Source organism: Actinomadura vinacea, from assembly GCF_039532545.1.
GTDB lineage: Bacteria > Actinomycetota > Actinomycetes > Streptosporangiales > Streptosporangiaceae > Spirillospora > Spirillospora vinacea.
The window spans coordinates 1-115,343 of record NZ_BAAARW010000002.1 but is presented as its reverse complement, the minus strand read 5'-3'; the positions used below and the strand labels follow the sequence as shown (position 1 = coordinate 115,343).

General features: G+C 70.9%; 93 protein-coding genes, 6 tRNA genes, 1 rRNA gene and 3 pseudogenes (1 of these 103 running past the window's edge). 46 read left to right on the top strand and 57 right to left on the bottom strand.

Annotation, left to right across the window (positions count from 1 at the left end; genetic code table 11):
* The 6 genes in view from ABD340_RS02380 to ABD340_RS02355 are tightly spaced (at most 19 nt apart) and all read right to left on the bottom strand, a layout consistent with a single transcriptional unit that may run on beyond the window.
* Nucleotides 1-311: the 5' portion of a methyltransferase gene (locus ABD340_RS02380; RefSeq protein ID WP_344586660.1), read on the bottom strand. Its footprint begins 2,137 nt before the window's first position; only the first 311 of its 2,448 coding nucleotides appear in the window; its start codon is at nt 309-311; the stop codon falls past the left edge of the window.
* Nucleotides 295-2,529, bottom strand: coding sequence for an ATP-binding cassette domain-containing protein (locus tag ABD340_RS02375; RefSeq protein ID WP_344586659.1), 2,235 nt, complete (start codon nt 2,527-2,529; stop codon nt 295-297). Before ABD340_RS02375 ends, ABD340_RS02380 begins: the two co-directional genes overlap by 17 nt.
* Nucleotides 2,526-3,488 (bottom strand): ABC transporter permease, encoded by a 963-nt coding sequence (locus tag ABD340_RS02370; protein ID WP_344586658.1) that lies wholly within the window; start codon nt 3,486-3,488, stop codon nt 2,526-2,528. The genes ABD340_RS02375 and ABD340_RS02370 overlap by 4 nt, the downstream gene beginning before the upstream one ends.
* The gene (locus ABD340_RS02365; RefSeq protein WP_344586657.1) at nt 3,485-5,002 is read right to left on the bottom strand and encodes an ABC transporter substrate-binding protein; all 1,518 of its coding nucleotides are present in this window, start codon (nt 5,000-5,002) and stop codon (nt 3,485-3,487) included. Before ABD340_RS02365 ends, ABD340_RS02370 begins: the two co-directional genes overlap by 4 nt.
* Nucleotides 5,003-5,021: 19 nt before the next feature.
* Nucleotides 5,022-11,576, bottom strand: a complete 6,555-nt coding sequence (locus ABD340_RS02360) for an SDR family NAD(P)-dependent oxidoreductase (protein WP_344586656.1) — start codon at nt 11,574-11,576, stop codon at nt 5,022-5,024.
* Entirely contained in the window at nt 11,573-15,439 is a 3,867-nt protein-coding gene (locus tag ABD340_RS02355; protein ID WP_344586655.1) for a non-ribosomal peptide synthetase, read from the bottom strand. Before ABD340_RS02355 ends, ABD340_RS02360 begins: the two co-directional genes overlap by 4 nt.
* A 341-nt stretch (nt 15,440-15,780) precedes the next feature.
* Between ABD340_RS02355 and ABD340_RS02350 the strand changes: the two genes are divergently transcribed.
* Nucleotides 15,781-15,924: a hypothetical protein gene (locus ABD340_RS02350; RefSeq protein ID WP_344586654.1), complete on the top strand. Its 144-nt coding sequence runs from the start codon at nt 15,781-15,783 to the stop codon at nt 15,922-15,924.
* On the opposite strand, the gene ABD340_RS02345 is transcribed toward ABD340_RS02350, so the two are convergent.
* Nucleotides 15,925-16,539, bottom strand: a complete 615-nt coding sequence (locus ABD340_RS02345; RefSeq protein ID WP_344586653.1) for a hypothetical protein — start codon at nt 16,537-16,539, stop codon at nt 15,925-15,927.
* Between the two features lie 369 nt (nt 16,540-16,908).
* On the opposite strand from ABD340_RS02345, the gene ABD340_RS02340 reads away from it, so the two are divergent.
* Entirely contained in the window at nt 16,909-18,135 is a 1,227-nt protein-coding gene (locus tag ABD340_RS02340) for a sensor histidine kinase (RefSeq protein ID WP_344586652.1), read from the top strand.
* An 894-nt stretch (nt 18,136-19,029) separates the two neighbouring features.
* Here ABD340_RS02340 and ABD340_RS02335 read toward each other — a convergent pair.
* A complete protein-coding gene (locus ABD340_RS02335; RefSeq protein WP_344586651.1) occupies nt 19,030-20,010 on the bottom strand; it encodes an RNA-guided endonuclease InsQ/TnpB family protein in 981 nt (326 codons plus the stop codon).
* Nucleotides 19,947-20,396 (bottom strand): hypothetical protein, encoded by a 450-nt coding sequence (locus ABD340_RS02330; protein ID WP_344586649.1) that lies wholly within the window; start codon nt 20,394-20,396, stop codon nt 19,947-19,949. Before ABD340_RS02330 ends, ABD340_RS02335 begins: the two co-directional genes overlap by 64 nt.
* 678 nt (nt 20,397-21,074) lie before the next feature.
* Here ABD340_RS02330 and ABD340_RS02325 point away from each other — a divergent pair.
* Complete coding sequence (locus tag ABD340_RS02325) at nt 21,075-22,628, top strand: hypothetical protein (RefSeq protein ID WP_344586648.1); 1,554 nt, start codon at nt 21,075-21,077, stop codon at nt 22,626-22,628.
* A 9-nt stretch (nt 22,629-22,637) separates the two neighbouring features.
* Here ABD340_RS02325 and ABD340_RS02320 read toward each other — a convergent pair whose 3' ends face one another.
* Both ABD340_RS02320 and ABD340_RS02315 read right to left on the bottom strand, forming a co-directional pair.
* A complete protein-coding gene (locus ABD340_RS02320) occupies nt 22,638-23,054 on the bottom strand; it encodes a hypothetical protein (RefSeq protein WP_344586647.1) in 417 nt (138 codons plus the stop codon).
* Nucleotides 23,055-23,082: 28 nt separating this feature from the next.
* Nucleotides 23,083-23,220: a hypothetical protein gene (locus ABD340_RS02315; RefSeq protein WP_344586645.1), complete on the bottom strand. Its 138-nt coding sequence runs from the start codon at nt 23,218-23,220 to the stop codon at nt 23,083-23,085.
* A 406-nt stretch (nt 23,221-23,626) separates the two neighbouring features.
* On the opposite strand from ABD340_RS02315, the gene ABD340_RS02310 reads away from it, so the two are divergent.
* Complete coding sequence (locus tag ABD340_RS02310; RefSeq protein WP_344586644.1) at nt 23,627-24,106, top strand: NUDIX hydrolase; 480 nt, start codon at nt 23,627-23,629, stop codon at nt 24,104-24,106.
* Between the two features lie 577 nt (nt 24,107-24,683).
* Here ABD340_RS02310 and ABD340_RS02305 read toward each other — a convergent pair.
* From ABD340_RS02305 to ABD340_RS02285, 5 genes and pseudogenes are all read right to left on the bottom strand, one after another.
* Nucleotides 24,684-25,025: a hypothetical protein gene (locus ABD340_RS02305; RefSeq protein ID WP_344586643.1), complete on the bottom strand. Its 342-nt coding sequence runs from the start codon at nt 25,023-25,025 to the stop codon at nt 24,684-24,686.
* A gap of 148 nt (nt 25,026-25,173) precedes the next feature.
* Entirely contained in the window at nt 25,174-25,341 is a 168-nt protein-coding gene (locus tag ABD340_RS02300; RefSeq protein ID WP_344586642.1) for a sigma factor-like helix-turn-helix DNA-binding protein, read from the bottom strand.
* On the bottom strand, nt 25,341-25,529 hold the full coding sequence (locus ABD340_RS02295; protein WP_344587147.1) for a hypothetical protein: 189 nt from the start codon (nt 25,527-25,529) through the stop codon (nt 25,341-25,343). Before ABD340_RS02295 ends, ABD340_RS02300 begins: the two co-directional genes overlap by 1 nt.
* Before the next feature lie 86 nt (nt 25,530-25,615).
* A pseudogene (locus tag ABD340_RS02290) lies at nt 25,616-25,759 on the bottom strand (hypothetical protein); the annotation flags it as partial.
* Between the two features lie 242 nt (nt 25,760-26,001).
* Nucleotides 26,002-27,120, bottom strand: coding sequence for an epoxide hydrolase family protein (locus ABD340_RS02285; RefSeq protein WP_344586640.1), 1,119 nt, complete (start codon nt 27,118-27,120; stop codon nt 26,002-26,004).
* A gap of 63 nt (nt 27,121-27,183) precedes the next feature.
* Here ABD340_RS02285 and ABD340_RS02280 point away from each other — a divergent pair, with 63 nt between their 5' ends.
* The 3 genes from ABD340_RS02280 (at nt 27,184) to ABD340_RS02270 (ending at nt 30,186) form a co-directional block, all read left to right on the top strand.
* Nucleotides 27,184-28,179, top strand: coding sequence for a helix-turn-helix transcriptional regulator (locus ABD340_RS02280; RefSeq protein ID WP_344586638.1), 996 nt, complete (start codon nt 27,184-27,186; stop codon nt 28,177-28,179).
* 64 nt (nt 28,180-28,243) lie between these two features.
* Nucleotides 28,244-29,314: a winged helix DNA-binding domain-containing protein gene (locus tag ABD340_RS02275; RefSeq protein ID WP_344586637.1), complete on the top strand. Its 1,071-nt coding sequence runs from the start codon at nt 28,244-28,246 to the stop codon at nt 29,312-29,314.
* A 137-nt stretch (nt 29,315-29,451) separates the two neighbouring features.
* A complete protein-coding gene (locus ABD340_RS02270) occupies nt 29,452-30,186 on the top strand; it encodes an ABC transporter ATP-binding protein (RefSeq protein ID WP_344586636.1) in 735 nt (244 codons plus the stop codon).
* On the opposite strand, the gene tatA is transcribed toward ABD340_RS02270, so the two are convergent.
* From tatA to ABD340_RS02255, 3 genes are all read right to left on the bottom strand, one after another.
* On the bottom strand, nt 30,150-30,587 hold the full coding sequence (gene tatA / locus ABD340_RS47855) for a Sec-independent protein translocase subunit TatA (RefSeq protein WP_425547303.1): 438 nt from the start codon (nt 30,585-30,587) through the stop codon (nt 30,150-30,152). The genes ABD340_RS02270 and tatA overlap by 37 nt on opposite strands.
* Nucleotides 30,588-30,609: 22 nt before the next feature.
* Complete coding sequence (locus ABD340_RS02260; protein WP_344586635.1) at nt 30,610-31,395, bottom strand: NAD(P)/FAD-dependent oxidoreductase; 786 nt, start codon at nt 31,393-31,395, stop codon at nt 30,610-30,612.
* A 78-nt stretch (nt 31,396-31,473) separates the two neighbouring features.
* Nucleotides 31,474-32,562: an integrase core domain-containing protein gene (locus ABD340_RS02255; protein ID WP_344586634.1), complete on the bottom strand. Its 1,089-nt coding sequence runs from the start codon at nt 32,560-32,562 to the stop codon at nt 31,474-31,476.
* Nucleotides 32,563-32,981: 419 nt separating this feature from the next.
* Between ABD340_RS02255 and ABD340_RS02250 the strand changes: the two genes are divergently transcribed.
* Both ABD340_RS02250 and ABD340_RS02245 read left to right on the top strand, forming a co-directional pair.
* Nucleotides 32,982-35,240, top strand: coding sequence for an Orn/Lys/Arg family decarboxylase (locus ABD340_RS02250; protein WP_344586633.1), 2,259 nt, complete (start codon nt 32,982-32,984; stop codon nt 35,238-35,240).
* A 408-nt stretch (nt 35,241-35,648) separates the two neighbouring features.
* Nucleotides 35,649-35,903, top strand: a pseudogene (locus ABD340_RS02245) (IS630 family transposase); the annotation flags it as partial.
* Here the strand turns inward: ABD340_RS02245 and ABD340_RS02240 are convergent.
* Nucleotides 35,900-36,580 (bottom strand): haloacid dehalogenase type II, encoded by a 681-nt coding sequence (locus ABD340_RS02240; RefSeq protein WP_344586632.1) that lies wholly within the window; start codon nt 36,578-36,580, stop codon nt 35,900-35,902. The pseudogene ABD340_RS02245 and the gene ABD340_RS02240 overlap by 4 nt on opposite strands.
* A gap of 184 nt (nt 36,581-36,764) precedes the next feature.
* Between ABD340_RS02240 and ABD340_RS02235 the strand changes: the two genes are divergently transcribed.
* Together ABD340_RS02235 and ABD340_RS02230 are read left to right on the top strand one after the other, a co-directional pair.
* Nucleotides 36,765-37,691 (top strand): PaaI family thioesterase, encoded by a 927-nt coding sequence (locus ABD340_RS02235; RefSeq protein ID WP_344586630.1) that lies wholly within the window; start codon nt 36,765-36,767, stop codon nt 37,689-37,691.
* Entirely contained in the window at nt 37,688-40,531 is a 2,844-nt protein-coding gene (locus tag ABD340_RS02230) for an FAD-binding and (Fe-S)-binding domain-containing protein (protein WP_344586629.1), read from the top strand. The genes ABD340_RS02235 and ABD340_RS02230 overlap by 4 nt, the downstream gene beginning before the upstream one ends.
* Before the next feature lie 3 nt (nt 40,532-40,534).
* Here the strand turns inward: ABD340_RS02230 and ABD340_RS02225 are convergent, their stop codons facing one another.
* Nucleotides 40,535-42,169 (bottom strand): PucR family transcriptional regulator, encoded by a 1,635-nt coding sequence (locus ABD340_RS02225; protein ID WP_344586628.1) that lies wholly within the window; start codon nt 42,167-42,169, stop codon nt 40,535-40,537.
* Between the two features lie 132 nt (nt 42,170-42,301).
* Between ABD340_RS02225 and ABD340_RS02220 the strand changes: the two genes are divergently transcribed.
* The 4 genes and pseudogenes from ABD340_RS02220 to ABD340_RS47850 all read left to right on the top strand — a co-directional run.
* The gene (locus ABD340_RS02220; RefSeq protein ID WP_344587138.1) at nt 42,302-43,636 is read left to right on the top strand and encodes a CaiB/BaiF CoA transferase family protein; all 1,335 of its coding nucleotides are present in this window, start codon (nt 42,302-42,304) and stop codon (nt 43,634-43,636) included.
* Nucleotides 43,626-45,002, top strand: coding sequence for an SLC13 family permease (locus ABD340_RS02215; protein WP_344586627.1), 1,377 nt, complete (start codon nt 43,626-43,628; stop codon nt 45,000-45,002). The genes ABD340_RS02220 and ABD340_RS02215 overlap by 11 nt, the downstream gene beginning before the upstream one ends.
* Before the next feature lie 151 nt (nt 45,003-45,153).
* Nucleotides 45,154-45,741: an alpha/beta fold hydrolase gene (locus ABD340_RS02210; protein WP_344586626.1), complete on the top strand. Its 588-nt coding sequence runs from the start codon at nt 45,154-45,156 to the stop codon at nt 45,739-45,741.
* 37 nt (nt 45,742-45,778) lie between these two features.
* Nucleotides 45,779-45,931 (top strand): annotated as a pseudogene (locus ABD340_RS47850) (hypothetical protein); the annotation flags it as partial.
* 791 nt (nt 45,932-46,722) lie between these two features.
* On the opposite strand, the gene ABD340_RS02205 reads toward ABD340_RS47850, so the two are convergent.
* The 4 genes from ABD340_RS02205 to ABD340_RS02190 form a co-directional block, all read right to left on the bottom strand.
* Nucleotides 46,723-47,034 carry an integrase core domain-containing protein gene (locus tag ABD340_RS02205; RefSeq protein ID WP_344586625.1) on the bottom strand — a complete coding sequence of 104 codons (312 nt, stop codon included), beginning with the start codon at nt 47,032-47,034 and terminating at the stop codon, nt 46,723-46,725.
* A gap of 264 nt (nt 47,035-47,298) precedes the next feature.
* Nucleotides 47,299-48,750 (bottom strand): group II intron reverse transcriptase/maturase, encoded by a 1,452-nt coding sequence (ltrA, locus tag ABD340_RS02200; protein WP_344586624.1) that lies wholly within the window; start codon nt 48,748-48,750, stop codon nt 47,299-47,301.
* Nucleotides 48,751-49,260: 510 nt separating this feature from the next.
* A complete protein-coding gene (locus tag ABD340_RS02195; RefSeq protein ID WP_344586622.1) occupies nt 49,261-49,641 on the bottom strand; it encodes an IS3 family transposase in 381 nt (126 codons plus the stop codon).
* A 108-nt stretch (nt 49,642-49,749) separates the two neighbouring features.
* The gene (locus ABD340_RS02190; protein ID WP_344587136.1) at nt 49,750-49,992 is read right to left on the bottom strand and encodes a transposase; all 243 of its coding nucleotides are present in this window, start codon (nt 49,990-49,992) and stop codon (nt 49,750-49,752) included.
* Between the two features lie 404 nt (nt 49,993-50,396).
* On the opposite strand from ABD340_RS02190, the gene ABD340_RS02185 reads away from it, so the two are divergent.
* Complete coding sequence (locus ABD340_RS02185; RefSeq protein ID WP_344586621.1) at nt 50,397-50,681, top strand: TetR/AcrR family transcriptional regulator C-terminal domain-containing protein; 285 nt, start codon at nt 50,397-50,399, stop codon at nt 50,679-50,681.
* Nucleotides 50,682-50,818: 137 nt separating this feature from the next.
* Here ABD340_RS02185 and ABD340_RS02180 read toward each other — a convergent pair whose 3' ends face one another.
* Nucleotides 50,819-51,835, bottom strand: coding sequence for a LysR family transcriptional regulator (locus ABD340_RS02180; RefSeq protein ID WP_344586620.1), 1,017 nt, complete (start codon nt 51,833-51,835; stop codon nt 50,819-50,821).
* A 176-nt stretch (nt 51,836-52,011) separates the two neighbouring features.
* Between ABD340_RS02180 and ABD340_RS02175 the strand changes: the two genes are divergently transcribed.
* Complete coding sequence (locus tag ABD340_RS02175; protein WP_344587135.1) at nt 52,012-54,903, top strand: FAD-binding and (Fe-S)-binding domain-containing protein; 2,892 nt, start codon at nt 52,012-52,014, stop codon at nt 54,901-54,903.
* A 65-nt stretch (nt 54,904-54,968) separates the two neighbouring features.
* On the opposite strand, the gene ABD340_RS02170 is transcribed toward ABD340_RS02175, so the two are convergent.
* Nucleotides 54,969-55,892, bottom strand: coding sequence for a LysR family transcriptional regulator (locus tag ABD340_RS02170; RefSeq protein WP_344586619.1), 924 nt, complete (start codon nt 55,890-55,892; stop codon nt 54,969-54,971).
* Between the two features lie 84 nt (nt 55,893-55,976).
* Here ABD340_RS02170 and ABD340_RS02165 point away from each other — a divergent pair, with 84 nt between their 5' ends.
* The 5 genes from ABD340_RS02165 to hglS are packed head-to-tail and all read left to right on the top strand — an operon-like array spanning nt 55,977 to nt 62,059.
* A complete protein-coding gene (locus ABD340_RS02165; RefSeq protein ID WP_344586617.1) occupies nt 55,977-56,969 on the top strand; it encodes an agmatinase family protein in 993 nt (330 codons plus the stop codon).
* Entirely contained in the window at nt 56,966-58,081 is a 1,116-nt protein-coding gene (locus tag ABD340_RS02160; RefSeq protein ID WP_344586616.1) for an amidase, read from the top strand. Before ABD340_RS02165 ends, ABD340_RS02160 begins: the two co-directional genes overlap by 4 nt.
* A 57-nt stretch (nt 58,082-58,138) precedes the next feature.
* The gene (locus ABD340_RS02155; RefSeq protein ID WP_344586614.1) at nt 58,139-59,557 is read left to right on the top strand and encodes an amino acid permease; all 1,419 of its coding nucleotides are present in this window, start codon (nt 58,139-58,141) and stop codon (nt 59,555-59,557) included.
* Nucleotides 59,547-60,710, top strand: a complete 1,164-nt coding sequence (locus tag ABD340_RS02150) for a Glu/Leu/Phe/Val family dehydrogenase (protein WP_344586612.1) — start codon at nt 59,547-59,549, stop codon at nt 60,708-60,710. Before ABD340_RS02155 ends, ABD340_RS02150 begins: the two co-directional genes overlap by 11 nt.
* Nucleotides 60,707-62,059 (top strand): 2-oxoadipate dioxygenase/decarboxylase, encoded by a 1,353-nt coding sequence (gene hglS / locus ABD340_RS02145; RefSeq protein ID WP_344586611.1) that lies wholly within the window; start codon nt 60,707-60,709, stop codon nt 62,057-62,059. The genes ABD340_RS02150 and hglS overlap by 4 nt, the downstream gene beginning before the upstream one ends.
* Before the next feature lie 91 nt (nt 62,060-62,150).
* On the opposite strand, the gene ABD340_RS02140 is transcribed toward hglS, so the two are convergent.
* The gene (locus ABD340_RS02140; protein WP_344586610.1) at nt 62,151-63,119 is read right to left on the bottom strand and encodes a LysR family transcriptional regulator; all 969 of its coding nucleotides are present in this window, start codon (nt 63,117-63,119) and stop codon (nt 62,151-62,153) included.
* A gap of 98 nt (nt 63,120-63,217) precedes the next feature.
* Between ABD340_RS02140 and ABD340_RS02135 the strand changes: the two genes are divergently transcribed.
* Complete coding sequence (locus ABD340_RS02135) at nt 63,218-63,856, top strand: flavodoxin family protein (protein WP_344586609.1); 639 nt, start codon at nt 63,218-63,220, stop codon at nt 63,854-63,856.
* Nucleotides 63,857-64,388: 532 nt separating this feature from the next.
* Here ABD340_RS02135 and ABD340_RS02130 read toward each other — a convergent pair.
* From ABD340_RS02130 to ABD340_RS02110, 5 genes are all read right to left on the bottom strand, one after another.
* Nucleotides 64,389-65,339, bottom strand: a complete 951-nt coding sequence (locus tag ABD340_RS02130; protein WP_344586608.1) for a sigma-70 family RNA polymerase sigma factor — start codon at nt 65,337-65,339, stop codon at nt 64,389-64,391.
* A 56-nt stretch (nt 65,340-65,395) separates the two neighbouring features.
* Nucleotides 65,396-66,430 carry an ABC transporter permease gene (locus tag ABD340_RS02125; RefSeq protein ID WP_344586607.1) on the bottom strand — a complete coding sequence of 345 codons (1,035 nt, stop codon included), beginning with the start codon at nt 66,428-66,430 and terminating at the stop codon, nt 65,396-65,398.
* Nucleotides 66,431-66,454: 24 nt separating this feature from the next.
* Nucleotides 66,455-66,625, bottom strand: coding sequence for a hypothetical protein (locus ABD340_RS02120; protein ID WP_344586605.1), 171 nt, complete (start codon nt 66,623-66,625; stop codon nt 66,455-66,457).
* Between the two features lie 17 nt (nt 66,626-66,642).
* On the bottom strand, nt 66,643-67,830 hold the full coding sequence (locus tag ABD340_RS02115; protein ID WP_344586604.1) for an NAD(P)/FAD-dependent oxidoreductase: 1,188 nt from the start codon (nt 67,828-67,830) through the stop codon (nt 66,643-66,645).
* 113 nt (nt 67,831-67,943) lie between these two features.
* A complete protein-coding gene (locus tag ABD340_RS02110) occupies nt 67,944-68,300 on the bottom strand; it encodes a DoxX family protein (RefSeq protein WP_344586603.1) in 357 nt (118 codons plus the stop codon).
* 140 nt (nt 68,301-68,440) lie between these two features.
* Between ABD340_RS02110 and ABD340_RS02105 the strand changes: the two genes are divergently transcribed.
* On the top strand, nt 68,441-69,022 hold the full coding sequence (locus ABD340_RS02105; RefSeq protein ID WP_344586601.1) for a TetR/AcrR family transcriptional regulator: 582 nt from the start codon (nt 68,441-68,443) through the stop codon (nt 69,020-69,022).
* A 52-nt stretch (nt 69,023-69,074) separates the two neighbouring features.
* Here ABD340_RS02105 and ABD340_RS02100 read toward each other — a convergent pair whose 3' ends face one another.
* The 4 genes from ABD340_RS02100 to ABD340_RS02085 form a co-directional block, all read right to left on the bottom strand.
* On the bottom strand, nt 69,075-70,274 hold the full coding sequence (locus ABD340_RS02100; RefSeq protein ID WP_344586599.1) for an NAD(P)/FAD-dependent oxidoreductase: 1,200 nt from the start codon (nt 70,272-70,274) through the stop codon (nt 69,075-69,077).
* Between the two features lie 1,114 nt (nt 70,275-71,388).
* Nucleotides 71,389-71,910 (bottom strand): thiol-disulfide oxidoreductase DCC family protein, encoded by a 522-nt coding sequence (locus ABD340_RS02095; RefSeq protein WP_344586597.1) that lies wholly within the window; start codon nt 71,908-71,910, stop codon nt 71,389-71,391.
* An 872-nt stretch (nt 71,911-72,782) separates the two neighbouring features.
* A tRNA-Glu gene (locus tag ABD340_RS02090) sits at nt 72,783-72,854 on the bottom strand.
* 1 nt (nt 72,855) lies between these two features.
* A tRNA-Glu gene (locus tag ABD340_RS02085) sits at nt 72,856-72,927 on the bottom strand.
* Nucleotides 72,928-73,158: 231 nt separating this feature from the next.
* Here ABD340_RS02085 and ABD340_RS02080 point away from each other — a divergent pair.
* Entirely contained in the window at nt 73,159-73,929 is a 771-nt protein-coding gene (locus ABD340_RS02080) for a ferritin-like domain-containing protein (protein ID WP_344586595.1), read from the top strand.
* On the opposite strand, the gene ABD340_RS02075 is transcribed toward ABD340_RS02080, so the two are convergent.
* Nucleotides 73,862-74,635 carry an SDR family oxidoreductase gene (locus tag ABD340_RS02075; protein ID WP_344586593.1) on the bottom strand — a complete coding sequence of 258 codons (774 nt, stop codon included), beginning with the start codon at nt 74,633-74,635 and terminating at the stop codon, nt 73,862-73,864. The genes ABD340_RS02080 and ABD340_RS02075 overlap by 68 nt on opposite strands.
* Nucleotides 74,636-74,796: 161 nt before the next feature.
* Between ABD340_RS02075 and ABD340_RS02070 the strand changes: the two genes are divergently transcribed.
* Nucleotides 74,797-75,369 carry a flavin reductase family protein gene (locus ABD340_RS02070; protein ID WP_344586591.1) on the top strand — a complete coding sequence of 191 codons (573 nt, stop codon included), beginning with the start codon at nt 74,797-74,799 and terminating at the stop codon, nt 75,367-75,369.
* Between the two features lie 12 nt (nt 75,370-75,381).
* Here ABD340_RS02070 and ABD340_RS02065 read toward each other — a convergent pair whose 3' ends face one another.
* From ABD340_RS02065 to ABD340_RS02045, 5 genes are all read right to left on the bottom strand, one after another.
* Nucleotides 75,382-76,833, bottom strand: a complete 1,452-nt coding sequence (locus ABD340_RS02065) for a glycosyltransferase family 4 protein (protein WP_344586590.1) — start codon at nt 76,831-76,833, stop codon at nt 75,382-75,384.
* 195 nt (nt 76,834-77,028) lie between these two features.
* Nucleotides 77,029-78,213, bottom strand: a complete 1,185-nt coding sequence (locus ABD340_RS02060; protein ID WP_344586588.1) for a L,D-transpeptidase — start codon at nt 78,211-78,213, stop codon at nt 77,029-77,031.
* Nucleotides 78,214-78,420: 207 nt separating this feature from the next.
* Nucleotides 78,421-79,569, bottom strand: coding sequence for a L,D-transpeptidase (locus ABD340_RS02055; protein ID WP_344586587.1), 1,149 nt, complete (start codon nt 79,567-79,569; stop codon nt 78,421-78,423).
* A gap of 220 nt (nt 79,570-79,789) precedes the next feature.
* Nucleotides 79,790-80,464: a VC0807 family protein gene (locus ABD340_RS02050; protein WP_344586586.1), complete on the bottom strand. Its 675-nt coding sequence runs from the start codon at nt 80,462-80,464 to the stop codon at nt 79,790-79,792.
* A gap of 249 nt (nt 80,465-80,713) precedes the next feature.
* Nucleotides 80,714-81,640 (bottom strand): LysR family transcriptional regulator, encoded by a 927-nt coding sequence (locus tag ABD340_RS02045; RefSeq protein WP_344586585.1) that lies wholly within the window; start codon nt 81,638-81,640, stop codon nt 80,714-80,716.
* Nucleotides 81,641-81,799: 159 nt separating this feature from the next.
* On the opposite strand from ABD340_RS02045, the gene ABD340_RS02040 reads away from it, so the two are divergent.
* Nucleotides 81,800-83,116 carry a pyridoxal phosphate-dependent aminotransferase gene (locus ABD340_RS02040; protein WP_344586584.1) on the top strand — a complete coding sequence of 439 codons (1,317 nt, stop codon included), beginning with the start codon at nt 81,800-81,802 and terminating at the stop codon, nt 83,114-83,116.
* 87 nt (nt 83,117-83,203) lie between these two features.
* Here the strand turns inward: ABD340_RS02040 and ABD340_RS02035 are convergent.
* From ABD340_RS02035 to ABD340_RS02020, 4 genes are all read right to left on the bottom strand, one after another.
* Nucleotides 83,204-83,286: transfer RNA gene (locus tag ABD340_RS02035), tRNA-Ser, on the bottom strand.
* 37 nt (nt 83,287-83,323) lie between these two features.
* A tRNA-Gly gene (locus tag ABD340_RS02030) sits at nt 83,324-83,395 on the bottom strand.
* An 81-nt stretch (nt 83,396-83,476) separates the two neighbouring features.
* A tRNA-Ala gene (locus tag ABD340_RS02025) sits at nt 83,477-83,547 on the bottom strand.
* A gap of 15 nt (nt 83,548-83,562) precedes the next feature.
* Nucleotides 83,563-83,634, bottom strand: a tRNA-Trp gene (locus ABD340_RS02020).
* Nucleotides 83,635-84,095: 461 nt separating this feature from the next.
* On the opposite strand from ABD340_RS02020, the gene ABD340_RS02015 reads away from it, so the two are divergent.
* Together ABD340_RS02015 and ABD340_RS02010 are read left to right on the top strand one after the other, a co-directional pair.
* Nucleotides 84,096-84,668, top strand: a complete 573-nt coding sequence (locus ABD340_RS02015) for a hypothetical protein (RefSeq protein ID WP_344586583.1) — start codon at nt 84,096-84,098, stop codon at nt 84,666-84,668.
* Between the two features lie 153 nt (nt 84,669-84,821).
* Nucleotides 84,822-85,379, top strand: coding sequence for a CGNR zinc finger domain-containing protein (locus ABD340_RS02010; protein ID WP_344586581.1), 558 nt, complete (start codon nt 84,822-84,824; stop codon nt 85,377-85,379).
* Between the two features lie 75 nt (nt 85,380-85,454).
* Here the strand turns inward: ABD340_RS02010 and folP are convergent, their stop codons facing one another.
* Nucleotides 85,455-86,315 (bottom strand): dihydropteroate synthase, encoded by an 861-nt coding sequence (folP, locus tag ABD340_RS02005; protein ID WP_344586580.1) that lies wholly within the window; start codon nt 86,313-86,315, stop codon nt 85,455-85,457.
* A gap of 213 nt (nt 86,316-86,528) precedes the next feature.
* Between folP and ABD340_RS02000 the strand changes: the two genes are divergently transcribed.
* The 5 genes from ABD340_RS02000 to ABD340_RS01980 all read left to right on the top strand — a co-directional run bounded on the left by ABD340_RS02000 (nt 86,529) and on the right by ABD340_RS01980 (nt 92,078).
* Nucleotides 86,529-87,563, top strand: a complete 1,035-nt coding sequence (locus tag ABD340_RS02000) for a GDP-mannose 4,6-dehydratase (RefSeq protein ID WP_344587134.1) — start codon at nt 86,529-86,531, stop codon at nt 87,561-87,563.
* Nucleotides 87,564-87,625: 62 nt separating this feature from the next.
* Nucleotides 87,626-87,889 carry a ubiquitin carboxyl-terminal hydrolase 14 gene (locus tag ABD340_RS01995; protein WP_344586579.1) on the top strand — a complete coding sequence of 88 codons (264 nt, stop codon included), beginning with the start codon at nt 87,626-87,628 and terminating at the stop codon, nt 87,887-87,889.
* Nucleotides 87,889-89,457, top strand: coding sequence for an MFS transporter (locus tag ABD340_RS01990; RefSeq protein ID WP_344586578.1), 1,569 nt, complete (start codon nt 87,889-87,891; stop codon nt 89,455-89,457). The genes ABD340_RS01995 and ABD340_RS01990 overlap by 1 nt, the downstream gene beginning before the upstream one ends.
* 84 nt (nt 89,458-89,541) lie before the next feature.
* Nucleotides 89,542-90,429 (top strand): LysR family transcriptional regulator, encoded by an 888-nt coding sequence (locus tag ABD340_RS01985; protein WP_344586577.1) that lies wholly within the window; start codon nt 89,542-89,544, stop codon nt 90,427-90,429.
* Between the two features lie 44 nt (nt 90,430-90,473).
* Nucleotides 90,474-92,078: a Na+/H+ antiporter gene (locus tag ABD340_RS01980; protein WP_344586576.1), complete on the top strand. Its 1,605-nt coding sequence runs from the start codon at nt 90,474-90,476 to the stop codon at nt 92,076-92,078.
* Nucleotides 92,079-92,289: 211 nt separating this feature from the next.
* Here ABD340_RS01980 and ABD340_RS01975 read toward each other — a convergent pair whose 3' ends face one another.
* Nucleotides 92,290-93,258, bottom strand: coding sequence for a helix-turn-helix transcriptional regulator (locus tag ABD340_RS01975; RefSeq protein ID WP_344586575.1), 969 nt, complete (start codon nt 93,256-93,258; stop codon nt 92,290-92,292).
* 629 nt (nt 93,259-93,887) lie between these two features.
* On the opposite strand from ABD340_RS01975, the gene ABD340_RS01970 reads away from it, so the two are divergent.
* The 6 genes from ABD340_RS01970 to ABD340_RS01945 are packed head-to-tail and all read left to right on the top strand — an operon-like array spanning nt 93,888 to nt 99,183.
* On the top strand, nt 93,888-95,342 hold the full coding sequence (locus ABD340_RS01970; protein WP_344586574.1) for a sensor histidine kinase: 1,455 nt from the start codon (nt 93,888-93,890) through the stop codon (nt 95,340-95,342).
* Nucleotides 95,339-95,758, top strand: a complete 420-nt coding sequence (locus ABD340_RS01965) for a roadblock/LC7 domain-containing protein (protein WP_344586572.1) — start codon at nt 95,339-95,341, stop codon at nt 95,756-95,758. Before ABD340_RS01970 ends, ABD340_RS01965 begins: the two co-directional genes overlap by 4 nt.
* 46 nt (nt 95,759-95,804) lie before the next feature.
* Nucleotides 95,805-96,158, top strand: a complete 354-nt coding sequence (locus ABD340_RS01960) for a DUF742 domain-containing protein (RefSeq protein WP_344586570.1) — start codon at nt 95,805-95,807, stop codon at nt 96,156-96,158.
* Entirely contained in the window at nt 96,136-96,744 is a 609-nt protein-coding gene (locus tag ABD340_RS01955) for a GTP-binding protein (RefSeq protein WP_344586568.1), read from the top strand. Before ABD340_RS01960 ends, ABD340_RS01955 begins: the two co-directional genes overlap by 23 nt.
* The gene (locus tag ABD340_RS01950; RefSeq protein ID WP_344586566.1) at nt 96,741-97,940 is read left to right on the top strand and encodes a cytochrome P450; all 1,200 of its coding nucleotides are present in this window, start codon (nt 96,741-96,743) and stop codon (nt 97,938-97,940) included. Before ABD340_RS01955 ends, ABD340_RS01950 begins: the two co-directional genes overlap by 4 nt.
* A gap of 31 nt (nt 97,941-97,971) precedes the next feature.
* Nucleotides 97,972-99,183: a cytochrome P450 gene (locus tag ABD340_RS01945; protein WP_344586565.1), complete on the top strand. Its 1,212-nt coding sequence runs from the start codon at nt 97,972-97,974 to the stop codon at nt 99,181-99,183.
* A gap of 108 nt (nt 99,184-99,291) precedes the next feature.
* Here the strand turns inward: ABD340_RS01945 and ABD340_RS01940 are convergent, their stop codons facing one another.
* Complete coding sequence (locus tag ABD340_RS01940; RefSeq protein WP_344586564.1) at nt 99,292-100,203, bottom strand: Lrp/AsnC family transcriptional regulator; 912 nt, start codon at nt 100,201-100,203, stop codon at nt 99,292-99,294.
* A 769-nt stretch (nt 100,204-100,972) separates the two neighbouring features.
* Here ABD340_RS01940 and ABD340_RS01935 point away from each other — a divergent pair.
* The 5 genes from ABD340_RS01935 (at nt 100,973) to ABD340_RS01915 (ending at nt 106,540) form a co-directional block, all read left to right on the top strand.
* Nucleotides 100,973-102,409, top strand: a complete 1,437-nt coding sequence (locus tag ABD340_RS01935) for a GuaB1 family IMP dehydrogenase-related protein (RefSeq protein WP_344586563.1) — start codon at nt 100,973-100,975, stop codon at nt 102,407-102,409.
* 469 nt (nt 102,410-102,878) lie between these two features.
* On the top strand, nt 102,879-104,333 hold the full coding sequence (locus ABD340_RS01930) for an LCP family protein (protein WP_344586561.1): 1,455 nt from the start codon (nt 102,879-102,881) through the stop codon (nt 104,331-104,333).
* A 34-nt stretch (nt 104,334-104,367) separates the two neighbouring features.
* Nucleotides 104,368-104,808, top strand: coding sequence for a hypothetical protein (locus tag ABD340_RS01925; RefSeq protein ID WP_344586559.1), 441 nt, complete (start codon nt 104,368-104,370; stop codon nt 104,806-104,808).
* An 84-nt stretch (nt 104,809-104,892) separates the two neighbouring features.
* Nucleotides 104,893-105,954, top strand: coding sequence for an enolase C-terminal domain-like protein (locus ABD340_RS01920; protein ID WP_344586558.1), 1,062 nt, complete (start codon nt 104,893-104,895; stop codon nt 105,952-105,954).
* A 10-nt stretch (nt 105,955-105,964) separates the two neighbouring features.
* Nucleotides 105,965-106,540: a P-loop nucleotide/nucleoside kinase family protein gene (locus ABD340_RS01915; protein ID WP_344586556.1), complete on the top strand. Its 576-nt coding sequence runs from the start codon at nt 105,965-105,967 to the stop codon at nt 106,538-106,540.
* Between the two features lie 17 nt (nt 106,541-106,557).
* Here ABD340_RS01915 and ABD340_RS01910 read toward each other — a convergent pair whose 3' ends face one another.
* The 6 genes from ABD340_RS01910 to ABD340_RS01885 all read right to left on the bottom strand — a co-directional run bounded on the left by ABD340_RS01910 (nt 106,558) and on the right by ABD340_RS01885 (nt 114,202).
* The gene (locus tag ABD340_RS01910) at nt 106,558-107,217 is read right to left on the bottom strand and encodes a response regulator (RefSeq protein WP_344586555.1); all 660 of its coding nucleotides are present in this window, start codon (nt 107,215-107,217) and stop codon (nt 106,558-106,560) included.
* On the bottom strand, nt 107,214-108,539 hold the full coding sequence (locus ABD340_RS01905; protein WP_344586554.1) for a sensor histidine kinase: 1,326 nt from the start codon (nt 108,537-108,539) through the stop codon (nt 107,214-107,216). The genes ABD340_RS01910 and ABD340_RS01905 overlap by 4 nt, the downstream gene beginning before the upstream one ends.
* A 155-nt stretch (nt 108,540-108,694) precedes the next feature.
* Nucleotides 108,695-108,820: a hypothetical protein gene (locus tag ABD340_RS01900; RefSeq protein ID WP_344586553.1), complete on the bottom strand. Its 126-nt coding sequence runs from the start codon at nt 108,818-108,820 to the stop codon at nt 108,695-108,697.
* Nucleotides 108,817-110,826 carry an acetyl/propionyl/methylcrotonyl-CoA carboxylase subunit alpha gene (locus ABD340_RS01895; protein WP_344586552.1) on the bottom strand — a complete coding sequence of 670 codons (2,010 nt, stop codon included), beginning with the start codon at nt 110,824-110,826 and terminating at the stop codon, nt 108,817-108,819. The genes ABD340_RS01900 and ABD340_RS01895 overlap by 4 nt, the downstream gene beginning before the upstream one ends.
* Before the next feature lie 59 nt (nt 110,827-110,885).
* Nucleotides 110,886-112,523, bottom strand: coding sequence for an acyl-CoA carboxylase subunit beta (locus ABD340_RS01890; RefSeq protein WP_425547302.1), 1,638 nt, complete (start codon nt 112,521-112,523; stop codon nt 110,886-110,888).
* The gene (locus ABD340_RS01885) at nt 112,478-114,202 is read right to left on the bottom strand and encodes an acyclic terpene utilization AtuA family protein (RefSeq protein ID WP_344586551.1); all 1,725 of its coding nucleotides are present in this window, start codon (nt 114,200-114,202) and stop codon (nt 112,478-112,480) included. Before ABD340_RS01885 ends, ABD340_RS01890 begins: the two co-directional genes overlap by 46 nt.
* A gap of 83 nt (nt 114,203-114,285) precedes the next feature.
* On the opposite strand from ABD340_RS01885, the gene ABD340_RS01880 reads away from it, so the two are divergent.
* Nucleotides 114,286-114,909: a TetR/AcrR family transcriptional regulator gene (locus ABD340_RS01880; RefSeq protein WP_344586549.1), complete on the top strand. Its 624-nt coding sequence runs from the start codon at nt 114,286-114,288 to the stop codon at nt 114,907-114,909.
* 184 nt (nt 114,910-115,093) lie between these two features.
* Here the strand turns inward: ABD340_RS01880 and rrf are convergent.
* Nucleotides 115,094-115,210: ribosomal RNA gene (rrf, locus tag ABD340_RS01875) — 5S ribosomal RNA — on the bottom strand.
* Nucleotides 115,211-115,343: the final 133 nt, after the last annotated feature.

The window sequence follows — 115,343 nt, the reverse complement described above, 5'->3', positions numbered from 1 at the left end:
TGGTCCACCCATTCGCGCATGTGCTGCGGCGGGAACGGGCGGCCGGTGTCGGAGGCGCGCCACCCGGACAGGTCCAGGTCGTCGGCGTGCCGTTCCTCGCCCTTGGTGTACGTCCAGTCGTAGACCTCTCCCCAGTGCTCCAGGAACTCCTCGACCAGCCCGCCCAGGGCAGGACGCACTGCGAGGGCGGCTCCGGCCGGGCGGATGCGCACCGTTCTCCCGTCGGGCGCGAGGCGGGCGTCCTCGATCCAGGGGTGCTCGCGAAGCGGCTGCAAGAAGTCGTTGTCTGCGTGGTCAGCGGGCAGGGTCATCGGTCTCCGTTCGTGCGAGGGGCCGCGGGACGAGGGTGCGGTCGTGAACATGCAGGACGCGGTCGGCGCGTGAGGCCACCGCCTGGTCGTGCGTCGCCAGCAGGACCGCAAGGCCGCCGGCGCGCAGGTCCGCCAGCAGCCGCAGGATCGCGGCGGCGGACGCGGCGTCCAGGGCGGAGGTGATCTCGTCGGCGAGCAGGACCGCCGGTCCGGCGGCGAGCGCCCGGGCGAGTGCGACCCGCTGGCGCTGCCCGCCGGACAGTTCGCCCGGGCGGCGCGCGGTCAGTGCCGGGTCGAGCCCGACGCCGCGCAGCAGCTCGGGAACGTGCGCGTTCGCCTCCGCCCGGGTCATTCCGGCCGTCCGGCGGAGGGGGCGGGCCACGATGGTCCCGACCCGGTGGGCCGGGTTGAGGGCGCCCACCGGGTCCTGGCCGACGAACTGGATGGCGCGGATCTCCGCACGGCCACGTCGCTCCAGCGGCCACGTGACCGGCTGGCCGCGCAGCTTGAGGTGGCCCTGTTGCGGGACGTGCAGTCCCGCCAGGGCGCGCAGCAGCGTGCTCTTGCCGCTACCCGACGGCCCCGTCAGGGCGACGAGCTCACCGCGCCGCAGAGACAGTTCCTCAACGTCGAGAAGCGCGGTGGGCCCGTAGGCGAGACGGAGGCCGGCCACGGTCAGCACGTCATCGGCCGAGGGCGGCGGTCCGGCGACGGCCTCCGGGACGGGCCCGCAGACGGCGCGGTCTACGCCGGGCGGCGTCAGGTCGATGATCCGGTCGGCGACGCGGGCGACGAAGCCGCGATCGTGGGAGATCAGCAGGGTGATGGAGCGTCCGTCGCCGCGGCGCCGTTCGAGGGCGTCCACCACCAGGCCCAGAGCGCCCTGGTCAAGGCCGCTGGTGGGTTCGTCGAGGACGAGCAGTGGCGGATCGGTGAGGAGCGCCCTGGCGAGGGCGACGCGCTGAGCCTGCCCTCCCGACAGCCGGTGCGCTCGCCGTGACCAGAGCCGCCCGGCGTCGAGGCCGAGCTCGGCCAGCATGTCGCGGGCGACGGACTCCAGGCCGCGACGCCCGTCGAGCAGCGAGGCTCCCACGGTCATCAGCGGGTCGAGCGAGGCGACGGGATCCTGGTCGACGATGCCGACGTGGGCACGGCGCCAGCGGCGTCCGGCACGACCGGTCGGCACGGCCCGCCCGTTCCAGCACACGGCCCCGCCGGTCCGCTGAAGCCCCTCTCCCAGCAGGTCGAGCACCGCCCGCAGCGCGGTGGTCTTGCCACTGCCGGACGGCCCCACGATCGCCACGACCTCGCCCGGATCGGCACGCAGGGCGAAGCCGGCGATGATGGGCTTTTCGCGGGAGTCGGCAACGCCGAGTCCGGCCACGACGAGACCGCTCCCGGCGGGGCGCGCCACCTGTTCGACGTGCCTCACGGGCGCGGGTCGCGGGCGGCGGGCCTGGCCGAGCATCCGCGCGAGGGTGGCGGCGGTCACCGCCACGACGGCCAGCACGGCCGCTGGCGCCACCAGCGCCATGGGGTTCAGACCCGCTCCCGGCAGATTCTCCCGCAGCATCAGCCCCCAGTCGGGGGCCGGCGGCTCGGGGCCGATGCCGAGCATCCCGAACGCCGCCGCGAGCTGGAGCGCCAGGACGAACCGCATCACCAGGTCGGCGGCGGCCGCCCCCGCGATGGAGGGCAGTACCTCGCGCACGAGGATCGCGAGCGCTGTCTCGCCGCGGCCGCGAGCCGCCTCCACGTATCCGGAACCGCGGGCGTGCCGGGTCAGGTCGCGGATCACGCGCAGCCCGAGCGGCGCTCCCCCGCAGACCGTCCCGGCGATCACGGCGGCGGGCGCGGGCAGGGCGACGGCCAGCACCATCGCCTGCAGCAGGAACGGTACGGCGAGCAGAAGGTCGGCCAGCCCGGTCAGGAGCCGGTCGATCCGGCCGCCCGCCCAGCCCGCGGCCAGCCCGCCCGCCGTGCCGAGGGCGGCGGCGGTCACCGCCGCGACGAGCGCCACGGCGGTGAGCCCGCGCCCGCCCGCCAGAACGCGCGACAGCACGTCACGTCCGGCGTCGTCTGTTCCCAGAAACAAGCCGCCACCGGGCGGGGCCCAGGGCGCGCCGACCGAGGCCGCCGGATCGTGCGGCGCGAACACCCCGCCCAGGAACACCACAGCCAGGAGGAGGAGCGTCCAGAGGGTGAGCAACCTCCTCATGCGGGCCGCTCCGCCCGATGAGGATCGGTCAGCACGGCCAGCACGTCGGCGACGAACAACCCGGCCAGCACCGTCGCCGCCACCGGCATCGCGACCGCCTGCACGACCGGCACGTCCCGGTTGGCGATCGAGCTGACCAGCAACTCGCCCAGGCCGCTGTAGCCGAAGAGCGTCTCGACCACGGTCGTCGCGGCCAGCAGCCCACCGGTCACCACGGCGAACACCCGGACGGCCGGGGCGACCAGATAAGGCAGGACGTGACGCACGGCCACCCGGATCCCGGGCACGCCGCGAGCCACGGCGGACGCCACGTGCGGGCGGCGGACCGCGTCGGCGACCGCCCCGCCCAGCACACCGGCGCCGAAGGCGGCGGCCGGGATCGCCAGCGCCAGCGTCGGCAGCACGAGGATCTCCGGCCGGTCCAGCGGGGATCCACCCGCGGGCACCAGCGACACCGGCGGCAGCCAGGCCAGTACCCCGGCGAACAGCGCCACCAGTCCAGCGGCGAACACCACCTGCGGCACCGCCGCCAGTGCGGTGACCAGCATGGTCAGGGAGCCGCGCCGACGCGCCGGCGCCGTGCCGACCGCCCAGGCCAACGCGACCGTCAACGGCACGGCCACGGCGAGCGCGCAGCCCGCGAGGGTGAGCGTGGCGGGCAGCCGCTCGGCGACCATCCGCGCCACGGGCCGGTCGGTGAGCAGGGATTCCCCTGCGTCGCCGCGTGCCGCACGCGCGAGCCAGCGCGCGTAGCGCTCCCAGGCCGGGCGATCCAGACCGAGCCGGCCACGTAGCTCGGCCTCAGCCGCCGCGGTGGCCCTCCCGCCGGATCGTGTCTGCGCCGCGTCCGACGGGAGGAGTTCGGTGGCGCCGAACACCGCGACGGACACCAGGAGCAGCATCAGCGCGGTACGCGCGGCGGGAACGAGCACGGCGGACCCGAACACTTGGGTCGTCACCGCGTCAGCCGCACCCGCTCGACGAAGTTGCTCTCGAACCCGGCACCGGTGGGCAGGTCGGCCACGCGCGATGAGGTGAGGTCGAGGCCGTCGCCGACCGCCCAGACCACGTAGCCTCCCTCGTCGCGCAATTGCCGCTGCAGCGCGCCGAACTCCTCGCGCCGCTTCCGTTCGTCCTTCGTGGCGAGCGCCTTGTCGAACCCGGCGTCCCATGCGGGCCGCTTCCAGGCGGTCTCGTTGGTGGGCGCGTCGCCGAGCAGCGACACCCGTGCCACGTCCAGGAACGGGATACCGCCGAAGAAGCCGGTGTAGAAGTCGCTCTTGGCGAAGACCTTGGTCCAGTAGGTGTCCGGCGGCTCCATCTTCACCCGGACGGTAATGCCCGCCTCGCGGAGCTGCTGGGCGAACAGGTTCGCGGCGGTGTCCATGCCCGGGTAGGAGGTCGTGGTGGACAGGGTGAGGTTCAGGCTGCTGCCGTGCCCGGCCTGCCGGAGCAGTTCCTTGGCCTTGGCGACGTCGCGCGGGCGCTGCGAAATATCGCGCGGGCTGGACGGGTCGGCCGGTGTGAGCAGGTCGTCGCCGATCTTGCCGTAGCCGAGGAAGACCTTGTCGAGCAACTCCTGCCGGTTCGTGGCGAGCTTGATCGCCTCCCGGACCCGGGGGTCGTCGAACGGCTTGCGATCCAGCCGCATCACGAATGGGTACATCACGACGCCCGACCGATGCACGACCTTCACGTTCTCATTCCCCTGGGCCTGGCGGGCGGACGCGGGGCTTACGCTGGCGGCGACGTCGGCCTGGCCGGACACCACCGCCTGGGCGCGCGCCTGCGGATCGACCACGGCGCGCACCTCGATACGCCGCGTCGCAGGCTTGGGGCCCCACCACCGGTCGTTGCGTTCGAGGATCGCGTGCTGCGGCGTGCCCCGGGTCATCCGGTACGGGCCGGACCCGACGGGCGGCTTGTCGAAGGCCGTGGTGCCCTCGGGCACGACGAAGGTCACCGACTCCAGGGCCCTGGGTGCTTCGGCGTAGGGCTTGGTGGTGACCAGCTCGAGCGTGTGGTCGTCGACGGCGCGGGAGCGCGCCATGTCGAACATCTGCAGCCGGCCGAAGTTCTCGGCCGCCTTCTGGTGGACGCGCCGCAGCGAGAACAGCACATCCGCGGCGCGGACCGGACGGCCGTCGGTGAACGTCGCGTTCTGCCGCAGCCTGACCGTCCAACTGGTCAGGGCGGCATCCGGCGTCACAGAGGTGGCGAGGCGGTATTCAGTGGTGCCATCGGGCTTCGGCTTGGTCAGCACGTCGTACAGCAGCGCGAACCTGATCAGGTCCGACTGGTTGCCGATGCCGCCGTGCGGGTCGTTGATCGCGGTGGCGGGGGCACCGACCGCGACGTAGCGCAGGGTGTCGCCGCCGAACGGGGCGGCCGCGCCGTCGCCGTCGCCGCATCCCGACAGTGTGAGGGCGAGCCCGAGGCCCAACGCGCCGGCGGTCTTGAGGAGGGGTCTCATGCTGGAGGTTTCCGTTCCGTCAGTGGCGGGCGAGCGTCTGGTTGATGAGCTCGGCGAGACGTGCGACGGCGGGGGCGCGCAGCAGGCCGTAGTGGTCGGCGTCGATGCCGTGGACTTCGAGAGGGCCGGCCAGATGGCGCTCCCAGCCCAGGTCGGGCAGGCCGGAGGGGGTGTCGTCCACGCCCATCCCGATGCCGGAGTTGCGTGTCGCGGGATGGTCGGCACGCACCAGCAGCGTGGGGGTCGTCTCGTCGATGAGCCGCCCCGGCGTGTGCTCGGCCAGGCCGCGCAGGTGACGGGCGAAGACGGCCACCCGGCCATGCACGCCGTCGCGGCGGCCGAGGAGACCGTGGTCGCGCAGCCGCCGGGTGACCTCCGCGTACCGGCGATCAGGCGGCAGCGCGAGCATCGCCGCCCGCCCTTCCGGCGCGGCGACGCCCAGGTCGATGCCGCGGTAGGCCTCGAAGGCGCCCAGCATCCGCACCGTCACCTCGGCCTCGACGGCGTCCGGGGTCGGGGCGTCGATGGCTGTGATGTAGGTGGGGTCGTTGGAGTCGAGCATCACCAGCAGGTCGACGGTTTCGCCCTGTTCGTGGAGGTGGCGGGCGACCTCCTGGCCAAGGCTGCCTCCCATCGACCAACCGCCCAGCAGGTACGGCCCTGGGGACCGGCGCCGGATCACCTCCCCGTAGCCGCGGGCGAGGTCGGTGAGGTCGCCGGGGGCATCGCCGCCGATGAGGCAGGGGTCGGTGATGGCGACGATGGAGAACCGTTCGTCCAGCAGCCGGGACAGCTCGGCGTAGCACATGACGTCGCCGCCCGAAGGGTGCAACAGGTAGAGCGTGCGGTCGCTCGTGCCGTCGCGCAACGGAACCACCACATCCTCGGTGACGGTCACGCCGCCCTCGGGTCCGGGGATTTCGTCCCACGCGTCGGGGTCGGTGGCCAGGCGCCGCAGCCGCGCGACGTACCCGGCGAACACCTGATTCACCTCGTCGGCGGGCAGCACGCCCTCGACGAAGTCCCACTGCACGAGCAACTCGCCGCGCTGGACGAGGACCTGATGGTCCAGCCAGGTCTGCGGTGTCTGGCTGAGCGCGTGCACCTGCTCGCCGACCCACTGCAGATCGGGTTCTCCGCCGACCAGATCCTCCAAACCGAGCGCGCTGGTGAACACCACCGGCACCGAGCCGACCTCGCCGGTGCGCGCAGACCGTTCGGCGAACAGGTCCAGCGCCGAGTAGGCGCGGTGGTCGAGGTCGGCGAACAGCCGCCGGTGCGCGTCGCGGACGTGCTCGGCGAACGTGGCGGGTTCGCGGCGGTCCACTTCATGGACCAGCAGGGAGGTGAAGTCGCCGACCACCGCGTCGACGTCCGGATGCAGCGGCGGACGGTCGAACAAGGTCAGGGTCAACGCGAAGTGCGGACTCCCCGACCAGGCGGCCAGTGCCTCGGCATAGGCGGCCAGCAGCACGGCGGTCGGTGTGGTGCCGCGCCCAGCGGCCTCGGCGCGCAACCCGTCCCACTCGGCGGCGCCGAGCCTGTCGGCGTGGCGCACGAACCTCGGTGGTCCGTCGAGCTCGGTGACAGGCAGTGGCGGCGACCCGGGGAGGGTGTCGATGCGGTCTCGCCAGTAGGCGGCGGCCCGGCGCCATTCGTCGCCCTCTCGCGCGGCCTCGATCGCCCGCACGCAGGCGGGGAAGTCCACGCCGATCTCCGGCAGCGGCGCGTCGGGGTTCTCATAGAAGTGCCGGACCTCCCGGTCGATGATCCAGTAGCTGCCGGCATCGCAGATCAGCACGTCCACGCCGATGAACAGGCGCACCCGTCCGCTGGGCAGGCGAGCGGCCTGGATCTGCACCAGCGGCCAGCGGTCCGGCGGCCCCGGGTCGCGTGAGACGCGGGTGCGCAGCCGGGCCAGCCGCTCAGTGCGGGCGGGGTCGGCGGCCCCGGTCAGGTCGTGGACGCGTATCCGGTAGGAAGGTACGTGGTCGAGCGGCTTTAGACGGCCGTGGTCGGTGACGATCGCGCGGAGCATGGGATGCCGCGCGATCACCTTCCGCCAGGCGGCCTCATAGCGGGCCAGGTCGAGGTCCGCGCAGTCGTACTCCAGATAGAAGTGGCAAGCGATGTCGCCGAGCGCGTAGCCGCCGCCGCGCCCGATCCAGTACGCGTGCTGGACGCGTGTCATCGGGAAGGTGCCGTCGCTCGATTCCTCTCCGGTTTGCTCTGCCGACAGGAACGTCGGTGCGGGCTCCGCTTCGGCAGTGCCTTCCAGCAGCTCGGCGAGCCCGGCGACGGTGGGGCGGGCGAACAGGTCCCGCAGCCGCAACTCGACGCCGAGGGTCCCACGCAGGGTGGTGAGCATGCGGGTGGCCAGCAGCGAGTGGCCGCCGAGCGCAAAGAAGTCGGCATCGGGAGATGTCACCGGCACGCCGAGCAGGTCCGACCACAGTTCGGCCACCACTCGCTGGGGCGCGGTCAGTTCCGTGCCGTTCGTCGTGTCGCCGGTTCCGGTGGACGCCCGGGGCGTGGTGAAGGCCGACCGGGCCATCCGTTCCCGTAGGTCGGTGGTGGAGACCGCGACCACCGGCGAAAGCGTGCCTGACCTTCGGGCCGCCAGTACCCGGTCGAGGGCGCCCATCCCGGTTCGGGCGTCGAGCGCGTACGACAGCCGTACCTCGCGCTCTCTGCCGAGAGGGCCGACCTTCCAGGCGTCCCAGACGACGCTGACCCACCGGGTGCCGGAGGACGGATCGGACGCGAGCGCTTCGGCGAAGGCGTCCAGGTAGCGGTTGGACGCGCAGTACGGCCCCATGCCGATGCCGCCGACCAGCGTGCCCGCCGACGACATCAGCACCACCGTCGGCGGACGCCGGTCGGCGGGCAGCGCGTCCAGCGCCGCCCGCAGCGCCAGCACACCCTCGATCTTGGCGCGGACGTGGCCGGTGACATGCTCGACCGTCACGCGTCGCATGGGCTGCAGGTCGGCCGTGGCGACCACTCCGGCGGCGTGCACCACCAAGGCGATCGGGGCCTGTTCGGCGAGCTCGCCGAGGAGCGCCGCGGTGGTCTCGGCGTCGGCGGCGTCCACCTGCCGGACCTCGACGTCCAGCCCCCCGTCGGCGAGCAGCCGCAGCGACTCGGCGCGTTCGCCGTCCTGGGGCGTCCCGGACCGGGAGGTGATCATGACACGCAGGCCTTGGCGGGCCAGGTGCGCCGCGATGGTCAGGCCCACGTCTCCGAGCCCGCCGGTGATCAGCGCGATGTGCCCGGCCTCGGCATGGCCGTTCTCCGAGGGGGGCCGCCACGGCCGGACGCCGCGCGCCCACCGGCTGCCACCGCGCACGGCGACCTCGGCGCCGGACACACCAGCGGTGACGCCGTCGCCGAGTTCGGCCAGCACGGCGCTACCGAGATCCGCGCAGACGTCCAAATCCAGTGTGCGCCAGCGCAGCCCGGGCTGTTCCTGGGCGATGACGCGGGGAAGGGCATGGGACGCGGCCGCGACCGGATCGGGCCGGTCGGCGCTTTCGACCCGCTGCGCCGAGCGGGTCACGTGAAGCAGCACCGAGGGCGGCTCGTCGGCGGCCGCAATGACTTCGGCGACCCGTGCCTGGTGCAGGATCTCCTCGCTCACCAAAGCCGGCTCCTCCGGCCCGCCGTCGTGGGCAAGCGTGACGGCACCGGCCCACTTCCCGGCCGTGGCGTCGTCCACCAGCGCGAGCGGCACCGCCTCGGCACCGGCCTTGGCCAAGGCGGCACAGACCTCCGCGACTGCGGGTTCGTGGCGTCCGGCGACGAGCCAGCGGCCGTCGAGTCGTGTGACCGGGTCAAGCGGGGTGGCCTGGTTCCAGACGGGTATCTGCAGCGGTTCGGTCTCGTCGGGTGTCTCCCCGTCGGCTGGGACGGCGGAACGCTCCGGCGGATCGATCCAGAGACGACGCCGCTGGAACGCGTATCCCGGGGCGGCCACGCGACGCCGTCCCGGCCGGTGCATGGCGGGAAAGTCGACGTCCACACCGTGCGCCCACAGATGCCCGGCGGCGACCCGCAGAGCGGCCATGTCACTGTCGGAGGTGTCGACCGCCAGCGTGGTCAGGGCCGCGCGCAACCCAGGCAGATCGTGGCCGCGCGCCAGCGTGACCAGCGCCGCGCCCGGTCCGACCTGGACGAGCACCACCGGCACATCAGGCGAACCGCCCACGGTCTCGACGGTCGTGCGCAGGGCCTGGGAGAACCGGACGGTGTGCCGGAGCTGGCGCACCCAGTGCTCGGCCGTGCCAAGTTCGGTGTCGACGGCCGTTCCGGTCACCGTGCTGATCAGCGGAACGGCGGGGGTGCCCGCTCTGACCCGCGCGGCCGCCTCCCGCATGGCAGGCAGCGCGGGCTCCACGAGGCGGGAGTGCGCGGCACCGTCGAACCGCAGCCGGGTCGGTTCGAGGCCAGTGGCGCGCAGTTCGGCCTTCAGCGCGTCCACCTCGGGGTTCGGGCCGGACACCACGCAGGCGTTCGGGCCGTTGACCGCCGCGAGGTCGACGGCGTCGTGCCGGGCAAGCAGGGCACGCGTGTCGCGTTCGGGCAGCGGGACGGACAGCATCGCGCCGTCACCGGCCACCTCGGCCAGCGCGGTGGAACGCACGGCGATAAGGCGGGCGGCGTCCGCCAGCGGCAGGGCGCCGCAGGCCACCGCCGCGGTGTACTCGCCGAGGCTGTGACCGAGCACCGCGTGCGGGCCGATGCCCCAGGAGCCCAGCAGGCGCGTGGTCGCCAGCGACACCGCGAAGAGGGCCGGCAATCCGTGGACGGCCCCATGAGCCCGCGCCGCATCAGCCGACTCACCGCGGATGACCGTCCGAATGTCCAGATCCAGGAGGTCGGCGAACAGCTCCGCGCACTCGTCCACGCAGTCGGCGAACACCGGCTCTGCGGCGTACGGCTCCGCTCCCATGCCGGGGCGGGCGCTGCCGCCGCCGGGGAAGGCGAAGATGACGCGCGGCGGTCCGTACACCGGAGGGACCGGTGCCGCCGCACGCAGGGCGTGGCCGAGAGAGTCGCGGTCGGCCACGATCGCGAGCCGGTGCGGGTGATGCTCGCGGCCGGTCTGCAGCGTGTACGCCAGATCCGCCGCGACGGCGGAGTCCTGCTGTTCGGCCCATGTCGCCAGTTCGGCGGCGGTGTCGTGAAGGGCCTGTGGGCTGTGCGCCGCCAGGATGACGGTCTGCGGTCGCGGATCGGGCTCGGCGGGCAGGGATTCTGGGGCGGGACCCACGATGACGTGCGCGTTCGTGCCGCCGATGCCGAACGAGCTGATCCCGGCCAGGCGGGGTCCCTCCCACGTACCGGTCTGGGTGACGACCTCGAAAGGGGACCCGTCCAACCCGAGGAGTTCGTTGACCGGCTCGGCGTGCAGCGAGGCCGGCAGCATCCGCGCGCGCACCGCCAGCACGGTCTTGATGAACGAGGCGATCCCGGCTGCGGAGTTGGCGTGGCCGATGTTGCTCTTGACCGACCCGAGCCCGCACCAGGCCGGTCCGGTATCGCCGAAGACTCGGCGCAGCGCCGCCACCTCGATCGGGTCGCCGATGCGGGTCGCGGTGCCGTGCGCCTCGACGTACCCGATCTGCCGCGGCCCGACGTCCGCGACCGCGTGCGCCTCGGCGATGGCGGCCGCCTGTCCGTGCAGGGACGGGGCTGTGAAGCCGGCCTTGGCGGCGCCATCGTTGTTCACCGCCGAGCCGAGCACGACGGCCAGGATCGGATCGCCGTCGTCCAGAGCGTCCCGCAGCCGGCGCAGCACGACCACGCCGACGCCCTGGGTGTAGACGATCCCGCTGCCCTGCGCGGAAAACGGGCGCACCTTGCCGTCGCGAGAGTAGATCCCGTCGGCCATGGACAGGTATCCGCGGCCCTGCGGCACGATCAGGGACACCCCGCCCGCGAGCGCGGTGTCGCACTCGCCCGACAGCAGCGACTGAGCCGCCATGTGCACCGCGACCAGAGAGGTAGAGCACGTGGTGTTCACCGCGATCGCCGGGCCGGTGAGGTTCAGGCGGTAGGCGGTCTGCAGCGGCATGTAGTCGGTCTGCGTGGCGATCGCCGTCTGCAGGCTTCCGGCCGGGTCGGCCCCGCCCCCGGTCGGGTCCCAGCGGTCGGCCAGGTTGCCCGCCAGATAGGCGCTCTGCGCCGCTCCGGCGAACACCCCGACCGATCCTGCCCCGCGTCCTCCGCCGTGGCCCGCCTGTTCCAGCGCCCGCCAGGCGCACTCCAGGAACAGCCGGTGCTGAGGATCGAGCAGCGCGGCCTCGGCATCGGCGAGCCCGAACGGCTCGGGGTCGAACAGGTCCTGGCCGTCGATCAGCCCGGCGACCGGCACGTAGGCGGGGTCGCGGCGGAGCCGGCGAGGCACGCCGCGCTCGGCGAGTTCTTCGTCGATGAGGCGGGTCAGTCCCTCGCGGCCCTCGACGAGCATCTCCCAGAAGGCGTCCGCGTCCGGCGCGCCCGGAAAGCGGCAGGCCAGCCCGGTGACGGCGACGGCACTGTCCGGATCGGCCGTGAACTCATGCCGGCTCATCGGGCGACCTCGGCGGCCTTCCGGCGGGCGAGACGGCGATTCCGTGCCCGCCGTGCCCCAGGATCCGCGGCAGCCGGGGCTGGAGCGTCACCCTCGCGGGTCGCGTCACCTTCGCCGGTCCGGGAGGTGATCCAGCTCGCCAGCCCCCGCACGGTCGGCCGGGTGAACAGGTCCACTACGGACAGGCCGGGGTCGAGCCGTTCGGTGAGCCTGGCATGGGCCCGCACAAGGGTGAGCGAGGTGGCTCCGAGGCGCAGAAAGGGCATGTTCACGTCGATCGGGGCACCACCGAGCAGCTCGCCCAGCGTCTCGGCCACAACACGCTCGATCTCCGGGTCGGTCTCCGTGGCGGCCTGGAGGACGGTCTCTGGGGAAGCTGGAGGAGGTTCGGGTGCTGGCATTGGTTCAACAGGTCGTTCGGGTGCCGGTGCCGGTGCCGGTGCCGCGACGACGCTGAGCTCGATGAGCCCGTCCGAGGGCAGTCGTTCGTGCAGGGCGACCCCCTGGCCCGCCGCCGCGGCCGACAACCGTCCGGCCCACTCACCCGCGGCCGTCAGCGCCCGCGCCGGGGTGAGCACGCCGCCGGAGATCCGCACCGCCACGTCCAGGCCCTGCTCCCCGGCCTGCCGGAGCAAGGCCGCCAGCTCCTCCGCCTCCTTCACGGGGGCGGGAGGCGCGACCTGCTCACGCGCGGGCTCGGTGGAGGCCGCACGGCGGTAGGGATTGGCCAGCGCCTTGTAGTCGACCTTGCCGTTGTCGGTGACCGGGAACTCCTCCAGCCACAGGATCCGGCTCGGCACCATGAAGTCGGGCACGCGCTCGCGCAGGTGGGCGATCAGCTCTTCATCGGACGGCCGGCCACCGGGCCCGGCGGCGACCAGGTAGGCGATCAGCCGCGGCCGGTCGTCCGGGCCGCGGACCGACAGGGCCACCGAATGCCGCACGCCCGGCGCACGGTTGAGGGCGGACTCCACCTCGCCCAGCTCGATGCGATGCCCACGGATCTTGACCTGGCGGTCGAGCCGCCCCAGGAACTCGATGTTCCCGTCCGTCCGCCACCGGCCAAGGTCCCCGGTACGGTACAGGCGACGTCCCAGCACCGGGTCGACCACGAACCGCTCGCGGGTCTGTTTCCCATCGCCGATGTAGCCGCGAGCCAAGCCGTCTCCGCCAATGTGGAGCTCACCCGCCTCGCCGACCGGACACGGCCGCCCCTGCTTGTCGACAATGTGGAACGACTGGCCCCGCAGGGCCCGCCCGTACGGGATGCTCGGCCACGAAGGATCGACCTCGCCGATCGGATAGCAGATCGACCAGATCGACGCCTCGGTGGCCCCGCCCAGGCTCACCAGCCGCGCCTCGGGCGCCAACTCCCGGACCCGGTCGGGCAGCGTGACCGGAATCCAGTCGGCCGACAGGAACACCAGGCGCAACGGGGCCAGCACCGCGCGGGCGCGTTCCGGCTCGATCTCGGCATACTCGACGAGCATCTCCAACAGCGCCGGCGCGGTGTTCCAGACCGTGACCCGGTGCCGTTCCATCAGATCGAGCCAATGGCCCGGGTCGCGCTGGCGGTCGGCATCGGGCAGCACGAGCGCGGCCCCGGTGCCCATCACGCCGAAAATGTCGTGCACCGACAGGTCGAAACTGAACGCCGACAACGCCAGCATCCGGTCGTCCGGCCCGACCGGGAACCGATCGATCAGGTCGTCGATCGTGGTCCGGGCGGCCCGGTGCTCGATGGCCACGCCCTTGGGACGTCCGGTGGAGCCCGAGGTGAAGATGACGTAGGCAAGGTCGTCGGGGGCGGCCGCACGAGGACGGGCCACCTCACCCTCAAGCGATCCCAATGCCGCCACTGTGTGCACGCTGACATGGGCAGGCCACTCGACTGTGGAGCCCTCGGGTACCAGCGCCCTCCGCACGCCCGCCTGCTCGCACACCGAAGCGATCCGGCCGGCGGGCCACGACGGCTCCACCGGGACGTATCCGGCGCCGCTCGCGCACACACTCAGCAGCGCGGTCACCTGCTCGATGCCCTTGTCGAAGGCCACCGCGACCAGGTCGCCCGACCCGACTCCCTGTGCGGCCAAGACACCGCCGATGCGCTCCGTACGCTCGGCCAGCTCCCCATGGCTGAGGCCTCCGGCGGAGTCGAGCAGGGCCGCGTTGTCCGGCACGGTCTTCGCGACGACGCGCAGCGGATCGTTCAGCAGGGGCCCGGCATCACCGAATGGGCGGCAGTCCAGGGATTTCTCCGACAGGAAGGTCGGGTCCCAGCCGAGGCCGGGGTCGTCCCAGGCACCGGGCTCGGCGGCGAGCCGCCGCAGCAGCCCGAGATGCGCATCTCGCATGCCCGCCACGAACCCCTCGGCGAACGCGCCGTCGACCGCGTCCCACGCGATGCGCAGCCGTCCGCCCTCGTCGTGGACGATGTGGTCGAGCGCGACCTGCGGGGTCTGCGAGATCCCGAAGACCTCCTCCCCCAGCCATGCCGCCGGGTCGCGTTCGGGGTCGGACAGGCCGAGGCCGCTGGTGAACACGACCGGATGCGTCGGGGTCAGGTCGGTGGCCCCAGCGTCGCGCAGCACCTCGACTCCCGACACGGTGCGGTACTCCATGTCCGTCCAGAACCGCCGGTTGACCCGAGCCGCGAAGTCCCCGAAACCGCGCGGCTCCGGCTCGGGCACCTCCACCAGGACCGTCGAGGTGAAGTCGCCCACCAGGTGCGCCAGCTCCGGATCATCGGGCCGGTCGAACAGCGTGGTGTTGAGACAGAACGGCGTGGCCGCGCCCCACCGAGCCAGCACGAGCCCGAACGCCGCCAGCAGCACACCGGTCGGGCTCAGCCCGCGTTCGGCCGCCCGTTCCCGCAGCTCACGCCACTCTGGCGCGGACAGCTCGGCGGACCAGCGGCTGAAGCGGTGCGAGCGCAACTCGGCCAGGTCGGCCGCCCAGGGCAGCCGCGGCCCGGGCGCAAGCGTCTCGGCCCGCCGCCGCCAGTACTCCCGGTCGCGCTCCTTCCGCCGCGCCTCCGCGGGGTCGGCAGCCCGGTGTTCGACCAGCTCGGCGAAGGTGATCGGGGCGACCGGAAGCTCGGCAGCCGGATCCGCGACCAGCGCCCCCCATTCGGCCAGAATCTGCATCCAGCCCGCCAGGTCGAGGGCGAGCACGTCGATGCCCAGGAAGATCCGCGTTCGGCCGTCAGAGAGGAAGGCCGCGCGGACGTCGAACAGCGGCCACCGCGCCGCGTCGCGCACCTGGTGCGAACATTCGCGACGCAGCGCGGTCAGGCGCACGTCCGTCTCCTCCGGCGTCGCCGACCGCAGGTCCACGACCTCTATCTCATACGACGGGACCTCGGGCAGGATGTGCTGCCGCCCGTCACCGTCGACGATCATGCGCAGCATCGGGTGGTGGCCGACCAGGCGGTTCCAGGCGACGGCGAGCCGGGCCAGATCCTTCTCCGGCCCCTCGGGCCCTGGCGTCCGGTCGTACTCCCGGTAGTAGAACGTCGCGACGCCCCCGAGCGGGAAAGCGGGGCTGCGGCCGATCCAGTACGCGGCCTGCAACGGCGTCAGCGGAAAGCCCTCGGCCGCAGCACCCGGCGCCTCTCCGGGATCGGAGACCCCCGCCGCCACGCTCCGGACAGTGGCCGCCCCAAGGAACGCCGTCATCGGCAGGTCGAGCCCCAGGTCCCGCAGCCGGCGGCGCAGCCGGACGGCAGTGAACGAGTCCAGGCCCAGGACGGTCAGAACCGCATCGTGGTCGACCGTATCCGGCGCGACGCCGAGCACCTCGGCGACCACCCTTGCGACATCGTCGACCGACACGGACAGGGACGAAGACGGCACATCACGCATGAGTCTCCTTCGGGAGGACGCGGACGAGGAGCATAAATACGATAACGGTTATCATAACCATAGGAGATGGACCGAGCGTTGCCCACGTGGCCGGGGCGCGGTCATGCCAGCTGCTACCAACGGGAGTGTCACGGGCGTCGCCCCTGAGACCGCGCGGGGTTCAGACCGCACCAATGTGGTCAGCTACAACAGCGGAAGAGTCACGCTCACCTTCCCAGCCGGTGCCGGGCGCGCGGCGGTGGCCGACCCTTGCGCGAGTGATGCGTGCTGCTTCTACGACAGACCAGACTTCACCGGCCGCAAGCTCACCTTCCGGAACTGCGGGGGCTGGGGTCCAGTCCGTGCTGACGGAACCGCAGTGGGCCAACCGGCTCACCGACGCCGACCGGCGGGCCCTGTCCCCGCTGTTCTGGTCGCACGCCAACCTCTACGGCACCATCTTCATCGACATGGACACCCACCTCGACCTCGGCCTGGCCGCTTGATCAGCACGCCCTGATGCGGCGCTCGGGCGGCCGCTGGTAGGGGGCGCGGGTGAGGAAGTCGCGGTAGCGGCCGCTCATCTCCACCTGGGCCTGCTCCTTGGCGGGGTCGGCGTACCCGGGCGGCACATACGGCCAGGGCTGGGTCTCCAGGAAGCGGTGGGCCTGGAAGATCCGCGCGGAGACGGCTGGTGCGCCAGCGCCCTGTCCTCGGCCCGCGCCGCGGCGAGCGCGGCGTTCAGGGTCGGGTTGATCCGGTGCAGCTGCACGGGATCGATGATGGCCAGCACGCGTCCGCTGGCGTACGAGGGCTCCGCGCACAGCCCGACATGACCGGCGAAGGTGACCAGGAACAGGCCGCGCCCTCCGCCCGGGGGTTGCGGCCAGGACGCCCTCCCAGTCCGACCCCAGCAGCATGTCCCGGCGTTCGGCCATGGCAGGCCACGGCATGCCCTGCCGCTGCTTGGCGACCTCACCGGGAGCGATCTGCGTCCAGTAGGTCTCCTCGGCATCCAGCCGCGCCTCCTGCAGCATCTGGAGCAGCGACGCGGCCTGCCGGGCCGGGACCACCAGCCGCATCGGCTCGTCCTCCTCCAGGCCCATCCGCATCGTGACCATCCCGGCGCGCGCTGGCCCACTTCCAGCGTCTCCACGACCACATGACGTCGCGATCCCGGACGGCCCGTGGCAGCGCGGCGCTCACCGGCGTCACCGCGTCGTGCCCGGTTCGTGGCTGCCTTGCCCATCGCTGTGCCCTTCTCCCCGCGCCAGTGCAGGTGAACAGCATCGTGCCGGCCATGTCCGCGGCCACTGAGGCGCCGCCGTCGTCCTCGTGTTCGCCGTCCGCACTGATCCGCAGGCCCGGTCACGGCGTCGGCAGTGGGCGCGGTGGGCGAATCGGGCATCGACGGGGCGGGTTTGCTGGGTTTTGCGAACACCTATCGCCTGGATGTGGGCCGGTTTGCCGGGGCCGGGTAGAGGTGTGGCGTGGTTCAGGCGGACCTGGTGCAGGTGGATCTGGCCGCGGTGTTCGATGTGGAGCCCGTGGCGTGTGCGGTGATCTCTCCTGACCTGGTGTACGTGGCGATGAACCAGGCCTACGAGCGGCTGGCGCGCCAACCCCGTGGCCAGATGATCGGCCGGAACGTGTTCGAGGTGCTCTGCGGAGGGGGCTCGGGAGAACACGCCGCGCACTGGCGGGAGGCCCTGGAATGGGTGCTGGCCGAGGGCAAGCCCTACGTCATGCCGTGGGGACGCTACGACCTTGAGGTCCCCGGCCGGCCGGGGGTGTTCGAGAAGCGGTATTGGAGCACGGTGAACGCCCCGATGCTGGATGCGCAGGAGCGGGTCACGGCGATCATCCACCGGTCCGAGGACATCACGGCGTTCATCGAGCAGCTGGATGAGCATCGGGCGCGCGAGCTGGGCATGCCCGCCGACCTTCTGGGGTTGGAGGTGGAGTTGTACGCCCGGTCACGGGATCTGCAGGAGGTGAACGAGCGGCTCCGCCACGCCCGGGCATGCGAGCGCCGGGCCATGGCCGCGTTGCGGGACAGGGTCGAGCGGCAGCAGCAGGAGGTCGCCGACGCCTCCCACGACATGCGCAACCCGTTGGCCGGTCTGCAGACGCGGCTGGAGGACGCCCTGGCCGACCCCGACACCGATTCGCGTCAGGTGCTGCATGCGGCTCTGCAGGACGCCCAGCACCTCAGCGATATCGTCTCCGACCTGCTGGAGCTGGCCCGCCTGGACGCCGAGGCCCCCATGCAGACCGAACCGCTGGATCTGTGTCAGCTGGTCCGCGACACACTGACGCGGCTTTCCGGTCGGCTCCCCTGCGACAGCCGCCTGGGTGCACCGGCCGTGGTGCACGGCTGCAGGCCGCGGCTGGTGCGGCTGCTGAGCAACCTGCTGGACAACGCTGAGCGGCACGCTGACACCCGGATCGAGGTGTCGGTCACCGCCGCGGGCGGCGAGGCGATGGTGCAGGTCACCGATGACGGGCCCGGTATCCCCGCCGACGAGCGCGAAGCGGTCTTCTGCCGCTTCTACCGCCGGGCTGATGCCCGCCGCGCCGATCCCTCAGGCACCGGCCTGGGGCTGGCGATCGCCCGCCAGATCGCCCAGGCCCACCACGGCAGCCTGCACATTGCCGACCGTGCGACCGGCACCTGCATGGTCGTGCGCCTCCCCCTGCACACAGCAGCGGACTGAGCCGGACCCGCCGATGAGGGCATGTCGAGGGGCACCGAATGGGGCGCTTCGCCGTCTGTTGCGCGGGAAGGGCCTTGGCCGGACATGCCGGTCACATGATGGACGCGGGGCCCGACATCTCCGACATCGCCAATCCGTTCGAGCTGGCGGAGGCGGCGTCGGACGGGTTGAGCGGGCTCCCAAACCAGGCGATGGTCGAGCGGGGTCTGGCGCCGCTGATCTGGCGGGTCCTGGATGCGCACGGCGGGGTCTTCACCGAGCGAAGTGATGACAACTTTCGTGCTGGGCCCGGTGGAGGTCGAGGTCTGGGGGACCGTCGAGATCGAGGACTGGCCCACAGGTGCCGCAAGCTTTGCCCAGCCAGGGGCTTGGGCTGCGGGGACGCACCTAACAATGATCATGTGACGCTGCGCCGCGCGAACCCTACCGATATCGGGTTTCCGCCCGGTGGCCACGCCCCCCCCGCTGTCCGCCTGGAGCATCACCGGCGGCAGGTCCCCGAGTCCATCCAGGCCGCAGGGCGCCCCGGTCAGCAAGCAACCGCCGACATCGCGCGATGCCGGTCCGGGCCCTCAGCGGCCCTGTCGTGCGCCCCGGGGAGTCCCTGGACTGGTTCACCACCCCGTCTGCGGTCGCGCTCGCGATCGCGGTGCAAGAGGGCATCGTCGCCTCCTGAACGGGGCATCAGGCGCATCGGGCTGTCAGGCGCGCGGACGACCGGGTGAGCGGTGCAATCCCCCTCAGTCCCTTCCTCTCAGTCCCTTCCCCTCAGTCCCTCCCACTCAATCCTGAGGTGGTGCTGCCAGGCGCCGCCGTCATCGGGGACGATGGCGGCCATGTGGATCTCCACGCCTCCTTGAAGCGCTCTCCCGCTTGAAGGCGGGAGATTCCGGCCTAGCTTGCGGTGGTCGGCTTGACGCCACGGGTGCGCCTGGCGACTGCCCTCCCGGCAGCCGGGACGGCCACGAGGGTCGTCCGGTATCTGTGCAGGACATTGCAGGCACCGTTCAGGTCTGCGTTCCGGGTCCACCCACACAGTGGGTTCTTGCAGGCGAACACCGCCTGGGACTCGCGTGAGCCGGGTGTGGTGGTGTGGCAGCGCGAGCATTCCAGTGAGGTCCCGGGCGCGGGCACCTCGTGCAGGGCGGCGCCGTGCCGGGCCGTCTTGTAGGCCAGCATCGTGATGGTGCCGCCCCACGCCTCCTGGGCGATCGACCGGTTCAGCCCGGCCTTGGCCGCCACGCCTGTCCCGGGCTCTTCGATCGTGCCCCGGGCGGATCTGACCATGCCCGCGATGTTGAGCTGTTCCACCACGATCACCCCGTAGGTGCGGGCGAGATCTGTGGTGGTCTTGTGCTGCCAGTCCAGGGCCCGCCGCTTGGCTGTCGCACGCAGGCTCTTGATCTGGTCGTAGGTGTTGTGCAGCCGCGCCGAGGTGCGCTCGTTCGGCTTGCGGAAACCCTTGCGGTGCGCCGCGCGGCGTTCCAGGCACAGCAGCTTGGCCTTCTCGGCCTCGTTCAGCCACTTGTCCCGATCCGCGCCGCCCGCCGGCAGGCGCAGCGGGCGGCCATGATCCTGATGGTTGCCGTCGGAGAGCGCGAGGGGGATGTTCACCCCGGCGTCCACCCCCGCCTCCGGACCCTTGTGGGCCTCGGGCTCGGGCTCCAGGGCCTGGATCCGGAACGCGATGTGCCAGCCGAGCGCGTCCTGCACCAGCCTGGCCCCGGTGATCCGGTTGTTGTTGTCGGCACGCTTGCCGACCGGCAGGTCCCTGGTCCAGCGGAACCGGACCCGGCCGACCTTGGGGATGTTCACCATCCCCCACCGCCGGTGCACCCTCTTGAGGTGGAGATCCCGGCCCTGCGGGACGTCCACCGCCATGACGGTCCGGAACCGCCTTGAAGCCGGGCTCCTCGGCGCGACCGTCCCAGCAGTTCTTCCACGTCTGAAAGTAGGTCTTCAACACCGCCTGCGCGGCCCGCGCGGGCAACACCCCAAGCCAGTCGATCTCCCTGCGGCCCCGCCGGATCTCCGCATCCGCCGCCTGCAAAGACCGGCGGCAGCGCGGCGCCATGGTCCCACCCCATGTGGGTGACCTCTTCCCGCGCAAGCGCCTCGGTGAGGCCCTCCTCCTTGATGATCCCGGCATCGCCCCAACCGGACGGCCAGTTCGAGGTGATGTCGGCCAGCGCCGCGGTGCCGGCGGCGCCGAAGTAGGCGAAGCCCTTCGAACCTGCGCTGACGTTGTCTGTGTTGCCCATTCCGTTCCTTCAGGATGTGCGGGCATGCGAAAACCCGCCGGGTCGGCGGGAGTCGGTGCTCGCGGGTGTGGCTGGGGCGCGGGTTGAAGGTCTTCCCGAAGCTCGGCATCGCCGGCGCTGGGCGCCCTGCCCTGACCGACCCATCCTGATTTGCCCGCCGCGCCGCGTACACGGGACGCGCCGTACGCTGGCGCGGCACCGTCCCAACAGACAAGCCGACCAGGACCGGCGGCCAGGCAGGGGCGGGTCGTCGCAGCACGGTGCGCCATATCGGAGCACAGTCGCCACATCCTTGCTTTCTCGGTGACTGAATCCCCTTCATTACCAGGACAATAAGCAGCATCGGATCAGTGGTCGGCATTGACCGACCGGGACGGCGCTCGCGGACACATAAAGATCACTCGCGAATATCGATCTAGAGGAAGCGCATATTTCTCTCCGGGGCCGATTTGATACCGGGCGGTAGCTACGCGAGATGGCCGCGCCTGGCCAGCTTGCCCGGCGGGACAGCCGCGAAAGCGCAAGCTAGGGTTACTTAAGAAGCGACCGATTATGTCGCGTGATCGGAGGCGCCGGGAACGGAGTATGTGACCGGATGCTTCCTGCGCTGCCGCACGAGCACGCAATCCAGTCAATGAGCCTGGACACGTCAGGCACGGCAAGAGAGTGGTACACAGAATGGAATTCTCCACCGAGCAGGTGATCGATGCCGGCTACGGACAAGACGATCCCGAAGTCGAGAAGGCCTATAAAGCGCTGGAGCGTTACCTCGGAGACACGGCGCCGCGTTTCTATATTCCACATGGGGCGAACTTCGGGCACCAGGCTTCCACTCTGCAGTTCCTCAAGCGCTTCATCGCTCTCGGGATCATCAAGCGGGCGGAGATCGTCTACCACTCGGAAGAGACCTTGGAGAAGCTGAGGAAGCTGCTGCCGCAAATGGGCGACGGCGCCCTCCCGTTCGACGTATCCAGCGGAGGAAGGACCGTCCCGATCACCGTGGTGGCCGTGGAGCATGTGTCCGGACAGGCCAGACTGGCCATCAGTGGCGGCTGGGACTACACGCCCGCGCCCGAGCAGGGCTTGTTCGAGGAGTTGAAGAGGAAGCGGAAGCCGGTCGACGCAGACCCGCCGAGCGCCTCCGAGGGCGCGAAGAAGCCGCCCTTCCTCGACGAGGAGATCGCGGCCTTGAAATCCACGGTCGTCATCGCCGTCCAGCCGTTCACCTGGGAGACCGAGACGACGAAGATCAACAGTTTCGTCCACGTCGCCTCGCGCAAGAAGCCGTTCTTCCTCGGCGAGGAACTGAAGGAACAGAAATTCGAGTACATGTTTTACCGGCGCCCCAGACCGCAACTGGCCGATACGGCCTGGAAGACCCTCCTTGAGATGCCGGGGAAGAGGGAGACCGTGGCAGCGGCCATGGCGGTGCTCGAAGGAGTGCGCGGGAGGCGGCTCTTCTGTCCGGTGTACGGGATCGCCGATGGGCCGGCCGCCACCCGTAACTCGCCTCCCGTCACAGTGGCCCTCTTCAATCTGGCCGGAATGATCCGTGTCCTTCAGGAGGACGAACCGCAATTCAAGAAGGGTGCGGTCGTCCTTCTCCTGCGCGGCTTGAAAGACGAGACGTGGACTGCCGTCAAGACCAGATTCGAAGAGAACCCTCAGGACGATCCTGTGGTCCGTAACTTCACCCTCAAGTACCTGCATGCTCACGGCAAGGCGAACGTCATCGTGAGGCAGGACGAGCGGGACGCCAAGGCGATCTCGGAGGCGATCGAGAGCCTACAGGCCGACGAGGTGCTGATTCTCAGCCTGGACGGATTGCCGCAGGACGTGTTCGACCTCATGTACGCGGAGGCCACCCTGCCCTCGCTGTTCGAGGGAGCGGGCACGGCGGGCCTGGCGGTCTCACTCGGACTCCCCTACATCCGTTTCAGCCCCATCGCCTGCCCGGTGCTGCCGCTCGGCGGGGAACCGACGAAGGAGTCATCGGCCGCGCAGAAAGCCGCGGAGTCGATCGCCACGACACCGAATTCGTGGAAGACCGCGGAAGTCATCCCGCCGGTGGCCCTCGCCGGCCACGTACGCGACTCCTATGACCAGGCGAAGCCGCAGCACGCGTACTTCGCCGCACTCGGCTCACATCTGCAGAAGAATCCCGTGCAGGACAAGCTGACCGCGGCACTGAAATGGGTGGTCGACAAGCAGCTGCTTCCCAAGTACGACTAGGCCAGGTGTTCAAACCAGGCGCAGCGGGATCGTGGTGGTCCTCCCGAGCCGGGTGATGTTCTGGGACACGTCCGGGCGCCGCCGCGGCCCGGAGATGTTGCGGACGCGGCCGGCGGCCGCGCCGTGTGCGCGGTAGCCGAGCATGGCGACCAGCGCGGCCCTGGCATGCGCTGCCGTCGTCTGGCCGGATTCGAGCGAGGCGGCCCAGATGTCGAGGTCCATGGACGGCTCGTCGACGAGGTAGCCGTCGGCCCAGGTGCCGGTGGTGTGGTCGCCGCCGGTGCGGGTGACGTCGATGATCGGGAGCCGCTCGTTGAACAGCTCGACGGGCGGGATGGTGTTGCAGGTGTGCACGCCGGGCGGCGCCGCGGTGAAGTAGTCGATGAGGACGAGTTCGGCGTCGGGCCAGCCGACCAGCTCTGCCACCGCCACCCCCGTTCACTCGTGGGCCGGGCTACTGGGCCGGGGCGTACTGGGCGACGAGGTCGGCCTTCGGCGTGGTCTTCGCCTCGTCCTCGGCGATCCCCTGCGCGACGGCGTACGGCACCCACTCGGGCTCGCCTGCTGCCCGGTCCGGGAGCGGGACCGCCACGTCGCCCGCCAGCGGCTGCCCGTCTCCGGCTGGCGTCCCGCTCGTGTCTGCGGCATCTAGCCCGCTGCCAGCCAAGGGCGCCTTGGGCGGCGCACCGTCAAAGACCGGTGTCTGGCTCTCGCCCGGCGAGGGCTAGTCGGGGTCGTCGCGACGGCGACCCGGACCGATATTGGAACTCCGACTGAGTCAGGTTGGTGGCCAGAACGTCTCGCTGGGGGCTGACATCATTCATGCAGCGAGACCATTCCCTTCTCAGCTGGCCTGATGGTTCGGGGTGAGGACGGGACTTCGGCGGCTCAAGCACATCGCCGCCGGAACCGTCGCCGAGGATAGTCACCGGAACTGGTCATCTCTGCGGCTGCGGGTCCATGCGGCCCGCTGCTTCGGATGGGGACATCATCGAGGCGTGAATGAAGCCCTTGCCATCGACGAGGCGGGTAACGAGCTGCTGGGGTTCTTGCCCTTCACCGCGGAGGGATCTCACGTGCTGGACCCGCCTCAGCCGCTGCCTTTGGCGCTGGCCGCGGTTTGGGATGGTCCGCGGCTGCTGTTGGTGTTCAACCGGTTCCGTCGGTGCTGGGAACTGCCGGGCGGCTTGATCGATCCTGGCGAGACCCCGTACCAGGCGGCAGTCCGGGAGCTGTCTGAGGAAACCGGCTTGGATCTACCCGCGCTCGCGCTCGTTGGATACGCACGCTTCCAGCTCGTTGCGCAGCAGCGCCCCGAGTACGGTGCCGTCTATCTCGGCGAGGCGAGGCCGCATGACGGCTTCGTCCCGAACGACGAGATCAGCGCGATCTGCTGGTGGCATCCCGCCAGCCCGCCGCCGGGCGATGCCCAGAGCCTCGACTTGACCTTGGCCCGTTTGATCGATGTCGCCAGGTGAGCTCGCCGAGCTGGCGTCCTCCTCCCGAACGTGGCCCACGCCGCCAGGTAGCAGAGCGTGACGCGCGGCTCGACATAGTGCCCGAACCCGACCACTGCCAGGGCCTCGCCCGGCCGCTGCGAATCCGCTCCTGACCTGCGCAGGTTTCATAGATCCGACCGCAGACGAGGCGCGTCCGCACGGTTATCCGGCCGGGCGGCGTGTACACCCCGTGACCTGCGTCGACCGATCCACTTTGGCCCTGGGGCCAGGGAGTAGGGCGCCGATTTGTCGTGAAGCCTCGGCCGCCACCGCGCCGCCACCGCGCCGCCTCGCGGTGGCGGCGCTCGCGGCGGCGCCGGGCGCGTTCTCCGCGGGTGCCTACGCGGACCAACCGGTCGGCGTCAGTCCCGGTTGCCGGGACCGTTGTACGAGCCGCTACCTGGGCCGTCGGAGCCGGGACTCAGCTTAGCGCCACCGGGCACCCTGACGCAGGGGGCGACCGGGCCGGTCGCCAGCTGGGTACGACCCTCCGACGCTTCGCCCTCGTTGGACTCGACGAACCACACGGTGTATACGAGGGTCTGGCCGCGCGGAATCAGGTCGGGTGCAGGATGAAGGCCGCCGCCTCTGCGCTGGTGGCGGCCGGGTCCTCGGTCCACAGCCCATTGTCGACAGGCGCGTAGGTCGCCCGGGGCTCCCTGCACTGCGTCCCCGGCGGCAGGTAGTCGATGACGGCTGACACCCCGAAGTCGCGCAGCTTGCGTTCGAGGCCGTCGGGGTCCTTGTATCCGCGGATGAGCACCTTGATGGAGCCGTCGGGTTCCCGGGACACCGCGTACGCCGGGCTGAAGTACGAGCCGAGGGCGACCGGGACCGCGACGGCCAGCGCGATCGCCGCCGCCCCGCGGCGACCAGCGACAGCCGTCCCAGGCGCCATCGCGGTCGGCGTCTGGGCGCCGGGACGCGACCGTCGCCGTCGCCGATGGTCTCGACCGACTCGGCGGGCAGGCTCCGGGTGTATTCGATCAGTTCGGCGAGCATCCGCTGCTGGCCCGCGAGCTGGTGGTCGGGGCGGTCGGTGGTGGTCATGACGTTCCCTTCCAGGACGCGACGACGGATGCGGCGCGACGGTCGAGAGCGGCGCGGACGGTCTTGCGGGCCCGGTGCAGGCGCACCCCGGCCGCGACCGCGGACATGCCGAGGGCGGCGGCCGCCTGCGCGACCGGCAGGCCGTCCACAGCGACCAGCTCCATCAACACCCTGCTGTCGTCGGGCAGCTCGTCCAGCGCCCGGTACGGCGCGCGACAGCCTCGGCTTCGATCTGCTCCTCCAGCCGCATCAGGTCGTCGCTGGCCAGGTACCGGCGCCCACCGGCACGACGGGCCGCCGTCTGCTCGGCCGCTGCCCGGCGGCGTTCGGCCGCGACCACGTTGCGGGCCACCCCGTACAGCCATCCGCGCTCGTTGCCGCGCTCGGGACGGTAGAGTGCGCAGAATCGATCACGGCCAGGAAGACCTCCGCGGTCAGGTCCGCGGCGGTGTGCGGATCGTCGACACGTCTGGCCACGAACCTGCTCACCGTGTCGACGTGCCTCCGGTAGAAGGCCTCCAGGGCCGCGGGATCTCGCCTGATCCGGGTGAGGTCACCGCTGGTGCTCCTCGATTCGGTCATCATCGGTCCTTCTCGTAGGCGATCACCCCTTGTTGGGACGAGAACACACCCGTGTTACGCGCATTGCGATGATTTCTGGCAAATCAGCCTGATCGCGCACGCCGCTCAGGACGGCCGGCTCAGCGCGGGTCCCCGGACGCCATCAGCTGATTGTCGGACCCGGCCTCGGCGGCCCGATCGGGCCGCCGAGGCATGCGCGACCGCCACGCGCGATCGCCACGGGCTCGGCCTTGGTCGGCCCGTTACCGGTAGGCGGTGAAGAACTCGCGGATGTCGTCGACTAGCAGGTCGGGTGCCTCCATCGCGGCGAAGTGGCCGCCGCGGTCGAACTCCGACCAGCGCAGGACGTTGTTGACCTTTTCTTCATCCCGGCGCAGCGCAATGTCCTGGACGGTGAACAGCGCGACGGCCGTCGGCACCGGGGAGGGCTCCTGCTCGCCCCAGCTCTGCGCGTCCTCGTAGTAGAGCGTCGCGGAGGAGCCCGCCGTGCCGGTCAGCCAGTAGATCGTGACATCGGTGAGCAGCAGGTCGCGGTCGATCGCCTCGTGCGGAAGCTCCTTGGCCAGGTCGGTCATGTCCCTGATCTTGTCGACGATCCAGGCGAGCTGGCCCACAGGCGAGTCGGTCAGGCCGTAGGCGAGGGTCTGCGGCCGGGTGGGCTGGATGGCGATGTAGCCGCCGGCCTCGCTCATGAACTTGTGCATGCGCCGGACGCGGGCGCGTTCGAGGTCGGTGAGCGTGGGGTCGTCCTCTTCGGCGCTGGGGTAGGTCGTGCCGCCGTTGACGTGCACGGCGACGACGTTGCCGGGGGCGGCCAGGCCCAGCGCGCGGGAGATCCCCCCGCCGAAGTCGCCGCCCTGCGCGCCGTAGCGGTCGTAGCCGAGGCGGCGCATGAGCTCGGCCCAGGCCGCGGCGATGCGCTCGGTCGTCCAGCCGGCCTCGCCGGTCGGGCCGGAGAAGCCGAAGCCGGGGATCGACGGGATGACCAGGTGGAAGTCCCGCGACAGCGGCTCGATCAGGTTGCGGAACTCCACGACCGAGCCGGGCCAGCCGTGGGTGAGGATCAACGGCAGAGCGTCGGGGCTGTCGGAGCGGATATGGAGGAAATGGATGTTTTGCTCGTCTATCTCGGTGGTGAACTGCGGATAGGTGTTCAGCCTCGCCTCCCAGGCCCGCCAGTCGTAGCCGTCGGCCCAGTAGGCGGCCAGTTCCTTGAGGTACCCGACCGGGACACCGCGGCTCCACCCCTGACCGTCGATCTCGCTCGGCCAGCGAGTACGGCCCAGCCGGTCGCGTAGATCATCCAGCTCCGCTTGCGGGATCTGGATGCTGAATGGGTGAATCTCGAAGTCGTTTGCCATGGCCCAGACGCTAATTGCGGGCTAGGACAGGATCGGTCCTAGGTGTGTGGCAGAGTCGAAGGCATGGTGGAGACCTCGGCTCGTCTACTCAAACTGCTGTCGTTGCTGCAGACCCATCGCCAGTGGTCGGGGGGCGAGTTGTCGAGCCGGCTGGGTGTGAGCACGCGCACCGTCCGCCGCGACGTGGAACGCCTGCGCGAGCTCGGCTATACCGTGCACGCCGTCGCGGGAGCGTCCGGATACCGGCTCGGCGCCGGATCCAGTCTGCCGCCGCTGCTGCTGGACGATGAGGAGGCGGTGGCGGTCGCGGTGGGGCTGCGCACCGCCGCAGGCGGCACCGTGACCGGCATCGAAGACAGCTCGATGCGGGCGCTGGCCAAACTGGAGCGGGTGCTGCCGTCCCGGCTGCGGCACCGCGTACGCGCGCTGCAGTCGATGACGGTCCCGATGACGGCCGGCGGGCCCGAGGTCGATCCGGACACGCTGACCGTGATCGCGGCGGCCTGCCGCGATCACGAGAGCCTGCGGTTCGACTACCGCACCCATGATGGAGGCCGGTCCAGGCGCCTGGCAGAGCCGTACCGCCTCGTGACCACCGGACGCCGCAGGTACCTGGTCGCCTACGACACCGACCGTGCGGACTGGCGCACCTTCCGCCTCGACCGGCTCCACCTGCGCACACCCAACGGCCCGCGGTTCGCCCCTCGCGACCCGCCCGACACCGGTCTCGCCGGATACACCTCACACGCGATCTCGACCGCGCCCTACCGCTACCAGGGCCGCTTCACCGTGCACGCGCCCGCCGCCACCGTCACCGAGCGCATCGCTCCGACCACCGGCACGATCGAACCCATCGACGCACAGACGTGCATGCTGACCTGCGGCTCCAACTCGCTCGACGAACTAGCCCTGTGGGTGGCGCTGATAGGCACTCCCTTCACCGCGCACGAGCCGCCCGAACTGGTCGAACACATCCGAACGCTCGCCACCCGCCTCGCGGAAGCGACGGCCCCACCACCGTCCTCACCCACTGAAAGCGCCCCTGAGCGTGACCGTTGATCTATGGGAGTGTCGTCACCAGGATCAGCCGGTGAAACGCCGTAGCCCTCATGAAGGCGGAGCATTGATCCTCTCTCAGCGCACCCTCAACCGTACGCTCCTGGACCGGCAGTTCCTGCTGAGCCGTACCTCGCGCGCGCCCCTGGAGATGGTTCGGCATTTGGTCGCCGTTCAAGGGCAGGAGCCCAACTGGCCGTACGTCGGGCTGTGGACGCGCATCGACGGCTTCCGGCACGACCACCTGGAAGCGCTGATCCACGATCGGAGCGTGGTGCGTTCGACGGTGATCCGCAGGACCGTGCACCTGGTGTGCGCCGATGACTTCGCCTGGCTGAGGCCCGCGGTCGAGCCCATCGTCGGCGTCGCCCTGCGGCACGCCTACTACGCCCAGGAGATCGAGGGACTCGATCACGACGAGCTGGCGCGGATCGGCCGGGAGGTGCTCGGCGGCCGGACGCTGACCCGGCGCGAGCTCGCCCGGTCCCTCGGGGAGCGGTTCCCCGGACGCCACGCGAGGCGGCTCGCCGATGCGGTGGAAATCCTGGAGCCGCTCGTCCACGGCACGTCGGCCGGTGTCTGGGGAACGTGGCGGAACCGGTCCTCGATCGAGGTGGCCCTCGCGGAGGAATGGACGGGCATCCCCATGGCCCCGCAACGGCGGCTCGAGACGATGATCCTGCGGTACCTGGCGGCTTTCGGGCCGGCGAGCGTCATGGACGTGCAGGCCTGGGCCGGTGTGACGCGCCTGCGCGAGGTGGTGGAGGGGCTCAGGCCGCGCCTGCGCGGCTACCGGAACGAAGACGGCAAGGAGCTGTTCGACGTGCCCGAGGCGACGCTCGCCGACCCCGATCTGCCGGCCCCGGTGCGGTTCCTGCCCGCGTTCGACAACGTCCTGCTCGGCCACAAGGACCGTACGCGGATGATCAGCGAAGAGGATCGCAGGCGCATCGCCCCGGCGGCCTCGGGCGGCGTTGCGACGTTCCTTGTGGACGGCTTCGTCGGCGGCACGTGGGCGCTGAAGGAAGGCACCGTGCTCATTTCGCCGTTCCGTCCCTTGACCGACCCCGACGCGGTGCTCGAAGAGGCGGAACGCATGCTCCCATTCATCGAGGCGCGCACCGCCCAGATCGCCTGATCGAAGCGGGCGGATTCCAGGGCGGCGGCGCGGTCGGCGGTGACGGGCCGCGGAATCCGCTCGATCGACTTTCGTGAACTCATGGCCGACGAACGACGGATGGCGGTGAAGTCCCTGGTCAGGCTTTGCTCGACAGCATGATCGAGACCAGACGGCTCCAGAAGCGCTACCGCGGGATCCCCGCAGTCGATGACCTGTCGTTCACCGCACCGGCCGGGCAGGTGACGGGCTTCCTCGGGCCCAACGGTGCAGGCAAGCCCACGACCATGCGGATCGTGCTGGGCCTGGACCGGGCCAGCTCGGGTAGCGCCACGATCGACGGTCGCCCGCTGCGTGAGCACGCCGCCCCTCAACGTGTCGTCGGGGCGGTGCTGGAGGCGGGTGGCACGCCGGCGGGGATGACCGCCCGAGCTCATCTGCGGTGGCTGGCCGCCGCGGGCCGCATCCCTGACACGCGCGCCGATGACCTGCTTGAGGAGGTCGGCCTCGCCCCGGTGGCCACGCGGCGCATCGGAGCTTTCTCGCTGGGGATGCGCCAGCGTCTGAGGATCGCCGCCGCGCTGCTGGGCGACCCCGGAACGCTGATTCTCGATGAGCCGGTCAACGGGCTCGACCCCGATGGCGTGCGCTGGGTCCGCCATCTGACACGGAGACTCGCCGCGGAAGGCCGCTGCGTGCTGGTCTCCAGCCACCTCATGGCCGAGATGCAGCAGACCGCCGACCGCATCGCCGTTATCGGCGCCGGAAGGCTCCTGGACCAGTTCGACATCGGAGACCTGGCCGACGACACCACCCTCGAAGACGCCTACGTCAGGCTCACCGCCGACGCGGTCCGTTACCGCGCCGGCGAAGCGGACGGCAACCAGCGGTGAGCACCGTCATCACCGAGCAGGCGAGCGCGGTGCCGGGTCCCACCCGCGCCTTGGCCGGCGAATGGCGCAAGATGCGCGCCCTGCCAAGCAACCCGATCGGCGTTGAAGCGCCCCGGTTTCGGTAGAGGCTCTTGTGGCGTCGGGTGGTGAGCGGTGGCTTGGCGTTCGGGGTCGGTGGCTTCTTCGCGCAGCTGAGGGGCTTGGTCTCGCCGCCTGTCTGGTCGTGATGCGTGCGGCGGGTCCTCGAGTGGTTCGTCGTCGTGGAGGCCTTTGGTTTCGGCCTTGAGGATGCGGACGGATCTGCCAAGTGAGCGTGCCAGCTGCGGAAGTTTGGTGGAGCCGAACAGCAGCATGATGACGAGGAGGACGATGAGGATCTCGGTGGTTGCGAAGTTGGCCATGCGGATTCCTTTTTCTGCGTTCTCAGGGGTGTAGGTGGTAGTCGGAGGGGTCCAGACGGCGCGTCCTGAGGCGGTAGCCGGTCATGTAGCCGGGCCAGTTGTTGGTGTTGCGGTGGTCAGCGTTGAGGTACCAGCTGTCGCAGCCTCCCTGGTTCCAGACCGAGGTGGCCAGGCGGTGCTGGGCGGCGACGTCGAAGCGGTCGTGGACGTCCTGGCGTAGGTCCATGTTGTTGACGCCGCCGGCGAGTAGGCGGGCGGCTTGCACGATGTAGGCGGTCTGGCTTTCGAGCATGTGGACGATGGAGCCCGAGCCCACGTTGGTGTTGGGCCCGTACATGAGCAAGAAGTTGGGGAAGCCGGGGACGGCGAGGCCGAGGTAGGCGCGGGCGCCGTCCTTCCAGGCGGTGGACAGCTCGATTCCGTGCAGGCCTGTTACGCGCATGGGCGCGACGAAGTCCTGGGAGCGGAACCCGGTGGCCCAGATGATGGTGTCCACGGTGTAGTGGTCACCATCGGCGGTACGGACCCCGTGGCGGGTGACCTCGGCGATGGGACGGTCGACGACGCGGACGTTGGGCCGGTCCAGGGTGGCGTAGTAGTCGCTGGAGGTCAGGATGCGCTTGCAGCCGGGCTCGTAGCGGGGTGTGAGCCGCTCACGCAGAGAAGGATCGCGCACGGACTGAAGGGCCAGGTTGCACAGGGCGCGGACCGGTGCCGACAGCAGGCGGCGGCCGCGCGGGGAGACCAGGGCGGGATTGAGCACGAGTTCGAACCACAGGAACAGCGCAAGGCGGGAGAGTCGCTGCACGGCGGGGACGCGGCGGTTGAGGGCGCGCCGCCAGCGGGTGTACCGCTCGCCTATTGGGTCACATGGTCTGACCTGTGGTTATGCGGCGTGGTGATATTCGCTGATCAAGCCTGTGACGACACGTTTTCGGCGGATGCGGCGTAGGTCGATGGGTTCGGCAGTTGCCCGGATCGGCTGCGGTTCGGTGTCCGGCGGGCGCTGCTGTCGGGACTGGTGCGGCCGGTGGCGGTTGTAGTGGATCAGGTATTCACCGATCACCAGGGCCAGGTGGCGTACGCCGAGGATCAGGGTACGGTCCAGAATCTCGCGGCGGAGGGTGCCGATGACGCGCTCGCAGATGGCGTTTATCCGCGGCGTCCGCGGCAGGGTGGTGATGACCCGCAGCCCGTCAGCCCTGAACACCTCCCCGAACGCGGTCGTGAAGAGCGGATCACGATCGTGAATCAGACACCGCAGCGAGTCGATGCGGTCGCCCAGCTCCATGGCCAGGTTGCGGGCCTGCTGCACCACCCAGGTCCCGGTCGGGTGCACCGTCACGCCGCCCAAGTGGAGTCTGCGGGTTCCGTGCTCGATGAACACCAGCACGTACAGCCGCTTGAGCAGTACCGTCTCCACGACCAGGAAGTCGCAGGCGATAATCGCGTGAGCCTGGGCGGTCAGAAACTGCCGCCACGTCGGGTCTGCACGCCGGGGAGCGGGACCCATGCCGGCGGCGTGCAGGATCTCCCATACGGTGGACGCGGCGATCGTGTACCCGAGCCGGGCGAGTTCACCCTGGATTCTCCGGTGCCCCCAGGTCGGGTTCGCCCGCGCCATGCGAAGAATCAGCATCTTGATCGAAATGCCGGTAGGCGGCCGTCCCGGCCGGCGCCGGTCGGTGTAAGTCCACTTCTGGGCGACCAGGTGACGGTGCCAGCGCAGGATCGTGGCCGGAGTGACCGGAAAAACTTCGGCCCACCGGCGGCGGTGAACCAGCCGGGACAACGCCGCCGACCAGAGCCGGTCGAGGTGATCCCGCTGTGGCCGGCTGGGTACCTGCCGGCGCAGCTCCTGGTTCTCGTGCCGCAGCACCAGGAGTTCGACCTCCTTGGACAAGTCTGACCGAAGCAGCATTATCAGCAAGCCGAGCAGACATCTGAGCATGCGGTAGATCAGCGACAACAGCACCTCGAGAGATGGTCCCAGCAAGGACACTGATCCCGCATCGAAACCCCCAGGTCGCGGCAACCCACCGAGTTTTCGAGCGGCACACGATCTCACATGCGTTTCGTCCACATGACCGTGAAACATCTCATCCTGGACGGCGGGGAACCTTCGACCGCGGCGGGCGTTCCAGCTCGGGGGTTCGTCCACGCGGCGGCGGCGGACCACGCGCGCCGGGTCGCTTCCGTCCGGAGGCTCGGCCTCCCTTCGAGGTAGGTGAACTTACCCCGGGTTGCGGCAACTCTGACATGACCGTCACTCATGGCGACTTTGCGGCCACTATGCGTCGATCACCGCTACTGTTACTTTTCGCAGCGGTTCGAATACGCGAAGTTTCCGCCGGAGCCGGGGATCCCCGGCTCCGGCGAGGTGGAGGTCCCGCGATGGAACGAATGATTCTCCTCGCCGTCGACGAGCGGCCCGACGCCGACTCGGCGATCGCCGAGCAGCTGCGCCGCGTCGGCGCCGCGATGGACGAGCACGGGCTGCGGGTCCGCTGGACGCATCGCGGCGCCGACGCGCTGGCGGTGATCCGCTCCGACGCGACGCTCACCGCGGTCGTGGCCGGGTGGGAGGCCCCCGGAGCCGAAGAGGTGATGAAGGCGGTGACCAAGCGGTTCCACCGCCTGCCGGTCTTCCTGCTGACCGCCGAGCACGAGCCGCGCGACGTGCCGCTGTGGGTGTACGAGGTGATCCAGGGCTATGTCTTCCCGCTGGAGGACACCCCCGGCTTCATCGCCGGGCGCATCGCGCACGCGGCCGAGGAGTACGCCCACCGGATGCTCCCGCCGTTCTTCGAGGCGCTGCGGCGCCTGGACGAAAGCCACCGCTACTCCTGGCACACCCCCGCCCACGCCGGCGGGGTCGCGTTCCTGAAGTCGCCGGTGGGCCGGGCGTTCTTCGACTACTACGGCGAGCGGCTGCTGCGCACCGACCTGTCCATCTCGGTGCCCGAACTGGGATCGCCGCTGGAGCACACCGGCCCGATCGGCGACGCCGAGCGCAACGCCGCCCGGATCTTCGGCGCCGAGCGGACGTTCTTCGTCGTCAACGGCAACTCCACGGCCAACCGCATCGTCGGCCATCACGCGGTCGCCCGCGACGAGCTGGCGCTGGTCGACCGCAACTGCCACAAGTCCGTCCAGCACGCCCTGGCCATCAGCGGCGCCCGCCCCGTCTACCTGGTCCCCGAACGCAACGGGCTCGGCCTGGCCGGCCCGATCCCGGCCGGGACGCTGTCGGGACCGGCCGTCGCCGGCCGGCTGGCGGGCCATCGGTTCACCGCCGGGGCGGCCGGCCGCGAGCCCGCCTACGCGGTGATCACCAATTCGACCTACGACGGCCTGTGCTATGACGCCGTCCGGGTCGCGGAGCTGCTGAGCGCGTCGGTTCCGCGGGTGCATTTCGACGAGGCGTGGTTCGCCTATGCCCGGTTCAATCCGCTGTACGAGCGCCGCTACGGGATGGCGGTCGACGAACGGTCCCTGGCCGGGCCGCAGCGCCCGACGGTGTTCGCCACCCAGTCGACGCACAAGCTGCTGGCGGCGCTGTCGCAGTCGTCGATGCTGCACATGCGGCCGTCGCCGCGGGCGCCGGTGGACCATGACCGGTTCAACGAGACGTACCTGATGCACGCCAGCACCTCGCCGCTCTACCCGATGATCGCCTCGTTGGACGTGGCGGCGGCGATGATGGACGGGCCGTCGGGGCCGTTCCTGACCGGTGAGGCGATCCTGGAGGCGGTCCGCTTCCGGCAGGCGATGGTGCGGCTGGCCGGCCGTATCCGCGAGGAGGGCACCCGCCCTGACTGGTTCTTCGGCGTGTGGCAGCCCCCGCAGGTGACCGATCCCCGCACCGGTTACACGGTGCCGTTCGAGGACGCCGGCCTGGAGCTGCTGTCCTCCGAGCCCGGTTGCTGGACGCTGGAGCCAGGGGCCGCCTGGCACGGCTTCGACGGCCTGGACGACGGCCACTGCATGCTCGATCCGATCAAGGTGACGATCACCTGTCCCGGCGCGGACGCCTGTGCCGGCACCACCGAATGGGGCATACCCGCCCGGATCGTGGCCGCCTACCTGGAGCGCCGCGGCATCGTGGTGGAGAAGACCGGCGACCACACCCTGCTGGTGCTGTTCTCGATCGGCATCACCAAGGGCAAATGGGGCACCTTGATCGACGCGCTCATCGACTTCAAGAACGCCTACGACGGCAACGTGCCCCTGGCACAGGCCCTGCCCGGGTTCGGCCCATCCGGGGTGACCCTGCGCGGCCTGTGCGCCCAGGTCCACGACAAACTCCGCGCGGCGAAGCTGGATGTCCTGCTCGACCAGGTCTTCACCGATCTGCCCGAACCCATGCTCACCCCGGCCGACTGCTACCAGGCCCTGATCCGGTCGAGGACGGGGCGGGTTCCGCTGAGCGAGCTGGCCGGCCGGACCGCGGCCGCCACCGTCGTCGTCACCCCGCCCGGCATCCCGATGCTGATGCCCGGCGAGTCGACCGGCCCCGGCGACGGCGCCCTGATGAGCTATCTGCGCGCCCTGGAGGACTTCGACCGCGCCTTCCCCTTCCTGGCCACCGACATCCACGGAGCCCACCGCGACTCCGGCGGCCGCTACTGGATCGAGTGCATCACCACCTGATGCGGGTGGGACGTCGGTCATCGTCTCGGTGATCGGGGGGCGCCCGCCGGCCCCCGGCGCCCGCACGGCCTTCACCTCGTCCAGGCGCGCGATCGGCGACCCCGCGACAAGGAGCTCCTGGAGGGGCATTGAGGCACGGGCGGCAAACCCGCGCAATGATCGCCACCATGCCGTGACGGCCCCGCGAGGCGAGGGATTGTCCCGGCCGGCCCAGATCTCCAGGGGCACGCCCTGGAACGTGCTGCGCGCCGAACCCTTCGTCCAGCCGATGTAGCGTTCGACGTCGACCGAGATCTCCAAGTCTCCTTCGGTTCTTGGTCGATTCGAAGGATCACACGGTGGCCTCTCACGTCACGACGCCGCGCTCTTCACCTGCGGAAACTCGTACACCACCCCCGTGGACGCACCCCCCGGTTCCACCTGCACTTCACCCCGACCAGCTCGTCCTGGCTCAACCTGGTCGAGCGCCGGTTCGCCGAGCTCACCAACCGCAAACTGCGCCGCTCCGCCCACCGCAGCGTCATCGAACTGGAACGCGACGTCCGCAGCTGGGTCAACGAGTGGAACAAGGACCCAAAACCGTTCGTGTGGACCAAGACCGCTGACGAGATCCTCGAAACCCTCGCCGCATACTGCCAACGAATTAACGACTCACGACACTAGGGCCTTTTAAGCACACTGGCGAGTTCAGCCATGTCTGAGACCTTCACATCAGCCGGGTAGCGACTGTTGCCGAATGGGCGCTTGCGGCGGTCGATGAACGCCGACCGCAGGCCGGCGGCCTTCGCGCCGATGCAGTCGAACGCGTGGTTCGCGACGAACAGAATCTCGCCCCGGCCGAGACCGAGCAGTGACGCGGCGGTCTGGTAGGTCTTCTGGTGCGGCTTGAACGAGTCCGCCTCCGCGACCGAGATGACCCGATCCCACAGGTGATCGGTGCCGGAGAACGGCACACCGGCGGCGAGGAGATCCGGGTCACCGTTGGACAGGAGGTAGAGCTTCAGGCCGTGATTCTTCATGTCCGTGAGCGCCTGGACGACGTCCGGGAAGGGGTCGAGGCGGGTGATCTCGTTGACAAGTTCGCGGACCTCGACGTCGTTGTGCTCGATTCCGGCCCGCTCAAGGGTGTAGTCCAGGGCCTCGAAGCCGATCTGGCGGTACGGGGTGTGGTCGCGGTGCAGGAGAGCGTCGATCATCGAGTTCTCGAAGTGCGTGCGGCGCCACCAGGTGACCAGGCGCCCAGGCGGGTTTTTGTCGTACCCCTTTTTCTCCAGGTACGGCGTGATGGCGCGCGTCAGACTGCCCTGCATGTCCACGACGGTGCCGTAGAAGTCGAACATCACGGCCTTGACGTCGCGGATGTCTTCGATGCTCACGAGTTACTCCCTTGTTAATGCGGCTCGCTGCATCACGACGCTATGAATGCCCGGGCCTCTACGGCATTGGACAAAGGCACACTCCCGGCCCGGCCACGTGGTGCGATGTTCCATAGGTCCGGATCGTTGCTGAAGCCAGTATGGGCTCATGCCCGCGCACACCAGTTCTGGCGATATCACCGCCTCGATCCGCTGCGATCTCGCCTCGAGCGCCCAGACCGGAGCACCCCCGCTTGGACACCTCGCCGGATTGCACCGGAAGCCCACGGACGTCGGCGGCTACACCCTCACGCTGGACCCTGGCCGGCCACTGATGGCCGGCGGTGCCGGCATCTTGGAATTCGCCATGCTCGCCGACCTCGCCCTGGGTGGAGCTATCCGTAATCGGGTTGGCCTCGCGCTCCCGATGCCGACCATCTCGATGACCCTTCAGCTGGCACCCGGCCGGATCCGCGAGGTGGAGTGGGCCGATGCCGAGCGCGCCGTGCAGCTTGAGCGCACCGCGACCGCCCGCACCCGGCTACACACCGCTGACGGGGAGGTCATCGGCGACGCCGTCGGCGTATTCGCGCTCCCGAGACTGCCGTACGACGGGCCCGGACGCGCCATGCCATGGGATATCCCGCTCGTCGAGGACGCCAATGCCCCATTGCGGGCGGTCGACGACGTGGACGCCGCCTCGGCTCTCGGCGACGAGTCTCTGGTCGCGTGCATCGCGTCGCACGCCGCCGGCACCCCTGACTGCGCTTGGGGCACGAGACACGTTGCTGAGCAGCTGACCGCTGTCACCGAGTTGGCACTCACCCCCACCCCTCTGATGGCCAACCGCCTGGGTCACATTCAAGGGGGTGCGTTGTTCACCACCGCCGTGCTCGCAGCCGGGCAGGCCGGCGCGTTCCCGGTCGACGCCTTGGTGACGGGCACCATCGAGTTCATCGATGGCGCCGACCTCGACGACCTTCTCGTCCCCGAGGTCACGATCTTGCGCGCGGGCGGCCGTTCCCTGATCGCGAGCGTCGTCCTCGTCCAGGACGGTCGGGTCCGCTGCCACGTCACGACCATTTTCAGGCGGTGACCACCGCGAGTATGAAGCCCGAACAGGACAACCGCGAAGTCGTCGATGCTCTCAAGCGCGCCGGACTGGAGGTACGCGCTGATGCCGGCACCCGCGGCATGTACGCCTCCGATGCCTCCCTGTACCGCGTTCCGCCACTCGCGGTCGTCCGGCCGCGACACGTCGACGAAGTCGCCGCGACCCTGGCAGTGGCCCGCCAGACCGGGCTGCCTTTGACATCGCGTGGCGCCGGAACGTCCACAGCGGGGAACGCGGTCGGTCCGGGTATCGTGCTCGACTTTTCGCGCCATCTGAACCGGGTCCTCGCGGTGGACCCAGAGGCACGGACCGCGGTCGTTGAGCCCGGCGTCGTGCACGCGGTGCTGCAGCGTGCGGCCATCGCGCACGGGGTTCGGTTCGGCCCCGACCCGTCCACCCACGCCCGTTGCACCATCGGTGGAATGATCGGCAACAACGCCTGCGGGTCCCGCTCGCTTGCCTACGGCCGGACGTCCGACAACGTCGCCGGCCTCGAGCTCCTCACCGCCGCGGGCGATCGGCTCACCACTGGGTACACGACCGGTCGCGCCGCGACCGGTAAGCCGACCTGGTCCGGCGCCGACGCCGTCATCGAGAACGTCCGCAACGTCATGGCAACCCATCTCGCGACGGCGCGGACCGAACTCGACCGGTTCGGGCGGCAGGTCTCCGGCTACGCCGCCCAGTACCTGCTACCTGAGCGTTTTGACCTCACCCGGGCGCTCGTCGGGTCCGAAGGCACGCTCGGAGTCATCACCCAGGCGACCGTGAACCTCATCGTCGACACCCCCGTCCGGATGATGGTGGTCCTCGGGTTCCCCGACATCGTCGCCGCCGGTGAGGCTGCCCCCGCCGTCGTTGCCCACCGCCCGACCTCCTGCGAGGGACTCGACTCGCGCCTACTCGACGTGCTCCGAGCACGCCGCGGCACCGCGGCGACGCCTTCCCTGCCGATGGGACGCGCGTGGCTGTTCGTCGAAGTCGCCGGTGAGGACCAGGACGAGGTCTTCGCCCGCGCCCAGGCACTCGCCCGCTCAGGGATCGCCGACGACGCCGCCGTCGTCACCGATCCCGCCACCCAGGCACGGCTGTGGCGCGTCCGCGAGGACGGCGCGGGGCTGGCTGGACGCTCCCCGGCCGACTCTCCCGCGTGGCCAGGGTGGGAGGATGCTGCCGTCCCGCCCGAGCGGCTCGGCGCGTACCTCGCCCGGTTCGATGAGCTCGTCGCCTCCCACACGATGACCTCCGTGCCGTACGGGCACTTCGCCGACGGCTGCGTGCACGTCCGACTCGACTTCCCACTCAACCGGCCCGACGGCACCACGGTGCTCCGTGAGTTCCTCACCGACGCTGCCCGCCTGGTCGGCGAGTTCGGCGGCTCCTTGTCCGGGGAGCACGGCGACGGCCGTGCCCGTTCCGAGCTGCTGCCGTACATGTACTCCGCCGACGCCATCTCCTTGTTCGCTGGCGTCAAGCACGCCTTCGACCCCACCAATCTCCTTAACCCAGGCGTCCTGGTCGACCCCGACCCGGTTGACGCGAACATCCGGCTCTCCGGGACGTTCCCGCTCAGTCGGCTCGCGATGGCTTACCCCCATGACGACGGTGACCTCGGACAAGCCGTTCACCGCTGCTCTGGCGTTGGGAAGTGTCGCGCCGACAATTCCGCTGCTGGCGGTGTCATGTGCCCCTCCTATCTCGCCAGCCGCGAGGAGAAGGACTCCACCCGCGGCCGGGCGCGGGTGTTGCAGGAGGTCGTTCGTGGTGAGCTGCCCTGGTCGCACCCGTCCGTGCGCGACGCCATGGATCTGTGCCTGTCTTGCAAGGGCTGTGCCTCGGACTGCCCGACCGGCATCGATATGGCCACCTACAAGTCAGAGGTCCTCCACCAGACGTACCGGCGGCGCCTGCGGCCGCGGTCGCACTACACGCTAGGGAGGCTGCCGTTCTGGGCGCGGCTGGCGGGCCGCACCCCCCGCCTGGCCAACGCCGCAGTCCGGCTCCCCGTTATCGGGCGTCTGCTGCTGTGGCTCGCCGGGGTCGACAAGCGCCGTTCTGTTCCTGCGTTCGCGCGGCGGCCGTTCCACCGCACCTTCACCCCCGCTCGACACGGCAGCCAGACTGACCTGAAGCCGGTGGTGCTGTTCGCGGACTCGTTCTCCGACGCGTTCTCACCCGAGGTGGCAGAGGCGACCGTTCGGGTCCTGCACGCAGCGGGCTACGAGCCGCGGCTCGCCTCCCGGCCGGTGTGCTGTGGACTGACCTGGATCACCACCGGACAGCTCGACACCGCCCGCAAGATCCTCAGGCGCACCGTCGGCACCCTTGCCGCGGACGCCCGGGCACGGGTTCCGATCATCGGCATCGAACCTTCGTGCATCGCCGTGCTCCGCTCCGACATCCACGAGTTGCTGCCCGACCATCCCGACGGTGCCATAGTCGCCGGCGCCGTGACGACGCTCGCCGAGTTCCTCACCTCGACGCCCGGCTGGAGCCCGCCCGACCTGACCGGCGTCGAGGTCATCGCCCAGCCCCACTGCCACCACCACGCCGTCCTCGGGTGGAGGACCGACGCCGACCTACTCGCCAAGACCGGCGCGACCGTTCGAACCCTCGCAGGCTGCTGCGGCCTCGCAGGCAACTTCGGTGTCGAGCTCGGCCATTACGAGGTCTCCGTCGCCGTCGCCGAGCAGAATCTGCTCCCCGCGCTTGACGCCGCACCCGACGCGGTGGTCCTGGCGGACGGCTTCTCTTGCCGCACCCAGGTCGCCGACCTACGCGATCGACCCAGCGTGCACCTCGCCCAACTCCTGGACCGCTGACCCTCAGCTCTCCGCGCTGCGGGGTTTCTCGATGTGAGCCCCGCGCAGCACGATGGCCGCAGCGAGGCGCTGGTTTGAGTCGTTGAAGTCGAAACCGGAGACCTCGGTGATGCGCTGGATACGGTGCCGCAGCGTGTTCGGGTGCAGGAACAGTCTCGACGCCGAGGCTGAGACAGACCCGAACTCGTCGAGGAACACCGCGAGCGTCCCGACCAGGTCGGAGTCGCTGCGCCGGTCGTGCTCGACGAGCGCCTCGATGGGGCCACGGGAGACACCGCCTTCGGCCAGGCCGCGACACGCGGCAGCCAGGACGAGCTCGGCCCAGCTGCTGTCTGGCGTCATCACTCGGCCATTGCCGCCGGCGGATCGGGCGGCGGCCAGGAGGTCCTCGACGATGCGTTTGGCCGCCGGCACCATGTCAGGCCTTACGGCCCGGGGTCCGAGCGCCGCATTCGCGCGCACCCCCATAAGGCCCAGATGGCCAAGCGCTGCCCCCGCACTCTTCGCGAGCCGCTCGGCAGTGGCCTCGCCGGCTGGCACGACCGCCCAGTAAACGCCATCGAGTTGGGCAACCAGGGCCGCGGGCTCGATGGTGCCCAGGTGCAGCGACAGGAAGTGCACGAACCGCTCACTGACCAGTTCGTCGCTCGGTCCGCTCCTCGGCTCCGGCTCAGAGTGGAGACCGAACCCGAGGACCAACACCTCGTGAGCTTCCTGCCTGTCGCCGAACGTGTGCGCCGACAGAACCCCCTCCCAGAGTAGCTGCCGGACGGCGTGCTCACGGGTGGTCCTCTCCACATCCTGTGCGCGGCGGTGTCGCAGCATCACCGGCACCGCCAGCCGTGCAGCGCGCTGCAGCGCGTGCTCGGCGTGCGACGGGAACGGGTTGGCACCCTCCGCGACCGAGATCTCCCCGATGACCTCATTACCGGTGTGCACTGCGATACGCAGCCTGGTGTGAAGGCCCGCGTAGTCGGCGACCCGCACGACCTTCCCAGGCTCGGAGTAGGTCTGGTAGGCGGTCCGGTCGATCGTGAACCGTCGGATCCATTGGTCCGGAGTCCGCCGGCCCAAGATGGCATCGCGACGCACGTGGTCGATCTCGTGGCCCTGGACGGCGTACGCGATGACCCGGTGGGCGCGGTCGTAAAGGACCACCGACCCTCCGACCATCACTGCGACCGCATCCGCCAGGCCGTGGACCGAGGTCGGGCCGCTGTCGTCTATGGCCTCGTCGTGCGAGGCGAGCAACATGGTTCGCACCAACACGAACAGCTGCGTCCACGCCACGTCGGACTCGAGCACCACGACGCCCTCGCGCGGTTCGGCTGCCGCGCCGGTTGCGACGACCACGGCCTGGCAGCCTGCCGCCACGGCCCGGTCGAGAAGGTGCTGCTCGGTGCCCGGCCGGATGCCCAGGACGACCTGCCCGGGGCCGAGAGGAGTGACACCGTCGTCGAGAAGGACCTCGTTCAGGTCGAGGTCGAACTCCGCCTTGCCGCGAGTGCGCAGCGGGCCCTCGCCGATGGCGTGCAGGAGTTCTGAGAGCAGCACGACCCACCTCCAGCCTTCGTCGGCCAATCGACCATCTACCAGGACGGTCAGGCGAGTGTAGGCGCGGTGGTGATCGTCGGTCACCCCTGTCCAGCCCTTTGGAGGAAGCCCCAACGCTGCGATGTCGACGTCGTAGTTCTGCCCGTCGTCCCTGCCCGGCGGCGTTCATAGTGTGACTGGCAACACATCCAGCAAGCCGGGCGGGAGCCACGCGTGATGACACACTCCAGGGTCACTCCGACCATCAGCACGACTACCGCCGGCACGACGATCACTGGCGGCGACTCGCGCCGCGAGCTTGGGACGCCACTGCAGGGCATCAAGGTGGTCGAGGTTGGGCACGCCGTCTCTGCCCCCCTATGCGCCCGGCATCTGGCCGACCTCGGCGCCGACGTCGTCAAGATCGAGGCGCCTTCTGGCGATTTGGCCCGCGGGTACGACTCGGTCGTCTCCGGTGACTCCGCGTACTTCGCGTGGGCCAACTACGGCAAGCGGAGCGTCGTCCTCGACCTGCGCTCCGAGGACGGGCGCGCCCACTTCGAGCAGTTCGTCGGCCGGGCTGACGTGCTGGTTCACAACCTCGGGCCCGGAGCGATGAACCGACTCGGGTTCGACTCCGACCACCTCGCCGCCCTCAATCCGCAGCTGGTCAACTGCCAGATCACGGGCTATGGCTCGACCGGCCCGATGGCCGAGCGTAAGGCGTTCGACCTGCTCGTCCAGGGCGAGTCGGGACTGATGGCCGTCACCGGCACCGAAGACAGACCAGTCAAGGTCGGCATCTCCGTGGTCGACATGTGCACCGCCATGTACGCCCTCGCCGCCGTCCAGGCCGCGCTCTTCGACCGTTCGAGCACCGGCGCCGGCAGGTACGTCGAGATCTCGATGCTGGACTGCATTTCCGAATGGATGATGGTCCCGGCCTTCCACCAGATCCACGCCGATAGCACTCCGCGCCGCGAGGGCGCCCGGCACAACATGATGGTCCCCTACGGCGTGTACCGCACCGGGGTTGGCACGTCGGTCAACTTCGCCATCCAAACCACCTCGCACTGGCAGTCCCTGTGCGACGTCCTCGAGGCGCCCGAATTGGCTGAGCACCCAGACTTCGCGACCAACGCCGACCGGGTCCGCAACCGCGCCACCCTAGAGCCGCGCATCGAGGAGCTCCTAACAGGTATCGGTCACGACGAAGCGGTTCGGCGGCTCCTCGCCTCGGCCATCCCGTGTGGCGAGGTCAACGACCTCCAGGGCCTGGTCGACCACCCCCAACTGGCCGCGCGCGAACGGTGGATGTCGATCCGGACCCGCGGCGGGGTCGCCCCGACCGTCCGCTCTCCGTTCAACCTCCGCAACAGCCACCAGCCGTCACCTGCCGTGCCTGGCCTCGGTGAGCACACCGACGCCGTCCTCGCAGAACTTAGCGAAGACGACACCGCCCCTAACGCTGTCTCGGACAGCAGCCGCAGCGAATCAACCCCCTCTGGCCCGCCCCGCAGTGAAAGCAAGCTGCCTTCGGGCAACCGGAATGGTGAGCACCATGCCAGTTGAAGTCCTCGCCCTCAGCGTGTTCGTAGTCATCTTCTTGTTGGGCACGCTGCGCCCGGTGAACATGGGCGCCATCGCCCTAGTCGGCGCGTTCCTCGTCGGATGGCTCATCTACGACGTCGACGTCGAGACCGTCCTCGCCGGGTTCCCCGGCTCGATGTTCGTCATCCTCGTCGGCGTCACCTATCTGTTCGGCATCGCCGGCTACAACGGCACCGTTGAGAAGCTCGTCCAGGCGGCCGTCGTTACCGTCCGAGGCCGCACCGGACTCGTCCCATGGACGATGTTCCTGGTCCCCGCCGCACTCACCGCCGTCGGCGCCGCCGCCCCGGCCGCCTGTGCCATCGTCATCCCGATCGCGCTCAAGTTCGCCGCCAAGCACCGGATCAACCGCGTGATGATGAGCATGATGGTGATCCAGGGGACCACAGCCGGCGGGTTCTCGCCCATCGGCATCTACGGCGTAATCGTCAACGACCTCGGCGACAAGGCCGGACTGCCCAACAACCCCGGGCTCCTGTTCGCCGGCACATTCTTCACCACGTTCGTCCTCGCCGGCATCGCGTTCCTCACCCTCGGCGGCCGCGACTTGATGTCCCGGCGGACACACTCCACTACCACCGCCGTCACCAAGACCGTCCCCGTCACTGCCGGTTCTGTCGGCGGCGAAACGATTGTCGCGACCGGAGGACCCGCGGAAAACTCCACCGGCCACACCGCCGGGAGCGGCACTACGTCCGGAGACGCGAACGAGCCCACCGGCAACGGGCGATTCAGCCTCGAGCAGTTGTGCACCATGACAGGCATCCTCGGCGTGGTCTTCATGACCCTCGTCTTCGACCTCGACGTCGGGTTTGTATCACTGACAATCGCCGTCGCGCTCTCACTGATCTTCACCAAGTCCGCCCAGGAGGCCGTCGGCAAGGTCGCATGGCCCACGGTGCTGCTGATCTGCGGAATCATCACCTACGTCTCCCTGCTCCAGGACCAAGGCACCATCGACTGGCTCGGCAGCGGCATCGCCGACTTCGACGCCCCCCTCCTCGCGGCCATCGTTATCCTCTTCATCGGAGCGGTGGTCTCCGCCTTCGCGTCCACGACCGCCCTTCTGGGGGTCGTGGTTCCGCTCGCCACGCCGTTCCTGCTGACCGACCAGATCGGTGTCACTGCGTTCATCATCGCGCTCGCTGTGTCAAGTTCGGTGGTCGACTGCAGCCCGCTGTCGACGATGGGCGCTCTGGCAGTCGCGAACGCCGAGGAGGACAAACGCTCGAAGGTGTTCTCCGGGCTCATGCGCTGGGGGCTTTCCCTCATCATCATTGCTCCGATCGTGACATTCCTGGTCCTGGTGCTGCCGTCGGCTGCCTGACCCGCCGCACCTGGTCGCAGGGGACGGGCACAGTCACACAGTCCCCGGCGACCACAGCCGAGACCACGCCGCTCGCACCATCGACGCCAGTCGGTTGAGCACGCTGCCGCCCGGACAGAGCCGCCCAAGCAGCAGAAAGGAGGCGAACGAGGTGTCCACGATCGAGGTCCTGCACGTGGGGCGGCCTGATGGCGCCCGTCTCGAGGTCCAAGTCGCAGGTCCGGCCGGTGGACCCGCACTATTGCTCCTCCAAGGGCAAGCCAGCTCCCACGACTGGTGGACTGGATTACGGGACCGGCACCAGAACCGGTACAGGACCGTCACCATGGATTACCGCGGAACCGGCCAAACCACCGCGCCCAACGGAGACCTGACCACTCAGCTGCTTGCGGACGACGCCGTCGCCGTTCTTGAAGACCTCGGTATCGATACGGCGCACGTATACGGAACCTCCATGGGTGGTCGTGTCGCGCAGATCCTCGCAGGCCGCCACCCATCCCGGGTGCTTTCCCTCATCCTCGCTTGCACGTCCCCAGGAGGGCCGCACGCGACCGAACGCGACAACGACGTCCGCAGGGCACTCGCGAACCCCGACAAGCGCGCCCGACTGGCCACCATGGTCGAACTCTTCTACACCCCCGAGTGGGGCAACGACCCAGCCCGGTCCCGGATCTTCGGAGATCCGACCATGACATCCGCCGAACGGCAGCGACACCTCAAGCCGTCCTCCCGGGCCTAACGGCACCTCGTGCGATGAGTTCCCCTTCGCGCACGCCTATGAGGGCGCCGCATACCAGGGCCGGGGAGACACCTCCGTCCGAGACATCAACGCGAAGCACAACTCCAACTCCGGCAACGAACTGGCAATCTTCTTCGGGGCCTACCGGATGCTGGATCGAGACTACTTCTGGGTGAGGATCGACCCCTGATCGACCCGGACGCAGCCAGAACGCAAGCATCCGCATGAGGTGTGGGCCGGGCAGCCTTGGGGTATTCTCCAGGCCGCCCAGCCCACACCTTTCAGCCCATCGGGAAATACCATGGAATACCCTCTGATATTCACCGGATCAGTGAGAGTTTCCTACAGCCAGTATTACCTGATGTGCACCGGGGCCAGCACGCCCGAACCCCCCGGAAAAACGGACACCATACTCAGCAACGACGCCGACCCTGGCTCCGTGTACATCACTTCACGAACCGACTACGGCCACGTCCTCCTCACCGTACGCGTGCATGAAGGGCAACCCGATTTCCTCACCGGATGGGACCGGTCCGAAGACAGCGAGATCGAGACCGAAGATAGCGAAATCAACATCACAAAAATGGGGCGGCGGCACTCCAGAAGAATTTTCCAACCTGGCAAACTTTGGCCCCGGCATCTATCCTGTGCGCATATACATAAGAGATCAGCCAGAAAGACCCCAAGAAGACAGTCCCGGCCGCGCAGACCGCGGCAGCAACATGGGCACAGAGCCCCACGAAGAACATCTCATCGACCTCTGGCCCACGGAGATATGGCCAGAGGACGACTAATCGGCTGATGTCAACCGTGCGACCCGCAGCACCTTCCCGGGCACTGGCCACTCAGCCTGTGGACCGCAGCGCCCGAGGTCAGCGCGGGCCCGTTCAACGGCCTCGAAGTATGGACTGGGTTTTTGCACTCGGCCAGCGCCCGGGCCTGAACTTCCCCCCGGAGCGCGGCCAGCTGGGGTGAGATGGGTCAGTGACCGGTCTGTGAGGCTTGGTACTGTTCCTCGAAGGTGACCGGGCTGAGCATTCCAATGCTGGAATGCCGTCGGAACAGGTTATACCAGCACTCGATCCACTCAAACATTACGGCGGCCAACTCGGCGCGTGATTGCCATTCTTTGACGTCGAGCAGTTCGAGCTGCATCGTTCCCCAGAACGACTCCATCATGGAATTGTCGTAGCAGTCGCCGACCGTGCCCATCGATCCGAGCAGCCCGGCATCCCGCAGACGCTTCCCGAACGCCCAGGATGTGTACTGCTTAGGTTCAAGGAGTCGTCGCACGGGCGGTCGGTTCGCGGCGTGCCACCGCCACGGCCATCGCGTCGATGACCAAGGTGCTGGTCTGTCGAATATCGATGGAATGGCCGATGATCCGCGGGAGAAGCAGTCCAGCACCACGGCGCAGTACAACTTTCCCTGTCTGGTGGCGTGCTCGGTGTAGGGGTCGGACCGCAGCGCCCTGCCGGTCTTTCGACCGGTGGGTTTCTGCGGCCCGCCCTCCGAACCGGACGTGCGACTCGTCGCCGCATCCGGCTCTCCACGTGTTCATGCCGCTGGTGCGGGTGTTCCTGGCGTCTCGGCTGGCGACCATGGGGTGGGGATGCGAGTGCCCCGGTATCGGTAGCGTTCGATTACTACCGTCTCGGGGCGGAACATCTCGATCCCTTCGGCTTGGATCTGCCAGCCCGGCGCGAAGCGCCGGATGAGGGTGTGCATGTTCAGCCCGAGGTGGCGTTTCCGGAGCCAGCCGACCACTCGCCAGAAGGCGAAGTGGTCGATGTAGCCGAATGTCCGGGACGAGACCCCGTGGCGGAAATAGTTGCACCATCCCCGCAGCACCGGGTTGAGCCGGCGCAGCAGGTCGGCCAGTGTTCGATGACTCCGGCAGCGGGTGAGCGTCCGTATCTTGTCCACGATCGAGGCCAGGGCCTTCTTCGAGGGGTAGGTGTAGACAGCTCGTTTGCCGCTTCGGTTTCGCCAGGCTCGGCGCTGGATGCGCCAGCCGAGGAAATCAAAGCCCTCGTCGATGTGGCAGACCCTGGTCTTCTCCGCCGACAGGCGCAGGCCCATCGGTGCCAGGACCGCGCTGACCTCGTCCCAGAGCGCTTCGGCGTCGGCGCGTTGCCCGGCGAGCATGACCACGAAGTCGTCGGCGTAGCGGACGATCTTCATGACCGCACCTCCGGCGCGTCGGTGCTTGGCGCGTGTCCATTCCGGGCCGAGCGCCTTCCACTTGGCGGCAAAGTGCTCGTCCAGGACCGACAGGGCGATGTTGGCCAGCAGCGGTGACAGGATCCCGCCCTGGGGTGTGCCGGTGATCGTCTCGCGGTTCAGGCCGTCCTCGGACAGGACGCCCGCGCGCAAGAACGCCGCGATCCAGGCCAGGACACGTTTGTCTGCGATACGTGCCCGCACCCGCCCCATCAGGGCCGGGTGCGAGATCTCATCGAAGCACGCCGTGATATCACCCTCGAACACCCACTCGTAGCTCCGATTGGGTGAGGCGAGGTAATGGATCTCGGCGATCGCGTCCTGAGCCCGGCGTCTCGGGCGGAAGCCGTAGGAACACGGCTGGAAGTCCGCCTCGAAAATCGGCTCAAGCACCAGTTTCAACGCGGCCTGCACGATCCGGTCCGCGGTCGTGGGGATCCCCAGGCGCCGGACCTTGCCCGACGCCTTGGGGATCGCCTTCTCCCGCACCGGACATGGAACGAACCGGTTGGCCTTGAGGTCGTCTCGCAGCCCGCCCAGCAGTTCCGCCGCGGCGAAGCCGATATCGCGGGGCGCGATGCCATCGACTCCGGCCGTTCGTGCGCCCTTGTTGCCCCGCACCCGGCTCCAGGCCACCACCATGAACGCCGGGTCATAGACGAGGTTACGCAGATCATCGAAGCGACGGCCAGGATCGGCCTTCGCCCATCGGTGCAGCTTGCGTTGCATCGCCCGTACTCGCACCTCGGCCTCATCCAGACCGGGCCACGACGCGCCGGTATTCACCAGCGGCCTCCGGGATCAGCACCCATGCCGCGAACATGCTGGACCCCTTGGCCATGTGACCGGCTTTCCCGGTCCCGGACTACTACGGGTCCTCCGCCCCACCCCGGCGGCGTCAGCCGACGGCGGGCCTTCCCACCAGATCGCCGGCTGCGATCCAGGTCGGGGGCCACCAGGATGGTTCCCACGTTCACTGTCGAACCGTTCGACGGGGTCGGCGCCCAGCTATGCCCCTGCAGCATCGCCACGGCTACGCCGCAGACCTTCACCGCGGCCTCCCGACCGGCGACATCAACCGGCCCAGAAGTTCCCCGCACCACAGTGCCGTGCGGGTGCGCGCTGCTACCCAGCCCCGATCCGCCAGGTTCGAGCTGGTGGCTCTTGAGGAGCGTTCAGCCGCTGGTTCCTGACGTGCGCCTTTCCGTCTCGCTTGCCGAGCACGGGCCATCTGGCAGTTCTGACCCGCCTCGTCGTTGACAGGGCTGCTTCCCGCCCTCCCCGGCACCTCCCGGTTCAGGCTGCCCTCTGCTTCACCCGGCCCGCTGCGACAGACCAGGGGCGGTGTCCTTTCACCACCGCACGATTCGTCAGCGCCTCGTGGCGCTCGATGTCGGTGACCCACAGCAGGTCTGGCGCGTCGACGGCGAAGTCGCGGCTGACCAGGTCCTCCTCGGTGGCCTCGTTCACCTGGTTGCGGCGGCCCCGGCGCCGGTGGATCCCCTGAATGCCGGCCTGGCGCATCAGCCGCTCGACCCGCTTGCGGTTGATCGGCTCACCCAACCCCAGCGTCAACTCGGCATGCACCCGCGGCGACCCGTAACTGAACCTCGACTCTTCATGAATGGCGCGAACCATCTTCACCAGCTCGGCGTTGCGCTGCTCACGCAGCGACACGGGCCGGCCTGCCCAGTCCTTATAGCCCGAACGGGAAACACCCCGGGACTCGGCAGGCCACCGCGACAGGAACACCCTGAGCGGCCAACTCGTAGACCAGCGAGTACTTTATTTTGGGACCACGTTCTCACGCGCGAAGTAGGCGGCCGCCTGCTTGAGGATCTGGTTCTCCAACTCCAGCTGCCGGGTCTTGCGGCGCAGCTCGACCAGTTCTTTCTTCTCCTGGCTGGTCAGCCCGTCCGAGCGGCCGTCACCGGCGTCGGCCTGGCGGACCCAGTTACTCAAACAGGACTGGCTGATTCCCAGGCTCTTGGCCAGCGCTGAAACTTTGTCACCGGTCCGGGCCAGCACGGCCAACTCAGGTCACGTGGCCGCCGAACGGGGGGAACCTCAGGCCTGGATGGCGGTGCCGTGAGTCATGCGGATCCCTGAGCTGATTCCATCCTCAGCTGACTTGGCGGTGAAGAGTGAGAACGGTCTGAACGACGGTGGTCAGGTGGCTGGGTGAGCACCGGGCCTTGCGCCGAATGCGCCATTGCTTGAGCGCGGCGGCGCCCCGTTCGCTCAGGGCGCGGACCGCAACCATGCTGCGACCAGCAAGATCAAGATAGAATCGGCGCACTGGAGCGCCTGGGGACGGCGGGGTACGTCCAGCGGCTCACCGCCGCACCATCTGGGAGGCCAGGGAGGCCATCCTCGCCGGCTTACGACGTTCTTCGGCTGCCTCCCCGGCGCCTCTGAGCTGCCGCTGGGGGATGGCCCTTCAGTCTCTGCGTCAAGCCGCACGATTCTGTGGCGACAACCAAGGGAGTGGCTGTACTGTCCCTGACGAGGCACTTGCCGAGCGGTTCGCCGCCTTCGCCGCCGCCGGGCTGCTCGACGTCCCCGACCCCCGGCTCGCGGCCGACCAGTTCATCGCGCTGACCTTCGGCGTCGCGCTGGACAGGCTCGGTTCCGCGAATGCCGCGGAGGACACTCGCGTCCGGCCACTCATCGTCGAGGGAGTGCGGACCTTTCTCCGGGCATACCGAACCATGTAGGGCTGGGACAGCACGAAAGAACAGTGCGCCGTCAACCCACGTCTCCTCCCTCTTCGCGATTATGAGTTCATCTCAGTGGCGCTCACGCCACGGCTCGGCGGTCTGCCGTTCGGGCCTGGTGATCGGGTCACCAGGGTTCATCGCGCCCGAACGTCTGGCGGGCGAGCAGGCCATGCCAGCCTCCGATCTTTGGTCACTGGGGGCAGGTCGGGGACGAGGCCGGTCGCCACCTGACCTGACACAGGCATCTCGATCCGGTGCAGATACGGCTCACCCTTGGGTACCGCGCGCCGCAGGGCGTCGAGCATCATGCGGAGAAGAGGGTTGCTGTTCTCCCGGCCGTGCAGCGCCATCACGTGGCGATGCGCGGCGTGCTGAGTGAGCCGGGTGGCCTCGATCGCCGCGCTGGGTACGTGGGCGAGCGCCGGGACGACCGCCACCCCGAGCCCGGCGGACACCAGTTCCCTTACGACGTCGTAGTCGTTGCTGCGGAAGGCCACCGCCGCGTCGAATCCGGCGGCCGCGCAGAGCCGCACGAGCGACAGCGCGCCTGCGGTGCCCTCCCGGCTGGTGATCCAGCGTGCCTCGGCGAGCTGGGAAAGATCCGTGCCCAGGCCGCTCTCCCTGGCCCTCAGCAGAACGAGGTCTTCATGGAGCAGGCGGTGGCAGGCCAGTCCGCCGGGCCACTGCCGGGGGCTGAGCCCGTACTCGTAGACCAGGGCGATGTCGAGTCGACCGCTGGCGAGCAGGGCGGCGAGTTCCTCAGGTTCGCCCTCCTCGAGCTGGATCCGCGCCCGGGGATGGGTTTCGACCAGTACCGACAGTGCGGGGGGCACCAGCCGGACGCCGGCCGTCGGGAAGCTGCCCAGCCTCAGCCGCCCGGTGGCACCGGTGGCCAGTTCCCGCACCTGGTAGGACAAGTCGTCCATGGCGGCCAGCACCTGGGTACTGAGTTCGACCAGACGTCGGGCCGCGGCAGTCGGACGGATCCCGTGCGCCTGCCGCTCGAACAGGACCAGTCCGGTCTCCCTCTCCAGAGCGGCGATCTGCTGCGAGACCGCGGATGCGGTGTAGCCCAGGTCGCGGGCCGCGACGGCGAACGAGCCGGTGTCGACGACGGATCTCAGCGTGATGAGGTGCGGGGGCTTCAACACTGCGGGCTCCTGGGGCGCTCGGCGCGGCCGGACAGGAGCCGAGCATAAGCATTCCTTGCCCTCATGCGTAAAACCATCGGTCTGCTGGCCCTTGTGAGGCGCCGCGGTCCCCTCTCATGGTGGGACGGCCAGGCCGGACATGACCGGTGAGGACAGAAGGAGCGAGCGCCGTGACCATGACAGCACCAGGGCCCGACGCGGCCGCCGTGGCCGAAGCCCTCGCCCGGGGTGACTGCGGCGACGTCGCCGGCGACGCCGGCCGCCGGGCGCAGTACTCGGCCGATTCCTCCAACTACCGGCAGGTCCCGCTCGTGGTGGTCTTCCCCAGGGAGCGGCGGCAGGTCATCAACGCGCTCTCCGTTTGCCGCCGGATGGGCGTACCGGTCACCGCCCGTGGAGCGGGCACAAGCACGTCCGGGCAGGCCGTCGGCCCGGGCGCGGTGCTCGACCTCTCCCGCTACTACAACCGGTTGATCGCCCTGGATCCGCAGGCGCGCACGGCGACCGTGCAGCCGGGCATCGTCCTGGACGATCTGCAGACGGCCGCCGCCGAGCACGGCCTGCGCTTCGGCGCTGATCCGTCCACTCACAGCCGCTGCACGCTCGGCGGCATGATCGGCAACAACGCTTGCGGGACCCATTCCTTGGCTTGGGGCCGCACGGCGGACAATGTCGTGGAGCTGGAAGTGGTCACCTACCGCGGCACCGTGGTGCGCCTCGGCGAGATGACCCCGAGCGAGGTCGACGAGGCCATCGCCGCGGGGGACGACCGTGCGCGGCTCATCGCGTCGCTCCACCTGCTCGCCCAGCGGAATCTGGCCGCGCTGCGCACGAACCTGGGGCGGTTCCCGCGCCAGGTGTCAGGTTACGCGCTGGAACACCTTCTGCCTGAGCGCCGCTTCGACCTCGCCAAGGCTCTCGTCGGCAGCGAGGGCACGCTGGCGGTCGTCCTCTCGGCGACGGTCCGCCTGATTTCACCCCCGCCCGCGGCGGCGCTGGTCGTTCTCGGCTTTCGGGACGCCTGCGCGGCCGCCGATGCGGTGCCCGCTCTCCTGGAGCACCGGCCGCTGGCGATCGAGGGACTCGACCAAGCGCTGACCGACATCGTCGTCCGCCCCGAGACCCGCGCGGCCATCGACACTTTGCCCGCCGCGAAGGCCTGGCTGTTCGCCAAGCTCGGCGGCACCGGAGAAGAACTGACCGGCCGCGCCCAGGCGCTCGCCGAGTCGGCTCGGCAGGCCGCCGGATTCACCGGCGGCGAGGTCATCACCGAGCCGGCACGGGCCCGCCGGCTGTGGCGGATCCGCGAGGATGGAGCAGGCCTGGCCACACGTCTGCCCGACGGAGCCGAGGCTTGGCCCGGATGGGAGGATGCCGCCGTCCCGCCTGACCGGCTCGGCTCCTATCTGCGCCAGTTCACCGGCCTACTGGACCAGTACCGGCTCCAGGGCGCCGTCTACGGGCACTTCGGCGAGGGGTGCCTGCATGTGCGCATCGATTTCGACTTCACCACCGAGGAGGGCACCACCGTCTTCCGCGCCTTCGTCACCGATGCCGCGAAGCTGATCAGCGCACACGGGGGTTCGCTGTCCGGCGAGCACGGTGACGGCCAAGCCCGCTCCGAGCTTCTGCCGCTCATGTACGGGCCTGACGTCATCTCCCTGTTCGAGGAGTTCAAGAGCATCTGGGACCCCGACAACGGCCTCAACCCCGGCATGATCGTGCGGCCGCTGCCCGTCGACGGCAACCTGCGGGTCAGTCCGCGCCGCACCCCGCTCCCCCTGAGGACGGTCTTCCCCTTCCACGCGGACGGCGGTGACTTCGCCAAGGCCACCCGCCGCTGCGTCGGCGTCGGTAAATGCCGGTCCACCGGGCACCACGGCGACGTCATGTGCCCGAGCTATCGGGTCACCCTGGACGAGAAGGATTCCACTCGCGGTCGTGCCCGCCTGCTGTACGAGATGACCCAGGGCGAAGTGATCACTGAAGGCTGGCGGTCCACCGAGGTCCTCGACGCCCTCGACCTGTGCCTGTCCTGCAAGGGGTGCAGCGCCGACTGCCCGGTCGGTGTGGACGTGGCCACGTACAAGTCAGAGTTCCTGCACCATCACTACCGGAGGCGCATCCGGCCGGCCTCCCACTACACCATGGGCTGGCTGCCCCTGCTGTCCCGGCCGGCCGCCCGCGTGCCGCGGTTCGTCAACGCGCTGACCTCGTCGCGGCTCGCGCCTCTGATCAAACGCCTGGGCGGCATCGCCACGGAGCGGGAGATACCTCGCTACGCCGACGAGACCTTCCTTGCCTGGTTCCGTGCCCGCACCTCCGAGGGCGACGGGCAACGCGGACCGGTCATGCTGTGGGTCGACTCGTTCAACAACCACTTCACTCCGGACGTCCTCAAGGCCGGGGTGGCCGTGCTGGAGGACGCCGGCTTCCGCGTCCGGGTCCCCGACGGCATCCAGTGCTGCGCATTGACCTGGATCACCACCGGCCAGCTCGGCATCGCCCGCCGTATCGGCCGGCGCACCACTGCCGCCCTCACACCCGCGGTCAGCGCGGGTATTCCGGTCGTCGGCCTGGAACCCAGTTGCACGGCGGCCCTCAAGAGCGATCTTCCCGAACTCCTCGACGGCGACGAGAACGCACGCGCTCTCGGCCGGGCCACCGTCACCCTCGCCGAACTCCTCGTCCGCCACGCGCCCGGCTGGGAGCCCCCGCGCATCGAAGCCCGGTCGATCAGCCAGACCCACTGCCACCAGCACGCGACGTCCGGCTTCGGCGCGGACAGAACCCTGCTGGACCGCATGGGCGTCGACAACACCGCGCTCGAGTCGGGATGCTGCGGCCTGGCCGGCAACTTCGGCTTCGAACGCGGTCACTACGACGTGTCCGTCGCAGCCGGTGAGCAGGTTCTGCTGCCCGCCGTACGCGCGGCCTCTCCGGACACCCGCATCCTCGCCGACGGCTTCAGTTGCCGTGTCCAGATCGCGTCGCGGACCGGCCGCACCGGGACGCATCTCGCGCAGCTCATCGCCCACGCCCTGACGCCGTCCGACGCCCCTCCCTGACCCGCACTGTCCTTCGCCGTCCACGCTGACTCAGCGGTCCGGTCCGTCGCGTCGCCGACCAGCCTTCATGACGGGGCGAGCCGGGGATCCTGCAACTCGCCGCAGACGTCGGCGGCGAGCTCGAGCAGGGCGGCCGCCGCCGGGTGCAGGGGGCGGTCGGCGTGCCACGCCACGCCGATGATGAACGGTGGCAGTTCCTCGGACGGCCGAGTCACGGTGATCTTCTCGTCACGGTCGTCCACCGCGAAGGCGGGGACCAGCGCCGCCCCCATGCCGACGCCGACGAGACGTTGGATGGCCTCGTTGCCATCGGTCCGGAAGACCACCTGGGGCGTGTGGCCGTGGGCGGCGAGGTACTCCTCCATCCGCAGTGCCTTGCGCAGGTTCTGGTAGCCGATCAGCGGGAGCCGGGAGATTTCCGCCAGGCCGGTGTCACGCGGTACGGCGTCGGTGGCGGTGATCAGCACGTACTCGCCGTTCATCAGGTGCCGCCAGGCGAACGGCCCGTCGCCGACCGGCAACAGCGCGAAGGCCAGATCGAGGTGGCCGCGCTCGACGAGGTCCAGCAGACCCTCGTCGCCCGCGTGCTCGACCAGCTCGACGGTCACATCGGGCCGCCTCTCCTGGAAACGTCGGAGCAGGGTGGGCAGAACGCGCACCGCGACGCTCTGGAACGTGCCGAGCCGCACTGTCGGGGCGCCCTCGTCCAGGGTGGCGCGGACATCCGCCTCGGCGAGCTCGGCCCGGCGCAGGATCGCCCGCGCATGGTCCGCGAGCCGTTCGCCCGCGGCCGTCAGGGAGATGGGCCGCGGACCGCCGGGCCGATGAACCAGCCGGGCGCCGAGCAGGCGTTCCAGAGCGGCGATCTGCTGGCTCACCGCGGACTGGGTGTAGCCGAGCCGTTCGGCCGCACGGCCGAAGGAACCGGTCTCGGCCAGCGCGATCAGGGCGACGAGATGCCGGAACTCCCACGAAGGTCCATTAGCCATGCTGATACACCCTTGATGAGATTGAATTGTGATAATGGTGCGAGGTTCCTAGCGTGGACGCAACTCGACGTTAGGAGCCCGTCCATGACCGACCTCGCTGAGACCACCACGCCGCTCCGCCCGGTGGCCCGCCTGCTGCCGCCGCTGGCGGACGAGTTCGACGAGCCGGTCGCGGACCTGGTCGTACCACTGGCGGACGCGACCCGGCCGGCGGCGGTGCTGCTAGGGGTGCCGTTCGACGCGACCACCATGGGCCGGAGCGGCAGCAAGCACGCGCCGGCCGCGGTCCGGACGGCGCTCGCCGGGCTGCTCGGCTACCACGCGGGCTTCGACATCGACCTCCGCACGGGCGGCGTGCTGGCGGACGCCGGTGACGTCGACGCGCTGCAGACCGATGTCGAGGAGACCTGGCGGCGGATCACCGAGGCCGTGACGGTCCGGATGTCCACCGCGGACGCTCCGCTCGTGGTGCTCGGCGGGGACAACAGCCTCACCTTCCCAGTGCTCCGCGGCGCTCTCGCCGCCCGGACCGGCCGGCTCGGCGTCGTTCACTTCGATGCCCACTTCGACGTCCGGGACTCACACCACGGCGAGCCCGCCTCCGGCGTCCCGTTCCGCCGGGCGCTGGAGGATCTGGACGGCCGGATCCGCGGCCGGAACCTGACCCAGATCGGCATCGCGGGCTGGGAGAACACCAAGGCGGCCGCGGACTACGTCGCAGCGCAGGGCATCCGGGTGTACTCCGCGCGCGAGGTTCAGACCACGCCCGTCGAGCGGCTGGTGGACGAGGCGGTCTCCCGGGCTCTCGACGGTACCGGCGGCCTGTGGATCAGCATCGACATCGACGCCGTCGACGGCGCGTTCGCCCCCGGCACGAACTGCCCGACCGTCGGCGGGCTCACCTCGCACCAACTCCTCGAACTGGTCTGGCGGCTCTCCCAGGTGCCCGAGGTCGTCGGCCTGGACCTGTCCGAAGTGTCGCCGCCGCTGGACCGCGACGGCGTCACCGTGCAACTGGCCGCGGCGACCATCCTGACCTTCCTGGCGGGCCGGGCGAAGGCCGGGCGCACCGCGTGATCTCGCGGGTGCGCGCCGCGCTGGACGCCATCGACCCCGAGCTCGGCGCCTTCATCACGGTCGATGCCGACGGGGCGCTCGCCCGCGCGCGCAACGCTCCCAGCGGCCGGGCCGAGGGCCTCGTCGTCGCGGTCAAGGACCTGATCGACACGGCCGGCCTGCGGACGACGTACGGATCGATCCGGTACGCCGACCACTTCCCGCTCCGCACCGCACCGATCGTGGCCGATCTCGAACGCGCGGGTGCGGTGGTCATCGGCAAGACCAACCTCAACGAGTTCGCGTACGGCGTGTCCGGCTACAACCCGCACCACGGTCTGATGCGCCTGCCACTGGACCGGTCCCGTACCCCGGGCGGGTCCAGCGGTGGCTCCGCTATCGCGGTCGCCACGGGCGCCGCCGACGTCGGAATCGGTACGGACACCAGCGGATCGATCCGGATCCCGGCGGCCTGCTGCGGGATCGTCGGGTTCTGCTGCGCGGCCGGCGCGGTGAGCATGGACGACGTCCAGCCGCTCGCCCCCGCCTACGACAGGGCCGGGTATCTCACCCGGACCATCCCGACCCTGCAACGCGTCCTCGGCATCCGCCGGCTGCCGCAGGTCCGCGGCCTGCGAACGGTCTTCGCGGCAGAGCTTCCGCTGCCCGCGTTGCCCGACGAACACTGGACCCTGTTCCGCGAGCAGGCGCACGAGATCCATCGGGAGCCCGCGGCCCGCGAGCCATGGGCCTACGGCGCCGACCTTCATGTGAAACTCGACCAGCCGGTCGGCGACCGGGTACGGGCCCGCGAGGTCATGCGGGCCTGGCGCGCCGAGGTCGCGGCCACGCTTCGCGACGTCGACCTGCATGTCGGCCCAGTGATCGACGGTCCGGCGCCGAGGGTGTCCGACGTCCTGGCCGACTACCGCAACGGAACCCTGCACTCGTCAGCACCCTTGCTGACCCACGCGCCGGCGGCGAACGCCCTCGGCTGGCCGGCACTGGCGGTCCCCACCCCTGACGGCCCACGGCAGATCCTGGGTCGTCCCGGCGCGGAGCCAGCCCTGCTCGCCCTCGGCGCGGAGTTGTCCCGGGCGGTCGTATCGCCGAGCCCGTTCGACCAGCCCTGATTTCTTCTGATTTCTCCTGATTTCGGACGACCATCGGTCGTCACTGGAAGGACCTCCATGTCTCCTCCACCGGAGAAGCCTCTGCAGCCACGGCACATCACCATGATCACACTCGGTGGCATGCTCGGCGCCGGTCTGTTCGTCGGCAGCGGTGCCGCCATCAACCTCGTCGGCCCCGGAATCCTGATCTGTTACGTACTGAGCGGACTGCTCCTCATCCTGGTGATGCGGATGCTGGCCGAGCTGGCCGCCGACAATCCCAACAGCGGGTCTTTCTCGACCTACGCCGAACAGGTCTTCGGCCAATGGGCCGGATCCGTGGTCGGCTGGCTGTACTGGTGGTTCTGGGTCGTCATCATCGCGTTCGAGGCCAGTGCCGGCGCGTCGATCGTGCACGACTGGATGCCGGCGGTCCCGCAGTGGACGATCGCACTGCTGCTGATGGCGGCGCTGACCCTCACCAACCTGTGGTCGGTGCGGTCCTACGGCGAATTCGAGTTCTGGTTCGCCGGCATCAAGGTGGCGGCGATCATCGCGTTCATCGCGATCGGAGTGATCGTCCTCGTCGGGCTCTTCCCCGGCCATCCGTCGCCGGGACTCGCCAACCTCACCGGACACGGCGGGTTCCTCCCCCATGGAACCGGATCGATCGCCAAGGGCATGCTGATCGTCTTCCTCACCTTCATCGGCCCGGAGATGGTGAGCATCGCCGCCGCCGAGAGCGACGAGCCCGCCCGAGCGATCCGCAGAACCACCAACAGCATCATCTGGCGGATCCTGTTCTTCTACACGGGTTCCATCGGCATCGCGGTCACGCTGCTGCCCTGGAACTCCTCTGGGATCGGCGAGAGCCCGTACGTCGCCGTGCTGGACTGGACCGGATTCCCCTCGGCCGGCGCGGTGATGGCGGTCGTCGTGCTGACGGCGGTGTTGTCGTGCCTGAACTCCGGCCTCTACACGGCGTCCCGAATGGTCTTCTCGCTCGCCGAGCGGGGCCAGGCTCCAGCGGCACTCGCCCGGCTCAGCGGTCGGAGGGTGCCCCGGCCGGCCATCCTGGCCTCGGTCGCCGTCGGGTTCGTCGGCGTGATCTTCAACTATCTCTCGCCGGACAGGGTGTTCCTGTTCCTGCTCAACTCCAGTAGCGCCACCGCGCTGTTCGTCTACATCGCCATCGGGGTCACGCAGATCGTGAGCAGGTACCGGGTCCGCAAGAGGGGAACCGAGCAGGCCCTGACCATCCGGATGTGGTGCTTCCCGTGGCTGAGCCTGCTCGCCGTCGCCGCGATGGTCTACATCATCGTGGCGATGCTGGCCGATCCGTCCGTCCGGTCACAGATCGTCGCCGCACTCGTGGTCGCCGCGGTCTTCGTGGCCTTCAGCGGGCTCAACCGGTTCCGTTCCGGGCCGCGCACCACACCCGGAACGGGCGCCTCCCCATCCGCCCACCCAGAATCGGGAGCCGAACATGTCAGATGAGCTGTTCTCCCTTGTCGACGAGTGGGGCCCGGAGAAGATCGTGTGCGTCTCCGACCCGCGGACCGGGATGCGCGGCGTCCTCGTCCTGGACAACACCGCGCGCGGCATCGGCAAGGGCGGCACCCGAATGGGCCCGGCCGTCACCGTCACCGAGATCGCCCGGCTGGCGCGCACGATGACCTGGAAGTGGGCCTCCGCCGACCTGTTCCACGGCGGTGCCAAGGCGGGCATCGTCGCGGACCCGCGGGAGCACGACAAGGAAGCCGTCCTGCGGGCCTTCGCACGGGCCCTGTCGAACGAGGTGCCGCGCGAGTACGTGCTCGGGCTCGACATGGGTCTGTCCGAACCGGATGCCGCCATATTCCTGGACGAGTTGGGTGACCGCGGCGCGTCGGTCGGCCTGCCCGCCGCGCTCGGGGGGTTGCCGTACGACGAACTCGGGGTGACCGGTTTCGGGGTCGCCGAGGTGGCCGACGCCGCAGCCGCTGGAATCGGCCTTCGCCTCTCCGGCGCACGGGTCGTCATCCAGGGCTTCGGTGCCGTCGGGGCCGCCGCCGCGGCGCGGTTCGCCGAACTCGGCGCGACCATCGTCGCCGTCTCCACCACCACCGCCGCCGTCCACGACCCGAACGGTCTCGACATCGGGCGCCTGCGTGAGCTGCGCGCGGAGCTGGGCGACGACTGCGTCCGCGCGTACGGCGGCAAGCAGCTCGACGCCGGTGCCGAGCTCGCCCTGGACACCGATGTGCTGATTCCCGCCGCCACCCAGGACGTGATCAACGCCGCCGTCGCGCGCGAGGTGACCGCCCGTCTCGTGGTGGAGGGCGCGAACCTGCCCACGACTCCGGAGGCGAGAGTGGCGCTGTCCGTCCGGGGGGTCACCGTCGTACCCGACTTCATCGCCAACGCCGGCGGTGTCGTCGCGGCCGCGTACGCGATGGACGCGCGCCACTCGGCCTTCCGGCCCGATCCGGAACGCGTCTTCGCCAGCATCGCCGAAAGACTGCGCTCGAACGTGGTGACCGTGCTGGAGCGCAGCCGCGCGCTGGGGGTCATCACCCACGAGGCGGCATTCCGGCTGGCCCAGGACCGGGTTCGCGAGGCGATGCGGCTGCGCGGTCGGCTGCCGGTCGCCACAGGGGGCCGGCGATGACGCGAACGGTTCCGGCCTGGGAGCTGCGGTCACGGTTCGCGAACAGCCTGTCCGCCTTGTACGGCACCGAGGTGCCGGCGTACGCGACGCTCGTCGAGGTCGCCCAGGAGGTGAATTCCGCGGTTCTGCGCGAACGGGGCGCGCAGGCCGAACGGCTGGGCAGCATCGATCGGGTGACCGCCGAGCGGCACGGGGCCATCCGGATCGGGACACCGCATGAACTGCGGCAGATCGCCCGAATCTTCGGCGCCGTCGGGATGTACCCGACCGGCTTCTACGACCTTCGGGAGGCCGCGCCGACACCGATCCCGGTGGTGTCGACGGCCTTCCGCCCGATCGATCCCGGGGAACTTGCCCGCAACCCGTTCCGGGTGTTCACCTCGATGCTCGTCCCGGGCGACCGCCGTTTCTTCGACGACGACGTACGCACTGGTCTGGAGGGGGCGCTGGCCCGGAGGCGGCTGTTCTCAGACGAACTGCTCGAACTCGCGGACGCCGCCGAGGCCGAGGGCGGTCTGCCCGAGCCCGCCGCCGGACGGTTCGTGGAGCTGGCCACACAGTCGTTCGCGCTGTCCGGCGCCCCGATCGACCGTGCCTGGTACCGAACCCTGGAGAAGATCTCCAGCGTGGCCGCCGACATCGGCGGAGTGAGCACCACCCACATCAACCACCTCACCCCGCGGGTGCTCGACATCGACGAGCTCTACCGGCGCATGCAAGCACGGGGCATCGTCATGATCGACCGGATCCAGGGACCGCCGAGGTGGCACGGCCCCGACGTTCTGCTGCGGCAGACCTCGTTCCGCGCGCTCGCCGAACCACGCCGGTTCACCGAGCCGGACGGAACCATCGGTGACGGCGAGCTGCGCGTCCGGTTCGGCGAAGTGGAGGCTCGCGGTGTCGCTCTCACCCCGGCGGGACGGGATCGCTACGACCGGCTGATGTCCGAGACCGACGGGTCGGCCGCCGCGTGGGCCGCGCGGATGCCACCCACCGAGCGGGCCATGGCCGAAGAGGATCTCGCCTACTTCACCGCCACCCTGAACCGAGCCAGGCCGCGCGACGGGCACGCCCCTCCCACCGACCTGCCGGGGCTGGCCAGGGGCGGCTGGGTGAACCTCGAACCGATCGTCTACGAGGACTTCCTGCCCCGGTCCGCCGCCGGCATCTTCTCCTCCAACCTGACCGGCCAGAGCAGCGTCGACCACGAGCAGGACGGCGCGGTCCGCGACGCGGAATGGCTGGCGGGCGTGCTCGACCGGCCCCTGCACGACCCGTTCGTGCTCTACGACCGGCAACGCGCCGACTCGCTGCGCGCGGTCGCCACGGAACTCGGCACTATCCCATGAGCGTCCGCGATCGCGGCCGGAGAGGGGCACGGCACGATGGACCGCCGGCCCGAGGATCACCGCGCGGTTGGCTTTACCGGGAGCCGCAGCGCTACAGCACGGCACCTTGTCCATGGAGCCGCGCCGCCGTGTCCGGCACCGCCGACTCGTCCAAGACCTCGCCCGCCACCTGCTCGAGCGCGGTCAGATAGGCGGCGACGGCCGGGTGCGTGGCGCCGCCCCGCCGGACCGCCGCGTAGACATGCCGACTGATCCGTTGCGCGATCGGGACGACCCGCACCGAGGCGGAGACGGGAAGCCTCGCGCTGGAGGGAACCAGCGCGAGGCCCAGCCCGGCCTCGACCAAGGCGAGGATCGCCGTCCAGTCAGCGGCGCGATGCCGCACGGCGGGCCGGAAACCCGCCGCCAGGCAGGCGCCGTGCAGCAGCTGGTCGCACGCGTCGCCCTCGATGGTGCCGACCCACTCCTGGTCGGCGAGCTGAGAGAGAACGGCCACCGAACCGTCGGCAACCGGGTGGTCGACCGGGACCGCGAGCAGGAAGTCGTCCACACCGAGCGGAAGCCGGACGTACCGGTGGTCGTCCGGCGAGGGGGCCCCGACACCTTCGACACCGACGACCACATCGAGATCGCCGGTGGACAACCGGTCGAGCCCGGCCGGTATCTCCACCTCGCGCACGTCGACCCGCAGCCGTGGATGCCGCTCCCGCGCCAGCCGGACCGCCGGGATCAGGACCGTCGCGATCGCGGACGGAAAGGCTCCGACGGTGAGCTTCCCGAGCTCACCGTCGGCGGCCGCCTGTACATCGCCCTGCGCGCGTTCGAGCTGCGCGAACACCGCGTACGCGTGCTCGACCAGGATCTTGCCCGCATCGGTCAGCTTCAGCCGGCGCCCGTCCGCCTCGGTCAGGCGGACTCCGGCCTCCGCGGTCAGCGTCGCCAATTGCTGTGACGCCGCTGACGTCGAGATATGCAGCACAGATGCGGCGGCCTGCAGTGTGCCTCGCTCGTGCAAGGCCACCAGCAGGTGAAGCCTGGGCAGGCTTGTCGTGAAGGTCACCTTCACAGTATCGGCCATAAAATCCGCCTTGTCTTCATCATCCGACTCATGTCAGCGTGGTGGCACCAGCTCCCCGCCAGACGAAAGTGATCGAATCAATGAAGGTCCTTGCCCTGAGCTCCAGCCCCCGCAAAGACGGCAACTCGCGCCTGCTCGCCCAGTCGGTCCTTGACGGGGCGGCCGCCGGCGGACACGACGTCGAGCTCGTCGACCTCGCGGACACGGTGACGGCTCCCTTGCGCGACTGCCGGGTCTGCCGCCAGGAGAGCGGCGCCTGCTCGATCGAGGACGGCTACGAGCATCTGATCCTGAACAAGGTCCTGCCGGCCGACGCGATCGTCTACGCCACCCCGCTGTACTGGTACGGGGTCTCGGGCCAGCTCAAGATCTTCATCGACCGCATCTTCTGCTACATGAAGTCGGACTACCGGGACTGGGAGTCGGTCCGCGACGGACTGATCGGCAAGCGCATGGTCGTCGCCGTCAGTTCCGAGGAGACCTACCCGGGGGCCGTGGCCGGCATCACCGCCCAGATGCAGGAGTTCGCCCGGTACCTGCACAACGATCTGGTCGGTGTCCTGCGCGGGATCGGCAACACCCGCGGCGAGGTGGAGCGTGATCCCTCGCGACCGCTCGACCAGGCCTTCGAACTGGGCGCGCGACTGTTCGAAGAACGTTCCACCGACTATCGAGTCGACACATCGCGCAGCGGCGTCGTCTGGCCGACCCCCCTTTAGGGGCGCGGGGGGTTCGGCCCGGGGGTGACGAGACAGCGGACGAGGAGACCGATGGGTGCCCCCCAAATCTCAGGAAAAACGGTGAGGCAGCAAACTGTTTCCCGGTATCTCCACGGGGCGCTACGCGATCAGTTACAGCGTGACGGCGAAGGATGCTGATCCGGTAACTGGTGAAGTGCCGTTCCGGGTAGTGGGAACATCACGCCCCGAAACCCCGACAGCCAGGCACCAGAAAATAGAGCCCAGCACTGATGGACAGGGGCGCCTGCCAACCGGTTCCCGAAGGCCTTCGCCACCCGCGTATGCCACCAGCCCGCTAACGCCGGGCACCCCTCGGGTGGTACGGCATGACAGGAAAGAGGCACGGTGACTTGTCCCCGTCGGTCTTGCCACAACCGTACTCGCAGCCGCAGTGGGAATGGTTTGGCGAAGAAGGCATATCGGCTGAAGCCAAGCAAACGCCACAATCGCTTCCAATCGATTTGGGTCAGCCAAGGCGGTGTCTGGGGGCTAGACCGCGGTCAACGTCAGATCACCACTGGGTGATGAGCGGCGTGTCCGGTTCGTGCCGCCGCCAGGCTTCGGTGAGGCGGGCGAGGCGGGTGGGGGCGGCGATGCCGCGCACGGTTGCGATCTTGCCACCTGTGATGTCGAACGTCACGGCGCCGACGACCCGGTCGCCGAGCACGACGAGGATGGCCGGGGAACCGTTGACGAGCGTGTAGTGGATGGCGGGCGTGCCGCCGACGAATCGCCGTTTCGCGGGTGTGGGTTTGAAGCCGGCCCGTGCGACGGCGGCGATGCGCTGCGGAGTGTCGTAGCGCAGCAGCTTCTCGGTCAGGCCGGCGCCGTCGGAGATCGCGGTCGCGTCGTCGGTGAGCAGCGCCACCAGCCGTTCGGTGCGGCCCGAGGAGGCGGCGGCGAGGAATTCCTCGACGACCCTGCGGGCGGATGCCGGGTCGACTTCGCCGCCGCGGCGCGCGGCGGTGATGCGGCGCCGGGCCCGGTGGAGGTGCTGCTGGCTCGCGGACTCGGTGATGTCGAGGATCTCTGCGATCTCGGCGTGGCTGTAGGAGAACGCCTCGCGCAGGACGTAGACGGCCCGCTCGAGGGCTGACAGTCGCTCCATGAGCGTCAGCACGGCCAGGGAGACCGATTCGCGCTGCTCGAAGGTGTCGGCCGGGCCGAGCATCGGGTCGCCGTCCAGGAGCGGTTCGGGCAGCCAGGCGCCGGCGGTGCGTTCGCGGCGGGCTCGCGCCGAGCGGAGCCGGTCGAGGCACAGGTTGGTGACGACCTTGGTCAGCCATGCTTCCGGCACCTTGATCCGTTCGCGGTCGGCGGCCTGCCAGTGCAGGAACGCATCCTGCACGGCGTCCTCGGCGTCGTTGGCGGAGCCCAGCAGCCGGTAGGCCAGTGAGGCCAGCCGGTTCCGGTCGGCCTCGAACCGACTGGTGTCGAAGCGATCAGTGGCGGTGCTGTCCACGCGGACCACCCAAGGGGAGGGGTTTCAGAAGTGAATCGAGGGGTCGGCTGCGGGGGTCAGAGCGTCGCGTGCGTGGCCGGCTGTGCGGCCCTGTCTGCGACGGTGGCGGTAGAGCGGGTGCGCAGGCCGCCGGCCAGGCACAGCACTACACCGAGTGTGAGCCAGGTCGCCAGGACGGTGGCAGAGTGGGTGGCGCCGTGGCCGTCGAAGAAGGCGGTGGAGCGCAGCAGTTGGCCACCGGCCCCGGGCGGTAGCAGTTGGCCCAGGGTGCCGGACCAGCCGGGCAGCATCTCGGGTGCTGTGGCGGTGCCCGACAGGGGGTTGCCAATGAGCATCATGGTGGCGGCGCCGAGGCCGAAACCGGCGTACCCGAGCAGTGACTCGAGCCCGAGGATGCTCAGGGAGGTGGCCGCGATGGTCAGGGCGATGGCGCCGCTGTTGGCCCAGTAGGAGCCGTTGAGTGAGCCGAGCCAGAACTGCAGGATCGCTGCCACGGCAAGTCCGCCGGTGATGGCGAAGGCGAACGCTCCGGTGACGCGGCGGACGGTGCCGCGGACGAGCCTGGTCAATAGCACGGCGGCGAGCAGGCCGCCCATGACCAGCGGCAGGGCTCCGGCGGCCAGTCCGGTGCCGCGCGGGTCGTCGGCCGGCAGCGGGATGAGGTCGCGGGCGGCGACCGCCGTGCCGGTTCCGCGTGGCTGGCTGAGGCCGGTCGCGATGCTGTTCAGGGTCTGGACGACGGCGGCGCTCCCGGCGGATGCGGTGATGACCTGTGGGGTGCCGGAGCCGAGGTCGATCGCCCCGTACACCTTGCGGTCGCGGATCAGCTGCTCGGCGGCGGCGGTGTCGGCGACCTCGGTGACCTCGAAGCCGTCGGGAAGCCGTTGGTCGAGTACGGCGGTGAGCCGCTTGACGGCGGGGGCGGGCCCGGCGACGGCGATCGGCACATCATGCACCGATGAGCGTACCGACGGCCAGGCGAAGGCGGTGAGCAGCAGGCTGATGATCATCGTGAGCAAGGCGACTGCCCCGGCCACGGTCGGCCAGGGGGAGGGCGACGCGTTGGCTGCGGGCGCGGCCTGAGTGGACATGCCTTCTCCTTCAGAGGGGGGAGTTCATCGCCGGGTGAGCGGGGTTTCGGACTCGACGCGGGTCGGCTTCTCCGGATTGCGGACGTGGTAGATGCCGCTGATGCGGGCCTTCCCGACACGGACTGCCAGGACGCCCTCGAATTCGCCGTTCAGGCGGAGGATGAGTGCCGGGTTGTCGTTTACCACGGCACTCACAGCGGGGTCCTCCTCGTTCAGCGGACGGCCGGCGCCTCGCCGCGCTCGGCCTGCAGCCGCTCCGGGCGTTTGGCGTCCTTGAATTTCCAGGTGTACGAACCCGGCTTGTGCGCCTCGTGCGCCAGCTGCTCGATCAAGCCAGTGAAACTGGACTTCTTGATCTTCGCTCCCAGGCGGCCGCCGAGGGAGAATCTGTTCGCGATGTCGTTCTTGGAGGCGAGTTGCACGGTGGCCACGCCATGACCGAGGCTGATGCACTGCCCGAAGAAGCCCACCGAGATCGTCGCGGGTCGCTGACCCGCGATCCGGGCCAGCACCGTGTCGGCGGCGTGCGCTCCCAGCGGGTTCGCGGACTGGCAGCTCATCCGCAGCGGCAGGTTTGAGGGTGCCGCGGAGTCCCCGGCGGCGACGATGCGGTCGTCGTCGACGCTGGTCAACGTCTCGTCGGTGAGCAGACGCCCCGCGGCGTCGGTGCTGAGCCCGCTACGGGCGGCCAGGTCCGGGACGCTGAACCCGGCTGTCCAGATGGTCACTTCGCTCGGCACCGTGCGGCCGTCGCCAAGCCGTACGGCGTCGCGGGTCACTGCGGTCACCTTCGCCGAGGGTCCTTCGATGACGATCACACCGAGCTTGTCCAACCGCTTGGCGATCTTGCGGCGCACCTGAGGATGCAGATACGGGTTGAGCCCCTTTCCGCACACCAGTGTCACGGTGCGGCCTTCTTCCGCCAGCTCGGTGGCGACCTCGATGCCGGTCGCACCGGCTCCGACCACCGTCACAGCTGCCGTCGCAGGTGCGGCATCGAGGACCTGCCGCAGCCGCTGCGCCTCCTCCAGGCTGGCGATCGGATAGGCGTACTCGGCTGCGCCGGGCACGCTCGGATCGGCGCTGCCGCTGCCGACCGCGTAGATCAGGTAGTCGTAGCCGAGGGTTCCGCCGTCCGCCAGCGTCACGCTGTGCCCGGTCGCGTCGATCCGGGTCACGCTGTCAACGACCAACCGGAGTCCCTCGGCCAGGATCTCTCGATAGCCGACGACCGCGTCGCCGGATCCGCCCACCAGTTGGTGCAGGCGGATCCGGTGAACGAAGCCCGGCCGCGGGTTGATCAAGGTCACGGTCACGTCGTCGCGCTGCGTGAGGCGATTGGCCGCCATGACGCCGGCGTATCCGCCGCCGATCACGACCACCTCGATGTTCTTGGTCATGGGTTGCCTCTTTCGGTTTCTCGTGTGCGTTCGGGCTCAAGACACCGCTCGATCGGACGTTGTGACCGCGTGTGAGGCGGCTCACTCGGCCGAGCCGGGCGTGCGGTGCCGGGCTACGAAAGGCCGTGGTAGCCGAGGTGCACGGCCAGGGCGGCGGACTCGGTGACGAAGAAGACGGCCCAGCCGACCAGCTTCCGGGAGCCCACCCGGAGGTGGGCGATGAACGCGCCGATGAAGTACAGCTCCAGACCGATCGCGGCGAGCAGCCCCAGCAGCGGCACCGCGAACCCGGCCACCAGCCCCAAAGTCCCCGCCGCCAGCAAGCCGCCCAACATCGGTCCCCACGACAGGGGCAGCCGCTTCATCTTCATTTGCGCCTTGGGGTAGTCGTGGCCCATCAGGTAGAAGCCGGCGGCGCTGCCGGTGAAGACGGCGGCCAGGATGGTCACCGTGACGTAAGCGATGAACATGATCTCCCTTCCAGGAAGAGCGCTGCGGGGTTCGTTCTGGCGACACGATCCGTGTCGTGTAGTCAGATGCCGGCGACGCTATACGGCGCATGGTCAAACTGTCAACACGACACGTTCCGTTTCCTGATAGGGTCAAAGCCATGCCCACACCGCCGAACCCGCTGCGCCGCAATGAATCCAGCCGCCGGGCCATCCTCGACGCGGCGTTGCAGCTGTGTGCCGAGGACGGCTACGGGCGGCTGACGATCGAGGCCATCGCCGCCCGCGCCGGCGTCAGCAAGAAAACGATCTATCGGTGGTGGCCCTCCAAAGGAGCCGTCATCCTGGAGGCGATCGACGATATGGCGGACCTGTTCGCCGACCACGTCGATACCGGCGACCTCGCCGCCGATTTGCACACCCAGCTGTCTGCCGTCATCGAGCTGCTCACCCCACCGAACAATTCCGCCGTCACCGGGCTCATCGCCGAAGCCCTCCACGACAAAGAACTGGCGAACGACCTCCGGGAACGACTTATCCGGCCGCGCATCACCGCGTTCAAGGACCGCATGCGCATAGCCCAGGCCGGCGGGCAACTGCCCCCCGACGCCGACCTCGACGTCGCCCTCGACCTGATCTACGGGCCCGTCTACCACCGGCTCCTCTTCCACCTCGGTATGCCCGACGCTGAGCAACTCCGCACGCTCATCGCGCACGCCCTGCGCGGCATTCAGCCCGCCTGATTCACGCCCTGTTCGTGCTGTGGCACCGAAATCATCGACGGGCTCCAGGCGGCTACGCGATCGCCTTCTCGGCGGTCGCGTCCGGCGCGGCGGCCAGGTGGTGCTTGCGCTTGGGCAGGCCGAAGGTCGGGTGCGAGGTGGCCCACAGCGAGGTCTTGAGGATGCCCGCCTTGATCCGCGCGGACTTCCGGCCGCCCATGTACTTCGGCTTCGCCCGCCCTTCGTCGTCGACCATCTGGAAGATCCCGTCCCGCCGCCCGAGGCTGATGTGGTTGTAGGTGTAGACCAGCTTGGTGTTCGCGATCTCGCGGCCGGTCAGGCGTCCCACGATCGCCTCGATGGCCTGCCGGCCGGTGTAGCCGGCCGAAGCGCAGGACATCGGCAGCGGCCGGCCGTTGTCGCCGATGGCGTGGGCGCTGTCGCCGATGGCGTAGACGTTCGGGTGCGAGACCGACCGCATGGTGCGATCGACGACGATCTGACCGTTCTCGGTGACCTCCAGCCCGCCGGCGGCGGCGATGGGGTCGACCGCGAACCCGGCCGTCCACACGGTCGCGTCGGACGCCAGGGCGGTGCCGTCGGCGCACAGCACCCGCGTCGCTTCGACGGCTTCGACGCTGGTGTGCTCCAGGACGGTGATGCCCAGCCGGTCGCAGGCCTGGCGCAGGTGGCCGCGGGCTCCGGCGGAGAGCCGGGCGCCCAGCTCGCCGCGGGCGACCAGCGTCACCGGCAGGCCGGGCCGGGATTCGGCGATCTCGGTAGCGGTCTCGATGCCGGTCAACCCGTCGCCGACGACCAGCACACTCCCGCGTTCGCCCCGCCCGCCCAGGCCGTCCAGGCGCTCGCGCAGGCGCAGCGCCGAGGGCCTGGCGGCGACGTCGAAGGCGTGCTCGGCCGCGCCGGGGACGGCGCGGTCGGCGCCGCGGCTGCCGAGCGCGTACAAAAGCGTGTCGTAGCCGAGCTCGCCGCCGCCGTCGGCGTCGGCCACGGCGACGACCTGGCGCTCGGGATCGACGGCGGTGACACGGGCCACGCGCAGCCGTATCCCCGTGCCCGCGAAGACGTCGGCGAGCTTCGGAGCCTCGATGTCCTGGCCGGTCGCCAACTGGTGCAGCCGCATTCGCTGGACGAAGTCCGGCACGGCGTTGACCACGGTGATCTCGGTGTCCGCCGGGGACAGCCGGCGGGCCAGGGTCCCGGCCGCGTAGGCCCCGGCATAGCCAGCGCCGAGGACGACGATGCGGTGCTTCATGTGATGCTCCTGTCGGTTCGCTTGCTCTCGGTGACTTGAGCGGAACAGCGCCCCGATTCCTGACAGGAACTGCATGTGGCATGGGTCACAGAGCGGCAGGAGCGTCGCCCGACGATGCTCGCGCCGCCGAGGCGGCGCAGATGCAGGCCGAGCCGAACGAGGTGATCTGATCCCGATCAGCTACGAGGCCGGGGCCTGGACCTGCTGACCCGCTGTGCGGTGGACGAGACCCATAAGCACCCCTAGATCGTTGATGGGAAATGTGTTCATGCGGCCGGTGGGCCCCTTTCGGCACGGTGCAGCAGAGACGGTCGCGGTCGACGCCCGAAGCGGTCGGGTGCGGTGGGCCAGCGGGGCGCGAGATCAACGCATCTCAACCGAACCGAGCTGGTGCGGTACCGCGCACCGATATCTGTGCCTGACGACCACCGATCGACACGGCCGGCAAATCCGGAAGGTGGACGCCGCCACCGGTCGAGAGGTGGCCACCGCGTACCCGGACGACCCCCGAGAGCAGCGCACGCACCCGCAGTCGCAGTGCCGTAGCGGCGGGTGTCGGTGGTCGTCACCGCATGCTCGGTGCCACAGGTGGCCGGGTCGCCGAAGCAGAACTCGCCGCCGTGCTTGGGCGGTCGGCCTCCTTTGGAGGTCGTAGATGCGCGGCGGGTCGGCCGGCGCATCACCCCGGTCGGAGCAGGCGGCCAAGGACCAGCACCCGGCATACCTGGTGAGCATGTGGGCGACGCGGGGTGTGTCGTACCGGCGTCCAGCACAATGCGGATCTCTGGGTCGTCCCGATGCCACTGACCGGCGATGATGAGGCGTTCGACGAGGTAGCGGAACTAGGCGGTGGTGACGGCGGCCAGGTCGGCGCCGGGTTCCAGCCGGACGGCGTCCAGGATCGCAGTCCAGGACGTGCGGCCGGTCTCCAGCGCTGCGACGATCGACACGGGTGCGGTCCGCCCGCTGGCCCCGCTGAACTCGACCGCAGCAAGCCCAAGAGGTCTCCGCTCCGACGCCAGCCCGTCTGACACGTGCGGCTGCGACTGTCTCGGTACTTTCACCCGCTCAGCGCCTTGATCATCAACTCCGCTCGTGATCGAAGAGGCAGCAGCTATTCGGGAGGCCGTGATACCGGCCTGCGTTCTGCCGGCAATGCGCAGGTCGGAGTGGAGCCGGGCATCCGGTCCCGGTTGTTTGCGGCGAGTCGGTAGACGCCGTGGGCGATCCAGCGAAGGGGAGGCAGGGTCAGCATTCCGCCCAGGCATGCCCACCCCTTGCCCGCGTGCAGCAGTAGCTTGGCGACGGCCTGCGCACCGCCGTGCACAGCCCCGGTCGGCGTGATCCACAGCAACTCGTACTCCGCTCGTTGCCGGGTGGTGCCGAGAGAGGCCAAATCCGTGCACTGCCATGGGGTGATGGCGCAGCGAAGCCGTAGATGCCGCTTCAGGAAGGTCGCTGAGGTCGTACAGAAGGCGCAGTCGCCGTCGTAGACAAGCACAGGTTGGGTCTGCATGACCTCATCATGCCGTCGATGAACACGGTCATCGGATGAAACCCGAACGGCTTCTTCCAGGTCGGCGCCGCGGCCTCCTTCTGTGAATGCGTGACAAACGATGGTGGCCTCCAGGTCCACCGGGACCAGCGCGCCACCCGCACCCGGCGCGCGTTCGCCCGCCGTCAGGGGGGCCGTCCGCCCCGCGCGGGGATGGTCCAACGGCGCCAGGGGGATCGAGGAGCCGCATGTCCTGCTGCTCCCCGCGGCCACCAGGTCATGGAGTAGCACCGGGGCATGTTTGCTCGTTGTTAGCTCGTCGGCATTGGTACGGATCGGCATGCCATGACAGAGGGCGGCACGAAAATGCGACTGAATGTGGACAGAGTGGCACCGTCCGATACCAAGAGCACCGATCTGATACGAGAGCTTCGGACTTTTAATCCGCAGGATGTCGGAGCTTCCAGGGCTCCGTCCCCCTGCAGCCCGGTCATGCCGCGCAGAAGCAGCGCTCGCGTTCATGAGCAGTGAACAGCCCGTGGGCAGTGATGACAGAGACTCTCTCGACGCGACTCACCGAAGCCTCACGCTCCATCGAAACTGACAGCAAGACAATGATCTTGCTTGCCCATGCTCCGCTTCCTGAGGGGAGCCATCGTGCTCCTACTCCCCCGGATTCGCCGCAACTCCCCCAGACATTGCTGCAGGTAAGAGGCTCCCCGCTCGGCTCCGCTCGACCTTGATCGACTGGCCTGGGTGTGGCTGGGGGGCAATCTTTGACTCCAGCATGCACCGATGTCAAGGCGTGGAGTGCCGCGACCGAGAAGGAGTTTTCACACTTCGTTCATGGTGACTGGGCCGGGCCAGCGGCACGATCAGGATGTCGCGGCCGAACAGGCGTTTTGAATCGGCGCACATGTCCTCGACGCGCCGAAGTCAGGACATCTTGATGACAAACGATCATGGAGCGCTGAAGATGATCTGCAATCTGGCCTATGACGTGGTGGTTCTTGTAGCCGGGACGGGGTTCGAACCCGCGCCTTCCTCATTGAAAGTGAGGGGACCTTCCGTTAGTCGACCCGGCCGTAGCGCGTACGAGAATCGAACTCGTGTCTCCACGCTGAGAACGTGGCGTCCTGACCACTGGACGAACGCGCCGCAAAAGAAAGAGCCGCCGTTCCGAGAAGCTCGGAAGGCGGCCGGGGCTGACGGGTGTCACCCGGTCAACCGGCTCCCGAGGCGGGGTGTTCGCGTTCTTCCTTCATGCCCATGACGATGCCCGATCGGGCGAATGCGGGCAACTTGTTTTCACGACCTCCACATTTCACCGCCGAAAGGTCCACGCCCGGTCGGTTGAGTGGGCCGGGCGACGACGAGGTGGAGGACGGCATGGTGACCGACACGAAGGCGGGCGGGTTCGCCGGGTGGCTGCGGGATTTCGAGGAGCAGGCGCGGGCCCGCGCGGCGGCGGGCGACCCGGAGTGGGCGCGCGGCGCGCGGCTGGAGCCGTGCGTGGTGCGCAGCCTCCAGCGGTTCCAGGTCGGGGAGGACGGAGACGGCGCGTTCCTCATCGGGAAGGCGGAGCGGGCCGGAGACGCCGAGTACGCGGCGGCCGTGCGGCTGTTCATCGCCGAGGAGCAGAACCATGCCCGCATGCTGGGGCGGCTGCTGGACGCGGCGGGCGCGGGGACCATCGGGGCGCATTGGAGCGACGCGATCTTCGTGCGGGCGCGGCGGGCGATGGGCCTGCGGGTCGAGCTGATGGTGCTGCTGGTCGCCGAAGTGATCGCGTTGGGCTTCTACCGGGCCCTGTACGAGGGGGCGGGCGACCCGCTCGCCGCCGAGGTGGCGGGACGGCTGCTGGCCGACGAGCGGCGGCACGTGCCGTTCCACTGCCGGCGGATGCGGCAGGGGCTGGAGCGGGTCCCGCGGCCGCTGCGGGCGGCGGCCCTCCTGGCCTGGCGGGCGGCGGTCGCCGGCGGCGCGCTGATCATCGTCGCCGACCACGGGCGGGCGCTGCGCCGGCTGGGCCGGGGCCGGGCCCGCTTCGTCCGGGACGTGCTGGCCGAGGCCCGTGCGGCGGCCGCTGAGATCAGTAGACCTCCGGGCCGCGGCGCATGGCCTCGGCGCCGCCGTCCAGGTAGACGACCTGGCCGGTGATGTGGGAGTTGGCGGGGCCGATCAGCCAGCGCAGCGCCTCCGCCACCACCTCCGGGCCGGCGTAACCGTTCAGCGGCATCGGCACCGCGTCGTCCATGCTCTTGCGCGTCGCCTCGTCCTCGAACAGCGGGGCGGTCATCGGGGTGCGGACGACCCCGGGCGCGATCGCGTTGAGCGGGATGCCGGCGCCCGCCCACGCGGGCGTGACCGCGGCGGCGCGCAGCCAGCGGGCCAGCGCGGACTTGGAGGAGGGGTAGAGCGTCCCGCCGCGCGCCTCCCCGGCGAGCCGCACCGCCTCCTCCTCGGTGCCCTCCAGGCAGGCGGCGACCACCGCGCGGTCCACCGGCTGGGTGCCGGAGATGGAGCCGACGACGGCGGCGCGCGGCGCGGGGGCCGCGGCCAGGGCCGGGCGGAGCCCTTCCAGCAGGCCGACCGCGCCGTAGAAGTTCACCCGGATCGTGAGCGGCTCGGGGGCGGAGATTCCGGCGCAGGCCACCAGGCCGTCCAGGACCCCGCCGCAGCGTTCCAGCACGCCCCGCACGGCCTCCGCGCGCCCTTCGGACGCCGCCAGGTCGGCGCGCACGTCGGTCTCCTCGCGGTCGACGCCGATCACCCGGTCCCCGTTCGCGCGCAGCAGGTCGGCCAGGGCCCGGCCGATGCCGGACGCCGCGCCGCTCACCGCGATCGTGCGTGCACCGTCGGTCATGTCGTTCCTCCGCGCGCGAGTGCGGGCCCGGCCCCGCTGGATCCCCCGACCCTACAAGGCTTGATCGTCGGTAGCATCCGGAGAGGGGGCCGCCGGTGCGGCCGGAGGCCCCGGCGTTCTAGGTTCGTGTCCTGACCCGTACACGAGCACCGAGGTGAAACATGACGGCCGAGCCCCGGCTCCCATCGGATCTGGACGATCCGCCCCCGCCCACCCCGCAGGAGTTGCGGCGGGCGATGGGGGCGTTCGCCACCGGCGTCACCGTGATCACGGCGCTGGACGGCGACGAGCCGCTGGGCTTCGCGTGCCAGTCGTTCGCGTCGGTGTCGCTGGAGCCGCCCCTGGTGCTGTTCTGCGCCGATCACGGGGGCCGCACCTGGCCGCGGATCCGTGCGGTGGGCCGGTTCTGCGTGAACGTGCTGGGCGAGGACCAGGAGGAGGTCTGCCTGCGCTTCGGTTCCAGCCGGGGCGCCAAGTTCGAGGGGCTGGAATGGGACCGTTCCCGCTGGGGCGCCCCGTCCCTGCGCGGGGTTCCGGCTCGGGTGCACGCCGAGATCCAGGACGTGCACCCCGCCGGTGACCACGATGTGGTGATCGGGCTGGTGCGGGAGGTGGAGACGCCGAGCGACGGCGGTCCGCTGATCTTCTTCCGGAGCGGGTTCGGGGTCGACCGGAGGGAGACCCCGGCCGTCCCGGAGGTGGATCTGTGGACGTGGGGCGACCACTGGGGTTGACGGGGCGGCGGGTCAGCCGTCCAGGCCCAGCATGCCCAGCGCTCCCAGGGCGAGCGCGATGAAGGCGATCATCCTCAGCACGCGGCGGCGCCGCGGGACGTGGACCGCGGGTTCGGCCGAACCGACCGGCCGCCGCGCCCCGGGCACGGGCGCGGGCACGGGCCGCCGCAGTTCGTCGAGCAGGCGGAGCCATCGCGGTCCGACGCGGTCGAGATGGTACGCCCCGGACGAGGCCAGCGCGCTCTCGCCGAGCCTGTCCCGCAGCGCGGCGTCCTCGATGAGTCCGCGCAGCGCGGCGGTGAGCCCGGCGACGTCCCCGGCGGGCACCAGCAGCCCGTTCCCGCCGTCCTCGATCATCTCGCCGGGGCCGGTGGGGCAGTCGAAGGCCACCACGGGCAGGCCCTTGCTCATCGCCTCGATGATCACCATGGGCATGCCCTCGAAGCGGGAGGACAGCACGTACACCGAGGCGCGCTCCATCTCGCCCGCCAGATCGGGGGTGCGGGCGTGCAGCACCACCCGGCCCGTCAGCCCGAGTTCGGTGATCAGGCGCCGCAGCCGGTCCCGCCGCGCGCCGGAGCCGAAGATGTGCAGGGTCCAGTCGGGATGGTCGGCGGCCAGCGGTTCGTAGGCCCGCACCAGCAGGTCGAAGCCTTTCTGCCGGGTGAGCCGTCCGGCGGCCAGGATCACCTTGCGCTCGCGCGGGGACGGCCCGCCGGGCAAGCCGGGGAGCGCGTTGGGGATGCGCACGACGCGGGTCGGGGCGCCCGCCAGCGCGGCCGTGTAGTCGGCGCGGGACCGCTCGGTCAGCACCGACACCGCGGTCAGCCGCCGGTAGGCGCGCTCGATCTCGCGGCGCAGCCCGGGACGGTAGGACGCCAGGTTCATGTGGTCCTGCCCGACCGTCACCACGCCGCGCGGTGCGAGCTCGGCGACCAGCAGGTTCAGCGAGGGCCGGGTGCCGATCAGCACGTCCGGCTGCCGTCCGCACAGGGCGCGGATCAGCAGCAGGTCGGACCAGAGGGTCATGTGGCGGAACGAGGCGTCGTCGACCGGGGTGATCACGCTGGGCAGCCGGGCCAGCAGCCGGGCGGCCCGGCCGCGCGGCGGGGCCGTGCGGTCCTCCACGAACCGGATCCGCACCCGCGGCGGGGCGGGGAAGAACGGCTCGGCGCTGCCCCGGAAGACGCTGAGGATCTCGACGTCGTGCTCCCCGGCGAGGTGGCCGCTCAGGTTGAGGACGGTGCGGATGGTCCCGCCGGTCCCGTGGGCGTGCTGCAGCAGGATGCGCACCCGCAGCCGCCGGCCGGGACGCGGCGGGGGACGCCGCAGTGCCAGGAGCACCCGGACGATCACCAGCACGGTCAGCCGGAGGGCCCGGTGCGCGGGCCGTGCCACCCTGTGCGCGCCCGTCCGCATCCGCGCGCGCATGGCGGGCTCCCGGCCGGTCGATTCCCCGCTCATCGACGTTCCCCACTTCTGCGAAGAATGCCTCGTATCTCACCTTCTCCCCGCATGTGGGGGGTTTCAACAAGTGGGGACGGGCCCGATCCGGCCCGAGAATGACGCGGACGCCCGCAGGAAAGGACCTGGGGGCGTCCAGCGAACTCCGTAAAAGCGCTGCGTAAAACTCCGTGCGTGCCTCGGGGCGGCCCCGGATCAGGCGGTGCTCACGGCGCGGTCGAGGGCGCTGCCCTTGACCCAGCGGTCCCACGGCATCTCGTTGAAGCTCCAGCCGTTGTTCCAGTCCAGGCGGCGCTTGCTGCCGGTGATGATGACGATGTCGCCCCGGTAGGCCCAGTTGTAGAACCACTGGGCGGCGGCGGGCGGGGAGTTCAGGCAGCCGTGGCTGACGTTCTGCCGGCCCTGCGCCCAAGTGGTGGAGGCCATCGAGTGGATGTACTCGCCGCTGTTGGAGATCCGCACCGCGTGCGGGATGACCTCCTTGTAGCCGCCGTTCTTCTTGTCCTTGGGGTCGACGCCCATCCACTCCGAGGTCATGACCGCGGGGTTCTCCTTGCCCATGGTCAGGTGGACACCGCTGGTGGTGAGGAAGGTGTCCACCCCGTTGACCACCCGGCCGCCCTTGCCCGCGCTGATCGGCCAGCTCTTGATCTTCACGCCGTTCTTCTTCACCACCAGCCGCTTGGTCTTGGTGCTGGCGGTGATGATGTGCGAGTCGCCGATGGTGAAGCGGCGGGTGATGTCGGCCATGCCGTAGGTGCCGGCGCCGGACTTGACGCCGCCCAGCTTCGCCGAGAAGGTGACCTGCTGGTTGGGCTGCCAGTACGCGCCGTTCTTCGGGCGGAAGATCACCTGCTGGGGGCTCGCCCAGAACCAGGCGCCGGTGGCCGGCTTGGTCGACTTGACCTGGAGTGCCTGCTCGACGGCCTTCTTGTCCTGCACCGCCCGGTTGAACGTGACGATGATCGGCATCCCCACACCGACCGTCTCGCCCGGCATCGGGGTGATGTCGGCGACGCCCAGCTGGTTGGCGGGCTTCAGAGTGGAGAACTTGCTGGTGACCGTGGTCGTCTTGCCCTGCGAGCTCTTGGCGGTCGCGGTGACCTGGTATTCCGAGCTGGGCCGCAGGCCACGCGACTTCCAGTTGGTCTTGTCGGGCGACAGCGTGCCCTCGACCGGCTTGCCCTTGCGCGTGAGCGCGACGTTCTCGAGCACGCCGCCGGCGGCGGTGACCGTGACACCGGCCTCGGGCTTGACCTTGCCCGCGCCGTCGCCGGGTGAGACGGTCACCTGCGGGCTGCCGGCCTCGCCCTTGCCCCCGACGGTGACGCCGTCGCCGTCGTCCCCGCCACCGCAGGCCGCCGTCGCCAGGAGCAGCACGGCTCCCGTCAGACCCGCGCCCGCCCGAACCCCTGCGGAAAGCCTCCGCTGCACCGTGAACCTCCCGAACCCCGCCGCTACCAGGGAGACATTAGCGACAAAGAGGCCTTGACGAGGTGCCGACCGAGACTTTGCCCGCCGATCGAGATCAAAGCGTCGCCGCGACCAGGACCACCGGGGCCGGCGCGTGTCCGGCCCCGGCCAGGATCAGGCGAGGGCGCTGCCCTTCTTCCAGGTGTCGAAGGGCATCTGGTAGAAGCCCCAGCCGTTGAACGGCTCGAGCTCGCGGTCGCTTCCGGTCAGCTCCATCACGTCGCCCCGCTGCATGATGTCGTAGTACCACTTGGCGTTGGCCGGGCTGAGGTTGAGGCAGCCGTGGCTGACGTTCGCACTGCCCTGCACGCCGACGGTGGACGCCATCGCGTGCGTGTACTCACCGCTGTTGGAGATCCGGACGCCGTAGTTGACCACGGTCTTGTAGTAGCCCGGCTCGCCCGGCTTGCGGCCCGGCGACACCATGGTGACCGGGTTCTCCTTGCCCATCAGCAGGTGCACGCCGCTGGTGGTGGTGTACTCGCGGGTCGTGCCGTTGCCCGCGCTGAACGGCACCCGGCGCAGCTTCTCGCCGTCCCGGGTGACGGTCATGTGGTGCTTGCTGATGTCGCCCGTGGTGACCTGCTTGGCGCCGATGGTGATGGTCTGGTCGATGTCCTTGGCACCGTACATCCCGCCGCCGGCGTTCAGCCCGGCCAGCTTCGCGGTGAGGCGGACCTTCTGGTGGGGCTCCCAGTACGTCTTCGTCCGGTAGATCACCTGGTCGGACCCGACCCACCGCCAGGCGCCCTCGACCGGCTTCTCCGGCGTGACCCGCAGCGCCCGCTCGACCGCGGCCTTGTCGGCCACCGCCCGGTCGAACCGGACGATGATCGGCATGCCGACGCCGACCTTCTCGCCCTTGAGGCTGGGCGTGACATCGGCCACCGACAGCGCCTTCTCGGGCTTGAGCGTGCTGAAGGTGCTGGTCGCGGTGTTGGTCTTGCCGTCGTGGCGGGCCTGGGCGGTGACGGTGTAGGAGGCGCCCGGGGACAGCGTCCGGTCCGACTTCCAGCTCTTTCGGTCGCCGGCCATCTTCCCGGTGACCGCGACGCCCTGGCCCTGGACGGTGACGTTCTCCAGCGTGCCGTCGGCGACCCGGACCTCGATCGGCCCGTCCGGCTTGACGGACGCGGTGCCGTTGGCCGGCGTGATCGTCACCGCGCCCGACTTGTTGGAGGCCAGCTCGCCCTGCTCGCCGCCGCCGCCGCAGCCGGCCGCCGTGAGGACGAGGACCACGCCGGCGCCTCCGGACACGACCATGCCGAAACGACCTTTAAGTCCCACGAATACTCCCAAAACCCCTGGTTAACCCCGTGTCGGATGAATCCATCCGACCCTGTGAGACGCCCCATACGGCGGAAAAGTTGCCGTTCAGGTCGACCGAATCGGATTTCTCATGGACCAATGCGCGGCGCCCGCGGCTCCGGGACGGCACCTCCTGCTGGGCCGGCCGGCCGAGCCGGCGGAAGGCACCGCGGGCTCAGGCGGCCGCGGGCCGGGGTTCGGCGGCCAGGGCGGGCTCGGCCTCGCCGTTCACGTGCCGCAGGCAGCGCCTGAAGCCGGCCACCGAGACTGCCACGGCGGCGGCGCCCAGCAACGCCACCACGCTGGTGCGCACCCAGAGGAAAACGCCGATCGACTCGTTGAAGAGCATCCACAGGCTGAACAGCGCGTTGGCGAAGAAGACCAGCGACCACAGCAGCGAGATGCGCAGGAAGAACTGGCGGACCCGGGCGTGCTTCAGGAACGCCTCCGGCATCGGCACCATGTCGGTGGCCACCTTCTGGGCCAGCGGGCGCTGCAGCGGCACCGAGGCCAGGAAGGCCATGCTCACCAGGAGCGTGCCAAGCGTGGGCTGCAGGAAGTACACGACCGGGCTGCCGGTGACCGCGGCCAGGACCGCCCGGACCGTGACGCCCAGCGCGGCCAGCACGAGCATCGCCGAGACGCCGTGGCCGCGCCAGTAGCGCCAGGCGATCCCGCCGTACACCCAGGAGACGGCCGCGACCAGGGCACCGTTCAGGCCGAGCAGCGCGAACGCGGCGTAGAAGACCGCGACCGGGGCGATCACGCCCTCCACGAAGCGGGGCAGCGCGTGCCGGAGCATGATGGTCAGCCGCGGCAGCTCGAATCCGTGCTGGGGCGTGCGGTCCATCTGCGGCGGGACTCCTGGGGCGGGGGCGGGGGCGGGGACTCGCTCCACCGTACGTGAAGATCCTCGTTCCGCCGCCCCACTTCGCCCGAGATCGCCCTCCGATGCCATATGCGCTGGCCTCCCCGACGTCCTCACCGTGGTCGATCTCACGCCCCGGGCCGATCCCGGGGCGGGTCGCCGGGTAGTTCGGATCGGGCCGCGCCGCGGTGCGGGCCGGGGCCGTTTGCGGCCACGGTTGAACCATCCCGGTCAGTCCTCCGGCGGGGCGGGCTGGACCTCCCTGGCCGCCGCGTAGATCGCGCGCAGGGTCACCGCCACCGAGGGCCTGCGCACGCTGGCGACCCGGGTCACCGCGTACACCTCCCGGGCCAGCACGCAGTCGGGGATGCGCCGCACGGCGACGCCCTGGTCGCCGGCCGCCAGCGCCAGGGCCGGGATCGCGGTGATCCCGATGCCCCTGGCGACCAGGCTCAGGATGGTGTGCAGCCCCTCGAACTCCCACGGGACGGGACGGGCGCCGCCCACGGTGTCCAGCAGGCGTTCCACCGCCTGCCGGGACGGCTCGCCGGGCGGCGCGGCCATCCACGGCTCCTCGCGCAGCTTCTGCAGGTCGACCTGCTGGTGGGGTTCGGACATGGGGTGGGACTCGGGCACGGCCAGCACCAGCGGGTCGCGGCGCAGGTGGAAGAACTTCAGCGCGGCGGGCGACTGGTCGGGGAGCTTGCCGGTCCAGTCGTCGACCAGGGCGATGTCGACCTCGCCGCTCTGCACCTGGCGGATCCCGTCGCCGGGCGTGGTCTGGCGGAGCACGAACGTCAGGTCGGGGTGGTCGCGCAGGCTGTGCGCCAGGGCGGGGGCGAAGGCGACGGCGGCGGTGGGGAAGGCGGTGACCACCACCCGTCCCATGGGGGTGTCGGCCTGCGAGGACAGCTCGGTCTCCGCGGCCTCCACCAGGACCAGGATCTCCTCGGCGCGCTCGGCCAGGCGGCGCCCGGCGTCGGTCAGCTCGGCGCTGCGCGCGGTGCGGTCGAGGAGGGCGACCCGGGCCTCCCGTTCCAGCGCGGCCAGCTGCTGCGAGACCGCGGAGGGGGTGTAGCCGAGGGACGCGGCGGTGGCGGCGATGCTCCCGCGGCGGGCGAATTCCGCCAGCAGGCGCAGGCGGCGCAGCTCCAGCATCACACCATCTTACGGTCAGCATCGACGAGACTCGCTTGTGATGATGCTAAGCCCTTGGGCAGCATGAAGGTTGAACCCGGCCGGGTCGTCTCGGGGATCGGGCTCCCGTCCCCTCCCACCCCACAGAACACCCTCTTTCGTCATGCCTGGAGTTGTGCGATGCCTGTCCTGAACCCGTCCGCCCGGCCGGTCCCGCTGTCCCCCACGCTCGCCATCAATGAAGCGATCGCTCACAAGAGACGCGAGGGGAAACCGGTGCTCGCGCTCGGTTTCGGCGAGGCCGGCATCCCGATCCACCCCGCGCTGACCCGGGAGCTGGCCGGGGCCGCCGATCGCGGCGCCTACGGCCCCGTCGCCGGCTCGGCTGCGCTGCGCGAGGCGGCCGCCGGGTACTGGGGCCGTCGGGGTCTGCCCACCGACCCCGACCTGGTGGTGTGCGGGCCGGGCAGCAAGCCGCTGCTCTTCGCGCTGATGACGGCGCTCGGCGGTGAGATCGCCATCCCGGCGCCGAGCTGGGTGTCGTACGCGGCGCAGGCGGCGATCACCGGCGCCGGGGCGGTCCCGGTGGCCACCCCGCCCGGCGAGGGCGGCGTCCCCAATCCGGCGCTGCTGGCGGACGCGGTCGTACGCGCCCGGGCCGCGGGACGGGCGATCCGGGCCGTGGTGGTCACCCTGCCCGACAACCCCACCGGCACGCTGGCCTCCGAGGGGACGGTCCGGCGCCTGTGCGCGGTCGCCCGCGAGCACGACCTGGTGATCATCTCGGACGAGATCTACCGCGATCTGCTGCACGACCCCGCCCGGGCGGTGCCGAGCCCGGCCGCGTTCGCGCCGGAGCGGACCGTGGTGACGACCGCGCTGAGCAAGAGCCTGGCGGCGGGCGGCTGGCGGCTGGGGGTGGCCAGGCTTCCGGAGGGGCGGTTCGGCCGGGAGCTGCGGGACGGGCTGCTGGGCATCGCCAGCGAGCTGTGGTCCAGCGCGCCCGCTCCGATGCAGCACGCCGCCGCGTACGCCTTCGGCGAGCCGTCGGAGCTGGTCGGGCACATCGACCGCAGCCGCCGCCTGCACGCCGCCGTGACCGGCGCGGTGGCCCGCCGGTTCGCCGAGGCGGGGGCGCGGGTGCGGGAACCGGAGGCGGCCTTCTACGTCTACCCGGACTTCGCCCCATTGCGCGATCACCTTCGCGAGGCGCACGGCGTCCGTACCGGCGCGGAACTGTGCACGCTGCTTCTGGATCGTTACGGGGTGGGAGTCCTGCCGGCCTCCGCCTTCGGGGAGCCCGCCGATGCCCTGCGGATGCGGGTGGCGACGAGCCTGCTGTACGGGGACACCGACGAGCAGCGCCTGACCGCTCTCGCGGACGCCGATCCGGTGTCCCTGCCTTGGATCGCCTCCGGCCTGAACCGGCTGACGGAGGTGCTCGCCGATCTCAAGGCCGCTTCCGGCCACACGCTGGCGCCCGCGCTGGCGGGCTGATTCAAGGGCCGCGGCGGGCACGTCCCGACGCGCGAACGGCGCCGGCTCCGGTCCTCCCGCGGGAGGACCGGAGCCGGCGCCGATGCGCGGAGGGTAAGGGATTCGAACCCCTATGAGTTACCTCAACGACAGTTTTCGAAACTGCTGCCTTACCGTTCGGCCAACCCTCCCGGGGCATCGCCCGCACCGGGGCACGGGCCGTGGACGAGCCGTAGCCGGGATTCGAACCCGATTCTCCAGATTGGAAGTCTGGTGCCTCACCGGAAAGGCTTCTACGGCGCGGTCCGGCGGCCGCCGGACCTTTTCACCGGTCCCCCGCCGACCGCCTGGCGAGGGCGGTCGGCGGGGAGGACCGGCCGGTGGACCCGCAGGGAATCGAACCCTGATCGTCTGCGTGCAAGACAGAAGTGTTCCCGTTACACCACAAGCCCGGATGGATCTTTCAGCAAGGGTGGTAGGAGTCGAACCTACTTTTCGCTGGTTTTGGAGACCAGCCGCCTAACCGGTGGCTCACCCCTTCGCGCGTTCTTTCGCGTTTCCGTTCTGTTCGATGTCCATAATCATGCGGTGGTTCGAGGGCGGACGCAATGCATTTTTCCCGGCCCCGGCGGGAGCCGGGGCGGCGGCGGGCGCGGCGGCTCCGCCGGCACGACCGGGAGTTGCGTTCCCGCGCGCGCCGCGCACGCGCCGGGGCGTGGACGGGCGCCCGGACGGTCCCGGCGGCGGCGATCACGGCGCGGCCGTCCCGGTCCGCCGTGGTCCTCGCGAGCACACTCCGTGAGCACCCTCGGAAAGGGCCATCTCCCTGGATGCGCCTGACCGTCCGAAATAAGCGTGGTGTAAGGTCCAACGTCGCACGGGGTGACCACCGCTCAGCGAACCGGTGCAGGCCAACGGGCGTCCTGCCGCTCGTCCCCGTGATAGACCCGGATGATTACGTCGTCACGCTCGTGATGGTTGGAAGGCGAGGGGGCCCGCCATGAGGCACGCACAGGATGGGGCTGCCGCGGCGATGAACGCCGCCTCGCGGGTTCTCGTCGCCCGGGGCAAGAACGAGCCCCAGGAACTGGAGAACCCCGACGTGGGTTGGGGGCAGCGCGCCCGCGACGGGGTCTGGGTACCCACCAAGGACGGCCAGCGCATCCACATCGGCATCGACGTCACGGCGGCCGACACGGTCGCCCAGGTGCTGCGGCCGAGCCTGCGGGTGTTCGTGGGCGTGGACGTCGACACCGACATCGTCGCGCAGACCACCGCCAGCGGGGTGCGGTTGCTGACGGTGATCCACGGGCCGGACGCGCCGGGCGAGTTCCGCTTCCCGCTGTCGCTGGCCGACGGGCTGGCCCTGGAGAGCATGCCGTCGGGCGGCTACGACGTCGTCCACCTGCGGTACGGCGCCACGGTGGGCCGGCTGTACAACCCGTGGGCGTCGGACTCGATGTTCCGGCAGGTGAAGGCCGACTACGCGCTCGAGGGCCAGGTCATCACGATGCGGGTGCAGCATGAGGGCGCCTTCTACCCCGTGGTCGCCGATCCCCACTACTCGCGCTGACCGCCCTCGCGGTGCCGCGTCCCGGCACGAATCGGCGCCCGCTGAGGCGTCCTGGGGGCGCCGTGTGGGCGCAGCGTCATATGGTGAAGACGAACCGCGAGCGGCATCCGGCACCGCCGGGTCCGGCCGCCCGGTCCCCATACTGGAGTCACCGTGATCTTCACTCATGACACCGAGCACGCGCTCGCTGTCGTCGTCGACCTGATCAATACCGGGCCCGCGGCGGCCGGCGTGGAGGGCCTGGCCGGCCCGGAGGAGCTGCGCGCCTTCCTGGTGCGGCGCCGGTTCAGCGACGTGCGCGAGGTGACCGGCCGCGACGTGGCCGAGTTCCGCGAGCAGCGGGACCGGTTCCGCGCGGTGTTCGACGCCCCGGACGAGCTCAGCGCGGTCCGGCTGATCAACGAGATCATCGGCGCGGTGCGGGCCACCCCCCATCTCAGCGACCACGACGGGTACGACTGGCACGTGCACTTCTTCGCGCCGGGCGCGCCGCTGGCCGAGCATCTGGCGGCCGACTGCGGGATGGCGCTGGCCTACGTGGTGTCGGCGGGCGAGTTGGACCGGCTGCGCACGTGCGAGGCGCCGGACTGCTCACGCGTCCTGGTGGACCTGTCCCGCAACCGCTGCCGCCGCTACTGCGACAGCCGCACCTGCGGGAACCGCATGCACGTGGCCGCCTACCGCGCCCGCCAGCGCGAGGCCGCCCACTGAACGAACCGCACTGAACGAACCGGCACGATCTGCCGCTGAACCGTCCGGCACTGAACCGACCGGCTCCGTGAACCGCTACGGGCCGGGCACCGCCGGGACGTCCCGGCCCAGAGCGTCAACGGCGGCCAGGGCATGGCGGGCCCCGGCGACGTCGTGGACGCGGAACACCCGGGCGCCCAGCCAGGCCGAGACGCCCAGCACGGCCATCGTGCCCACGCCGCGCTTCGCGACCGGCTGGCCGAGGGTCTCGCCGATGAAGTCCTTGTTGGACACCGCGACCAGGACCGGCCTGCCGGTGGCGGTCAGCTCGTCCAGCCGCCGGCTGATCTCCAGCGAGTGCCGGGTGTTCTTGCCGAAGTCGTGCGCGGGGTCGATGAGGATCGACTCGCGCGGCACCCCCAGGGCCTCGGCCCGCTCGGCCTCGGCGAGCACGTGCCCGATCACGTCGGCCACCACGTCGTCGTAGGCCACCCGGTGCGGCCGGGTGCGCGGGTCCAGCCCGCCCGCGTGCGCGCAGACCAGCCCGACGCCGTGCGCGGCCGCGACCTCCGCCAGCCGCGGGTCGGGGCCGCCCCAGGTGTCGTTGAGCAGATCGGCGCCGGCGGCGGCGACCGCCTCCCCCACCTCGGCCCGCCAGGTGTCCACGCTGATGATGATCTCCGGATGCCGGTCCCGGACGGCGGCGACCACGTCCACCACCCGGCGCAGCTCCTCGGCCACGTCGACCTCGTCGCCCGGACCGGCCTTGACCCCGCCGATGTCGACGATGTCGGCGCCCTCGCGGGCGGCGCGGTCCACGGCGGCCAGCGCGGCGTCGAAGCCGTAGGTCGCGCCGCGGTCGAAGAAGGAGTCGGGGGTACGGTTGACCACGGCCATGATCGCGTGCCGGCCCAGCTCCCGGCCGCCCAGCCGGAGCGGCGCCTCAGGAACTTCCATGATGTCCACACGTTGGCACAACGGCGCCCCGTCCGCCACGTTCCACGCGGCCCGGCCGGGACGCGGGACGGTGAACCCGAAACAAATTCGGATCAAACGGCGCCCTCCCTCGTCAGTTCGCACGAGTGGTCGCTAACCTCGGATTTCACACTCGCCGCGGGCCCGGGCCGCGCGGGGAGGCCGTCGTCTGATCTATCAGCCATGGAGGATCCGCTGTCCAGGCGAGCGCTCATCACCGGCATCACCGGGCAGGACGGTTCGTACCTCGCCGAACACCTGCTCGCCGAAGGGTATGAGGTCTGGGGCCTGGTGCGGGGTCAGGCGAACCCGCACGTCTCGCGGCTGCGCAAGCACGTCGGCGAGGTCCGGATCACCACCGGGGACCTGCTCGACCAGGGCAGCCTGATCTCCGCGGTGGAGCGGGTCCGGCCCGACGAGGTGTACAACCTGGGCGCCATCTCCTACGTGCCGATGTCCTGGCAGCAGGCCGAGCTGACGGCCGAGGTCACCGGGATGGGCGTGCTGCGGATGCTGGAGGCGATCCGGGTGGTGTCGGGCGTCAGCACGTCCCGCACGCCCGGCGGCGAGCAGATCCGCTTCTACCAGGCGTCGTCGTCGGAGATGTTCGGCATGGTCCGGGAGACCCCGCAGAACGAGAAGACGCCGTTCCACCCCCGCAGCCCCTACGGCGTGGCCAAGACCTACGGGCACTACATCACGCAGAACTACCGCGAGTCGTACGGGATGTTCGCGGTCAGCGGGATCCTGTTCAACCACGAGTCGCCGCGCCGCGGGGCCGAGTTCGTGACCCGGAAGGTGACCCTGGGGGCGGCCCGGATCAAGCTGGGGCTGGCCGAGGAGCTGCGGCTGGGCAATCTGGACGCCCGCCGCGACTGGGGGTTCGCGGGCGACTACGCGCGGGCGATGCGGCTGATGCTGGCGCAGGACGCCCCCGAGGACTACGTGATCGGGACGGGCAAGACGCAGTCGGTGCGCGACCTGGTGGAGTTCGCGTTCCGGACGGTCGGGTTGGACTGGGAGGAGCATGTCGTCCTGGACGACAAGTACACCCGTCCGGCCGAGGTCGACCTGCTGTGCGCGGACCCGAAGAAGGCCCGCGAGCAGCTCGGCTGGGAGCCGGAGGTCGGCTTCGAGTCGCTGGTGAACATGATGGCGGAGTCGGACATGCGGCTGCTCTCGGAGTCGGCCCGGCCCGAGGACGAGCCGTTCAGTCCCGATCACTGGTGATCCCGGTGGCGGCGGCCGGATCGTTGGTGATGGATTGACCGCCGGCGTGGCACGATGCAGGCATGGGCACCTGTGAGCATGTGAAGACATTGCCGGACAGTGACCCGTCGCCGCGCACCCCGCAGGGCTGCGAGGAGTGCCTGGCCGAGGGCGGCCGGTGGGTGCACCTGCGGCTGTGCCTGGGCTGCGGGCATGTGGGCTGCTGCGACTCCTCGCCGATGCGGCACGCCACCGCGCACCACCAAGGGACGGGCCACCCGATCGTCCGCTCGTTCGAGCCGGGCGAGGACTGGCGGTGGTGCTTCGTCGACGAACTGATCGTCTGATGGCCGCGGTGCGGCTGGGCACCCCGCCCGGCCGCTGGATCCTGCTGGCCACGGTCCTCGGGTCCAGCGTCGCGGCGCTGGACGCCACCGTGGTCAACGTCGCGCTGCCCCGGCTGGCCCGCGACCTGGACGCCGACATGGCCGGGTTGCAGTGGACGGTGAACGCCTACACCCTCACCCTGGCCGGGTTCATCCTGCTCGGCGGCTCGCTCGGGGACCGTTTCGGCCGCCGCCGGGTGTTCGTGATCGGGGCGGTCTGGTTCGCGCTGGCCTCGCTGCTGTGCGGCGCCGCGCAGGACGTCGGGACGCTGGTGGCGGCGCGGGCCCTGCAGGGCGTCGGCGGGGCGCTGCTCACCCCGGGCTCGCTGGCGATCATCCAGGCGGCGTTCGTCCCGGACGACCGGCCCCGGGCGGTCGGGGCCTGGTCGGGGTTGGGCGGGGTGGCGGGGGCGATCGGACCGTTCGCCGGGGGCTGGCTGGTGGAGGCGGGCTGGCGCTGGGTGTTCCTGCTGAACCTGCCGCTGGTGGCGGTCGTGGTGCTGGTCGCTCTCCGGCACGTGCCGGAGAGCGTGGATCCGGAGGCGCGCGGCCGGTTCGACGTCATGGGCGCGGCGCTGGCGGCACTGGCACTGGCCGGGACGACCTACGCGCTGACGGAGGCGCCCGCGGCCACCGCCGATTCGGCGCTGGTCGGCGCGGCGGCGGTGCTCGGGCTGGCGGCGGCGGCCGGGTTCGTCTTCGTCGAGCGCGCCCGGGGGCGGGGCCGTGGCCGGATCCGGTTGCGCGCGGGGCGCGGCGGCCGTGCGGCGCGGGAGGCGCCGCGGCCGATGCTGCCACTGAACGTCTTCGCCTCCCGGGAGTTCTCCGCCGTCAACGGGGTGACCTTCGTCGTGTACGGCGGGATGGGCGTGATGTTCTTCCTGTTCGTGCTGAACCTGCAGGTGGTGTCCGGGTTCTCGGCGGTGGCGGCGGGCACCGCGCTGCTGCCGGTGACGGTGCTGATGCTGCTGCTGTCCTCGCGGGCGGGGGCGCTGGCGCAGCGGATCGGGCCGCGGCTGCCGATGACGCTGGGGCTGCTGGTGGCGGCGGGCGGCATGCTGCTGGTCGGCCGGATCGGGACGGGCGCGTCCTATGTCCGCGACGTCCTGCCCGCCGTGCTGGTGTTCGGGCTGGGCCTGTCGGCGGTGGTCGCGCCGCTGACCGCCACCGTCCTGGCCACCGCCGACGCGCGGCACGCGGGCGTGGCCAGCGGCGTCAACAACGCGGTGGCGCGGGCGGCGGGGCTGCTGGCGGTGGCGGCGATCCCGCCGCTGGCCGGGCTGACCGGGGACGCCTACGACGATCCGGCCGCGTTCTCCGCCGGCTTCGGCGTGGCGATGCCGGTGTGCGCGGTGCTGCTGGCGCTGGGCGCGGTGCTCAGCTTCTTCACGGTCGGCGACGACGCGCTGCGCACCGCGCCGGAGGAGCAGAAGCCTTGCTGCAAGATGCACTGCGCGGTCGGTGCCCCGCCCCTGGAGCCGGACGCGGCGCAGATCGGGGACGCGTCCGGGCATGACCGCCGGTCCTGACCGTCGCGGCCGGGGCGGGCAAATCCCTGGTCCGATTCCGGCTATGTCCAGGACCCGGTGAGCGGGTTGGCATACGGTCAGGGCATGAATCTGCGGCAGCTGCGGTATGTCGTGGCCACCGCCGACCACGGCACGATGACGTCGGCGGCCCAGGCGCTCTACGTCGCACAGCCTGCCCTTTCCCGCGCCGTGCGGGAGCTGGAGCGCGAGCTGGGCGTGGAGCTGTTCGCCCGTTCCGGCCGGGGCGTGGTGCTGACCGCGGTCGGCGAGCAGGTGGTCCGGCAGGCGCGGGTGGCGCTGGACGCGGTCGACGCGATCGAGGGCCTGTCGGTATCGCGCGCCAACGGCCGCGGGGCCGAGTTGCGCATCGCCGCCACCGCGTCCCTGGAGCCGGAGCTGACCGGCCGGCTGATCCCGCGGTTCGCCCGCGACCAGCCGGCTGTGCGGGTCCGGGTGATCCGCTGCGATGGCCGGGAGTCGGTGGCGGCGGCGCTGCGCGCGGGCCGGGCCGATCTGGCGGTGACCGACCTGCCGGTGCCCGGGGATCTGGCCGCCCATCCATTCGAGCAGCGCGAGGTGGTGCTGATCTCGCCGCCGGGGCTGCGGTTGCGCGAGCCGCTGCCGCTGACCGCGCTGGACGGGATGCGGCTGGTGCTGCCGGCCCGGGGCAGCGCCCGGCGCGCGGAGATCGACGCGATCCTGGACCGGGTGGGCGCCAAGCCGGTCCCGGCGGTGGAGTCGGACGAGCGGGGGGCCTGGCTGGGCTGGGTGCGGGCGGGGATGGGCTCGCTGCTGTGGTATCGCAACCAGCTCGAGGACACCGGGGGGCTGGCGGTCCGCTCGTTCATGCCGCCGATCACCCGGTTGATCGGGCTGGTGCACGCGCATCGCCAGCTGCCGCCGGTGGCGCGCGACTTCCTCGCGTTCGCGAAGGAGACCGCCCGCGAGTCGCGGGTGCGCGACCACCCCTGACCCGGCCCCGGCGCGCGGCGGCCGGACGTGCCATTATTCGGGGAGTGGAGGCTACTCACGCCCTGTGGCTGCTGGCGGTGCCGCTCAGCGCGCTGCTGGTGGCGGCGGCGTCCCGGCGGGCCGGGCTGTCGGCGCCGCTGGTACTGGTGATCGCGGGTCTGCTGATCTCGTACGTGCCGGGGGTGCCGACGTTCGAGCTCGACCCCGAGTTCGTGCTCTTCTTCTTCCTGCCGCCGCTGCTGTTCGCGGCCGCCTGGGAGAGCTCGTACGTCAACCTGCGGGAGAACACCGCGTCGATCGGGCTGCTGTCGGTCGGGCTGGTGCTGTTCACCACGGTCGCGGTGGGCTACGCGGCGCACGCGCTGATCCCCGAGCTGCCGCTGGCGGCGGCGTTCGCGCTGGGCGCGATCGTGGCGCCGCCGGACGCGGTGGCGGCGGTGAGCGTGGCGCGGCGGCTGGGCCTGCCGCGCCGGCTGGTGACGATCCTGGTCGGGGAGAGCCTGTTCAACGACGCCACCGCGCTGACCTTGTTCCGGGTGGCGGTGGCCGCCGCGGCGGGCGCGGGCTTCACGATGCTGGACGGGCTGGAGCGGTTCCTGATCGCGTCGGCGCTGGGCTGCGCGGTGGGCCTGGTGCTGGGGCCGGCGCTGCACTGGCTGCGGACCCGGCTGCGCGATCCGGTGGTGGAGAACTCGGTGACGCTGCTGACTCCGTTCGGCGCGTACCTGACCGCCGAGGCGCTGCACGCGTCCGGGGTGATCGCGGTGGTGGTGAGCGGGCTGTACCTGGGGCACCGGTCGTCCGAGTCGGCGGCGGTGACCCGGCTGATCGGGCACTCCTTCTGGAAGGTCGCGATCTTCATTCTGGAGTCGGTGGTCTTCCTGCTCATCGGCCTGCAGCTGCCGCCGGTGGTGGACGGGCTGTCCGAGCACCCGTGGACGGAGCTGGCCTGGTGGGCGGCCGCGATCTTCGGCGTGGTGGTCGCCGCCCGGTTCCTGTGGGTGTTCCCCACCTCCTCCGTCCTGCGGTTGACCTCGCCGTCGGCCCGGCGCGGAGAGGAGGGCGTCGACTGGCGGGGCCAGGTGGTCATCTCCTGGGCCGGGATGCGCGGGGTGGTGTCGCTGGCGGCCGCGTTCGCGATCCCGCTGGCGGGCGAGTCGGGCCGGCCGTTCCCGGGTCGCGACCTGATCCTGTTCCTGACCTTCACCACGGTCCTGGCGACGCTGCTGGTGCAGGGCCTGACGTTCCCGATGCTGATCCGCCGGCTGGGCGTCGCCGGCGACCGGGAGCGCTACACCGACACGGTGTCGGAGGCGGGCGCGCAGCACGCCGCCGCCAACGCCGCGCTGCGCCGTCTGGACGAACTGCTCGCCGAGGAGCCCGCGCCGCCGGACGAGACGGTGGTGGAGCGGCTGCGGCAGCTGGCCGAGCACCGGCAGCTCAAGGCCTGGGAACGGCTCGGCGGCGGCACCGGACCGGAGGGTGCGGAGGTTCCGACGACGACCTACCGGCGGCTGCGCCGGGAGATGCTGGCCGCCGAGCGCCAGGTGTTCATCGAGATGCGCAACGCGCGCCGCATCGACGACGAGGTCCTGAACCGCGTCCTGCACGAGCTCGACCTGGAGGAGGCCGCGCTCAGCCGCGGCTAGGCCGTGTTTTCGCAGCCCCGGCCCAGGGCGCTCGCCTGGCGGGCTGTGAATCCCGGCCCAGGCTGCTCGCCTGCCGGCTCGCACCCTGACCGGGCTTGGTGCGAGCGCGACATCGCTTCGCGATCTGCCCGATGATGCTCGCCTCCGGCATCGCCCCCACCGGCCAGGTAACGCGCTCGCGCGGTACCTGAGGCCACTTCGAGAGTGGCCCCTAGGAGACCTGGGGGCGGGCGGTTTCGTGGCGTAGCTCGCGGGGGCTGACTCCGTAGCGCTGCCGGAAGGCGGTGCTGAGGGCGCTGACGGAGGAGAAGCCCGAGGAGAGGGCCAGCTCGGTGATGGTCATGTGCCGGTGGCGGCGGCTGTGCAGGCGGTCGCGCACCAGCCGCAGCCGTTCCTCCCTGATCAGCTCGCGCGGCGTGGTGCCGGCGTGCTGCAGGGCCAGTTGCACCTGGCGCAGGGACCAGCCGAGCTCCCTGGCGACGACGGCGCCGTTCAGCTCGGGGTCGGCGGCGTGGGCGCGGACGTACCGGCGCACCATCGACTCGACCTCGGCCAGGTTGCCGGGGGCCTCGGGCCGGTCATCGCAGTAGGCGAGCATGCACAGCAGCTCGACGATGCGGTCGCAGACGACGTCGAACTGGTGGGCGGTGAGGCGGCCGCGCTCGCCGTGCACGTTGATGACCATGCCCTGCACCACGTGGCCGAGACCGGTGGTGAGGTCGAGCCGGGAGGGCGGGCGTTCGAGCCGGCCGCGCGCCTCGTGCGCGGGAATGGTCATGAGCAGGCCCCGGGCGGGCGCCTCCTGGACGAACTCGAACGGCTCGGCCGCCGTGAACAGGCCCCCGGCGCCGCGTGCGACGAGGATCTCCGCGCCGCTCTGGCGCAGCGCGAGCCGCCCGTCCAGGAGCAGCAGGAGGCGGTGGTCCTCGTCGGTCTCGCCGTAGAGGAGGCGCAGCACGCGTGCGGGCTGCTCGGGCCGGAACTCGACGATCTGGTACGTGGCGGCGCCGCGGCGGGCGCTCCGGCCCCGGTGGCCGCCGGTGCAGGAGCAGGGGTGGCCCAGGCGGTCATGCGGGACGGTGCCGTCGCTTCTCAGGCCGGGCCGTTTCTGGGGTATTGGGGCCGCTCCGGACGTGAACGCCGCCGGTGACGCCTCCACGGCGTTGGCTCCCTCGGCCACCGACGACACCCTCCGACATCCTCCGACATCCGCCCTGCTTGAACGGCGGCTTCGGCGGCAGACTAATACACGCGCCTGCGGCCCGTACGGGCAACGGCGCGGAACGTGGCCGGATCCGGACCGTCGCTAACCGAAACCCGAACGACGTTCACTTCGGGCGTCTAACGATGAATCCGTAGATACCCTCAGGGCCTCCTGCGCTCCACGACAAATTTTATGCGCACGAACGCAAGTCCCACGACTCCGGGCGTCCTATCGTCTGCAAACCGCCCCCGTCCGAATCCCCTGGGTAGTCATCTCTTTTGGGGAGATTTCGGACATAAAGGGCATTGTGCACCATGTTCAGGACGTTACTAAAGGAATGCCGCGATGACCCCAAAGACCGATCACGCCCGCGCTTGCGACGCCCGCGGCGCGAGCCCGCCGGCACGGGCCGGGGTCCCGCGACGATCCTGACGAGGCCCCGGACGACCACGTCGCCGCCGCGCTGACCGCAGCGTCCGGCCGCCCCCGCAGGCAGGCCGGACGTTCCGCGTGCGCGCCCTCGCACCACGCCGTCCCCCGGAGCCTCCGGGCGCCCGGCCCAGCCCTCCCCCGTCCCATCCGCACCGCCTGTTCTCGAGGACCCGATGGAGCAATTCCTGTTGGCCCTGGCGATCGTCTGCTCGCTGGCCGGCCTGGGCGCCTTCGGCGTGCTGCTGTTCCGCCAGCGCCAGGTCACCCAGGTCCTGCGCCGGCAGAACGCCACACTGACCGACGGCCTGACACGACGCGACGAAGAGATCCGCCACCTGGCCGCCACGCGCCTGCCAGAGCTGATGGAGTCACTGCAGAACCCCTCCGTGACCGTCTCGGGGCCGCTGCACGACCCGCGGCAGCTCGGCCCGTCCTACGAGCGCGGCATCAAAGAGCTGATGGAGGTGTTCTCCAGCACCGTCGAAACGGTGCGGGCCCGCACCGACCAGGCCGCCAAGTCCACGCTGCGGTCCACCATGCGCGGCGTGCAGAGCCTGGCCAACGAGCAGCAGCTGGCCATCACCACCATGCAGGAGCGGCACGACGACCCCGACATGCTGGAGGACCTGCTGCGGCTGGACCACATGAACGCCCAGCTCGGCCGGCGCGCGCAGGCCACCGCGGTGCTCTCCGGCTCGTGGCCCGGGCAGCAGCGCTCGGCATCGTCGCTGAGCGACGTGGTGCGCGGCGCCACCTCGCGGATCCGCGACTACCTGCGGGTGCGGGTCCACTCTCCGGTGAACGCGGCGGTGGTCAGCCGTGCCGTCGAGCCCGTCGTGCTCGTACTGGCCGAGCTGCTCGACAACGCCGCCCGGCACTCCCAGCCCGACACCTCCGTCGAGGTCAACGTGCAGACCACGCACAACGGCGTGGCGATCATGATCGATGACGCCGGGGTGGCGATGGACGCCGAGGAGCTGGCGCACGCGAGCCGGCTGCTGAGCGGGCTCGGCACGCTGGACATCAACCAGCTCGGCGACCCGCCGCAGATCGGGTTCGCGCTGGCCGGCGTGCTGGCGGCGCGGTACGGGTTCACCGTCTCGGTGGACACCCGGTCCCCGTACGGCGGCGTGCGCGCCGTGGTGTTCCTGCCCAGCGTCCTGATCACCACCGTCCCGACCGACGACGAGCCCGCCCCCCAGTCCCAGTCGTCGTCCAACGCGCCGTCGCGGAGCGGTTCGGCGCGCGACTCGTCCGCGCGCACCGCCGGGCGCGCCGCCAAGACCACCGCGACGCCCTCCGCCGGAGCCGCCCGCGCGGCCGGCGACCCGCCCGCGCCGCGGACCGCCGCCGGCGCGACCAAGACGGCGGGAGGGCTGCCCAAGCGGCGCCGCGTGGAGTCCACCGAGACGTTCCAGCCCGAGGGCGACGGTCCCGCCGAGCCCGCCCGGCCGGCGAAGGACACTGCGGCCGGGCTGGGCGCCTGGCAGCGCGGCACCCGTTCCGGCCGCGCCGCCACACCGTCCGACGGCACCGCCGCACCGACCGGCCGCCCAGCGGCACCGTCCGAGGGAGCGCCCGAGTCCGACGACGCGCGCGCAGCAGAAGGAGAGGACCAGCGGCCATGAACGAGCTCACGCACCACCCGGGGGACAACAAACTCGGCTGGATGCTCGACGAGACGCTGCGGATGCCCGAGACCCGGTACGCGATCCTGCTGTCGGCCGACGGGCTGCTCATGGCCCACTCCGAGCGGATCGGCCGGGACGAGGCCGAACGGCAGGCCGCCGGGATGGCCGGGCTGCAGTCACTGGCCCGCGGCACCGCCGAGTTCTGCGGCGATTCGGACACCACCTGGCGGCAGACGATCACCGAGTTCGACGACGGCTACGTGTTCCTGGTCGCGGCCGGACCCGGCGCGTACCTGGCGGTGTCGGCGAGTCCGCGGGTGGACATGGAGGCCGTCGCGTTCCGGCTGCAGGAGCTGGTGCAGCGGCTGGGCAAGGAGCTCACCTCGCCGCCGCGGCACGGGCCGGCGTCATGACGGCCGGCTTTGGCCGGGGGGCGCCGGAGGTCGGGAGGCGCAACGCATGACCCCGCGCAAGAACGAGCGGGCGCTGGTCCGGCCGCACGTGGTGACCGGCGGCCGGGCGCACCCGACCCGCAACGTCTTCGACCTGGTGACGCTGGTGGTGGCCATCCGCGACCAGCTGGCCGGGCTGAGCCCCGAGGAGCGCCGCATCGTGACGCTCTGCCGCGGCGGCGCGCTGTCGGTCGTCGAGATCGCCGGCCACCTCAAGCTGCCCGTGGGGGTCACCCGGGTGCTGCTGTCGGACCTCATGGACAGCGGCCACATCACCACCCGCGCGCCGGGCCCGGCAGCCCGGCTCTCCCGGACCGAGATCCTCCAGGAGGTGCTCGATGGACTCCGCGCCCGTCTCTGAGGCGTCCGCTTCGCCCGACTACCTGCCCGACACCGTGCGCACCGCGGCGAAGCTGCTCATCGTGGGGCACTTCGCGGTCGGCAAGACCACCTTCGTCGGCACGCTGTCGGAGATCCGCCCGCTGAGGACCGAGGAGCGCATGACGCAGGCGGGGGCGATCATCGACGACCTGGCCGGGGTCCGCGACAAGACGACCACGACCGTGGCGATGGACTTCGGCCGGCTGACCCTGAGCGACCACCTGGTGCTCTACCTGTTCGGCACGCCGGGGCAGCATCGCTTCAAGCAGATGTGGAGCGATCTGGCGCGCGGCGCGCTGGGCGCGCTCGTGCTCGTCGACACCGAGCGGCTGGAGCAGTCGTTCGAGGTCATGGACCTGCTGGAGTCCTACGGGCTGGCGTACGCGGTGGCCGTCAACCAGTTCGACCAGGCCCCGGTGTTCCCCGACGAGGAGATCCGGGAGGCGCTGGACCTGCTGCCCACCACCCCGCTCGTCGTCTGCGACGCCCGCGACCACGCCTCCTCCGCCAAGGCGCTGATCGCCCTCGTCGACCACCTCCTCACCCTCGACCAGGAGTCCGCGTGACCGCCGAAACACCGTCGTCCCCCGAAGGACCTGGCTGCCCGCAGGGCCACGTGCCCCTGTACGGGGAGGACTTCGCCGCCGACCCGCAGCGGGTGTACGACGGGATGCGCCACCGCGGCACGGCGGTGCCGGTGGAGCTGTCACCGGGCGTCGAGGCGACGCTGATCCTCGGGTACGACGCCGCGCTGGAGGCGCTGCGCGACCCCGGGAGCTTCCCCAAGGACGGTCGGGCCTGGGAGAAGACCGTCCCCGAGGACTGTCCCCTCAAGCCGGTCCTCGGCTACCGCCCCAGCTGCCTCTACGCCGACGGCGAGCGGCACTCGCGGTTGCGCTCGGCGCTGCAGGACTCCCTGGCGCGGATCGACGTCATCGACCTGCGCCGGCATGTCGAGGAGACCGCCGACGAGCTGATCGCCTCGCTCGGCCCGCGGGGCGAGGCCGACCTGGTCGGCGAGTACGCCCGGGTGCTGGTGGCCCAGGTGTTCACCCGGCTGTTCGGCTGCCCGCCCGAACTCGCCCAGCGGGTGATCGTCGCGCTGAGCGGGGTCATCGACGTGGAGCACGCCGACGAGGCCAACAAGATGCTCGGCCAGGCACTGGCCGATCTGGTGATGCTCAAGCGGCGGGAGCCGGGCCCGGACGTGGCGTCCTGGATGATGGCGCATCCGGCGCGGATGACCGACCAGGAGATGATGGACCAGATCGCGCTCGTCATAGGCATGGGCGTCGAGCCGCAGCACAGCCTCATCGCCAACGGGCTGCGCCTCCTGCTGATCGACGACCGGTTCGCCGGCGACCTGTCGGGCGGCAACCTGGCCATCGAGGACGCCCTGGACGAGATCCTGTGGACCGACCCGCCCCTGGCCAACCTCGGGTTCAGCTTCCCGGTCCGCGAGACCGACTTCGCCGGGGCGCGGCTGCCCGCCGACCAGCCCGTCCTGGTGAGCTTCGCCGCCGCCAACACCGACCCGAGCCGCGCCACGGGCAGCCGGGTGGGCAACCGCGCGCACCTGGCCTGGGGGGCCGGGCCGCACACCTGTCCGGCCAAGCGCCCCGCCCGGCTGATCGCCTCGGTGGCCATCGAGCGGCTGCTGGACCAGTTCCCCGACATGGAGGTGGCGATCGACCCCGCGGAGCTGCGATGGCGTCCGGGACCGATCCACCGTTCCCTGACCGCGCTTCCCGTCCGCTTCTGAGCCTGGACGTGCCGGAAAGGCGTTAAGAAACATGCCCCCTCCTCCCTCAGGTCCGGACGACCCCTCGCAGCCGCCGCGAGCCCCCGTCCCGATGTACGGTGCCGACTTCGCCGACGCCCCGCAGGCCGTCTACGAAGAGATGCGCCGGCACGGCCCGGTCGCGCCGGTCGAGCTGGCCCCCGGCTACCCCGCGACGCTGGTGCTGGCCTACGACACGGCGCTGGAGGTGCTGCGCGATCCAGGCACATTCCCCAAGGACCCGAGCCGGTGGGAGAAGACCGTCCCGTCCGACTGCCCCGTGCTGCCGATGATGCAGTCGCGCCCCAACTGCCTGTTCACCGACGGCGAGGTGCACGCGCGGCTGCGCTCGGCCGTCAGCGGTGCGCTGTCGCGGCTGGATCCGGGGGCGCTGCGGGAATCGGTGGAGCGGGCCGCCGACCTGCTGCTGGACGAGTTCGCCGGTGCGGGCGAGGCCGACCTGGTCGGCGATTTCGCGCGGCGGCTGCCGCAGCTGGTGTTCAACGAGATGCTCGGTTGCCCGGCCGGGATCGGCGAGCGGCTGGGCCGCGGCATGAGCGGCATCTTCGAGGCCGAGAACGCCGAGGAGGCCAACAAGGTCCTCTCCGAGGCCGTGTTCGAGCTGGTCATGCTCAAACGCCGGGAGCCCGGCGCGGACGTGGCGTCCTGGATGATGGCGCATCCGGCGCGGCTGACCGACGAGGAGATGGCACACCAGCTGATCGTCATGATAGGGGCGGGGACCGAGCCGGAGCAGAACCTCATCGCCAACGCGTTGTTGCTGCTGCTGGCCGACGAGCGGTTCGGCGGCGAGCTGTCGGGCGGCAGCCTGCCGATCGAGGACGCGCTCGACGAGGTCCTGTGGACCAATCCGCCGATGGCCAACTACGGGGTGACCTACCCCCTCCGCGACGTCGACCTCGCGGGGACGCGGCTGCCGGCCGACCAGCCGGTGGTGATCAGCTTCGCCGCCGCCAACACCGACCCGAGCCGGGCCACCGGCAGCCGGGTGGGCAACCGCGCGCACCTGGCCTGGAGCGCCGGACCGCACACCTGCCCGGCCAAGGGACACGCCCGCCTCATCGCCTCGGCCGCCATCGAGCGGCTCCTGGACCGGATCCCCGGGGTGGAGCCGACCGTGCCGGTGGAGGAGATCCGGTGGCGTCCGGGGCCGTTCCACCGGGCGATGATGGAGCTGCCCGTCCGCTTCCCGCCATCGGCCTGACGCCGTATCGCGTTCCCAGCCCAGAAAGCGCCGCCCAGGCAGTTGCGGCTCCGGGCGCCACCGCATCTGCGCGGTGGCGCCCGGGGCACGGCTCTCGCCGGGCGTGCCTCAGGCTCCGTTGAGGGGCTTGTCCGGCAGCTCGACGGCGTAGGACTCCTTGACCACGTCCAGGTGGTGCCACGACTCGCGCACGGTGGCGCCCGGGACGGCGCGGATGGCGTCCAGTACCGCCACCATCTCCGCGCGCGAGGGCGCCTCCGCCTGGCCGACGATGTCGTACCGGCCGAAGCCGGTCGCCAGGTAGCGCACGCCCTCCTGCGCGGCCACGGCCTCGGCGACGCGCCGCAGGCCGCCGGTGACCACGAGCCCGAACCCGCCGAGCTCGGCGGCGCCCAGGGCCAGCGGGTCGGCCAGCCCCGTCACCTGGATGACGCCCGAGCGCATCAGCCTCACCACGCGGGCGCGGGTGGCGGCCTGGGAGAGGCCGATGATGTGGGCCAGCCTGGTGTAGGGCGCGCGGCCGTCGCGCTGCAGTTCCTGCAGCAGCCGCCAGTCGATGTCGTCCAGGGCGATGTCGCCGAGCTCCCGTACGACGGCGTGGGTGTCGCGCACGGTGGCGACCGAGCGGAACACCTCCGCCGAGCGGACCCCGCTGACGGTGCGGATGTGGTCCACCTCGGCGGCCAGCGTGCCGTCGTCGCGGGTGCGCACCTGCGCGACCAGGTCGTGGGGTCCCGCGGTCAGCGCGGTGAAGCTGACCGCCGGGCGCTCGGCGATGGCCGCGGCGACCTTGCGGGCCGAGCCGTCCACGGTGACCGAGACGTGCCCGATGGCCTCCGCTCCGACGACCGCGGCGTGCACGATGCCCACGACGCGGACGACCTCGGTCTCGAGAAGGTTCTGCACCCGTGCCCGCACGGCCGTGCGGGACAGCCCCACCCGGTCGGCGAGGGCCTGGAACGTCGCCCTGCCATCCCGCTGGAGCTCGCGGACGAGCACGGCGTCGACCGCATCCAGCACGGCTCTCCTCCTCGGGGTGCGATGACTCGTTTAGCTGACAATTGCAAGATCATTCCATTTCGGGACGGTCCGTCGTCAAATATTGATCTTGCTCGTGTTCGTCGTGCCCGCCGACCGTCGATGCGTCGGCATTCCGTCCCGGCGGCGCCGAATTCGGTGCCGGGGGAAGCGTCGCGGTATCGCAACGCGACCGGGATCAGTACGCGCGGGCGAGGCCGCGGGGCATCGGCGGGGCACCGCACCGCGTGGTGATGATCACGATGCGGGGCGGGCCGGCCGGCCGCGCGGCCACCGGGACGATCACCGCACGGCGGTCGCCGGCGGCGGCGCGAAAGGACGCCGCGCACCGGTCTCACCTGCGTGACCTGCATGCGCCGCTCCCGGTGTTCTGCTGTGACGCCTCCTACGGGGGGTGGATGTCCGCGCGAGGCACATGTAAGAAAACTGCATCGCGCGCGCAGGATCGTCAAGAGGTGACTTTACAGAGAGCTAAGCCTCACCTTGCACTCGGAACCACTTCGTCCACACCGTCTCCATGGTTACGCGCGCGGCGCCCGGATCGTTCGTGGCGGGCACTGCGCCGCCATGTCATCGTCACCTCGGGGCATTCCCGCCGGTCCGCGGCGGTCCGGGCGATGACAGGCCGTGTCCGGCCCGGCCCTCGATCAACATCCGCCGGGGTTCCGCTTCGGCCGGAGCAGGCGCGGGTATGCCTGAGAATGGACTGTGGCAAAGCCACTCTCATCCGCGATTGGTGTGTTGTACAGCCGTGCGCCTGCTGAACGGTGAGCATGCCGCTCACGACCTCACCTACAACGACGTCTTCATGGTCCCCCGCCGGTCCGCGGTCGGGTCCCGGCTGGAGGTGGAGCTGGCCACCTCCGACGGCAGCGGCACCGCGCTCCCGCTGGTGGTGGCCAACATGACCGCGGTGTCCGGGCGGCGGATGGCCGAGACGGTCGCGCGGCGCGGCGGCATGGCGGTGCTCCCGCAGGACATCCCCGTCGAGGTCGTGACGGACGTGATCAGGTGGGTGAAGGAGCGCCATCTGGTCTACGACACCCCGATCCGCCTCTCTCCCGGCGACACCGCCGGGGAGGCGCTGGCGCTGCTGCCCAAGCGCGCGCACGGCGCGGTCATCGTGGTCGAGGACGGCCGGCCCGTCGGGGTGGTGACCGAGGCCGACTGCCACGGCGTCGACCGGTTCTCCCAGCTGCGCGACGTCATGTCCCGCGACCTGGTGACGCTCCGGGACGGCGTCGACCCCCGCGAGGCGTTCGACCGGCTGCACGAGCGCGGCCACCGGCTGGCGCCGGTCGTGGACGCCGCGGGCCGCCTCACCGGCATCTTCACCCGCACCGGCGCGCTGCGCGCCACCCTCTACACCCCGGCGCTGGACACCGCGGGCCGGCTGCGCGTCGCCGCGGCGGTCGGGGTGAACGGCGACGTGGCGGCGAAGGCCAAGGCGCTGCTGGAGGCCGGAGCCGACCTGCTGGTCGTGGACACCGCGCACGGGCACCAGGAGAAGATGGCCGCCGCGCTGGCGGCGGTGCGCGGCCTGGACCCCGGCGTGCCGGTGGTCGCCGGGAACGTGGTCACCGCCGAGGGCACCCGCGACCTGATCGAGGCCGGCGCCGACATCGTCAAGGTGGGCGTGGGGCCGGGCGCGATGTGCACCACCCGGATGATGACCGGCGTCGGCCGCCCGCAGTTCTCGGCGGTCCTGGAGTGCGCGGCGGAGGCGCGGCGGCTGGGCCGGCACGTGTGGGCCGACGGCGGGGTGCGCCACCCGCGGGACGTGGCGCTGGCGCTGGCCGCCGGGGCGTCCAACGTGATGGTGGGCTCCTGGTTCGCGGGCACCTACGAGTCGCCGGGCGACCTGCAGCGCGCCGCCGACGGCCGCCTCTACAAGGAGAGCTTCGGGATGGCCTCGGCACGGGCGGTGCGGCTGCGCACCGCCGAGGACTCCCCGTTCGACCGGGCGCGCAAGGCGCTGTTCGAGGAGGGGATCTCGACCTCCCGGATGTACCTGGACCCCGAGCGGCCCGGCGTCGAGGACCTGATCGACTCGATCGTGGCGGGGCTGCGCAGCTCGTGCACGTACGCGGGCGCGCGGACGCTGGAGGAGTTCCACGAGCGGGCCACGGTGGGGGTCCAGAGCTCCGCGGGCTACGCCGAGGGGATGCCGCTGTCGAGCAGCTGGTGACACGGCCCCGTTGCGGGGTAGTCAGAGCATGACCGAAACTCGCCACTGAATGCGTCCATGGAGCTACCCAACGGAGTCATGCCTGGCCATCGCTCCGCCGAGGGGACGGAGGCGGCCCGTCCGGGCCCGCCCGCCGCGGCGCGCCGGGACGGGAAGATCACCAAGATCGCCGGACCGCGGGTCCCGCCACCGCTAGTATCTCGGGATGATCCGGGCCGCCGGGCAGCGCCCCGGCCGACCGCGCGGGCCGCGGGGCCCCGGATCGGGCTCCCGTCGCGGAGCCGGGACGACTGGGCCGGGCGAGAGCCGCGGCCGGCGGCGCACGGACCGCGCCTCCACGGCGCCGCCGCGGCGCCCGATCGGAGGCGGGCCCGCGCGCGTCCGGCCGCCGGGCAACTCTCCGCGGGTTTCGCGCGTCCATAATGTAGGCGAGGGTCTGAGTTCACCGTACGTGGGGATCGGAGCGTAGATGGCGAGTCGATTCGACGTGCGGGATGCCCGGGGTGAGGACCCCGAGCGAAGCCTGCCCCACGCCCTGGCCCTCACCCTGGCCTCCGCCCTCGTCTGGGGCGTGGCCCACCTGGTCACCGGCCGGCGGATCGTCGGCGCGCTCCTGGTCGGCGCCTTCGTGCTGCTGGGCGCGGCCGCGGCGGTCGCGGGCCTGTTCTTCCGCCCGCGGCTGATGGAGCTGGCGGTGCAGCCGGCCTGGCTGTCGGGCACGGCCGGCGGGATCCTCGCGATCGGCCTGGTGTGGGTCACCGTGGTCATCCGCTCCTACCAGCTGGTCCGCCCCGGCGCCCTGTCGCTGGGCAAAAGCACCGCGGGCGGCGTGGCGGTGACGGTGCTGTGCTTCGCCGTGGCGGTACCGGTCTCCTGGGGCGCCTACAACACCTACGTCTATCGGGACGCGCTCACCAGCATCTTCCAGACGGGCGGCGGCAACGGCCGTCCCGTCAACACCAAGGACCCCTGGAACGGCCAGAGGCGCGTCAACGTGCTGCTGCTCGGCGGCGACGCCGCCGCCAACCGGCAGGGCGTGCGGACCGACAGCATGACGCTGGCCAGCGTCGACACCAAGACCGGTGACACCGTGCTGCTGAGCCTGCCGCGCAACCTGGAGAGCATCCCGATGCCGGCCGGGCCCGCCCGCGACCGCTTCCCCTACGGCTTCACCGGCGACGGCGGCGGCACCCCCGGCCTGCTCAACGAGGTCTACCAGTACGCCGAGGACCACCCCGACCTGGTGCCCGGCGCGCGCAAGAACCAGCGCGGCCCCGAGCTGCTGAAGGCCACCATCAGCGGGATCCTCAACCAGCCGGTCGACTACTACATCCTGGTCGACATGTTCGGGTTCGCCGACATCGTCGACGCCATGGGCGGGGTACGGCTCAAGATCACCGAGCCGATCCCGTTCGGCCAGCGGGGCGAGGTGCTGCAGCCGGGCAACCGGGTCCTCAAGGGCAAGGAGGCCCTGTGGTACGGCCGATCCCGCACCCTCAGCAGCGACTACGCCCGGATGGGCCGGCAGAAGTGCCTGCTGGCCGCGATCGCCAAGCAGGCCGACCCGCAGACCGTGCTGACCAGGTTCGACAAGCTGGCCGCCGCCACCAAGCGGGCCATCTCCACCGACATCCCGCAGGAGCTGCTGCCGGCGTTCGTGTCGCTGTCGTCCAAGGTGAAGGACGGCTCGCGGATCGACAGCCTCCAGTTCGTCCCGCCGCTGATCTCCACCGGCAACCCCGACTTCGCGCTGATCCGCAAGCTCACCGCCCGGGCCATCGCGGGCGAGCGCGCGCAGGCCTCGGCCTCGCCGTCCCCGACCGGCACCAAGACGCGGCCGGCGGCCGGTGCCTCCCCCTCCCCGTCGCCGTCGCCGTCGCCGTCGACCAAGCCGGTCTCCCTGGACGAGGCCTGCCCGCACTGACCGGGCCCGGACGAGCGACCTGGCGGGGAGCGACATGAGGGCCAAGCACCGCCTCCGCCAGGCGGTCAACCTCGTCAACCTGTCGACCCCGCTGGGCCTGCTGCTCGCCGCCGCGGGCACCCGCGGGCCGCGCCGGGTACTGCGCGGCCCCGACGGGCTGCTCATCGCCGGCGGCTACCGGCTGCCGCTGCCGGTGGCATCGGCGTTCACGGTCGGGAACGTGATCCTGCTCCGCCGCGAGGCGCGGTCGCTGCTCGACCGCCCCGCGCTGCTGCGGCACGAGGCCCGCCACTCGACGCAGTACGCCTGCTGCCTGGGCCCGGTCATGATCCCGGCGTATCTGGTGTGCGCCGGGGTGTCGCTGCTCCTGTCTGGCGACCACGCCTCCTACAACCCGTTCGAGCGGCTGGCCGGGCTCGCCGAGGGCGGTTACGAGAAACGGCCCCTGCGCCGCCCGTGGCCGTGCCGCCACTGATCCGCGCCGACGCGATGTCTTCGCTGGTCCCCAGAGGGGGGATCATGGGAGAGAGCGATTCTCGAACGTGAAGGGCGGAAGCCGGTGCCCCAGATCCAGGGCTGCGACGCGTTCCGGGTGGCGATGCCGCGCGGACGGCGGCCGGAGAGCGTCCTGGTACGGCTGACCGGCCAGGACGGCGCGGTGGGCTGGGGCGAGGCCGCCGTCACTCGCGACGGCGCGGCCCGCGGCGACGTCTGGGCCGATATCGAGGAGCGGATGGGCCCGGCGCTGATCGGGCTGGAGCTGGACCGTCCCGAGGACGTGTCGGCGGCCGCGGAGCTGGGCTGCGCGGGGGCCGCCGCCGCGATCGACATGGCCTGCTGGGACCTGTGGTGCCGGGCCCGCGGCGAGCCGCTGGCGCACGCGCTGGGCGGCACCCGCACCTCGATCGTCACCGGTGCCCGGATCACCCCCGAACCGCTGCTGGAGACGGTGGTCGGCCGCGTCAACCAGGCGGTCGGCGCCGGGCACACGCGGATCGCGGTGGACGTGCGGCCCGGCTGGGACCTCGAGCCGGTGCGGCTGATCCGGCAGGGGTTCCCGGCCCTGGCGGTCGTCGCCGACGCCCGGCACTCCTACCGCGAGACGCCCGAGCACCTGGCCGTGCTGGAGGCGCTGGACGGCTACGGGCTGCTGGCGATCGTGCGGCCCTTCCCCGCGGACGACCTGTCGGCGCACGCCCGGCTCCAGCGCCGGATCGGCACCGCGCTGGCCCCCGGCGTCGACGGCCTCGACACCCTCGACGCCGCGATCTCCCAGGAGGCGGGCCGGGTGCTGGACCTCGGCGTCGACCGCATGGGCGGGCTGACCGTCGCGCGCAGCGCGCACGACCTGGCCTACGCGGCGGGCTGGGACGTGTGGTGCACGGGCACGGGCGCGTTCGGCATCGGGCAGGCCGCGGCGGTGGCGCTGGCCGCGCTGCCGGGCGTGACGCTGCCGAGCGAGGTGTCCGATCCGGCGGGCGGGCCGGCGTTCGTGTCGCCCCCGGTGCGGTCCTCGGGCGGGGTGGTGGGCGTGCCCTACACCCAGCCGGGGCTCGGCCACGAGATCGACGCGGCGCGCATCGAGCGGCTCGCCAGCCGCCGCCTTCGCATCCCCGCATGAGCGGCCGTACATGAGCAGTACTGCGCCCGGCACGGTCTGGGTGGTCGCCGGTCCTCCGGGCGGCGGCAAGACGACGGTGTCGGAACTGCTGCTGGCCCGGCTGCGGCCCGTCCCCGCGCTACTGGACAAGGACACGATGTACGGGCCGTTCGTCGCCGCGGTCCTGGACGCCCACGGGCGCGACCCGGGCGAGCGGGAGGGCCCCTGGTACGACGCGCACATCAAGCGGCACGAGTACGCGGGCATGACCGCCACCGCCCGGGAGATCCGCTCCCACGGCTGCCCGGTGCTGCTGAGCGGCCCGTTCACCGGGCAGATCCGGTCCCCTGAGCGGTGGGCCGCGTGGGTGGCCGATCTCGGCGGGCCGCCGGTTCGGCTGGTGTGGATCCGGACCGACGCGGCGACGCTGCACCACCGGCTGACCGCGCGCGGCTCGTCCCGCGACACCGGCAAGCTGGCCGCCTTCGAGGCGTTCGTCGAGCGGATGCGCCCGGAGGAGCCGCCGCCCGTCCCGCACCTGGCGGTCGACAACCGGCTGGACGCGCCCGTGCCGCTGGCGGAGCAGCTGGGCCGGCTGACCGGCTGACCCGCGCCCGGGGCACTTCAGCCGGCGCCGGGGCGGACCAGGCCGGTCTCGTAGGCGTACACGGCCGCCTGGGTGCGGTCGCGCAGGCCCAGCTTGGTCAGGATCCGGCTCACGTGCGTCTTCACGGTCTGCTCGGCGACGACGAGGCGCGCGCCGATCTCGGCGTTCGACAGGCCGCCGGCGACGAGGGCCAGGACCTCGGTCTCCCGCTCGGTCAGCTCCTCGACGACCTTCAGCGGCCGCCCGCCGGCCCCGCCGAGCCGCGCGAAATGGGAGAGGAGCCGCCGGGTGACGCTGGGCGCCAGCAGCGCCTCCCCGCCCGCCACCACCCGTACCGCCTCGGCCAGGGCGTCTCCCGTCGCGCTCTTGAGCATGAAGCCGCTGGCACCCGAGCGCAGCGCCTCGTACACGTACTCGTCCAGGTCGAAGGTGGTGAGGACCAGGACGCGGGCGGTGCCGGCCGCGGTGATGAGCCGGGTGGCCTCCAGCCCGCTCATCACGGGCATGCGCACGTCCATCAGCACCACGTCGGGGCGCAGCGCGGCGGCCCGCTCGACGGCGTCGCGGCCGTCGGCGGCCTCCCCCGCGATATCGATGTCCGGCCGCGCCCCCAGCAGCACCGAGAAGCCCTCGCGGACCATGGCCTGGTCGTCGGCGATCAGCACCCGGATCGTCATCGCGGTCCTTCTCTCTGGGGCGTCACCGGCTCCACGACCGGCAACTCGGCCGGGGGCCTGCCGGACGGCGCGGTGGGCAAACGGGCCAGCACCGCGTACCCGCCTCCGGGCCGCGCGCCGGCCGTCAGCGTACCGCCGAGCATCGCGGCCCGCTCCCGCATGCCGACCAGCCCGTGCCCGCCGCCGGAGGCCGCGGCCCGCCCCGAGGCACCCGCTCCGGTGCCCGCGGTGTTGGTCACGTGCACGTCCAGGCGGTCGGGGGAATAGTCCAGCGTCACGGTCACCTCGGCGCCCTGGGCGTGCCTCAGGACGTTGCTCAGCGCCTCCTGGACGATCCGGTACGCCGACAGCTCCACGCCCTGCGCCAGCGGCCGCCGTGTCCCCGCGACCTCGACCGCCACCGACAGGCCCGCGCCGCGCACCCCGGACAACAGGTCGTCCAGGCGGTCCAAGGTGGGCTGCGGCGCGTCCTCCTCCTCGGGAACGGGCGGGCCGTGGTCGCCGCGCAGCACGTCCAGCACCCGGTGCAGCTCGGTCAGCGCCTCGACCGCGTTGCCGCGGATCGTGGCGAACGAGCGGGTCAGCTCCCCTGGCGGGTCGGGCACGCGCAGCGGCGCCGCCTCGGCCTGAATGGCGATCACCGACATGTGGTGGGCGACGACGTCGTGCAGCTCACGGGCGATGCGGGCGCGCTCCTCCAGCAGGGCCCGCCGCGCCCGCTCCCGCTCGCTGATGCCGCGCTGCTCGGCCAGCCGACGCATCGCCTCGCCGCGCGAGCGCAACGCGCCGACCGCGACCAGCACCACGGCCGAGTACACGCTCATCGACAGCACCCCGGTGAACGGATCCCGATCGGGGAACGCCACCGCGAGCGCGATGCCCGCCACCAGGGTGAGCGCCCACATCTCCACCTGCGCGCGGAGCCGCACCCGCATCCCCACCAGGGCCAGCACGCTGAGGTGCGCGGCCAGATCGGGTCCGGGCCACAGCGCCACGGTCTCCCGCGCCACGGCCCATCCAGGCGCCGCGGCCGCCGCGACCGCCGCGGCCACCCCGGCCGCCAGCGACAGCCACCAGCCCGAGAGCGGCCAGTACAGCGCCAACGGCAGCGCCAGCGCCTGCGCGAAGCCCAGGCACGCGGCCACCTGGTTCGGGACGCCGAAGTCCTCGATCAGCGTGTGCCAGATGAGACCGCAGAAGCAGATGGCGTACAGGGCGACGAACACGTGCGGCGCCCACGCCGTCCACCCCGCACGCCGCAGCGGCAGCAGCGGCTCGCCCGCCGCCGGGGCCAGGTCGGCGGCTGTGTTTTTTGCAATCACGGCCCAGGGGCTCGCCTGGCGGCTCGCACCCTGACCGTGCTTGGTGCGAGCGCGACATCGCTTCGCGATCTGCCCGATGATGCTCGCCTCCGGCATCGCCCCCACCGGCCAGGTAGCGCGCTCGCGCGGTACCTGAGGCCACTTCGAGAGAGACCCTAGGCGAACCCGGCGAGCGACGTCGTCACCCGGCAGAGCGACTTGCCCGCGTGGCTCCTAAGAGGGACGCGGGACATCAGCGGGCCGACTCGGGCCCGCCGCTTGTGGGCCTCGACGAGGCTCACTCCGGCTCCTTCCCTTCGGCGATGACGGCGAGGACGGCGCCGGCCTCGACCTGGCGGCCCGCGGCGACGTTCAGCTCGGCGACGACGCCCGCGGCCGGAGCCGTGATCCGGTGCTCCATCTTCATCGCCTCCAGGACCAGGAGGGTCTGCCCCTCCGCCACCGCGGCCCCCGGCTCGGTCTCGACCCGGACGACGGTGCCGGGCATGGGCGCCAGCAGCGACCCCGGCGCGACCAGGTCGCTCGGGTCGGCGAAGCGCGGCAGCGCGCGCAGCGCCACCGGCCCGAGCGCGGAGTCGACGTACACCCCGGCGTCCGGGACGGTCCGCACGTCGAAGCCGTACCGCACGCCGTCCACGTCCAGGGTCACCGCCGAAGGGGACGCCGCCACGAGCCGCACCCGGTCATGGTGGCCTTCGGCGCTCAGGACGCCGCCGCGGCCGAGGCGGTAGGCGACCTCGATCGTCTCGCCGCCCGGCCCCGCGTAGGACTTGCGCTGCGGCTGCGACGGCACGTTCCGCCAGCCGGACGGAAGGCCGCCCAGGACCGGGGCGGCGGCCCGGTTGGCGGCGGCGTCCGCGAGCGCGGCCGCCAGCGCCGACAGCCGCACCGCCGCCTCGTCGGCCAAGGGCCGCGCCAGCACGTCCAGGCCGACCTGGTCGAGGTAGCCGGTCGTGGCGTCCCCGGCCAGGAAGACGCGCTCGCCCAGCGTCCGCACGAGCAGATCCCGGTTGGTGGTGACGCCGTGGATGCGCGCACCGGCGAGCGCGGCGCGGAGCCTGCGCGCCGCGGCCGCACGTGTCGGACCCCAGGCGATCAGCTTGGCCAGCATCGGGTCGAAATGGACGCCGATCTCGCCGCCGCTCTCGACCCCGCTGTCGAGCCGCAGCCCGAACCCCGGCGGGACCGCGAACTCGGCGTCGACGCCCGGCACCTCGAAGGAGTGCAGCGTCCCGCTGCCCGGCCGCCAGCCCGCCGCAGGGTCCTCGGCGTACAGCCGCGCCTCGATCGCGTGCCCGCGCGGCTCCGGCGGCTCGGCCGGCAGCCGCACCCCCTCGGCGATCTCGAGCTGGAGCCGGACGAGGTCGAGCCCGTACACGCACTCGGTCACCGGATGCTCGACCTGAAGCCGGGTGTTGACCTCCAGGAAGAAGAACCGGCGCCCGTCGCCGGCGAGCATGAACTCGACCGTGCCCGCGCCGACGTACCCGATCGCGCGGGCCGCGTCCACCGCCGCCCGGCACAGCTCCGCGCGCAGCCCGGCCGCCACCGCGGGCGAGGGCGCCTCCTCGATGATCTTCTGGTGCCGGCGCTGCACCGAGCAGTCCCGCTCCCCCAGCGCCCACACCGTGCCGTGCGCGTCGGCCAGCAGCTGCACCTCGACATGGCGGGCGCCCTCCAGCAGCGGCTCGCAGAAGACGGCCGGATCGCCGAAGGCCGAACGCGCCTCCCGGCGGGCGGCCTCGACGGCGTCCGGCAGGTCGGCGAGCGACCGCACCACCCGCATGCCGCGCCCGCCGCCGCCGGCCGACGCCTTGACCAGGATCGGCAGGTCGGCCTCGGTGACCGCGTCCGGATCCAGCTCGGGCAGGACGGGCACGCCCGCCGCCGCCATCAGCTTCTTGGCCTCGATCTTCGAGCCCATCGCCTCGATGGCCTCCGGCGGCGGCCCCACCCACACCAGCCCGGCGTCCAGGACCGCCTGCGCGAACCCGGCGTTCTCCGACAGGAACCCGTACCCGGGATGGATCGCGTCGGCGCCCGCGCTCCGCGCCGCGGCGATGATCAGGTCGCCGCGGAGATAGGTGCGGGCCGGGGACGTCCCGGGCAGCAGGACGCCCACGTCGGCCTCGCGCACGTGCGGAACCGCCTCCGTCGGCGCGCCGGGCGCCGCCAGGGTGTCGGCGTGGGAGAACACCGCGACCGTGCCGATGCCCAGGTCGCGGCAGGTGCGGAAGACGCGGCGGGCGATCTCGCCGCGGTTGGCCACCAGCAGTCTGTCGATCATTCGGCCTTCGCTCACGGAGTCGAGGGGGCGGAGAGGGGGCAGCGGGCTCGCGGGACGGCTCACATTCGGAAGACGCCGAAGCCGCCCTCGGCACCGCGGATCGGGGCGTTGTGCACGACCGACAGGCAGAACCCCAGCACGGTACGGGTGTTGCGCGGATCGAGGACCCCGTCGTCGTACAGCCGTCCGGACAGGAAGAACGGCAGCGACTCGGCCTCGATCTGGTTCTCCACCATCTCGCGCATGGCCCGATCCTGGTCCTCGTCGTACACCTGGCCGCGCGCTTCGGCCGCCTGCCGCGCGACGATCGACAGCACCCCGGCCAGCTGCTGCGGGCCCATCACCGCCGACTTGGCACTCGGCCAGGTGAACAGGAACCGGGGGTCGTACGCACGGCCGCACATCCCGTAGTTGCCCGCCCCGTACGACGCCCCCATGACCAGCGTCAGGTGCGGGACCCTGCTGTTCGCCACGGCGTTGATCATGAGCGCGCCGTGTTTGATGATCCCGGCCTGCTCGTACTCCTTGCCGACCATGTAGCCGGTCGTGTTGTGCAGGAACAGCAGCGGCGTGTCGGTCTGGTTGGCCAGCTGGATGAACTGCGCCGCCTTCTGCGCCTCCGCGCTGAACAGCACGCCCTGCGCGTTGGCCAGGATCCCGACCGGGTAGCCGTGCAGCCGCGCCCATCCGGTGACCAGGCTGGTCCCGTACAGCGGCTTGAACTCGTCGAACTCGGAGGCGTCGACGACCCGCGCGATCACCTCGCGCGGATCGAACGGGATCTTCAGGTCCGCCGGGACGATGCCCTCCAGGTCCTCGACGGCGTACAGCGGCTCCCGGACCGGGCCGGGAGCCGGCCCGGCCTTGCGGTGATTGAGCCGCCTGACGATGCGTCGGCCCAGCCGGAGCGCGTCGGCCTCGTCCACCGCCATGTAATCGGCCAGCCCGGACGCGCGGGCGTGCATCTCCGCGCCGCCGAGCTCCTCGTCGTCGGCGTCCTCGCCGGTGGCCATCTTGACCAGCGGCGGACCGCCCAGGAACACCTTGGCGCGCTCCTTGACCATGACCACGTGGTCGCACATGCCCGGGATGTACGCGCCGCCCGCGGTGGAGTTGCCGAACACGAGCGCGATCGTGGGGATCCCGGCCGCCGACAGCCGGGTCAGGTCGCGGAACATCCGCCCGCCCGGGATGAAGATCTCCTTCTGGGTGGGCAGGTCGGCGCCGCCGGACTCGACCAGGTTGATCAGCGGCAGCCGGTTCTCGAACGCAATGTCGGCGGCCCGGAAGCTCTTCTTGACCGTCCACGGATTGCTGGCCCCGCCCCGGACCGTCGGATCATTGGCCACGATCACGCATTCCACGCCCTCGACCACGCCGATGCCGGTGACGACACCGGCGCCGACCTGGAAGTCGCTGCCCCAGGCCGCCAGCGGGCTCAGCTCCAGGAACGGCGAGTCGGGGTCCAGGAGCAGCTCGATGCGCTCGCGGGCCGGCAGCTTGCCGCGCGCGCGATGCCGGGCCACGTACTTCTCGCCGCCGCCCAGCAGCGCCTTCCCGTGCTCGGCCGCCAACTCGGCGATCTTGGCGAGCATGGCCTCGCGGCGCTCCCGGTACTCGGGGTCGCGGGTGTTCAGGGTGCTCCTGATCTTCACAGGATCGCCTCCGGGACGTCGACGAGGCGGGCCCGCAGCCATTCGCCCAGGGCCTTGCCCTGCGGATCGAAGCGGGTCGACGCCGAGACTCCCTCCCGCAGCAGCCCTTCGACGACGAAGTTGACCGCGCGGAGGTTGGGCAGGGTGTGGCGCGTGACGGCCAGGTCGCGCGTCTCGGGGAGGAGCACGGCGAGCCGTTCCACGGTGAGGAAGCCGTCGAGCCAGCGCCACTGCTCGCCGGTACGGGCCCAGACTCCGATGTTGGCGTCACCGCCCTTGTCGCCGCTGCGCGCCCCGGCGACCCGTCCCAGCGGCACCCGCACAAGCGGCCCCGCCGGTCGGTCCTGCCTCGCCGGACGTGGGGCTTGGTACGGGGGCGGCGCCGCGCCCTCCCACGCCGGGATGCCCCGGCGCGTACCATCGGGCAGCACGGCGACGTGCTCGATCTCCCCGTTCGGCACGAACGCCGGCGTGTAAACCCCGTACGGGCTCCCCTTCCCCGGCGGTGACGTCATCGTGAAGCCCGGATACCCGGCCAGCGCCAGCTCCACGGCGGCGCCGCTGAACACCCGCCCGACCTTCTCCGGATCAGGGTCCAGCACGGCGCAGCGCAGCAGCGCGGTGGCCTCCCCCTGCGTCCGCGGGTCGGGCCCCGGGGCGCCGATCAGCGTCCACTCCACCGTCGCCGGACGATCGGCGCCGAAGACCGCCTCCAGCTGGGCCCGCGCGAGGTCGGCCTTGGCCTGGACGTCGAGCCCGGTGAGCACGAACGTCATCTCGTTCCGGTGGCCGCCCAGATGGTTGAGGCACACCTTCGTCGTCACGGGCGGCGGGGTGCCCTTCGTGCCGCTGAGCGCGACGCGGTCGGGCCCGTCCTGCCGCAGCCGGATGGTGTCGAACGCGGTCGTCACGTCGGGGCCGGCGTAGGCCGGGGCCCCGATCTCGTACAGGAGCTGGGCCGTCACGGTCTCGACGGTGACGGCGCCGCCGGTGCCCTGGTGCTTGGTGATGACGCTGGAACCGTCGGCGTGGATCTCCGCGATCGGAAAGCCGACTGCCTTTACATTGTAGATTTCTTGGAAGAAGGCATAGTTGCCACCGGTCGCCTGCGCGCCGCATTCCAGCACGTGTCCCGCGGCGGTGGCGCCGGCGAGGGCGTCCCAGTCCTCGCGCGACCAGCCGAAGTGCGCCGCGGCCGGGCCGACGACCAGCGAGGCGTCGGTCACCCGCCCGGTCACCACGACGTCGGCGCCGTCCCGCAGGCACTCGACGATCCCCCACGCGCCCAGATAGGCGTTGGCGGTCAGCGGGACCCCGTAGCGCGGGTGCTCCAGGCCCAGGTCCCCGGCCCGGTGCAGCAGGTCGTCGCCCTCCACATGAGCGACCCGGACGTCGACGCCGAGCCGTCCGGCCAGTTCCCGCAGCCGCTCGGCCAGGCCGCGCGGGTTGAGCCCGCCGGCATTGGCGACGATCTTCGTCCCGCGATCGGCGGCCAGCCCCAGGCTCTCCTCCATCTGCCACAGGAACGTCGTGGCATAGCCCCCGCCTGGGTCCTTCAGCCTCCCCCGGCCAAGGATCAGCATGGTCAACTCGGCCAGGTAGTCGCCGGTCAGAACGTCCAGCGGGCCGCCCTCCAGCATCTCCCGCACCGCCGTGAAGCGGTCACCGTAGAAGCCAGAGGCGTTGCCGATCCTCAGCGGACGACTCCGGGGTCGCGTCATGTGCTGCACCCTGCCAGCCCGCCTGGAAAAAATCAATCGCGCTTGATTGTTTTTCGATGCCGCCGTTTGGTTGACTGAAAGCGATGACCACGCAGGCACTTCCCCGCGAACCGCGGCAGAACCGCAGCCGCGCCACCCGCGCGCGGCTGCTCGAGGCCGCCATCGACTGCCTGGCCTCGGTGGGCTGGGCCGGGACGACCGTGACCGTGGTCGCCGAGCGCGCCGGCGTCTCCCGCGGCGCAGCCCAGCACCACTTTCGCACCCGCGAGGAACTGGTCACCGCGGCCGTCGAGTACGGCTCGCAGGTGCGCACCGCGCGGATGCGCGAGCACCTGGACGCCCTCGCCGGACGGCGCCCGTCCACCCTGGAGGTGCTGACCCTCCTCGGCGAGCTGTACACCAGCCCGCTGTTCAGGGCCGCCCTGCAGTTGTGGGTAGCCGCCAGTTCCGACGAGCAGCTCCGCGCCCGGGTCGTCCCGCTCGAGGCGAAGGTGGGACGCGAGGCGCACCGCCTCACAGTCGAGGCGCTGGGCGCGGACGAGAGCGTGCCCGGCGTGCGGGAGAGCGTACAGGCCACCCTGGATCTCGTCCGCGGCCTGGGCCTCGCCGATCTGCTGACCGACGACTCGTCCCGCCGTTCCCGCCTGCTCCGGCAATGGGCCGAAACCCTGGAAGCGGCCCTCACCCGGACCACACCGCCGCACTGACCGGCCATCCGATGCGGCTCGGTCTGACGCCGGTGTCGAAGACGATCAGCATGACGGCAAGGAGAGCGAGCAACGCGGACATCACGCTGATAGGGCGGACGCGATCCTCACAGAGAATCCGCATAAGCCACAAAATGAGTAAGGCCCCGCCAGTTTCCTGGCGGGGCCTTAAACCCTAATATAAGTCCGGCGGCGTCCTACTCTCCCACACAGTCTCCCATGCAGTACCATCGGCGCTGGAGGGCTTAACTTCCGGGTTCGGGATGGAACCGGGTGTTTCCCCTCCGCCAAAACCACCGAACGACCCACGCACACCCCCAAAAACAGGGGGTGGCAAACTCGTCCGAGCCTCAACGGCCCAATATTCAAGAATCAAACACGGCCAAAACCCGTTTGTTTTCTGAGAACTACACAGGGACGCGAACACCACAGCA

Coding starts and splice junctions, on each gene's coding strand:
- ABD340_RS02170 (WP_344586619.1), bottom strand. CDS start 55,892: ATGGCTAATGGACCTTCGTGGGAGTTCCGGCATCTCGTCGCCCTGATC.
- ABD340_RS02300 (WP_344586642.1), bottom strand. CDS start 25,341: ATGGAGCTGGTCGCTGTGGACGGCCTGCCGGTCGCGCAGGCGGCCGCC.
- ABD340_RS02045 (WP_344586585.1), bottom strand. CDS start 81,640: ATGCTGGAGCTGCGCCGCCTGCGCCTGCTGGCGGAATTCGCCCGCCGC.
- ABD340_RS02345 (WP_344586653.1), bottom strand. CDS start 16,539: ATGGTCACGATGCGGATGGGCCTGGAGGAGGACGAGCCGATGCGGCTG.
- ABD340_RS02075 (WP_344586593.1), bottom strand. CDS start 74,635: ATGACCGACGGTGCACGCACGATCGCGGTGAGCGGCGCGGCGTCCGGC.
- ABD340_RS01985 (WP_344586577.1), top strand. CDS start 89,542: ATGAATCTGCGGCAGCTGCGGTATGTCGTGGCCACCGCCGACCACGGC.
- ABD340_RS02115 (WP_344586604.1), bottom strand. CDS start 67,830: ATGACCAAGAACATCGAGGTGGTCGTGATCGGCGGCGGATACGCCGGC.
- hglS (WP_344586611.1), top strand. CDS start 60,707: ATGACGCGAACGGTTCCGGCCTGGGAGCTGCGGTCACGGTTCGCGAAC.
- ABD340_RS02110 (WP_344586603.1), bottom strand. CDS start 68,300: ATGTTCATCGCTTACGTCACGGTGACCATCCTGGCCGCCGTCTTCACC.
- ABD340_RS01915 (WP_344586556.1), top strand. CDS start 105,965: ATGAGCAGTACTGCGCCCGGCACGGTCTGGGTGGTCGCCGGTCCTCCG.
- ABD340_RS01990 (WP_344586578.1), top strand. CDS start 87,889: ATGGCCGCGGTGCGGCTGGGCACCCCGCCCGGCCGCTGGATCCTGCTG.
- ABD340_RS02125 (WP_344586607.1), bottom strand. CDS start 66,430: ATGTCCACTCAGGCCGCGCCCGCAGCCAACGCGTCGCCCTCCCCCTGG.
- ABD340_RS02220 (WP_344587138.1), top strand. CDS start 42,302: ATGACACACTCCAGGGTCACTCCGACCATCAGCACGACTACCGCCGGC.
- ABD340_RS02150 (WP_344586612.1), top strand. CDS start 59,547: ATGTCAGATGAGCTGTTCTCCCTTGTCGACGAGTGGGGCCCGGAGAAG.
- ABD340_RS01965 (WP_344586572.1), top strand. CDS start 95,339: ATGAACGAGCTCACGCACCACCCGGGGGACAACAAACTCGGCTGGATG.
- ABD340_RS02050 (WP_344586586.1), bottom strand. CDS start 80,464: ATGGACCGCACGCCCCAGCACGGATTCGAGCTGCCGCGGCTGACCATC.
- ABD340_RS02105 (WP_344586601.1), top strand. CDS start 68,441: ATGCCCACACCGCCGAACCCGCTGCGCCGCAATGAATCCAGCCGCCGG.
- tatA (WP_425547303.1), bottom strand. CDS start 30,587: ATGGCCAACTTCGCAACCACCGAGATCCTCATCGTCCTCCTCGTCATC.
- ABD340_RS02325 (WP_344586648.1), top strand. CDS start 21,075: ATGGAATTCTCCACCGAGCAGGTGATCGATGCCGGCTACGGACAAGAC.
- ABD340_RS01895 (WP_344586552.1), bottom strand. CDS start 110,826: ATGATCGACAGACTGCTGGTGGCCAACCGCGGCGAGATCGCCCGCCGC.
- ABD340_RS02040 (WP_344586584.1), top strand. CDS start 81,800: ATGCCTGTCCTGAACCCGTCCGCCCGGCCGGTCCCGCTGTCCCCCACG.
- ABD340_RS02270 (WP_344586636.1), top strand. CDS start 29,452: ATGATCGAGACCAGACGGCTCCAGAAGCGCTACCGCGGGATCCCCGCA.
- ABD340_RS01880 (WP_344586549.1), top strand. CDS start 114,286: ATGACCACGCAGGCACTTCCCCGCGAACCGCGGCAGAACCGCAGCCGC.
- ABD340_RS02015 (WP_344586583.1), top strand. CDS start 84,096: ATGAGGCACGCACAGGATGGGGCTGCCGCGGCGATGAACGCCGCCTCG.
- ABD340_RS02155 (WP_344586614.1), top strand. CDS start 58,139: ATGTCTCCTCCACCGGAGAAGCCTCTGCAGCCACGGCACATCACCATG.
- ABD340_RS02070 (WP_344586591.1), top strand. CDS start 74,797: ATGACGGCCGAGCCCCGGCTCCCATCGGATCTGGACGATCCGCCCCCG.
- ABD340_RS02185 (WP_344586621.1), top strand. CDS start 50,397: ATGGCCCTTCAGTCTCTGCGTCAAGCCGCACGATTCTGTGGCGACAAC.
- ABD340_RS02175 (WP_344587135.1), top strand. CDS start 52,012: ATGACAGCACCAGGGCCCGACGCGGCCGCCGTGGCCGAAGCCCTCGCC.
- ABD340_RS01995 (WP_344586579.1), top strand. CDS start 87,626: ATGGGCACCTGTGAGCATGTGAAGACATTGCCGGACAGTGACCCGTCG.
- ABD340_RS02355 (WP_344586655.1), bottom strand. CDS start 15,439: ATGCGTGATGTGCCGTCTTCGTCCCTGTCCGTGTCGGTCGACGATGTC.
- ABD340_RS01955 (WP_344586568.1), top strand. CDS start 96,136: ATGGACTCCGCGCCCGTCTCTGAGGCGTCCGCTTCGCCCGACTACCTG.
- ABD340_RS01925 (WP_344586559.1), top strand. CDS start 104,368: ATGAGGGCCAAGCACCGCCTCCGCCAGGCGGTCAACCTCGTCAACCTG.
- ABD340_RS02250 (WP_344586633.1), top strand. CDS start 32,982: ATGGAACGAATGATTCTCCTCGCCGTCGACGAGCGGCCCGACGCCGAC.
- ABD340_RS02055 (WP_344586587.1), bottom strand. CDS start 79,569: ATGGTCGTGTCCGGAGGCGCCGGCGTGGTCCTCGTCCTCACGGCGGCC.
- ABD340_RS01890 (WP_425547302.1), bottom strand. CDS start 112,523: ATGGCTGCGGGCCCGCCTCGTCGACGTCCCGGAGGCGATCCTGTGAAG.
- ABD340_RS01970 (WP_344586574.1), top strand. CDS start 93,888: ATGGAGCAATTCCTGTTGGCCCTGGCGATCGTCTGCTCGCTGGCCGGC.
- folP (WP_344586580.1), bottom strand. CDS start 86,315: ATGGAAGTTCCTGAGGCGCCGCTCCGGCTGGGCGGCCGGGAGCTGGGC.
- ABD340_RS02375 (WP_344586659.1), bottom strand. CDS start 2,529: ATGAGGAGGTTGCTCACCCTCTGGACGCTCCTCCTCCTGGCTGTGGTG.
- ABD340_RS01960 (WP_344586570.1), top strand. CDS start 95,805: ATGACCCCGCGCAAGAACGAGCGGGCGCTGGTCCGGCCGCACGTGGTG.
- ABD340_RS01930 (WP_344586561.1), top strand. CDS start 102,879: ATGGCGAGTCGATTCGACGTGCGGGATGCCCGGGGTGAGGACCCCGAG.
- ABD340_RS02305 (WP_344586643.1), bottom strand. CDS start 25,025: ATGGCGCCTGGGACGGCTGTCGCTGGTCGCCGCGGGGCGGCGGCGATC.
- ABD340_RS02285 (WP_344586640.1), bottom strand. CDS start 27,120: ATGGCAAACGACTTCGAGATTCACCCATTCAGCATCCAGATCCCGCAA.
- ABD340_RS02065 (WP_344586590.1), bottom strand. CDS start 76,833: ATGAGCGGGGAATCGACCGGCCGGGAGCCCGCCATGCGCGCGCGGATG.
- ABD340_RS02080 (WP_344586595.1), top strand. CDS start 73,159: ATGGTGACCGACACGAAGGCGGGCGGGTTCGCCGGGTGGCTGCGGGAT.
- ABD340_RS02280 (WP_344586638.1), top strand. CDS start 27,184: ATGGTGGAGACCTCGGCTCGTCTACTCAAACTGCTGTCGTTGCTGCAG.
- ABD340_RS02235 (WP_344586630.1), top strand. CDS start 36,765: ATGCCCGCGCACACCAGTTCTGGCGATATCACCGCCTCGATCCGCTGC.
- ABD340_RS02240 (WP_344586632.1), bottom strand. CDS start 36,580: ATGTTCGACTTCTACGGCACCGTCGTGGACATGCAGGGCAGTCTGACG.
- ABD340_RS02365 (WP_344586657.1), bottom strand. CDS start 5,002: ATGAGACCCCTCCTCAAGACCGCCGGCGCGTTGGGCCTCGGGCTCGCC.
- ABD340_RS02330 (WP_344586649.1), bottom strand. CDS start 20,396: ATGGGCAACACAGACAACGTCAGCGCAGGTTCGAAGGGCTTCGCCTAC.
- ABD340_RS02215 (WP_344586627.1), top strand. CDS start 43,626: ATGCCAGTTGAAGTCCTCGCCCTCAGCGTGTTCGTAGTCATCTTCTTG.
- ABD340_RS01910 (WP_344586555.1), bottom strand. CDS start 107,217: ATGACGATCCGGGTGCTGATCGCCGACGACCAGGCCATGGTCCGCGAG.
- ABD340_RS01885 (WP_344586551.1), bottom strand. CDS start 114,202: ATGACGCGACCCCGGAGTCGTCCGCTGAGGATCGGCAACGCCTCTGGC.
- ABD340_RS02135 (WP_344586609.1), top strand. CDS start 63,218: ATGAAGGTCCTTGCCCTGAGCTCCAGCCCCCGCAAAGACGGCAACTCG.
- ABD340_RS02100 (WP_344586599.1), bottom strand. CDS start 70,274: ATGAAGCACCGCATCGTCGTCCTCGGCGCTGGCTATGCCGGGGCCTAC.
- ABD340_RS02360 (WP_344586656.1), bottom strand. CDS start 11,576: ATGAGCCGGCATGAGTTCACGGCCGATCCGGACAGTGCCGTCGCCGTC.
- ABD340_RS01945 (WP_344586565.1), top strand. CDS start 97,972: ATGCCCCCTCCTCCCTCAGGTCCGGACGACCCCTCGCAGCCGCCGCGA.
- ABD340_RS02165 (WP_344586617.1), top strand. CDS start 55,977: ATGACCGACCTCGCTGAGACCACCACGCCGCTCCGCCCGGTGGCCCGC.